Genomic DNA, 115,343 nt, shown 5'->3' on the forward strand with positions numbered 1-115,343 from the left:
TCAAAAAGCCGCCGGGTCGAGACTTAGAGCCGGAGCAAATGGAGTTCAATCAGCGGTTGGCCAAGGTTCGGGTCAAGGTGGAGCATCGGATTCGCTCACTGAAAATTTTTCGGATTCTGAAGGGGGTTTACCGAGGACGGCGACGACGGTTTGAGCTACGCTTACGGTTGATCGCCGCTCTTGTTAATCGGATGATTGGGGGATAATTATTTTCGCAAGAGGTCTATTAAATAGCTTGCATGGTCGCAGAGCGTGTCAGAATGGCATCAAAAAACATAGTGCAATAAAGCCTTAAGATCTATATGGATTAAATTTAATGGTTTATAGCATAAATCAGCTTAGTCTGGAATTAGTTGAAGCAAGTCTGAAACTGGCACACTATGCTGAGATTTACCCGTAAATTCACGAGCATCCATGAATAATCAATAAGCTATGCGAGGAGCTTACTATGTTAAAACGCCAATTAATGACCGTAGTTTTATTCAGCTTAGCCACTGTATTTACTCCGTTGCACGCCGATGATGTCACTGATTCCATTCAAGAAGCCTCAGAGGCTTATGCCAAAGGTGATAATGCAAAAGCGATTGAAAGTTTGAATTACGCGGTGCAATTGATTCAACAAGCTAAGGCCAAAAATTTAGAACAGCTGCTACCCCAGCCGCTCTCAGGTTGGACAGCTAACGCGGCTGAATCGACTGCGGTCGGGGCGGCGATGTTTGGAGGTGGGATCACGGTTGAAAAGCGCTACACGAAAGGGGATAGCTCGATCAGTATTCAAATTGTGACCGATTCGCCCATGCTGCAAGGGATGATGGCCTTGTTTGCTAACCCGATGTTTGCGACTTCTTCGGGGGGGAAGCTGGAAAAAGTGGCGGGGCAAAAAGCGATTTCTACTTATGATGCAGCTAATCAAGGTGGTGACTATCAATTTGCGGTTGCCAATCAATATATGGTTACCGTGAAAGGTGAAAAAGTCAGTGCCGATGAGATGGCAGCTTATGCTGAGGGTATTGATTTCAAAAAAATGGAATAAATTCAAAAAACGCGCTGATTTAGCAAGTTTCTAGCAAAACCAAGCAAAATCAAGGTAAAAAGCTTGCAAATAAAGCAAGAGATTTCGTCTGCTAAGCTTGCAGCTTGTCTAGAACTTGCTAGTCTGCAGTTGAGTTTTAATAAGGTTTAGCTAAGCTTTAACTATTGATTGACTAGTCAATCAAGATTAATGAAACTGATGGCAATCACAGCAGACAGCAGAGTCACTAGATCATGAGTATTGATAAATATAAGCAAGAAGCTGCAGCGGCTTCCTTTATTCTACGCGCTAGCTGCGAGGCCGCTCGCGGTATCGTGGCAGCGGTTACTTCCGTTTTATTTGAGCAAGGTTGCTATCTGAATGAGATGGCACAGTTTGATGATCGTGAAAGTGGGCGCTTTTTTATGCGCGCTCATGCGCAAGTTCAGATCGGTACGAGTACATTAGTAGATATACGCGAAGCCTTAAGGCCAGTGTCTGAGCGTTTTGGGATTGACTGGTCGATCCATAGTACTGCACAACCTGTCAAAGTCTTGATTATGGTGAGTAAATTCGACCATTGCTTTGATGATCTTTTATATCGGCATCATAAAGGTGAATTACCTATGCAGATTACTGCGGTGGTATCGAATCATCTGGATTTAAGGCCGATGGCTGAGCGTGAGGGCTTACGCTTTATTTATCTGCCGGTCACCAAAGAAAATAAGTTAGAGCAAGAAGTGCGCTTAATGGAAATTATTGAGCAAACTGGTACCGAGTTAGTCGTGTTAGCGCGTTATATGCAAATCCTCTCTGATAGTTTGTGTCGTGAGCTGCGCGGGCGCGCCATTAATATTCATCACTCTTTTTTACCCGGCTTTAAGGGGGCGAAACCTTATCATCAGGCCTATGAGCGTGGTGTGAAATTGATTGGGGCAACGGCACACTATGTGACCGCTGATTTAGATGAAGGCCCTATTATTGAACAGGCTGTGCAAGTGGTGGATCACTCGTATTCACCCGAGGCTTTAGTCGCAGTTGGGCGGGATACAGAAACGATTGCACTGTCAAGAGCCGTGAAACTGCATGTTGAGCATCGCGTGTTTTTAGATGGGAATAAAACCGTCATCTTTAAATAAACTCAGGCGAGTCTCGGTTTGCCAGTACAGTTTGAGGCTGGCAAAGTCGCTTTTAATATGATTGAATGCTGGCCTGATTAATGCAGATCGTGAGCATCATGCCAGCAACAATTAATTATCAAAGCCTTGCCTTAGCAGGTGTGCAGGCTTTATCGCCTTATCAACCCGGTAAACCGATTGAAGAATTAGAGCGTGAATTGGGTATTAGCCATATTCTCAAACTGGCCTCTAATGAAAATCCGCTGGGAACTAGCCCTAAAGCCTTGGCTGCTTTGGCTCAACCCTTAAAGGCTTTAGAGCTTTATCCTGATGGGAGCGGTTATCGCTTAAAAGCCGCTTTGGCAAGCAAGTTTGGCTTAGACAGTCAGCAAATTACCTTAGGCAATGGCTCTAATGATGTCTTAGAGTTAATTGCACGGGCTTTTCTGACCCAAGGGCGTTCAGCAGTTTGCTCTGAGTTTGCTTTCGCAGTTTATCCCATCGTGATTCAGGCGACAGGGGCTGAGTTGCTCATGGCTAAAGCCCATCCACCCGAGCATGCCAGCATGCCTTATGGGCATGATCTGACTAAGGTATTAGCGAAGATTCAGGATAATACGCAATTAATTTTTATCGCCAATCCGAATAATCCCACGGGTACTTGGTTAGCCAAAGCAGATTTATTGAATTTCCTTGAGCAAGTCCCTCAGCGGGTGATCGTTGTCATTGATGAGGCTTATACGGAATATGTTCAAGATGCTGAGTTTCCAAATGCTTTAGCTTGGCTAGCGCAATTCCCGAACTTGATTGTGACCCGCACCTTTTCAAAGATTTATGGTTTGGCGGGGTTAAGAGTCGGCTATGCAGCCTCGAGTGCAGAAATCGCGGATATTTTAAATCGAGTCCGCCAACCCTTTAATGTGAATGCTTTAGCGCTAGCAGCAGCCACCGCAGCTTTGGATGATGATGAGTTTTTGCAAAGTAGTGTGGCTACCAATCAAGCAGGTTTAAAGCAATGGTTGGCGGCTTGTGAGGCGCATCATTGGGAATATATGCCTACTGTTGGGAATTTCATTACCCTGAATATGCAGCGTCCAGCTGCACCGATCTATGCCGCTTTGCTGCGTGAAGGGGTGATTGTCCGCCCGATTGCTGCTTATGGTTTGCCACAGCATTTACGGATTACGATCGGTACTGAACCACAAAATCAGCGTTGTATTGACGCCTTGAAGAGGGTGCTGGCGGCGTGATTAATAAACTAGTGATTTTTGGGGTCGGCTTAATTGGTGGCTCATTAGCCTTGGCCTTGCGGGAAGCCAATTACTGTAAGCAGATTGTCGGTTGTGGTCGCAATACCGAAAATCTGCAAAAAGCCATGAAATTAGGCGTGATTGACAGTTATACCTTAGATGCCCAAGCTGCTGTGCGCGATGCAGATATGGTGTTGCTCGCAGTACCGATGGGGGCGATGCAAGCAGTCTTAGAACAGATTAAAGAGGCCTTGCCCGCCAACTGTATTCTAACCGATGCAGGTAGCACTAAAGGCTCGATTGTTGGACAAGTCCGTGAGGTGATGGGGGCGGACTATACTCAATTTGTGCCCGGCCATCCGGTTGCAGGCCGTGAGAAAAGTGGTGTAGACGCGGCAGTCGCTGATTTGTATCAAGGGCGACGAGTGATCTTAACTCCCACTCAAAACACTGACCCCAAGGCTTTAGCAGCCGTTGCAGCCATGTGGGAAGTGACGGGGGCGATGGTTGAGCAAATGCCCGTTGATTTGCATGATCAAGTCTTAGCAGCGACCAGCCATTTACCGCATGTCTTGGCTTTTTCTTTAGTGGATACTTTGCTGAATATGCCTCAGCAGGAAGATATTTTGCGTTATGCAGCAGGTGGCTTTCGTGATTTCACCCGTATAGCTTCCAGTGATCCGGTCATGTGGCGCGATATTTGTCTTTATAATGACGAAGCCATTCTCAGTATGATTCAAGCTTTGCAAACCAATCTGAGTGAGTTTGCCAAGCTCATCCGTGAACAGCATGGCGACGCCTTGTATCAGCGGATGACCAAGGCTAAACAAGCCCGCGATAACTATATTGCTCGTTTTGAACCCCTTCAATCAGCAGGACAACCTTAACGTGAGTCATCAAAATCTTCGTTTTCTAGTGCAACCCGGTGGCAAGTTAACAGGGCGGATTCGTGTGCCCGGCGATAAATCTATTTCCCATCGCTCAATTATGCTCGGTTCTTTAGCGGAAGGGATTACTCAAGTCAGTGGTTTCTTACAAGGTGAAGACTGCCTGTGTACCCTGCAGGCTTTTCGGACGATGGGGGTGCAAATTGAAGGTCCGAGTGAGGATGGCAATCTCACGATTCATGGTGTCGGCTTGCGGGGTTTAACCGCGCCCGATACAGATTTAGAGATGGGTAATTCGGGGACTTCGATGCGCTTAATGTCCGGTCTGATGAGTGGGCAGACCTTTGATGTACGCATGACGGGCGATAGCTCGCTGTCTAAGCGCCCGATGAAGCGCGTGACAGTGCCTTTAGCATTGATGGGTGCACGGATTGATGCTACCGAACAGGGGACTCCACCTTTAGAGGTGCACGGTGGCAGTACGCTTAAAGGTATTCACTATGCGATGCCGATGGCCAGTGCACAAGTAAAGTCTGCTTTATTATTAGCAGGTTTATATGCTGAAGGTGAAACCTCGGTCACTGAACCTGCTCCTACTCGTGATCATACTGAACGTATGCTGCGGGGGTTTGGCTATACGGTTCACACAGAGGGTAATCGGATTAGCCTAGAAGGGGGGGGCAAGCTGACAGCGACCGCGATTGATGTTCCCTCTGATATTTCCTCGGCCGCTTTTTTCATGGTCGGTGCGAGTATTGCCGAAGGCTCAGATTTAATGATTGAGCATGTGGGTATGAATCCAACCCGTACCGGGGTGATTGATATTTTACGCTTAATGGGCGCGAATTTAGAGCTATTGAATCTGCGGGAAGTGGGTGGTGAGCCAGTGGCAGATATTCGGGTGCGCTCAGCGAAACTACAAGGAATCCGTATTCCAGAAGAACTGGTGCCACTGGCGATTGATGAATTTCCTGTGTTATTTGTTGCAGCTTCGTGTGCGACAGGGGAAACGGTTTTGACGGGTGCTGAGGAGTTACGGGTCAAAGAAAGTGATCGAATTCAGGTGATGGCGGATGGTTTACAGGCTTGTGGGATACAGGCGCAACCGACACCTGATGGGATCATTATTCAAGGGGGGCAGCTCAGCGGTGGTCATGTGACCAGCCATAATGATCATCGGATTGCAATGTCGTTTGCGATTGCAGGTTTAGGTGCGACTAGCCCAATATTGATTCATGATTGTGCTACGGTGAATACCTCTTTTCCGGGTTTTGTTACGCTTGCCCAACAAGCAGGTTTAGGAATCACTACGGATGGAGAATAAGCAAGCTCCTGTGATCACGATTGATGGCCCAGCAGGTTCAGGTAAGGGGACGATAGCTGCTTTGCTGGCTAAGCAATTAGGCTGGTTTTTATTGGATAGTGGGGCGATTTATCGTGTCGCCGCTCACGCTGCTTTAGAGGCTAAGCTGGATTTAGAGGATGAGACGGCCTTAGTTAATTTGATTCAAAGCTTAGCGATGCGCTTTACCGACGGCAAAGTTTGGCGGAATCATCAAGAGGTCAGTCTGGCGATTCGTACTCCAGTGGTTGCGGATGCTACTTCACGGATTTCTACTTTACCGGCCGTGCGAGCCGCCTTAATAGATCAGCAGCGCGCTTTTCGCCAAGCCCCAGGATTAGTCGCGGATGGGCGTGATATGGGGACGGTTGTTTTCCCTGATGCTAAGCTTAAGGTATTTTTAACCGCTAGCCCCGAGATCCGGGCGCAAAGACGGCTTAAACAGTTGAGCGAGCAAGGAATTTATGCTAATATCGCCGCCCTTATTAGGGAGATTAAAGAGCGTGATGAACGCGATAGTAATCGCCCGATAGCCCCCTTGCGTCCAGCCGATGATGCCTTAATCATTGACAGTAGTCAGCTCAGTCCTGAAGAAGTGTTGAGTTTGATTTTGCAGTCTTATTAGACCTGCGCTGGAAAAACTATGCAGAGGCCCAGACAAGGATTGTCCGGGCTTTTTATTTTTGCCCATCATAACAGGATCGTTGTGGTGAACATTTTAAATTTACAGGTAAATGGATTCATGACTGAAAGTTTTGCAGAGCTGTTTGAAGAGAGCCTATCTTACACCCAGATGAAACCGGGTTCCTTGGTTAACGCGACGGTTATTGATGTACGCCCTGATTTCATTATTGTCAGCGCTGGCCTAAAGTCGGAAGGGGTCATTCCGGCTGAGCAGTTCAAAAACGAACGTGGTGAAGTCACTGTTCAAGTGGGCGACTTAGTTGAAGTTGCTTTAGATACAGTTGAAGATGGCTTTGGTGAGACACGCTTGTCGCGTGAAAAAGCTCGGCGGATGCGCGCTTGGGAAATTCTTGATGAAGCCTTTAAAAATGATGAGATTGTTACCGGTATTATTACTGGCAAAGTCAAAGGTGGCTTTACGGTTGAATTAAGTGATATTCGTGCTTTCTTACCGGGTTCTTTGGTCGATGTGCGTCCAGTGCGTGACACGGCTTATTTAGAAGGTAAAGAGCTCGAGTTCAAACTGATCAAATTGGATCAAAAGCGTAATAATGTTGTGGTTTCTCGCCGTGCGGTAGTTGAAGAAGAGTACAGCGCAGAACGCGAAGCTTTATTGGATAATCTCCAAGAAGGTCAAGCGGTTAAAGGTGTGGTTAAAAACCTCACTGATTATGGTGCTTTCCTTGACTTAGGTGGCATTGACGGTCTATTACACATTACAGATATGGCTTGGAAGCGTGTTAAGCATCCTTCTGAAGTGGTTAATATCGGTGATGAAATTGAAGTTAAGGTTCTTAAGTTCGATAAAGATAAAAACCGTGTATCTTTGGGCTTGAAGCAATTAGGCGAAGATCCATGGCAAGATTTAGTGCGTCGTTACCCACGCGAAACCCGTCTGTTCGGTAAAGTGAGCAACTTAACTGACTATGGTTGTTTCGTTGAGATTGAAGATGGCGTTGAAGGCTTAGTCCACGTCTCTGAAATGGATTGGACCAACAAAAACGTTAACCCAGCTAAAGTTGTGACTTTGGGTGATGAAGTTGAAGTCATGATCCTCGACATTGATGCGGATCGCCGTCGTATTTCTTTGGGTATGAAGCAATGTCAAGCGAATCCTTGGGATGAGTTTGCGACTTCGCATAACAAAGGTGATAAAGTTTCTGGCAAGATCAAGTCGATCACTGACTTCGGTATCTTCATCGGTTTAGATGGTGGTATTGATGGCTTAGTGCATTTGTCGGATATTTCTTGGAACGCACCGGGCGAAGAAGCTGTCCGTAGCTATAAGAAAGGTGATGAAGTCGAGGCGGTGGTCTTAGCCGTTGATCCAGAGCGTGAGCGTATTTCTCTGGGTATTAAGCAAATGGAGCAAGATCCGTTCTCCAATTTTGTAGCTGCACATGCCAAAGGTAGCTTTGTTAAAGGTAAAGTCGTTGAAGTGACTGCGAAATCAGCACGCATTGATTTAGGCGAAGGCATCGAAGGTATTTTACGAGCTTCTGAGTTATCACGTGATCGTGTAGAAGATGCGCGTACTTTATTAAATGAAGGCGATGAAATCGAAGCTAAATTTATGGGTGTAGATCGTAAAACTCGTGCGATTAACCTGTCTATTAAAGCTAAAGAAAATGAAGAAGAAGCCCGCACGATGAAAGAGTATACTAAGGGTTCTGCTTCAACTTCATTAGGTGATATTTTTAAAGAGCAAATGAGTGATTAATTATAATTAATCTTTCTGCTCCTTAGAATGGAATAAAATAACTTAGGTCAAGGAAGACCTTTATTCCAGATGCTAGGTAATTGCAAGTTTAGGTTTTAATTCCAGTGCAATTACCTGCATTCCCCGCTAGAATTATAAAATTTCAAATTCAGATAAATAAGCTTCAGGAGCGTAACGGATGACCAAATCTGAAATCATTGATATTCTCACCCGTAAACAAAGTCACCTCAGTAGTAAAGATGTCGAACTTGCAATTAAATTATTGTTAGAGTCGATGAGTGAAACTTTATCTTCAGGTGGGCGGATTGAAATTCGGGGCTTTGGTAGTTTTTCCTTGCACCACCGGACGGCGCGTAAAGGGCGCAATCCTAAAACGGGTGATCAAGTCAGCTTACCCCCTAAATTTGTACCTCATTTCAAGCCGGGTAAGGAATTACGCGAGCGTGTGAATACCTCACGTCAACATCATGTTATCCAAGACTAATTTTTTCTTGTTACCTAGCGCTGTATTTCTTTACTCCTTAGGAGGCTTTTTAGCCTCCTTAGTTATTTATATATGTTAGAGATATGTTAGAAATTCTCTTTCTTTTATTACCCTTGGCTTTCTATTCGGGTTGGCGCACCGCCTATAAAAAAAATCGTTCTAATCAAAACAATTCGAATGAAGTTTCTACCCGTTTTGTACAGGGGATTAATTTTCTATTGAATGAGGAGCCTGATAAGGCCTTAGATATTTTTTTAGAAGCACCAAGTCTGGATGCCCAAGCCGCAGAAACCTTTCTCGCTTTGGGGAAAATGTTTCGCAATCGTGGAGAAGTGAACCGCGCTTTGCGCTTGCATCAGCACTTAGTAGCGCGGCCTGATTTAACGAATACACAACGTCAAGCTGCTATGTTAGCCTTAGGCGAGGATTTTTTTGCGGCAGGTTTATTGGATCGAGCAGAAAGTGTATTTAATGAATTATTAAAAACCTATCCAAAAAACACCGCTGCCTGTATGCCATTACGGCGTATTTATGAGCAATTACATGAGTGGGAACAAGCCTTCGAATTAACAGAATGCTCAGTGGTCGATAAGGCCGAGCGTACTCAGTTAATGGCACATTACTTATGTGAACAAGTAGAAGAGTTATTAGTTAAAAAGCAATTATTTCAAGCCGATGAAAAGCTAAAAAAAGCTTTGAGTATTTATCCGCAATCTGCCCGTGTACAAACTTTGTTAGCTGAGCTGGCTTTAGCTCGAGGTGAGCGGCGAGCTGCTTTAAGCTATTTCCGCCAAGCTTTGATCTATGATCAACGCTTATTGACCTCATTGGTTAAACGCCTGCTCACAGTGTTCACCCAAACGCTTGAATTGCAGCAATTGTATGAAGTGGTGAGTACCGAGTATCGACGTGCACCGGATGCTAAAATGTTACCTTCCTTGGCGGCGATTGCACAAGAAATAGGGCAGGGCCGGAGTTTAATCCCTTTGATGCATCAACATTTGCAGCAGGATGTGGGCAATGTACAGACCATTGCTTGTGCCGCCCGTTATTTGACTCATGAGACTAGCTCTGAAACCCAACCGATTTTAGCTGAGGTAAGTTTAGCCTTAGGGCGGCTCGCAAGTACGTTGCCACGCTTTCAATGTGCAAATTGTGGGTATAAATTACATGAATATGTGTGGCGCTGTCCGGCCTGTCATCATTGGGACTCGGTGCAGAGCCAGTGAGTCGATTTACGAATTAGAAAGGAGTGATTGGTGAGCAGTCGATTAATTATTGCTTTAGATTTTGCTTCTGCAGAGTTAGCCCTGAATTTTACTCAGCAGCTTGCTCCACAGGATGCTAAGTTAAAGGTTGGTTTTGAATTATTTGTTGCCGCAGGCCCCGACTTCGTGCGTAAACTGGTGGATCAAGGTTTTGAAGTCTTTCTCGATTTAAAATTCCATGATATTCCCAATACCGTCGCGGCAGCCTGTCAATCCGCAGCTAAGCTCGGTGTGTGGATGCTTAATGTGCATGCCTTGGGTGGGGATAAGATGATGTTGGCGGCTCGGGAGTCTATCGCTGGTTTAGTAAAGCCACCGAAGCTGATTGCAGTCACCGTATTGACTTCGATGGATCAAGCGCAATTAGCGAAATTAAATATTAGTCAAGCGCCGTTTGAGCAAGTCAGTCACCTAGCAGCTCTGACACAAGCTTGTGGGTTAGATGGAGTGGTTTGTTCGGCTCAAGAGGCTCAGCAGCTTAAGCAGCAATGTGGCGGTGAGTTTTTATTAGTGACTCCGGGGATTCGTCCCTTAGGTAGTCAATCCGATGATCAAACTCGTATTCTTACGCCTTTGGCAGCGCGGCAGTTGGGGGTTGATTATGTGGTAGTGGGGCGGCCGATTACACAGTCTAAAACACCGCTTGCAGTAATTAAGGCAATTAACCAAGATTTAGCAGAGTGAAGACCAGAGTTGAAAATGAGTCATGACTAGTCATTGGCCTGATTGCACTGCTACTATGCAAGCATCAAGTTCTCTTGACCATACTCGGTAAAGAGCCTTAGCTAGCTGGTTTATTCTGGAGGAGGATATTTATGAACTTAGCTTTATCTATGCGTAAAACTTTATTAACTAGCGCAGTCGCTATGACTTTAAGTTTAAGCGCCTTACCTGCTCAGGCTGAGCAATTCATCAATGTATTGACGGGGGGAACTTCCGGGGTTTATTACCCATTAGGGGTGGCTCTAGCCAAAATTTATGGTGAAAAAATTCCTGAGGTGCGTACTCAAGTTCAAGCAACGAAAGCTTCCGTAGAAAACCTCAATTTATTGCAGCAAGGTAAAGGTGAAATTGCTCTAGCCTTGGGGGATTCTGTGAAACTTGCTTGGGAGGGTACACGGATGCAGGTTTTAAAGGCAAGCTGGATAAATTACGGGGTTTGGCGGCCGTCTATCCAAACTATATCCAAATTGTGGCGGCTAAAGAGGCGAAGATAAATTCCTTAGCTGACTTGAAAGGTAAAAGTTTGTCTGTGGGGGCGGCAAAATCCGGGACAGAGTTAAATGCTCGGGCTATTTTTGCAGCAGCAGGGATGGCTTATGGTGATTTAGCCAAAACAGAATATTTACCTTTTGCTGAGTCCGTCGAGCTGATTAAAAATCGTCAACTTGACTCGACTTTACAGTCGGCGGGTTTAGGTGTGGCTTCACTCAAAGATTTATCAACCTCATTTGAGGTCAATCTTGTGGCTGTGCCTGCTGATATAGCGGCTAAACTAGGTGCGCCTTATATTGCTAGTAGCATTCCTGCAGGTACTTATCAAGGCCAAGAGCAGGCGGTTGAGACGGTGGCGGTGATTAATTATTTAGTCACTCATGCTGAAGTTTCGGATGAAATGGCTTATCAAATGACCAAGCTTATGTTTGAAAATCTAGCTGAAATGGAAGCTGCTCACAAAGCGGCTAAAGACATTAAGTTGGAAAAAGCACTCGAAGGGATGCCAATTCCTTTGCATCCGGGTGCTGAAAAGTTCTATAAAGAAAAAGGCTTAATGTAAGACCTAAGACCTTAGGCTATTAAGGCCACGCTCTCAGAAGAGCTAGTTGATCCTAGCTCTTCTTTTGCTTGAAACGGAGAGGTCACCATGCAGCATACTGCTCCAGCACTTCCGGCTAATTCCCTGATTGATCATCCTTTAGAAACGACTTTTCCACCGAATCAGCAAGGTCGGCTGTTGTTTTGGTTTGCAGTTGCGTTTTCAGCGTTTCAAGTGCTAACCGCTGCGCATTTGATTGACCTACCGAGTCAAATTATCAGAGCTGTGCATGTTGGCTTTTTATTATTACTGATTTTCCCTTTAGTGGCGCATGCACGCAGAGTGTCTGGTACTTGGATAAGGGTGGCTTGGTTATTAGCGGCAGCTGGAGTTGCAGTAGCTTGCTATCAGACCCTTGAATACACTGCCTTGCTGACTCGTGCCGGTGATCCTTTGCCTAGAGATATTGGGATCGGTGTGATTTCATTAGCGTTGATCTTCCTAGCGACTTGGCTAAGTATGGGACCTGCACTTCCTTTGATTGCAGGGTTATTTTTGTCTTATTGCTTATTCGGTGAGTATTTGCCTGCACCACTGAATCATCGTGGTTATGATTTTGCCCAAGTCATTGATCACATGGCCTATGGTACTGAAGGCATTTATGGTATCCCGATTTTTGTTTCTTCCTCTTATATTTTTCTATTTATTCTATTCGGTGCCTTCTTAGAAAAAGCCGGCATGATTAAGTTGTTTACGGATGTTTCTTTAGGCTTAGTCGGGCATTTGCAAGGTGGCCCCGCTAAAGTTGCTGTGTTTTCATCGGCTTTAATGGGGACTATTTCAGGTTCAGGAGTCGCCAATGTAGTGACTACTGGGCAATTTACGATTCCGCTCATGAAAAAATTCGGTTATCGCTCCGCTTTTGCTGGGGGCGTGGAAGCAACGGCTTCGATGGGTGGGCAATTAATGCCACCTGTGATGGGAGCAGTGGCCTTTATCATGGCCGAAACCTTAGGGGTGGAGTATTACGAAATTGTCAAAGCGGCGATTATTCCAGCTATCCTTTATTATCTAGCGGCTTTTTGGATTGTACATTTAGAAGCAGGCCGACATGGTTTACAGGGCGTGGCTAAGAGTGAGTTACCTTCCGCTTGGCAAGCGATTCGCTCACAATGGTTTTTGACTTTGCCTCTGATCGGTTTAATTATTTTACTCTTTTCTGGTTATACCCCCTTATTTGCAGGCACTGTGGGTTTGGCTTTAACCGTGATGCTAATTTTAGGTGGTTCGATTGCTTTAAGTTTACCTGCAGGTGTGATTCGAATTATTTTTTGGATCGGCCTTGGACTAACCACAGCTGCTTTTTTTGAATGGGGTATCAAGGTAGTCGCAGTCACCATTTTGCTCTTAATTGCTTGGAATGCATGGACTAAAGGGGGGCGAAAAACCCTCGGTATCTGTCTTGATTCTTTAGCAGAAGGCGCTAAAACGGCACTACCTGTGGGAATTGCCTGTGCCATCGTTGGGATTGTGATTGGTACGATGACTTTGACAGGAGCAGCCAATACGTTTGGGCAGTTTATTGTTTCAGTCGGGGATCAGAGCCTATTTCTATCTTTATTGCTAACCATGCTAACTTGTTTGATCCTAGGGATGGGGATTCCGACGATTCCTAATTATATTATTACGGCTTCGATTGCAGGGCCTGCTTTATTAGAGCTGGGTGTTCCTTTAATCGTCAGCCACATGTTTGTATTTTATTTTGGTATTCTGGCCGATTTGACTCCACCAGTTGCCTTAGCCTGTTTTGCCGCCGCCCCGATCGCAAAAGCCAACGGTCTTAGTATTTCAATCGAAGCCATTAAAGTCGCTGCAGCGGGGTTTGTCGTACCGTTCATGGCGGTCTATTCGCCAGCCTTAATGTTGCAAGAAGGCCATGTAATCAGTGTCGCTTATATTGTTTTGAAGGCGGTATTGGCGATTGGATTGTGGGGATTTGCAGTCATTGGTTATTGGCGTACTCGGTTGAATTGGGCTGAGCGTTTGTGGGCATTGCTGGCTGCATTTTTCTTAGTGGCTGCTTTGCCGATTACTGATGAAATTGGCTTGGTATTGACGGCATTGTTCACGATTTGGCTTTGGTTCAAACAAGGCAAATCGACTGTCAAGATTTGATATGAGTTTATGTGTGGCGGCGGCGGGCAAAACAATACTATTGGTGGCTACTTCTTTCAATCTTAGTTGGACGCATTCAGTTGAAAAAGTGACTTGGCAAGAGGATTGGCAAGTCAATGCGGCCGGTTTGAGTTTATTAACTGCGCGAGTCAAAGGTTCTGGGGCAGGGATGGAACCTGGAGAAGGCGCGATCCTGCGGCAGGGTTGGTGGGAGTGGCAACCGAAGTTAGCACCTCAGCAGGAATTAGTATTAGCTGCTTCAGGCGCAACGAGTAGTGGCTGGCGCTTATGTATCGAGGATGGTTTTGCTTATTGCCTCGATTTAGCCCAAGAACCTACCGAAGCGATTAAGTTATGGAGTTGTAGCGCCTTGCCGAGTTGATGGTGTTGTTTTGTCCCTATAATTCTTATATTTTATGTTATGTAAAATTAAATAACTTTAAAAACCATCTTAACTAAAATTAAAAAACCTCTAAAAAACTACCAAGTCTTAGCTGATTTTAATAACTGATGAGCTTCTGCTTGCAGCTTGCCGCGTGAAAACAGTAATTTCCAGCGGTCACCGCCCGCTTGACGCCACAATAAAGCGGCACGGATACCAGCCAATAGCAAAACTCGAATTTTGGCCGCATTATCAGGATTGGCTAGATGCTGCTGCTCGCCTTTAATAATAATCCGTGGACCAATTTTACTAATGGTCTGGGTATAAAGTTCAGCTAGGCGTGCCACCATATTAGGGTGGGTCAGTGGGAAAAATTCGAGCTGTTGTTGTGCAGATTCAATCCCTTGCAAAACAGTACGAAAAGTTGTTTGGTCGTTCGTTAATTTCTTCTCAAGATAGAGCAAGTTGACCGCATAGCGGGTAGCTTCTAGATTTTTAGGTTTACCTTCTGGAGTAAGACGAGCTGCACCTAGTTGGTGCAATAAAACCTCTAAGCCCGTTTTTAAGCCAGTGATACCACCGTATAAATCCTCAAGCTCATTAGGACTTTCCATGAGTAAGCTATTAACACCTTGAGTCAGTAACTCGGTATTCACCTGACCTGTTGTGGCGATTTGGTTAACACCCTCCACACTTTGAAATAAAGCAGCGAGAGCGAGCGTTCGGTTTCTATTATTGGCTTGCACAGTTCTTATCTGGAGTTGGGTAGGGAAAAAGATAGATATAATTAAATCTTAAAAAGATCAAGTAGAGTGAGGTAGATTTAAGGACATTTAACCTGCATTGCATCAATAACCCCGCCCCCTAAACATATTTCATCTTGATAAAACACGATCGACTGCCCGGGAGTAATAGCGCGTTGTGCTTGTTCAAAGCAGACTTTGGTTAAATCACCGACTAACTCAACACAGCAATTTTGTAGAGCTTGACGGTGGCGAATACGCGCTTGACAGTGAAAACTTTTATCAGGAGCTTGCCCCGCTACCCAATGTAATTGGCTAGCCCACAATAAAGCGTTCAACAAAAAGTCATTCTGATTACCTTGGGCAACGACTAATTCATTGCTCTCTAAGTTTTTTTCAATCACAAACCAAGGAGCTTCAGAGGCATCCTTACGCCCACCAATGCCCAAGCCTTGACGTTGCCCTAGGGTATAATACATCAAGCCATGATGCTCACCTAAAGCCCTTCCATCATGGCTAACAATGACGCCGGGTTGTGCGGGTAAAAACCGTTGTAGAAAATCCCGAAATTTACGTTCCCCAATAAAACAAATACCCGTACTGTCTTTTTTTCGTGCAGTGCTCAAGCCTCGGCTTTCAGCGAGTTGACGTACTTGAGTTTTAGGTAAATGCCCAATCGGGAACAAGCTATGTTGCAATTGAGCTTGTTGTAAGGTGTAGAGAAAATAGGTTTGATCTTTATTCTCATCCACTCCCTTGAGCATTTGGATCGAACCATTCGCTAACCTCTGTGTGCGTGCATAATGCCCAGTGGCAATGAACTCAGCCCCCATGTCTAAAGCAAACTCTAAAAAAGCTTTAAACTTGATTTCTTTATTACACATAATATCAGGATTAGGGGTACGCCCGGCTTGGTATTCCTGCAGAAAATAAGTGAAAACCTGCTCCCAATATTCACTGGCAAAATTCACTGTATGCAAACGAATATCGAGTTGATCAGCCACTGATTGCGCATCAGCTAAATCAACGGCGGCTGAACAATACTCTGCGGTATCGTCCTCTTCCCAATTCTTCATGAACAAGCCTTCGACTTGATAGCCTTGTTCTAATAATAATAAAGCAGCCACAGAGGAATCCACGCCCCCTGATAAGCCCACTATGACACGCGGTTTCATCGAGTAAATACTAAACTGTCTAAGGGCAAACGTTGCCCTGATTGATAAAGATGGATGGCTTGAAAAACCAAATCACTACGCGGACTCAGCCGTGGATGCGCTAGAATTTCAGCAGGGGTCAGCCAGTGTGTAGCAATAATATCACTATCTGTCTGATAATTAGCGACCTTCTCCAACAGTTGGCCGGTAAAGGTGAAGCGTAGATAAACTCGCTCAGGGTCGTCAGAGTTCAGCATCAACACGCCTAATAGCGCCGTCGGCTCAAAACGATAACCGGTTTCTTCTAAGGTTTCACGCTTAACCGCTTCGATCAAACTTTCACCGTACTCAAGATGGCCTGCAGGTTGATTAATTACCTGCACCCCGTTGATGATTTCTTCGACCAACAAAAAACGGCCTGCTTGCTCGATAACACTGGCGACTACCACTCGGGGTTTCCAGACCATGACTTCAGTTTCCTAGTTACTTGGTTAATCAGGTAATCACTGTTCATCCCTCAATTCTAGCGTTTTTAGCCCCAACAGACACTGAGAAATGCTGCCCCTTCAGGCAGAGATTGTTTTATAATGCAGGCGCGCTTGGGAAATCAAATAATTCAGGAGAACTTTAAGTCAATGTATAAACACATTAAAGTGCCAACTAGCGGTCAGAAAATTACGACTAATCCCGATTTTTCACTCAGTGTTCCCGATCAACCGATTATTCCTTTCGTTGAAGGCGATGGCATCGGGGTGGACATTACCCCCGTGATGATCAAGGTCATCGACACTGCAGTGGAGCGTGCTTATGGCGGCAAGCGCCAGATCCAATGGATGGAAATCTATGCGGGCGAAAAGGCCAATACTATCTATGGCGAGGATATTTGGCTACCTGAAGAGACTATTAAAGCTGTTAAAGACTTTGTAGTCTCAATCAAAGGACCATTAACGACGCCCGTCGGTGGTGGGATCCGCTCTTTGAATGTGAAATTACGCCAAGATTTAGACTTATATGTCTGTTTACGCCCTGTGCGTTACTATCCGGGTACGCCAAGCCCAGTACGTGAACCTGAAAAGACCAATATGGTGATCTTCCGCGAAAACGCCGAAGATATTTATGCAGGGATTGAATGGAGCGCAGATTCGGCCGAAGCAAAGAAAGTGATTGATTTTTTAATCCATGAAATGGGTGTGACTAAAATCCGCTTTCCAGAAACTTCTGGTATTGGTGTCAAGCCTGTTTCTTCCGAGGGCACTAAGCGCTTAGTGCGTAAAGCGATTCAATATACGGTGGATAATGACTTACCTTCGATGACCTTAGTGCATAAAGGTAATATTATGAAATTTACCGAGGGTGGCTTCAAAACTTGGGGTTATGAGCTGGCCAAAGAAGAATTTGGTGCAGTTGAAATCAAGGGTGGACCGTGGTGTTCATTCAAAAACCCCAGAACGGGCAGCGAAATTATCATTAAAGATGTGATCGCTGATAATTTTCTCCAGCAAATCTTGTTGCGCCCTGAAGAATATTCGGTGGTAGCGACCTTGAATTTGAATGGTGATTATATTTCAGACGCACTCGCCGCACAGGTTGGCGGGATTGGTATCGCCCCCGGTGCGAATATGTCTGATACTGTTGCGATGTTTGAAGCCACTCATGGTACAGCCCCGACTTTCGCTGGCCAAGATAGAGTGAACCCAAGCTCGCTGATCTTGTCAGCAGAGATGATGCTACGTCATATGGGATGGGTAGAGGCTGCTGATTTAGTGATTAAAGGCGTGGAAGGTGCGATTGCCTCAGGGCGGGTGACCTTTGACTTTGCACGCTTGATTGATACGGCTGAAGAAGTCAGTTGCTCAGAATTTGGTGATAATATCATTGAGCATATGTGAAAATAGGCGTGAACGCCTGATGGATCATCATATTGATACGGCTATTGTAATGAGTACTTCAATACTTAAGGTATAAGGTACTTCTCTTCTCCTTGAGAATAGTGTGATTAACCGCACTATTCTCAAGGTTCAGCCACCTCTTTAGCGATTCAAGTGCTATTTATCTTTCCCCACTTTACTTTCTGACTTTCATCCCAATAATGAACAAATACCCAAGCCTAAGTCAGGAATAATGACAAGGGCTAATGAATTCAGTTAACTAGCTCATCACTCGCTAAGCTTAACTGTGAACTAGGTTAATTCGGAGTTGCATTTTTAATGGCAGGCAAAGACAAGCAAGGTTCAGGTGAGCATGATTCTGGTGTAGCGGTACAGGACAGCCGTCCGAAGGTGAAGGAACCCGCACGTTTTAAAGTTATACTTTTAAACGATGACTTCACACCCATGGACTTTGTGATTGACGTGTTGCAAATCTTTTTTAGGTTAGATCATGAAACCGCAACTCGCGTTATGTTACACGTCCACACCCGTGGCAAGGGAGTTTGTGGAGTTTATACACGTGACATCGCAGAGACCAAAGTCGCTCAAGTAAACCGCTATTCACGTGAGAATCAGCATCCGCTACTCTGTACGATGGAAGAGGCATAAGGGACGTAAAATTATGTTAAGCGCTGAAGTGGAAGAATCAATCAATACGCTGTTTCGCAATGCTCGGGAGCGCCACCACGAATTTGTTACAGTTGAGCATTTATTATTGGCCATGTTGGATAACCCAAGTGCCTCAATAGCCTTAAAAGCTTGTGGTGTCGATATGCCAAGCTTACGGCGCGAGCTGGAAACCTTTATTGATGAAAATACGCCAATATTACCTGCAAGTGATCAACGTGATGTACAACCGACCTTAGGTTTTCAGCGCGTGATTCATCGAGCTGTTTATAGTGCACAATCATCACGTAAAGGTGAGGTCACGGGTGATGCTATTTTAGTCGCCATTTTTGGTGAACCTGAGTCGCATGCCGTGTTTTTCTTATCGCAGCGTGATGTAGCACGACTCGATATAGTCAATTTTCTCTCTCACGGTATTCGTAAAGACGAACACATTGGCAGGCGTGATAACGATGAGGGCAATAATATGGATTCCTCTGGCAATAATGGCGAACAGCAAGATACTGAATTAAGCGAAGGCAAGCAGAAGCCGCTGGATCAGTTCGCTAGCAATCTCAATCAACTCGCGTTAGAAGGCCGCATCGACCCTTTGATTGGGCGGGATAATGAAATTGAGCGCACGGTGCAAGTCTTATGCCGGCGGCGTAAAAACAATCCTTTGCTGGTAGGTGAAGCTGGGGTTGGCAAGACAGCGATTGCTGAAGGTTTGGCTAAGCGGATTGTTGATGGTGAGGTACCTGAGATTTTAGCGAATGCAGTGATTTACTCGCTCGATATGGGTTCATTACTAGCAGGCACTAAATACCGGGGCGACTTTGAAAAGCGTTTAAAAGCCGTGATTCAGCAAATCAAAGAGGAACCGCATGCAGTGCTGTTCATTGATGAGATTCACACTATCATTGGTGCCGGTGCAACCTCTGGCGGCACAATGGATGCTTCCAATCTCATTAAACCCGTTCTATCTTCGGGGGAATTGAAATGTATCGGTTCGACGACCTTTCAAGAGTACAACAGTGTTTTTGAGAAAGATCGTGCCTTGGCTCGGCGTTTCCAGAAAATTGATGTGAATGAGCCGAGTGTCGAGGAAACCTATGAAATTTTAAAAGGTTTACGCTCCCGTTTTGAGGATCATCATCAGGTTAAATACACGATGCCAGCGCTGAAAGCGGCTGCTGAATTAGCTGCACGTTATATCAATGATCGGCATTTACCCGATAAAGCCATTGATGTCATTGATGAAGCGGGCGCGAATCGCCGCTTGAAACCGACTGCCAATCGGAAGAAAACGATTTCAGTTACTGATATTGAGGAAATTGTTGCAAAGATTGCGCGGATTCCACCCAAAACCGTTTCTAGCTCCGATATGGATATGTTGAAGAATTTGGAGCGGGATCTAAAAATGGTGATTTTTGGTCAAGAATCAGCGATTGAACAGCTGACTTCAGCGATTAAAATGGCACGTTCTGGCTTACGCGATGAAACTAAACCGATTGGCTCTTTCTTATTCGCAGGGCCGACTGGGGTTGGTAAAACCGAGGTGACTAAACAATTAGCCTTGCGGATGGGCGTAGAGATGCTGCGCTTTGATATGTCCGAGTACATGGAGCGTCATACAGTTTCACGTTTGATTGGCGCACCTCCGGGCTATGTTGGTTATGATGAAGGTGGTCTCTTGACGGATGCGGTCAATAAGCATCCACACTCAGTCTTGCTGTTAGACGAAATTGAGAAAGCCCACCCTGATGTTTTCAACTTGCTATTGCAAGTCATGGATCATGGCACTTTAACCGATACCAATGGCCGTAAAATTGATTTTCGGAATGTCATTCTCGTGATGACCAGTAATGCAGGGGCAGAAAATATTAGCCGTAAATCACTGGGCTTTACTAAGCAGGATCACATCAGTGATGCGATGGAGGCGGTCAAGCGCATTTTTACCCCTGAGTTCCGTAATCGCTTAGATGGAATTATTCAATTTAATGCCTTAACGGATACGGTGATTCGCTCGGTTGTCGATAAGTTCGTGATTAAGTTAGAAGTACAGTTACAGCAAAAAGGCGTCACTTTGTTGGTCGATGAAGCAGCGCGTGATTGGCTCGCTGAAAAAGGCTATGACCCACTCATGGGGGCGCGCCCAATGGAACGCGTCATCCAAGAGCATATTAAGCGCCCATTAGCGGATGCTTTATTGTTCGGAGAGTTAGCCAACGGTGGGCGGGTTGAGGTATCCGTGGAGAACGATACTTTAGCGCTAAACTATGAAGCGACTGAAGCGGCGGCTATCTAAGCCAGCTTGAAGGCTGGGAGTTGAGACTCCTAGCCTTATTTACTGCGATAGCTGATACGGCCTTTGGTTAAATCATAAGGCGTAAGTTGAACAGTTACACGATCACCTGTCAAAATACGAATATAGTTTTTCCGCATGCGACCCGAAATATGTGCCATCACAATATGGTCATTATCTAGCTTTACTCGAAACGTGGTATTCGGTAGGGTGTCAATGACAGTCCCTTCCATTTCAATATAATCTTCTCTCGCCATAATTCCTTTGCTACAGTGTTAAGCTGCAAAAATTTCAGTGAAGCGCGTATTATCCTGCCATTCTGGCAGATGACAAGTTCTTTTTGTCAAGCTGCGTGATTTGCTTGTCAAATTCTATTAGCATAGACGCCAATTTATCCATTGGGCAACCATTTCTCTTCTTTTATTCTGGAGTTAGTCATGGCAATAGCAGGGCTATTCCCTGGGCAAGGGTCTCAGTCATTGGGTATGCTTGCTGAATTAGCAACTTCTTTTCCCATCGTTAGGGAAACTTTTGAGCAAGCCTCTTCCATAATAGAGCGTGATCTTTGGCAATTAGCACAAGGTACGGATGAAAGTGCTTTAAATAGTACTGAAATTACCCAACCTTTAATGTTAGCGGCAGGTGTCGCAGTGTGGCGCGTATGGCAAGCCCAAGGTGGTTGCCTGCCTGTCGCAGTGGCAGGGCATAGCTTGGGTGAGTATTCGGCCTTGGTCGCTGCTGAGGTCTTAGAATTCCCTACCGCCGTGGCTTTGGTGGCTAAGCGCGCCCAATTGATGCAAGCCGCTGTTCCAGAAGGCCTCGGCTCAATGGCAGCTATCTTAGGCTTAACTGATGAGCAAGTGATCACTGCTTGTGAGCAAGCGGCTCAAGATGAAATCGTCGAGGCTGTCAATTTTAACGCCCCAGAGCAAGTGGTCATTGCCGGTAATACCGCTGCTGTTGAGCGTGCTCTTGAAGTGGCCACTCAGCTTGGGGCTAAAAAAATAGTAAAATTGGCTGTGAGTGTACCTTCACATTGTAGTTTAATGAAGTCAGCGGCTCGCCAATTAGAGACATCTTTAGCAGCGAGTCGGTTTCATACCGGAAAATTAGCGGTATTGCACAATGTAGACGGTTTAGCTAGAACGGATATTGAGTCAATGCAAACGGCCTTAGCTGAGCAACTGTATCGTCCTGTGCGTTGGGTCACGACGATTCGACAGCTACAAAGCCAGTATGCAGCGAAGGTGATGCTTGAGTTTGGACCAGGTAAAGTGTTAACCGGCTTAAATCGGCGGATTGAGCGGCGGATGGATGCGATCTGTATTAGTGATCATGCCAGCCTAGAGGCTGCTTTGAAATTGTGTCAGGGGAGTTAAGTCGTGTCAGGATTATTTAGTTTACACGGTGAGCTGGCTTTGGTGACAGGTGCAAGTCGCGGTATTGGCCGAGCGATTGCTGAAATGCTCGGCCAGCAAGGTGCAACCGTGATTGGCACTGCAACGAGTGAGCAAGGCGCTGCTGCAATTACCGAGTATTTAACAGCCGCAGGTATCCAAGGCCAAGGTAAGGTCTTGGATGTCGCTAGTCATGAGTCAATTGATGCTCTCTTGGCTGCTTTGACTAAGGAATACGGTGGGATTAGCATTTTAGTGAATAATGCAGGCATTACTCGTGATAATCTTTTAATGCGGATGAAAGATGAGGAATGGGAGTCTATCATTAATACTAATCTCACCTCGATTTTTCGCATGAGTAAGGCGTGTATTCGCTCAATGATGAAGGCGAAAAAAGGGCGCATTATCTCGATCTCCTCAGTAGTGGGAGCGAGTGGTAATCCGGGGCAAACGAACTATGCGGCGGCTAAAGCGGGTTTAGTGGGCTTTTCTAAGTCCTTAGCCCGTGAGGTAGGTTCGCGGAATATCACCGTGAATGTAGTGGCTCCCGGTTTTATTGATACCGATATGACCCGCGAATTATCAGAGGATCAACGGGCAGCTATTTTTCAGAATATCCCCTTGGCTCGTTTGGGCCAAGCTCAGGAAATAGCGGCAGCGGTGGTTTATTTGGCTTCGCCGTTGGGGGCGTATGTGACAGGTGAAACCATTCATGTGAATGGTGGAATGTATATGGCATAGGTGGTTTTCTACCTTTGCATAACTGGCAAGCATGGAAGGTTTTCAATACAATAAGCCTTCGATGCTAAGCATTTTAATTTAGAGGAACTAAAAACATGAGTATTGAAGCTCGCGTCAAAGCTATCGTGGTCGAGCAGTTGGGAGTGGACGAGTCTGAAGTAACAAACGCATCTTCTTTTATTGATGATTTGGGCGCTGATTCATTAGATACCGTTGAGCTGGTGATGGCACTGGAAGAAGAGTTCGGTACAGAAATCCCTGATGAAGAAGCTGAAAAAATCACTACGGTGCAAGCGGCGATTGATTATATCAATGCCCACCAAGCTTCAGCTTAATCTCTTAAAGATTAGCTAACCTCAAACTCGTAGCCCTGCCTTGTTAGGGTTACGGTTTTCGGTCAGAACAATCTCTTTTCATGAAGGTATCCGAGTTTGTCTAAAAGGCGTGTAGTAGTAACCGGTTTAGGTATTGTTTCTCCCGTAGGCTCTAGCTTAGCAACGGCATGGGACAATATTAAAGCGGGTCAAAGTGGTATTAATACCATCAGCCCTGAGCTATTTGATGCTAGTGAGTTCAGTGTCCGTATTGCTGGAAATGTAAAAGGTTTTAAGGTCGATGATTACATCAAACCTAAAGACCAGAAGAAAATGGATGCTTTTATCCATTACGGAATTGGTGCTGGCGTCGATGCAATTCGGGATTCAGGTTTAGAGGTCACTGAGGCCAATGCTGAACGTATTGGGGTTTTGATGGGTTCGGGCATCGGTGGATTACAAACTATTGAACGTAATTACACAGCTTTTTTGAATGGCGGCGCCCGCAAGATTTCTCCTTTCTTTGTACCCGCTAGCATTATTAATATGGTGGCAGGCAATCTTTCGATTATGTTTGGTTTAAAAGGTCCGAATATGTCGATTGTGTCTGCTTGTGCGACGGCAACTCACAGTATCGGCGATGCGGCACGGATGATCGTCTACGGCGATGCAGATGTAATGGTCGCTGGTGGTGCGGAAATGGGATCAACGCCCTTAGGTATTGGTGGCTTTGCAGCGGCACGCGCTTTATCGACACGCAATGATGACCCCACCGCCGCGAGTCGTCCTTGGGATGTTGGTCGTGATGGCTTCGTGCTCGGTGATGGTGCAGGGGTCTTAGTCTTAGAAGAGTATGAGCACGCTAAAGCCCGTGGTGCACGTATTTATTGTGAATTAGTCGGTTATGGAATGAGTAGTGATGCTTATCACATGACTTCACCTTCAGAAGGCGGGGAAGGTGCGGCGCGTTGCATGCGGAATGCTTTACGGGATGCAGGTTTAAACCCTGATCAAGTCGATTATATCAATGCTCATGGCACTTCGACACCTGCTGGTGATAAAGCAGAAACCTTTGCGGTTAAATTAGCCTTAGGTGATCATGCTTATAAAACAGCTGTTAGCTCTACCAAGTCAATGACTGGGCATTTATTAGGTGCTGCAGGCGGGATCGAAGCTGTATTTAGTGCGATGGCCATTTATGAGCAAGTGCTACCACCGACGATTAATCTCGATCAGCAAGATCCAGAATGTGATTTAGATTATGTTCCTAATGTCGCACGTGAGACATCAGTTAAGATTGCGATGAGCAATTCTTTTGGTTTTGGTGGCACCAACGGCACTTTGATCTTCAAGAAGATTTAAAGCGCTGCACACAAACACAATGCAGATAGAAGGCACATAGGAGAGGAAGTAAGTTGTTTTAGCTTACTTCTTGGCATTCTTATTGGCACTAAAAATAATAAAAATCTATAGGCTTAGCTTGGCAATTCATAAGCTTTGTTCTATGTTAGACTCAGCCCGATTTTTTGAGAGTCATTCATGCGGTTTGTTTTAAAGTTGGTTCTATTCTTAGCCCTGTTAATAGGAATAGTTGCTGGGGTCTTTTACCAACAATATCAATCATTTATTCAGCAAACTCTGAATATCGCTGCTGATCAATCCGTCCATTTTGAGGTTAAACCGGGTAGTCATATTCGCCAAGTGACTCAGCAGCTGGTTGAGGCTGATTTGCTGCCCAAAACCACTTTGCTACCTGCTGATTATCTTTTTTTAGCTCAAGCCCGTTTTAGCAAGCAAGCGAATAAGCTAAAAGCAGGTGAATATGTTTTAGAGGCTGGGATGACGCCCGCTGATCTGTTGACACGGTTAGCCTCGGGTAAAACCCTACAATATCAATTAGGGATTATCGAAGGCCATACCTTCAAAGAATTGGTCAAGGCGATTCAAGAACATCCCCATATTAAACAAACCTTGAGTGCAGAGGATTATAAAAATATCATGCCTAAACTCGGGGGCGCGCTGGGTGAGTCGGCAGAAGGCTGGTTTTATCCAGATACCTATAATTTTCCGCGTGGCACGACTGATCTTGAAGTACTTAAACGTAGTCATCAAGCCATGCGTACTTATTTAATGCAAGCATGGGAGCAGCGTGAACCCCATCCTTTGATTAAAACTCCTTATCAAGCTCTAGTGCTCGCCTCACTCGTTGAGAAGGAAACTGGTATGTCGGATGAGCGCCCATTGATTGCTCGTGTGTTTTTGACACGCCTTGAAAAGAACATGCTATTGCAAACCGACCCTGCCGTGATTTATGGTATGGGTGAGGCTTATGAAGGTAATATTCGGAAAAAAGATCTAACCACTGATACGCCTTGGAATACCTATACTCGTTCTGGATTACCACCTACACCGATTGCAACCCCAAGTAAAGCAGCGATTGATGCCGTTATGCATCCTGCTGAAACTAATTATCTTTACTTCGTGGCAACGGGGACTGGTGATGGTCGGCATTTCTTCTCAGAAAGCTACGAACAGCATCGTAAAGCCGTGGCTCAATATTTGGCGAATGATAAGAAACGTCAGCAAGGAACGAGTATCCAATGAGTGTTAGCTCTGTCCCATATCAAGGAAAATTTATCAGTTTAGAGGGTGGTGAGGGGGCTGGTAAAACCACGAGTCGTGCTTATATCAGTGCCTTTTTAAGGCAGTATGGGATTACTGTTTTAGAAACTCGTGAACCGGGTGGGACTGAGGTGAGCGAAGCTATTCGCCTGCTTTTATTGAATACTCATTTACCGCCTATGCAGGTGGATACCGAGTTATTATTAATGTTTGCAGCCCGTAATGAACATCTGCAGCGTAAGATTATTCCAGCTTTACAAGCAGGCGTTTGGGTCATTTGCGACCGCTTTACTGATGCTACTTATGCCTATCAAGGTGATGGGCGCGGTTTGAGCCAGCAACGTATCGCTGCTTTAGAAACTTGGGTACAAGGTAGTTTACGCCCGGATTATACTTTCTTGTTTGATCTTGAGGTTGCAGTCGGGATGCAGCGTGTTAAATCACGCTCTCAGCAACTGGGTGATCAGATGGATCGCTTTGAGCAAGAAAATTTAGCATTTTTTGAACGGATTCGGGCGGGTTATTTAAAACGTGCTCAGCAGTATCCTGATCAATACCGAGTGATTGATGCCGGACAAGATGTAGCCCAAGTCCAACAACAATTGGCGGAGATTCTGCAAACCATTATTCTAGATGGAAGCACGGAATGACTGATTTGCTAGCAGTCACCTATGCTTGGCATCAAACCATTTGGCAGCAACTCAAGGTTGCACGTCAACAGCAACATTTACCGCATGCTTTATTATTTAGTGGGCAACTAGGTTGTGGCCATGAGCATCTCGTGTATGCTTTAGCGCAAAGCCTTTTGTGTTTGCAGCCGGATGCAGCTGCTTATGCTTGTGGGCAGTGCCGTAGTTGTAAAGTATTTGCAGCACAAGCCCATCCAGATTTCATGCTGTTAGACCTAGCTGAAGATAAGCAAGTCATTACCGTGGAGCAGGTACGGAGTTTGCATCATTTTTTAGAGCTGAGTCGCAGTTATAGCCCTCATCGAGTCGTTATGATTATCCATGCTGATGCTATGAATACGAATGCAGCGAATAGTTTATTAAAGTCATTAGAAGAACCCGCTGATAACTCTTATATTTTATTATTTACCGCTCATCCTACACAGTTGATGCCAACGATTCGGAGTCGTTGCCAGCAACTCCGCTTAGCCAGCCCCAATCAAGCACAAGCTTTAACTTGGTTACAAGCTCAAGCTTTAGGGCAAACAACTGCGCATAAGTTATTAGCGATAACAGGGGGTAGACCCTTAGCTGCTTTAGTGGAAGAGTCTGGCGAGCGGTTACAGCAACAAACTTTATTTTTTAATCATTTAATAGCGGTTTTAGCCGGAAATTTAAGCTTAACTGAGGTTGCCACTCAATGGGAAAAGTATGACCGCCAAGAGCTGCTTAATTGGCAGTTAACTTGGGTACAACAGTGGATTCGCCAATCGCTAGCGGGGGTAGGGGATACCACAACCCTTGAGCTGACTGAGCTAACTCGCTACCTTAAGCCGGATACAGCATGGCAGCTTTATGAACGTTTATTAGAGTTAAAAGCCTTAGCCACTCATCCGCTGAATGGGCGCTTATTGGTTGAAAATATGTTAGCTTTATGGTTTTGATTCTGTATTTTGATTAGATATAACCAACGATAAGCATGGAACCGATAAAAATATCTTTTAGCTTAGCTGATCGAGCCGCTTTACATAATCATTATCTACCGATGGTGAAAGGGGGCGGGTTATTTGTACCAACTAAAGAAGCCCTCAATTTTGGTGATCGGGTACAAGTACAAGTGGAATTATTAAGTGAAAAGCAAAAAGCTGCTGTACCCGGTCGAGTCGTATGGATTACACCAGGTGGTGCTATTCGCAGCCTTGCTCAAGGTGTAGGGATTCAAATTATTGGTGAGCATCAACCGCGTATTCAACAGTATTTTGAGGGTTTGCTGGGAGATAATCTATTACAGGCACCGCCTCGTGCTTGTTACTAATAGATTTTAATAATTAATCATTAATAAATTTTTAAAACAATTAGTCACAATTTGCTTAAAAAAAAGGCTATTCCTAATAAAAAATTTTAGATTTACGCTAAAATGAATAGGAACTGAATGCTTACTTATCCATCTAACTACTGGGCATTCGTTTATATTCATATTGCAAGGAGGCCGTATGTACATTCGAGGCAAATTGATGCGCTACTTAGCGGTAGCATGGATTCCTGTAATAATGGTTATCAATACACCTGCGCAGGCACAAGAATTACGTTTAAATTTAGTTGCAACCTTTGAAGATCAACCCGCCATGAAAGACATATCATGGACTGTCTATCGTACTGATTCTGATAAGAAAGTAACCTCAGCTAAATATCATTCAACGCATGTAACTTTACCAGCTGGCGATTATCGTGTGGTTGCCACTTTGACAGAAAATGATAAAACGGTTACTCGTACACGTAGCTTTCAGCTACGTACCTCAGATAGTCGCATTATTGTGCCGATGGACTAAGGAAAAAGTTAAGAATGGAATAGGGACTCAATACCAGTTATTTTGCTGGGTATTGAGTTCTTATATTTATGCGCATAATGCATATTATGTTAAATAAATACATCTTTTATTTTTGTTGCAAAAGACTATTTTTTCACCCTTTTCAATCTTGCCTTGCTAGATTCTATTGCTAATAATTTAACATAACATAAAATGTATGAATATATATAAATTATCAGTTACTAATAACTAGAATTACCCTTAGTCTTCATACCTAGGTACAATCACTTTTAGACAATCATGAGAGGTTATAAAAATGGACGTCTTAGAACGTATTGATGACGCAGTAAAGAACAACCCGGTTATTATTTTTATGAAAGGCACACCACAGATGCCTCAGTGCGGTTTCTCAAGCCGTGCTTCACAGGCATTAATGCAATGTGGTGAAGAGTTCGCTTATGTCAATGTGCTAAGTGACCCGGAAATCTTCCAAAATCTACCACGCTATGCCGATTGGCCGACCTTTCCACAAATCTATATTGATGGAGAATTGATCGGTGGTTGCGATATTACCCTAGAAATGCTGGAGTCTGGCGAGCTGCAAGACGCTATAAAGAAGGCTGTCAAAGGTAAAACGTTAGCTTAAGTGGCTTAAACTCCACTAAGTTTGATCTCAAGGCAGGGTAACTTCTACTCTACCCTGCCCTAGTCCTATTACTTCAGATTACTAATAAACTTTGCCGTATTATCTAATTCTAGCTGCTTATAAAACAAGCGTTTAGCACCTTTTGGAATAAAGCCAATCAGTAATAAACCGGCTAATAACAAAGGCAAAACCATTAAACTTAGGCTCATGACGGCTTCCGACCCCGCTAAGGCAGTACCAAAACCAGCCAAATCAGCCACATAACGTGCCGCAAAGAACAACACGCAGGCTAACAATAAGACAGCCGCCGCATGTAATAACATAGCGCCTGTTTTATTAACCCATAACCAGCGTTTACGCTTTTTCTCGCTGGCTTTTTCATAGGATTTAGAGCGTGTATTCAACTCCTTTAATACACGGCGTTGTGAATCATCCACAATCAGAGCAGCAATTTGGTTTTCACGGGCTGTCAGCGTCATATAGGGTAAATGGGCCATCACCTTAATATGCTGTTTAAAGGTTTGGCGAAATAAAAACTCAGGATCAATCTGATCCGGTAAAGCCAAACGTGCTAATGGATGATTTTGCCACGAAGTATGCACATAATGAGTGATGCGATCGACGCGCTGCTGTCGAAGCTCAAATAACATATTCCGCACATCAGCATGCTGCCTAAAATCAGGTTCAGCTTGAGCTTGCACATAATAAACAGGCGAGGCCGAGACTAAAGCTGATAGCTTTTGCGTAGCTGTCTCTAACTCACCCGCAGCAGCTAAATAACGAATATGCTCATAGCGACTTTCTAAATCAGTTTCTACCGTGCTCAAAGCCGCCAAAGAATGCTCAACAGCTTCGCCGAACTTGTTTTGGCTATAACAAGCATCCGCTAAATGTCGCTTGGCAAAATGGGCAAATAACACATCCCCCTGCTCTAGCGCATAGCGACTAGCAATCTGAAAATGATGCTCAGCCTCAGCCAGAGATTCTAAAACCGTTAAATAAATCCACGCTAATTCAAAATGTGCCCGATAATTTTTTATATTAGTGGCTACAGCATCACGCAATAAATACTCGGCGGTGATAACTGTTTCATAACCTGTTTTCCGCTCTAAAGCTAAAGCTTCAGATAATTTCAAATTAGCTAAATCCGCTTCAACTTCAGCGCGATACACTTGAAAACCACGCTGCACTTGCTTAGCCAATTGCTCACGTAAAACCTCACGCTCACGAGCTAAACGTAAACCTTGAGCTAAAATACGTCCGGCCACTCCCTCTAATTGAGGGCGCAGGCTAAAAATAATTTCATCTTTCGCACCGATGCTACGCAAATTATTCCGTAAACCAGCATCCAATAAACTATACACACTCTCCCGCTGCAAGGATTTCAGGGGTATTAAATACTCCATATTGATACGATGAAAAGTAAATTGCTTACGTTTCGGAAAAAAGATAGCCCGAACTTGCTGAGCCTCTAGTCCTATAGGCATGGGGTTCATCCATAATTGTGACACACTCGTTAACAATTATAGCCTTAAACACAGTTTAAGTTGGACTATTTTTTAGAAAATAGCTAAGTGCTCCAATTACTTAGCTTAAGTTAGCTGATAATTTAGCTTGATTCTTGGGTACGCATCCGTGCTTTGAACTGGCTTGGCGGCTCGCCACAGCTCTTATTAAAGAAGCGTGAAAAATAGGCTGGATCTTTAAAACCGAGTTCATAAGCAACCTCATTCACTGATAAATTAGCATACATAAGCTTACGTTTTGCTTCAGTCACTAAACGACCGTGCATAATTTGCAAAGCATTTTGCCCCGTGTAACGCTGGCATAACCGATTTAAGCGGCTTTCCGTCATGCCTAGGCGTTCAGCATAGCGACTAATCGACCAGTGTTGCCTGTAATGTGCTTCGAGTAGCTTTAAAAACTGCTCATAAATCGTAATTTTGGCATCAAATTGTTGCTCGGGTGTTTGTACATGTCCCGCTGCACGCCCTAAAAGTACAAAAAGAATCTTCAGATAAGCCCCTAATAAACAAGCCTGCCCGGTTTGAGGATTTTCGTATTCAGCGACTAATTGCCGAACCAAGGAAAATAACATTTGATCCTCTTGACTGCCTTCACGTAAACGCATTAACAGCGGCTGTGTGAATAGAAATGGAAAAGCTTGTCGCTCAGTTTCAGCAAAAGCCCCCATTAAAAAGGGTTCAGAAATCGTAATAATATGACCACGCACGCCCGGATGATGGCGAAAACCATGAACCTCTCGAGCGGGTACTGAAAGAATACAAGCCCCCTGCTCTTCTGCACTCCAATCAGCGACCTGTAGAAAAACACTGCCCTCTTCTACTACCAATAATTGGTGCATCTGATCATGGCGATGCGGATGAATCTCCCAATTATGCTTGGGTAACGACTCCTCTAAATGGGCAATGTAAAGATAATGCGGAGCATCTGCCGCCGAGCTTTTGCCATACAGTGAGTAGTGAGGAACGTCTTTCATAAAGCTGCAGCGCCCCTCCTAATGCGAATGTAAAGGTTCAAAGGTAACAGGTTGATGCAAGCAACACTGATGTGCTGTCGTACCCTGTTCAATCTGTAAGGTACTATGTGCAATCGAAAATTGTGTTTTCAAGGCTTGAGCCAAGTCATCCATAAAAACATCTCCCGGATAACCTGTAGGCATGACTAAATGAACCGTCAGCGCCGTTTCAGTGGTACTCATCGCCCAGATGTGTAAATCATGAATAGCCGCTACCCCCGTTTGCTGCTGCAAAAACACTGCAACCTTGTTTAAATCAACCTGCTTAGGCACTGCAAATAGAACTAGTTGTATCGACTCACGGAATAAACTCCAAGTACCCAACACAATGACGACGACAATAATCAAACTCACGAGAGGATCTAACCAATACCAAGCGGTTAATCCAATCACCAGACCTGAAATCACGACCCCCAACGACACTGCCGTATCCGCTAACAGGTGCAAATAAGCCCCTCGAATATTTAAATCATGCTGGCTACCCCGCATAAATAACCAAGCGGAAAAACCATTAATCAGGATTCCCAGTGCAGCCACCCAAATCATGGTCGAACTCACAACAACTGGAGGCGCTGCAAACCGATGGATCGACTCCCAAGCAATCCCGCCACACACCAACAATAATAATACCGCATTGGCTAAGGCTGCCAAAATCGAACTACTGCGTAAACCATAAGTAAAGCGCTGATTCGGTGCTCGACCCGCTAATACACTCGCCCCCCAAGCAAGCAATAAACCTAATACATCTGACAGATTATGGCCAGCATCGGCCATCAAAGCGGTAGAGTTAGCGATTAAACCACAAATAAACTCAGTGATCACAAAACCGAGGTTTAAAATAATCGCAATTAAAAACCTAGATCCATAGTCAACATGATGCGCATGCTTATGAGGATGAGAGTGCTGATCATCCGGTTTATGAGAATGATCAGCGTGCTCAGGTATAGGCGGCATTTAGAGTGTCCAACTAGAGTTCGTTAAATGATGAACTCTATTTACTACAATCCTCGCTTAAGTGCTAGGCAGTACCTCACTAAGAGCAGTATCACTCTCCTCAAAAGCTACCCCCCCAGCAATAACAACACCACCGCCAAGCTTAAAAAGGATAATAAAGTGGTCACGAACAGCGTACTGGCACAAAAATCTCGGAATCCATAGCGTTCACCAATAATCGGATAAATACTCATCATCGGTGCAGCCGCCATCAGAATTGCCGTTTTTTGCAAGATAGGGTTAAAGGCTGGCAACAGCATAATAAAAAAAGCGACCATCAGCGGCTCTAATATCAGCTTCCCCATCACCACTAATGACAGATTACTGCCATCTAATTTCGTTTGCGGCTTAATATTGGCTAACGCTGCCCCAATAAACAGCAAAGCCAACCCTGCTGAAATTTTTGCAAGCAACTCCAAACTTTGGCTGATCGGTTTAGGCAAGGGAATATTGAACAAGGAAAGGATCACGCCGACAGCAATCGCAATAATCAGTGGGTTTTTAAGAATACGCCAACCGACTGAACGCCAAATCGCAAATTTAGAGGCCGCTTGCTGCCCTGCTCCATACTCTAATAAAATTAAGGCTAAGGGCAAAATCAAAAGATTTTCCACTAATACCGCCATCATTAAGCCTAATGAGGCACTATTTGCCTGCCCCAAACTCAGCAATACCACCGGAAAACCGACAAACATACTATTCGGGATAGTCGCCCCCATTGCTTGAATCGTACTCAGTGAAAGCCCATTGCCCTTAAGCTTGAGTGCAATCCATAAACTAATTAGTAAGCAAGTGATCAAACCTAAACCATAAGCCAACATAAAATAAGGCTCAATGATTTCGCTAATATGAATCTTGCTCAAACCACCGATCATGACAGCGGGAATCGCACAATAGAGAATAATATTCCCTAAACTAGGCATAGCCTCAGCCTTAATCAGCTGCACCTTAAAAGCAAAATAGCCTAAACCCATCAGAATGAAGACGGGTGCAATGGTGAGAAAAATATTAAGCATTTAAAGCCGCTAATTCCTTGGCTTGCATGGTCACACGCATTTGGGCATTCGGCGTACCAAAACCCTGATAGCCCTGACGCTGGACAATTTCAAAACAGAAGCGCCCCGCAAACAGTCGGGTATACAGTTGGAAAAACACGCCCTGTTCATCTTCATCGTACAACAGATGATACCGCTTTAATTGCGCGAGCAAGTCGGGGGACAAACTAAAACGAGCGGCTAAATCAGCATAATAATTATCAGTCACTTCCATCGTTGGCATCTTTAAGGTGCTTAAGCGTTCAGCGACTGCAAAAATATCTGTAGTGCGTAAAGCAATATGATTAACCCCGCCCCCTGCATAGCGACTGGCGATATAATTAGAGACCGTTTGTGCGGCCTGTGAACTATTTAAAGTGAAAGCGACCTGTTTATCCGGTGTTTGCATCACTTGACTTTTCACCAAGCCACCTGGGTCGGATACACTCACACTAGCGCTGGGTGACATCCCAAACAAAGAGCGATACAGCAAAATCGAATGCAGCATTTCCTCATAACTCATGCTTAAAGCCACATGATCAATCGCCTGCAAAAAAGCTTGTGGTTCATGGGCTTGCGGAAGAAATTCACGCTCCCAATGCGAAGGTTTGATACTGTCATCAACCAAATATAACAAACTGCTAATCGGCCCTTCCACCGCAGGAATACCATGTGTATCAGTCGAGGGATTACCGTAACTTAAGTTATAACCAATTTGCTGAGCACGCTGATCCAAGGCCGAAACCTGCGCACAACTCAAACCAAAAGCACACACCGACACCCCATGCTGCTCATGATAGCGCTGGGCAAAACTATCTGGCTCGAGGTTCATCACCATATTAATCGCCCCTTGCCGCCACAACTCTACCGCCTTTTTGCGATGCGTACCAACCAGACTAAATCCAAGCTTGCCAAGTAATTGGGTGAGCGCCTGTTTTTCAGCTTGATCAACCGCAAATTCAATAAATTGGATTTCAGTTGGTGATTTAATCGCAGGAAGCAACTCACCTTGTTGTGAGGTCACTGATTCAGACGAACGATTAGCATACACTAAGGAACGATAACCATCGCGGGCAGTATTTTCTGGCGACCCTGAACGGAATTGATCATTAAAAATCTCTAGCGAGAAAGCACCATTGTAACCCGTGGCATGTAAATGACTCACAAACTGATCCAACGGTAACTCGCCCTGTCCGGGGAAACAACGATAATGCCGACTCCACGACAAATGATCCATCGACAAACGCGGAGCATCCGCCACTTGTACCAGAAAAATCTTATCGCCCGGAATATTTAAAATCGTTTGGATTTCCACACCCCGCGAGAAAATATGGAAGGTATCGAGGCATAACCCGACTTGCTCATGATTCGCCCGCCGCACAATCTCCCACGAATCACGATAATCATTCACGAAACGCCCCCAAGCCAGCGCTTCAAAGGCTACCCGCATATTACGCGCTTTAGCACGTTCTCCTAACTCATAAAAATCATCGGCTGCACGCTGAATCCCGCCTAACGCATGCGGCGAGACACTACTACAAGCCATTAATAAATCCGTACCGAGCTGCTCCATCAGATCAAACTTACGCTCCGCTCGATCAAAAGCTTTGCGCCGATACGGCTCTGGCAAACCTTCAAAATCACGAAACGGCTGATAAGTCACGATTTCCAAACCGTGATCCTCAATCATGCGCCGAATTTCCGCCACCGAACCATCATGGGTAATCAAATCATTTTCAAAGATCTCAATCCCCTGAAAACCCGCCTTAGCAATTGCCTCAATTTTTTGACGCAAAGTACCTGACAAACACACTGTTGCAATGGAATAACGCATGATTTAGTTGAACCTAATAACTAGCAGCCGCAAGCACGAAAGCCTACCGCTATGACTTATGAAACTTCCGCACCAAGCCTTCAATAGCTAACACATACCCATCCACACCAAACCCGACCACAATCCCCGCCGCCGCTGGCGAAATATAAGAATGATGGCGAAATGCTTCCCGAGCATGCACATTAGAAATATGAATCTCAATCACTGGCACTTCCGCACCCTTAATCGCATCATGCAAGGCAATCGACGTATGCGTATATGCACCGGCATTCAACACCACACCCAGTACCGAACCGTCTTTTACCCCCCGCCCTGCCTGATGAATCGCATCAATCAAGACACCTTCATGATTGCTTTGCAGACAGGTCACCTCAAACCCCAAACGCTTCCCTGCGTCGGTGCAGAGCTGTTCGACATCGGCAAGAGTGGTAAAACCGTATTGAGCCGGTTCGCGCTGCCCTAGCAGATTAAGATTAGGGCCGTTTAATACCAGAATTGTTGCCATGCCTACCTTCCTTAATGAGTGAAAAAAAGACCCCAGCCTTAGAGAGCGGGGGTCGTGCAGCCTATTACTTCTTACGTAAGGCCTCTAGTTCACTGGTAAGTTTATCAACAGTTTCCTTGCCGACCAACTCAGCATGCTTAGCAATGACAGGTTTTAAAGTTTCACGCATTTTCGCCAACTCTTCAGCTGACAACTCAGTCACTTCCATCCCCGATTTTTTCAACTCTTCTAAAGCCGCTGTTGCTTTCTCACGGGCTATACCCCGTTGATATACTGCCGCTTCCGTGGCAGCTTCACGCACAATCGTTTGTTGCTCAGGCGTTAAGGTATCCCATACCTTTTTGCTGATAATGGCCGATTGTGGGTTATATTGATGATGGGTTAAAACTAAGTTTTTCTGCACTTCATAGAACTTATTGGAAGCAATGACTGTGACTGGGTTTTCTTGCCCATCAATCGCTTTTTGCTCTAAGGCTGCATACACTTCAGGAAAAGGCATCGGCGTTGGGTTTGCACCTAAAGCGGTTACCCAATCCACATTAATCGCATTAGGAATAACCCGCAGTTTCAAACCCTTAATATCATCGACCTTAGTGATCGGGCGTTGGCTATTGGTAATATCACGGAAACCTAACTCCCAATAGGCTAAACCAACAATACCCTTCTCTTCCAATTTAGCATGTAAGGCCTTACCAAACTCACCATCAACCACTTTGTCTGCCTCTTCAGGGGTTGCAAACATGAAGGGGAAGTCATAAACAGTGAAATCCTTTACCTGAGAAGCTAAAATACCCGAATTCAATACCACCATATCCAAGGTACCACCTTGTAAGGCCGATACGTTTTGTGCGTCACCACCTAAAGCACCACCGGGGAATACTTTAACCTTCAGCGCACCTTTACTTTTACTGTCGACTAGCTCAGCAAATTTATTAGCCCCCATTTCTAATGGATGACCCTTAGGATTTTGTAAAGCTAATTTAAACTCCTTGTCGGCTGCATAAGTCATACTCATACTCGCCACAGCAACCAACGCCACCAAACTTTTAAGCATTAAACGTCTCATCTCAATTCCTCCAACAATAAAATCAAACTAGAGCGCCTCAATGATTGGCTCACTAACGGCGCTCTGGTCGTCAGCAAGCACAAGCACTGCATCAATAGAACCAAGACAGTGGTACAAGCACTAAACTTGGAAAAAGCACTAACAAGAACAAGACGGCAAATTGTGCCAACATAAAGGGAAGCACACCTTTTGAAACCGCCCCCACACTCATCCCCCCAACGCCCGCCATGACATTCAGAACCGTACCAACCGGAGGCGTAATCAAACCAATCACTCCATTCATAACAAACAGCACACCGAAATAGACCGGATCAATACCTGCTTGTTTCACTACCGGCACTAACACAGGGGCGAGAATCAAAATAGTGGGGGTTAAATCCATCGCTGTACCCACCAAAATGCAGATGACCATAATTGCAAGCAATAATAAGGTCGGACTTTCCATCAAAGGCCCCAACAACTCCACTACTTGCCCAGGTACATCAGCAATCGTGATCAAATAGGCAGAAACCATCGCGGCTGCAACCAAGAACATCACCGTCGCGGTTGTTTTAGCCGCACTGACAAATACGTCATACAACTGCGCCCAAGTCATTTCACGGTAAATCACCATTGAAACAAATAAGGCATAGACTGCCGCCACCACCGCAGCCTCAGTCGGCGTAAAAATACCCATCTTTAATCCCACCAGAACAATGATGGGTAAGAACAAAGCCCAGGTGGATTCTTTTAACGCTTTCAAGCGTTCGGTACTTGAAGCCTTCTTCGGCAAAGGTCGTGCGGTTTGAGTGTTGGCTTCCCGCGCAACAATGAAATACCAAGTGATCGCAATGGCCGCCGCCATAAACAGGCCGGGGAAAATACCTGCCATGAATAATTTACCAATCGACACATCCGTTGCGACACCAAACACCACAAAGGCAATCGAGGGTGGAATAATCGGAGCAATGATCCCTGCTGAGGCAATCAAGCCACCTGAAGTTGCTCGCTTATGTCCAGCTGCCACCATCATCGGTAACAATAAAGCACCTAAAGCGGCCGTATCCGCGACTGCAGAACCTGACAGTGCCGCCATTAAACAGGCCGCTAAAATTGCAACATAGCCCAACCCCCCACGTACATGCCCTAATAAAGTCAAAGCTAGATTCACAATCCGCTTAGATAAGCCCCCCACATTCATAATCTCGCCTGCGAGCATAAAGAAAGGAACTGCCAATAAGGGGAAGCTATTAGCACCTTCAATCAGGTTTTGTGCCAAAATCTGCGCATCAAACAGGTCTAAATAGAACATTAAAGCCAGACCGGACAACAGCAAAGAATAGGCAATCGGAATGCCTAGCATCATCGCTGCAAGCAGTACGACAATAAACACTACAATAGTCATGACTTACTCCGCAGGTGATAGGGTTTTAGGTTGAATCGGTTGATTGAAATTACGCAATGAATCCCAAACATCCACTAACAAAATCAAACCGCTCGAAATCGCAAAAAACACCCCGACTCCATAAAACCAAGCTTGCGACCAACCGGTGACCGGTGCAGCATTGCTCACATTAATCAGCGTTTGCGCCCAACTGCCCGTAAGAATCAAATAAGTCACCCAAAGCATCAAAACCAGCGCTATCAAATGACTGATACGCTGTGCTTTTGGCGATAAAGCAGATACCACCTCACCTAAGCCCATATGTGCTTTTTCATGTAGCGCTACGACCGCCCCCATAAAGGTCAGCCATACGAACAACCAGCGTGATACCTCTTCAGAAAAGGCAAGGCCGGAGTTGAACCCATAACGCAACACGACATTACCAAATACGAGGATCACCATCAGAGCCAGTAGTAACACCATCAATCCAGATAGGACTCGGCAATACACATCTATAAATCGCTTCATGCACTCCTCCTCACATGAAAATCCATTAGGGTTATGAGTTCGCCAAACTATTAAAGGTAGCGCGCATCGCTTCACTATCAGGGCGCAAGCCAGTAATTAACTCAAAGGCTGCCACGGCTTGAAATACCGCCATCCCTGCACCAGAAGCCACACGGCAGCCTTTTAAACGCGCCGCTTTCAATAGCTCGGTTTCAATCGGGAAATAAATAATATCGACCACCCATAAGCGGGCTTCTAAAAACTCCAGAGGGAAAGGTGTACCCGGCAGTTTTGCCATCCCCACCGGAGTGGCATTGACCAAGCCATCAATCTGTGGAATCAATTCGGCGGTGATTGCAACCGCCTGTGCACGGTCGCTACCGTATTGCGCCATTAAACTTTGGGCTAACTCTTGAGCACGCTCGGCACTCACATCGGTGATCAACAGCGTCTGTACCCCTGAGGTGAGTAGTGCATGCGCTACTGCCAAACCCGCGCCACCTGCACCAATCAATAACACTCGCTCATGCTGGGTATCGCCCATTTGTGCTTGAAAGCTCAAAGCAAAGCCGGATAAATCCGTATTATGGCCAATGCGCTTACCATCTTTAAACACCACCGTATTCACCGCCCCCACTGCCTTAGCGGTATCGCCGAGTTCATCCAAATACTGCATGACTTGTTGCTTATACGGGAAGGTAATATTTAAACCGGAAAAACCACACCACTGCGCGGCTTGCAATAAATCAGCAAGCCTTGGGGTGGGCTGCATCGGATCGGTATCTAATAATTGATAAAGATAGTGCAAACCTAAGCGCTCACCTTCAGCTTGATGCATCGCGGGAGTCCGTGAACCTTGAATCCCCTGCCCGATCAAACCAGCCAGTATTTTGCGACGTTGCTGAATGGGTTGATTATTTAATCTATGTTCGAGCTCTGCCACAGCTCTTCTCCTCAAGTAGTGCGTGTTCTTATAATTTGTACCATTTGGTTCATTTGGTCAAGTAATTTTGTACCATATAGTTAATTTTATTTTGTAACAGGCTATACTGATAGGAGATAAACCGTTATACAGCTTGCGTTTCACACTTGAAGCAGTTAAAAAGTGCAACCGAAAGCGCACTTTATACCAAGGAATTCTTCATGCTCCACACCGACTCTGCCAAACTACTTGAGACCAAAACAGGCTGGAAACAAAACCCCGAAGCAGTGCGGATGGACATCATCAAAATTGCTACCGCAGAATTCGCCCAAAATGGTTTATCGGGTGCACGTGTGAATGAAATCGCCGCTAAAACCAAAACCTCGAAACGGATGATTTATTATTATTTCGGTGATAAAGATGGTTTGTATCAGCAAGTCTTAATAGAAGCCTATCGAGAAGTACGCGAAGGTGAACGTGAGCTAGATTTGGAGCATTTAGAGCCACTGCCTGCTTTAAAAAAACTCGTTGAATTTACTTTTGAGCATCATCGGCGCAACCCCGATTTCATTCGCTTAGTGATGATTGAGAATATTCACCACGGTGATTATTTAAAACATTCCCCCTTGATCCAGACGCTCAACCAACCGGTCATCGAGCGCCTTGAACGCATTTATGCGCGGGGCTTAGAGCAACAACTCTTTCGAGCAGGGATCACAGCGCTGGAATTACATTGGCAGATTAGTGCGCTTAGTTTTTTTAATGTCTCTAATGAAGCCACTTTCACCTTAAGTTTTGGCAAGCAACTCTTTACAAAAGCGGGCCAAGCTTCTTTAAAAAAGCAAGTCGTTGAAATGATTTTACGCTTTACGCTACGACCTGCCTTAATTGAACAGTATCTGTCTCATCCCCAAGCATAAGCCTTGCCTCAATTAGCGCTAGTCATTCACCAACTTGACCCAACCTGCATTTTGCTGCGATGAGCGCACGCAGGCATCAATAAAGCGCATTCCTGCCACACCGTCTTGCACGGTCGGAAACTGTACATCAGCAGGAATCGGCTGACCTGCTCGCAATGCCTTTATTGCGATAGCCGCTTCGGTATAAATATTTGCAAAACCTTCCAAATAACCTTCTGGATGCCCACCCGGAACGCGCGTTACACGCGCCGCAGCGGCATTTGCAGCATTTCCACCGCGCGTTATCAAACGGCGTGGCTCACCAAGCGGTGTAAACCAGAGGTAATTAGGGTCGGCCTGCACCCACTCAATACCCCCCTTAGTGCCATATACCCGCAACTTCAAGCCATTTTCATGCCCCGCAGCAACCTGACTGGCCCACAATAACCCCTTAGCAGGATGCTCACCCGCGACTGGCTTAAAGCGTAGCATGACATGCACATTATCATCCACGCGCCGCCCTGCTACGAAGGTATCCAAATCAGCCGCAAGGCTGGCAGTTTCTAGCCCGGTCACAAAGGTCGCTAAATGCCACGCATGTGTACCAATATCCCCCACACAGCCCCCCGCTCCGGTACGTGCCGGATCAGTCCGCCACTCCGCTTGCTTCTGGCCTGCTTGCTCAATCGGGTGCGCCAACCAATCTTGTGGGTATTCCACTTGCACCAGTTGAATAGCCCCTAACTCACCCGCCGCCACCATGCTTTGCGCTTGGCGAATCATGGGATAACCACTGTAGTTATGCGTGAGCACAAATAAGCGATCACGCTGCTCGACTAATTTAACCAAGGCTTCCGCATCAGCGAGGGTAGACGTTAGCGGTTTATCGCAAATCACATGGATTCCAGCCTCTAAAAACGCCTTGGCTACCGGGTAATGCAAATGATTGGGAGTCACAATCGCGACCGCCTCAATGCCATCCACCCGCGCTGCTTCTTGTTTAGCCATCTCCTGAAATGAAGCATAAGAACGTGTCGGGTCTAAGCCTAATTCATCGGCAGAGACCCGCCCACGCGCTGGGTCGGAGGATAAGGCCCCAGCAAGAAACTGATAATGCCCATCCATACGGGCTGCAATCCGGTGAACCGCACCAATAAATGCGCCTTGTCCACCACCGACCATACCCAGTCGAATAGGAGTATTGTCATAACTCATATACATTCCTTTCCTAATCTACAATTCCCATCATCTGGCGTAGAGCCGCACGATCCGTACTGCCACCCGCGAAATCATCAAAGGCTTTATCGGTCACCTGAATAATGTGTTTGGCAATAAAGGGCGCACCTTCTGCTGCACCTTGCTGTGGGCTTTTAATACAACATTCCCATTCCAGTACAGCCCAACTGTCATAGCCGTACTGCGCCATCTTGGAAAAAATGCCACCAAAGTCCACCTGCCCATCACCTAGACTACGGAAGCGCCCTGCCCGATTAATCCACGGCTGATAACCGGAATAAACCCCTTGCCGCCCCGTTGGATTAAATTCAGCATCTTTGATATGCAGGGCGGAAATACGCTCATGGTAAATATCAATGAAAGCCAAATAATCCAATTGCTGTAATACAAAATGGCTCGGGTCATAATTAATCGTGCAGCGCGGATGGTTATTGACCTTCTCTAAAAACATTTCAAAGGTAATACCATCAAAGACATCCTCACCGGGATGGATTTCAAACGCCATATCCACACCGCGCTCATCGTAATAATCCATCAATGGTTGCCAGCGCTTTGCCAATTCGGTAAAGGCTTCCTCTATCAAGCCTGCTGGACGCTGTGGCCATGGATACAAATACGGAAATGCCAAAGAGCCGGGAAAGGAGACCGTCACATTCAAGCCCAAACGCCGTGAGGCATCACCGGCGAGTTTGATTTGCTCCACCGCCCATGCCTGCCGTGCTTTAGGATGATTGCGCACCGCCTCTGGAGCGAAGGCATCAAATGGCACATCATAGGCCGGATTCACCGCCACTAATTGCCCCTGCAAATGGGTAGACAGTTCAGTAATCACCACCCCGGCTTCAGCACAAATGCCTTTCACCTCATCGCAATAGGCATCCGAAACTGCAGCAGTTTCCAAATCAAATAAACGATTATCCCAGCTTGGAACTTGAATGCCTTTATAACCTAAATCACCGGCCCATTGAGCAATGGCTGGCAGGGAGTTAAACGGGGCAGAATCCCCAGCAAACTGTGCCAGAAAAATAGCAGGGCCTTTAATCAATGCCGCCATCGTCGAACTCCCTTAGTCAGACTCAACCAATCTATGTGTCAGCTAATGATGTATTAGCGTAACAATCCCTGTGCTTCCGCCACATCCAACGCGGCTGGACGCTCACAATGCGTACTCAGCGTAATAAACTGCCCCTGCGCACCAGCCTCTAAAATCGAAGTCATCACATCAACAACATGCAAAGCAAACTCCAAAGAGCAACGATGCGGACGACCTTCTATAATCGCCAATGCCATATCAGCTAACCCGGCAGTACGATAATTTGCGACCTCACGATCATTGACTTGCGAAAATGGATGTTCCCACACGGGCGTACCATTGACGAATGCGCCTTTTTGCGTCATTCGCACTTCACCACCGAAGAAATTCGGATCAGGAATATATAAAGTACCCTCTGAACCATATAACTCCATATTCGGATGGCTCTGATGCCAAACATCCCAACTCGCCCCAAACATAATGCTAGCGCCTGAGTGGAACTCTAATAAGGCATGAATGGTAGTCGGCGTATTGACTGGAATTTTTTCACCGTGACGGGGTTGTGAAGTAATCGTGCGGAACTCGGTTGCCTTAGACGCAATCGAGCCGACCCGCTTAACCGGCCCCAATAATTGCACCAGATTGGAGATATAATAAGGCCCCATATCCAATACCGGCCCACCACCGGGCTGGAAAAAGAAATCTGGATTCGGATGCCACATCTCCATACCCGGTGACTGGACAAAACAAGTCCCCGAGGTCACTGTTCCAACCTTACCACTATCAATTAAATGCCGCGCCAATTGATGTGAGCCACCTAAAAACGTATCCGGTGCAGAACCCACCCTTACCCCCCGCGCTTTAGCCAGTGCGGCAAGCTCCTGACCTTCTGCCAAGCTCAGCACAAAGGGTTTTTCTGAATAAACATGCTTACCGGCTAATAAAGCCTGCTTGGATACTGCAAAATGCGTCGCAGGAATCGTCAGATTCACCACCATATCAATATCCGCACTCGCCAATAATCCCTCGACCGTTTCAGCCCGTAAGCCAAACTCCGCTGCTCGCGTGGCTGCTGCCTCAGCATTGATATCGGCACAAGCACGCACTTCAATCCCTTTAAACAATTTAGACAAGCGCATATAGGCAGCAGAGATATTCCCACAACCAATAATGCCCACCCCGAGCGTCAATAATTTCTCTAGGGTCTGTAAAGAGCGACTAGCAAAACGCTGTAAATCATTAGGATTATCATGCTCCATCACAAACAGTGTCGTTCCAGCGGCCTGCAAGGCTTTAGATATATTTACCCAATCCACAACACCATATCCGACATCCGCCCAACCATCCTCATCGGTATTTTCTCCGGCAGGCGCAATATCTTTGACATGCGCAATGCTAATACGCTGCCCATAACGTGTAATCCACTCTAATGGGTTTGCTCCCCCGCGCACAATCCACGCAATATCGGCTTCCCATTCGATATTCGGAGCGGTTTCCATAATAATGGTTTGTGGAATTTGTCCATCAGGGCAAGGGAAAAACTCAAAATCATGATTATGCCAGCTAAAACTGTATCCAGCCGCATTCACCCCCTCACCAATCGCGGCTAAGCGCTTTGCAAACGCTGTCCAGCCTGCACTATCGGTCGGGCGCTCATCAGGATGTAACCAAGGACAAATAATTTTCTTAATACCCAGCGTTTTAGCGGTCTGAATGACCCCCGCTAAATCACCTTCTAAGGCTTCTACACTAAAATGCCCAGATGGCATTGACATACCATATTGATCAAGTACCGCACGGAAAGCAGCTGCATCCTCATACACGGGGCCAAACCCTTCGATATTACGGTAGCCAATCGCTGCCAAACTCGAAACCACAGCGGCCCACGGTTGATAATTACGAGCGCTATAAAGCTGAAATGAAATACTCATTCTAAATATCCCTTATTAAACTAAAGCGGCGGACTAGAGCCGCAGTTCTGATTGCTGATTAAAAAGAGAGGCTCGCACGGGATCAAAACCAACACGAACACGATCACCACCTTTAATGTCGGCCAATCCGTCCATACGAAAACGCAATACCTGACCTTGAATATTCGCCCAGACTAAGGTGTCCGATCCCATCGGCTCAACCAAATCTACCACCACATCCAGTTGCACGGCACAAGCGTCCGCACAGGCATCAGCAGGGGTATTCACTTGAATATGTTCTGGGCGAATCCCAAACCAAACCTTTTGGTCTTGTAAGGCTTCAGTGGCTTGATAACCTTTGACCGAAAACTCCATGCTCGAATTGCTAAATTGTGGATCAGCGCCAACTTTTAATTGCCCTTCAAAAAAATTCATGGCAGGTGAACCAATAAACCCTGCCACGTATTTATTAGCCGGCTTATTGTAAATAACCGACGGGCTATCCAACTGCATAATCAAGCCACCTTTCATAATCGCAATTCGATCCGCCAAGGTCATGGCTTCAACCTGATCATGGGTGACATAAATCATGGTGTTTTTTAGGCGTTGATGCAGGCGCTTGATTTCTACCCGCAAATCGGCACGCAATTTAGCATCCAAATTGGAGAGTGGCTCATCGAACAGGAAGACATCCACATCACGTACCAAAGCCCGACCAATCGCAACTCGTTGGCGTTGCCCACCAGATAAAGCCGCCGGTTTGCGCTTTAAAAGAGGTTGGATTTGCAGAATTTCTGCGGTGCGAGCAATACGCTCGGCAATCTCTTTTTTCGGGACACCCGCATTTTTTAAGCCAAAGGATAAATTACCTTCTACGGTCATTTGCGGATAAAGCGCATAGGACTGGAACACCATGCCAATCCCACGCTGGCTGGGTTCTGCCCAAGTCACATTATTGCCATTAATAAAAATCTGCCCGTCGGTAATATCCAATAAGCCAGCAATGCAGTTCAACAAAGTGGATTTGCCACAACCTGACGAACCCAGCAAAACTAAAAACTCACCGACGCCAATATCTAAATTGAGCTGTTTTAAGACTTCAACACTGCCAAAATTCAGCTTGAGGTCACGGATAGAAATACTGATGTTATCTTGCATAATCAAACTCCCTTAACCTTTCACTGCACCTGCAGCAATGCCCCGCACAAACAATTTACCGGAGAAAAAATAAATCACCAGCGGTACTAAACCTGTCAGCAAGGTAGCGGCCATATTGACATTGTATTCTTTGACACCCTGCACCGAATTGACGATATTGTTTAATTGTACGGTCATTGGATATAGGTCAGGTTTGGTGTAAATCACCCCAAACAGGAAGTCATTCCAAATCCCCGTGACTTGTAAAATAATGGCGACCACAATGATTGGCAGTGCCATCGGCAGCATAATCTTAAAGAAAATACCCCAGAAACCAGCCCCATCCACCCGCGCTGCTTTGAATAATTCCTCTGGAATCGAGGCAAAATAATTGCGGAACAATAAAGTAAGAATCGGCATTCCAAAAATAGTGTGCACCATCACTAAACCCCATAAACCACCATATAAACCCAACTCACGCAAGATAATAACAATCGGATAAATCATGATTTGGTAGGGGATAAAAGCACCAATGATCAAGATGGTGAAGAAAACCTCTGCACCCTTAAAGCGCCAATTCGCCAAGGCATAACCATTCACTGCGGCTACCGCAATCGAAATAGTCACCGAGGGAATCAAGATTTGTACGGAGTTCCAAAACCCTCGACTTAAACCATCGCAGTTAATCCCAGTGCAGGCCTCCGACCAAGCCTTGACCCATGGTTGAAAGGTAATCTCCATCGGTGGGCCAAACACATTGCCCATACGGATTTCCGGCATGCCCTTGAGGGAAGTGACCACCATGACATACAGCGGCAACAGGTAATAAATTGCAGCTACTAATAAAGTGCCATAGATAAAGATATTGCGGCGTGACCAAGCTTTGCTAGGTTTCGTGCCACGCGCCCCCTCCCGCAAGCGGGTGTTAGTTTCGGATTTAGCCACGACGCTTCCCCCCAAATTGCAAATAAGCCCACGGAATCAAAATCACCACCACCGATAACAGCATCATGGTAGAGGCAGCAAAACCTTGCCCTAAATTTTGGGCTTGGAACATTTTGTCATACACGTATTTCGCCGGGACTTCCGAGGCAATGCCAGGACCACCTGAAGTTTGCGCGACCACCAAGTCATAAACCTTCACAATCCCGCTAGCAATCAAAACTAAAGCTGTGATAAACACGGGCTTCATCATCGGGATCACCACCCATAGATAGGTTTTCCAAGTAGGAATCCCGTCCACTCGTGCTGCTTTCCAGATCTCACTATCAATCCCCCGCAAACCTGCTAGCATAATGCACATAATCAGACCTGACCCTTGCCAAATACCCGCAATCAAAATGCCATAAATAACAATATCGGCATTGTATAAAGGGTCAAAGGTAAAACTCGTCCAACCTAATTGCCGCACAAGGTGCTGGACGCCGTATTCTGGATTGAGTATCCATTGCCATACCAAACCCGTGACAATAAAAGACAAGGCAAAAGGGTAAAGAAAAATACTACGGAAGGTATTTTCAAAACGAATTTTTTGGTCTAGTAAAGCCGCTAATAAAAAGCCAAGTACTAAACTCAAAATCAGACTACAAACCCCATAAATTACCAAATTTTCAACTGAAACTAGCCAGCGATTGGTTTCCCATAAACGGGTGTATTGGTCTAGGCCAACAAAATTGCTATTGGGCAACAATTTGGAGTTAGTGAAAGAATAATAAACAGTCCATAAAGTACAGCCGACAAAAATGACCAATGCGGTAAACACCATTGGAATGGATGCTAGTTTGGCACTCATGTTTTTCAGCCACGCCGGACGCGGTTGCTGTGTTGCAGCCATGCTGATCTCCTCGGTAAATCTGTTCCCTACCCCTTCCCCGCAAGCAGGAAAGGGCGTAAGAAAATAAGGGAGAGGCTAATTATTTCTCTGCCGAAATAATTTTTGCGAAGCGGGCTTGGGCATCGGCTGGGCTAATCTTCTGGTCGTTCCAGAATTCGACGATCAAGTCTTCGATTTGGGTCACCGTATCTGGAGTCAGCGTTTGATTGACGTCAGGTAGGATCTTGCCATCCGCTAGGATTTTTAAGCCTTTTTTCATGCAATCATTGGCTGTATTCAGGTCAATATCACTGCGAACGGGCAATGAACCTTTTTTTAGATTGAAAGCCACTTGGACTTGTTGGGAAACCATCAATGCAGCCAAGCGTTTTTGTGCTTCAGTTTTTTCTTTGTCCTTGACAACTGGGAAGTAGAACGCATCACCACCCGTGGAGATGACTTCATTGACACCCAAACCCGGTAAACAGGTGTAATCCTTGCCTGCGGTTTGGTTAGCCAGTTGAAACTCACCCTGCGCCCAGTCACCCATAATTTGACCGCCTGCACCACCAGTAATCACGAGGTTAGTAGCTTGATTCCAGTCTTGGACATTGGTTTTAGCTGACATTTTGCGAGCTTGATCAGCTGCCGCAAACACCTTGGCAAACTCCGCCCCCGTTGCCACCTCCGCTTTCTTATCCACGAAAACGGCTTTCCAAGAGTCCATGCCAGCAATAGCAATCGCCATTACATTAAATACCCCCGCTGACTGCCACGGCTGTTGACCGACGGCCAAAGGAACTTTGCCAGCCGCCTCAAGTTTAGGGGCAGCCGCGACCAACTCATCCCAATTTTTCGGTACTTCGACTTTGGCATCTGCAAAGGCTTTGTGGCTTAACCATAGCCATTGCCATGAGTGGATATTGAGTGGGGCGCAATACACTTTGCCATTGACCGTGCAGGAATCGAGCAAAGAGACTGGCTTGATAACCTCACGCCATTTTTCTTTTTCAGCCACTTCTGTCAGATCCAGCAATAGACCGGCAGCAATTAACTCCTCGGCTTGTTTACCATGATTAAGTTGGGTTGCACCCATCGGGTCACCGCCCATGATGCGGCTAATAATAATGGGGCGAGCAGTCCCTCCAGAACCGGCAATCGCACCGTCTTTCCACTTGTCACCGGAAGCATCAAACGCTTTGGCCAACTCGGTCACTGCGGCAGCTTCACCACCGGAGGTCCACCAGTGGGTTACCTCCAGCTCGGTAGCATAAACAGCTTGGCTTAAACCAAGGGCAACTGTGGCAGCGAGTACCGTTTTAATCATTTTCATGCACTTTCCTCCTAAAGTTCGGCTGAGTTTCGGGGGCAGATAGCTGAAGCTCAGACCATTGCATCATTGGCGTGTAATCGTTTACATTGCGATGCAAAAAAATAATTGCCTTATGTAAACGATTACATGGATAATGTAGCAAGCTCATAAGCCTTGTCAAGTGGCCTAATAGAGGAAACTTCGATAAGTCATTTTCCGGTTTCAACAGGTGAATAATGGCCTTACCTAGTATTCGTGATGTCGCTCAGGCAGCCGGGGTTTCTACTGCCACCGTGAGCCGTACCCTCAGTAGCCCCGAGCAAGTCTCCGAAGAAACTCGCCAAATCGTCATGACAGCCGTGCACTTAACAGGCTATCGCGTCAATCGGGCGGCCCGTAATTTGCGTAAACGCCAATCGGGTGAAGTCTTGGTGTTAGTACCGAATTTAAGCAATCCATTTTTCTCACAAATTTTGGGCGGCATTGAAGAGACCTTTAGCGGCACGGATTACAATGTGCTCATTGCAGACTCGCGGGGCAAAGATCAGAACGAGGATTTACTCGCTGAGCATTTAGCCAATACCCGAGCCGACGGTATTATTATTCTCGATGGTTGTGTCTCGACTCAGGTAAAAAAATGGCTCGATAAAAATGCCCAACGCCACCATACCGTATTCGCCTGTGAATGGCAGGACGGTACCACGCTGCCTGTGGTGCAAAGTAATAATCGAGCAGGTGCAGCAATGGCGATTCGTTATTTGCATCAACTCGGTCATCGCCAGATCGCTCATATCACCGGTCCGATTGATAATGTACTCACCCGTGTCCGCCGTGAAGGCGCTTTAGAGGAATATGAGCGCCTACAATTACCAATTAACCCCGCTTGGATTATTCGCGGTGATTTCTCTTTGGCGGCTGGACATCAGGCAGCCCAACAGATTATTGCCATGTCAGAACGTCCGAGTGCGGTTTTTTGTGCCTCTGACCAAATGGCATTTGGCTTGATTTCAGGTTTGTATGCTGCGGGGATTCGTGTACCGCAGGATATTTCCGTGATGGGGTTTGATGATATTGAACTGTCTGAATTTTATATCCCGCGTCTCACCACCATTCGTCAAAATCGTCCAATTTTAGGGGCAACTGCGGCGCAATTGGTGCTAGACCGCCTCAATGGTGACAGATCCGAAACCGCAGTCAACCGAATTATTGAAGTAGAACTGATGGTACGTGATAGCTGTGCCGTATTGCAGTCTACTTAAATTAGCAACGCCCCCACCCTCTGTTTGGAGCTTAATGGGGTCAACAGTTTATAACAATGATTTTGGAGTTAGCCATGAGTCCTACTGAACTTGAAGCCCGAATCACTGGGCTATTAGCACAACTCTCCCTTGAGCAAAAAGCGGCTCTCCTCGTCGGTATGGGTATTCATCTACCGGGGGCATTTAGTGTGCAACAAGCAGAGAAAGTACCGGGTGCGGCAGGGAGTACCTACCCTATTCCAGAGCTGGGTCTTCCCTCGATGATCTTATCCGATGGCCCTGCCGGAGTCAGGATTGAACCTAAGCGTGCAGACTCAGAACGCAGCTATTATTGCACTGCCTTCCCAATTGCAAGCTTATTAGCCTCTAGTTGGGATAGTGAATTAGTCACGAGTGTTGGGCAGGCGATAGGGGTAGAAGCCCGTGAATATGGGATTGATGTGATGCTCACCCCGGGGATGAATTTGCAACGGAATCCACGCGGGGGACGTAATTTTGAATATTACTCAGAAGACCCGTTGCTGAGTGGCAAAATGGCTGCCGCCCTCGTCCGAGGGATACAGACAGAAGGAGTGGGAGCATCCATTAAGCATTTTGCGGCCAATAATCAAGAAACGAATCGAATGGTGATTGATACCTTAGTCGATGAACGCAGCTTGCGTGAGTTGTATCTACGCGGCTTTGAAATTGCTGTCAAAGAGTCTCAACCGTGGACGGTGATGACGGCCTATAATCAAATTAATGGCATACCCGCTTCACAGCATCAGTGGCTGTTACAAACTATCTTACGTGATGAATGGGGCTTCGATGGTTTGGTGATGTCGGATTGGTTTGCAGGCGAGGATGTCGTCGCGCAAATGCAAGCCGGCAATGATTTACTCATGCCCGGCACACCCGAACAAAACGCTGAAATTATCCAAGCAGTAACCGACGGACGCTTAGCAGCAAGCGTACTTGATACCAACTTACGGCGCTTTTTTGCCTTATTATTTAAAACCCCAGTCGCTCATCACTATGCTTATTCTGATCAACCCGATCTAAACGCTCATGCTCAAATAGCAAGGCAAGCCGCTGCAGAAGGCATTGTCTTATTAAAAAATGCAGCGGCCTTACCGCTCAAAACACAGGCTAAAATTGCTGCTTTTGGCGTAGGTTCTTATGATTTTATTGCCGGAGGTACGGGCAGTGGGGATGTGAATAAGGCTTATACCGTCTCTTTAGTCGAAGGCTTGCAAGCGGCTGGCTTCGCGGTCAATACTCAATTACAACAGCGTTATCTACCCTATATTGCTGCCGAAAAAGCTAAGCAACCGCCCAAAAAATACTTCTTTGAATTGATTCCACCTGTACCAGAAATGCCTTTGGATACGAATATTGTTGAACAGTTTGCTGCCGAATCAGATCTAGGCTTAATCACTTTAGGGCGCAACTGTGGTGAATTCCAAGACCGTGAGTTAGAGGGCGATTACTATCTGACCGCCACCGAACAAGTCATGATTAAAACCGTGGCAGAGGCTTATCATGCCGTCGGCAAGCCAGTCGTGCTGGTCTTGAATATTGGCAATGTGATTGAAACGGCTAGCTGGCGTGATCAAGTGGATGCACTGGTGCTGGCATGGCAAGGTGGACAAGAAGCCGGGCATGCGGTGACTGCGGTATTAGCAGGCAGCGTCAATCCCTCTGGCAAACTCCCCACCTCGTTTAGTTTAAGTTATGCGGATGTTCCCTCTGCTTCTTATTTTCCGGGGGAACGCCTACCTGAGGCAACGGAACATTTTTTTGGCCCGATCTCTAAAGGTTGGGATTCGCAAGTGGACTATAAAGAAGGTATTTACGTCGGTTATCGGCATTACTGCACCCGCCAGCAAGCCGTCGCTTATCCCTTTGGTTTTGGCCTGTCTTATACCCAATTCGCTTATAGCTCGCTACAACTCAGTAGCCCAAGCTTCCAAGGTGAATTAATGCTGACGGTCGAGATTACTAATACGGGGTCTGTCGCAGGTAGAGAAGTCGTACAAGTTTATCTAGCGGCTCCAGCCGTTTCGATGGATAAACCCAGCCATGAATTGCGGGCCTTTGCTAAAACCAAGCTCTTGCAGCCTAACGAGACTCAGACCTTAGTTTTTACACTGAATGAACGTGATCTAGCATCTTGGTCAGTGGCAACTCAGGGTTGGTTAGTCGATCAAGGTGAGTATCAAGTCAAGATCGGCGCATCCTGCTTAGATTTACGCACCGAGGCGAGCTTTCAGGTTCTATAGTGAGACTTGACACCCGCTGACCTTGACTAGGCGACCAGTCAATGCCATTCAGCGGGTGTCGCTACCAGACGGTTAAATCGGGCAACCTTTACTTCTAAGCAAGGCATCAAAGCGAGCTTTGGGCAAACTACCGTCAGCAATTTGCGCCATAATCGTTCGTTCCCGATCCAGTAAATGCCTGCATTGTACTAATAAGCGGTCTAAGTTACTCGGGCAGACCGCGACCACCCCATCCGCATCACCGATGATTAAGTCACCGGGATTCACCACCAAGCCCGCGCAGGCCACTGGAACATTGATCTCTCCGGTGGCATCGGTACTAGGGCCTCGATGTACACAAGCCAGTGCATACACCGGTAAGCCCCCTTGCGCCCAATCTTCACGATCACGAATCGCGCCATTAATGACCATACCCGCAACCCCTGTTTTCATCGCCATTGCCCGCATAATGCCGCCGACAATCGCCCGACTGGTATCCCCGCCACCATCGACAACTAAGACATCATTCGGGCGGGCCATTTCTAAAGCTTTTAGCAGCATTAAATTATCACCCGGACGCACCCGCACGGTCACCGCCGTACCACACATGTGCTTGAAGCCGTGATAAGGCTTGACCCCTAAAGCGCCCACATTACGCCCTAAGCAATCGCTAACAATCGACGAAGGCACACCCTCGAAATCTTGTAGGTAACGATCAGCAATCGGCTCAGGCATAGGGTTGATTAAATAGCCAGTCGGCCAAATAGAATTAGAATCAATCTCGAACATTTTAATTTCTCTGATGGTAAAGCAACTGTGGTGGTAATCTAACGACCGTTTATAAATTTAACACCAAGACCTGTTTCACACTAGCAACAAGTCTTAGCCTGCCCTAATCTTAACAAGCAATGCGTAGCACTTTCTTTACATCTATCTGAACTATATTGATGAATTTCACTGGTTGGCTGATAAACTGATGCTTAAATTTTATATATAGGTATAAAGTACAAGTTATATATGCTCATCGACAATAAATCTTCCGGCAAAGTCGGCGAAAAGCTCAAAGCAAACCTGACTTCAGGTGACAGACTATCGTTTGTATGCGCCCTGTTTTCCCTGCACGCTTTTGATGCCCTCAAACAGGAATTGACCAAAAGTGACAGTTTGCGCTTATTACTTGCCCCTGCCGGAATCAGCAGTGATGTCGCCAACGTATTACCCATTCAGCTTACTGGCGATGTGTTTGAAACCCGCTTGCGTAACCGCCTAACCCAACACCACATCGCCCGTGAGTGCGCCAAATGGTTGGAACAGAAAGTCACTGTGCGGCAGGTCAAGCAAGCGGGGATGCTGGGTAACAACCTGTTTCATATCCAGCACTCCGACCAAACTGGGTTTGCGGTTAACGGGAGTTCACAGTTCACCACCTCCGGCTTGGGTTACAGTGAATCGCCCGGTTTCCACATGAACATGGGTGTTGCCGATAACGAAAATACCCGCGCCATGCTGGGCTGGTTTGACAGCTTGTGGAACAGCAACGCGGTTGACGATGCCAAACAAACCCTGCTGCACCAGCTTCAAACCTTGTACCGTGACTATTCCCCGCAGTTCATCTACTTCCTGACGCTCTACAATATCTTCAAGGATTACATTGAAGACATCGACGAAGAGAAGATCATCCGCAGCAAAACGGGGGTGAAAGATACTGCCGTGTGGAACAAGCTCTACCGTTTCCAGCGTGACGGGGTAATCGGGGCAATCGACAAACTGGAGCGTTATAACGGCTGCATCATTGCCGACAGTGTGGGCTTGGGGAAAACCTTTGAAGCACTGGCAATCATCAAATACTACGAGTTGCGCAATGACCGGGTGTTGGTGCTTTGCCCCAAAAAGCTGCGTGAGAACTGGACGCTCTACACCGTCAATGATAAGCGCAACCTGCTAGTGGCTGACCGTTTCAATTACGACGTGCTGAACCACACCGATTTGACCCGTGAAGGCGGCTTTTCCGGGGAAATCAATCTGGAAACCCTCAACTGGGGCAATTACGATCTGGTGGTAATCGACGAGTCGCACAACTTCCGCAACAACAACCCGCGCAAGGATGGCAAAACCCGCTATTCACAGATGATGCAGGCCATTATCCGTGCTGGGGTAAAAACCAAGGTGCTGATGCTATCCGCTACCCCCGTCAACAATCGTATGAACGACCTCAAGAATCAGGTCGCTTTCATTACCGAAGGGCGGGATGATACGTTGGCGGATCATGGGCTAACCAGCATCGAACAGACCTTACGCAAGGCACAAAGCCGCTTCAACGCATGGGTCAAGCAAAGCCCTGAACAACGTACTGCAAAATCACTGTTGGACAGTCTGAATTTCGACTACTTCAAGCTGCTGGACTTGCTGACCATTGCCCGTTCACGCAAGCACATCGAGAAATATTACGGCACGGCAGACATCGGCAAATTCCCGCAACGCCTCAAGCCGCATAACATCAAGGCGGACATTGACAGCAACAGCCAATTCCCGCCGCTCCATGCCATTAACCGCACCATCCGCCGTTTGCATTTGGGCGCGTATTCACCGCTGAAGTATGTGCGGGCAGACAAGCGTGATGAATACAGCCGCCAGTACGACCAAGCGGTAAAAGGCGGGCAAGGCGGCGTATTCCGGCAGGCTGACCGGGAAGAAAGCCTCATCCACCTGATGCGCGTCAACCTGCTCAAACGCATGGAAAGCTCGATCCACTCCTTTCATTTGACGGTCGATAGCTTGCTGGAACAGGTCGATACCCTGCTGGAGAAAGTGGAACAGCACCAAACCGCCGAAATTGAAGAGCTCAGCATCGAAAACCTTGACCTCGATAGCCCAGAATGGGATGCCTTACTGATTGGCAACAAGATCAAGGTGCTGATTCAGGACATGGATTTGGTCAGGTGGAGGCAGGACTTACAGGAAGACCGCTACCAACTGCAACACCTGTTGGAAGAATCACAAGCGATTAGTCCGGCACGGGATGCCAAGCTGCACGAGTTGCAGGCATTGATCCGTTCCAAGATCAACCAGCCCATCAATCCCGGCAACCGCAAGGTGATCATTTTCACCGCCTTTGCTGACACCGCCATCTACTTGTACCAACAGCTTGCACCGTGGGCATTGCAAGAACTGGGTGTACATGGCGCATTGGTGACAGGTTCGGGCAGCAACAAGACCACGCTGAAAGGGGTCAATACCGATTTGGGCAGTTTGCTGATGCACTTCTCGCCCATCTCCAAGGAACGTGAAAAGATCATTACTGGGGATGCACCGCAAATCGACCTGCTGATTGCTACCGATTGCATTTCCGAAGGGCAAAACCTGCAAGACTGCGACACGTTGATCAACTACGACATCCACTGGAATCCGGTACGCATTATCCAGCGATTTGGGCGGATTGACCGTTTAGGCTCAAAGAATACTCGCATCCAGCTTGTGAATTTCTGGCCTAACATGGCACTGGATGAATACATCAACCTCGAAGCACGGGTCAGCGGGCGCATGGTGCTGCTCGACATTTCCGCGACGGGTGAGGAAAACATCATTGTGCAGGATGAAGCCAGCCAGATGAATGACCTCGAATACCGCCGCAAGCAACTGGAACAGCTACAGGAAACCGTGCTTGATTTGGAAGACTTGGCAGGCGGGGTTTCTATCACCGACCTGACACTCAACGACTTCCGCATGGATTTGTCGGCTTACATGAAAACCTATCAAGGTGTGCTGGAGCAATCGCCAATGGGCTTGTTTGCGGTTGCCAGCCTTGACGATGCGTTGCGGAATGACGGCCTAGAACCAGGGGTGATTTTCTGCCTCAAGAACATCCGTAACCCGGTGCAGACTGATAGCAGCTACGCGCTTGCTCCGCATTTTCTGGTGTATGTCACCGCAGAGGGGGAGGTGAAACACCCATTCACCGCTACTCGGCAAGTGCTGGATAGCCTGAAAAAGCTGGCAGTACGCCATACTGTACCGGATGAAACCGCCATCAATGCCTTCAACCGCAGCACCCGCAAAGGGGCAGATATGCAGCCCTATCAGCAGTTACTGGCAAAGGCTATCGACAGCATTGCAGGCAAGAGTCAGGAAACCGGGGTGTTGAGCTTGTTTAGTCGGGGCGGGACGGTGCTTGCACCGGGTGAGTCGCAAGGTATCGAAGATTTTGAAGTAGTGAGCCATCTTATTTTGCTGTAAAAAACACAGCATCATTGTACAATATACCTGTACAATTTTGTGAATTTTACTAGGAGATACATAATGGAAGTCATGAGTTATTCCAACTTCCGCGAAAAACTCGCCTCGGTGCTGGATACCATTAGCAATAACAGTACTGTCGTGAAAGTCACACGCCAGAATGGCAAAGCCGCAATTGTGATGAGCCTTGAAGATTGGGAGCGTGATCAAGAAACACTGTATGTCTTACAGAATAAATCCCTTATGCGCCAAATTGCCGAATCATTACAGACGCATCAAGCAGGCAAAGGACATTTAGCCGACAAGGATACGTTGGATGAAATCTTTGGTGTTTGAAGGCAATACGTGGGAAGCCTACGAAGCTTTACGTTCCACCGATAAGGCATTACACAAGAAACTGTGTCAAATTCTCAAAGAAATGCTGTGTGGTGATCCTGCCGTAGGTATTGGAAAGCCGGAGCCATTGCGGCATGGTTTAGCGGGTTTATGGTCGCGGCGTTTATCACAGCGTGATCGGGTGATTTACCGTTTCGATGATAATGCCATTTACCTGCTTGCCCTTGGTGGGCATTACGACGACCATTGATGACAGCCGATTTATATCACTCATTGGGATTCCCACTTTCCACCCGGCAATCCATCCGCATCTACAAAAAGCAGTTGCTGGAAAACGCTGACCTGACCGCCACCGACCGCAAGCACATCCAGCAGGACATCGACACGTTGGAGTGGCGGCATGTGTTGAAAGCGGGTACGTGCGACATTCTGCCGTTTAAGGATGAGGAACGCGATTACAGCGAACTGCACCTGATCCACGCCGCGCTCAAGTCCCCCGCCCACGTCAAACGGTTGGGGGAAGTGTTGCAACGTGCGATCCAGTACCCGCTGATACTGGTGTTTGAACACGCGGGGCAGGTTTGCATCCAGATGGCGGACAAGCGCATCAACCGTGCCGACACTACCCGCCTGACGGTGGAAACCCTCCATGACAGCGGTTGGCTGAATGTCATGGAGCCGGATGCCGCTACCCTTGGTTTCCTGCAAGCCTTCCGCTTTGAGGTTTGTGACCAGCAACACCTGCACGCCTTCTGGCAATGCCTGACTGACAAACTCGCGGGGCTGGAAACCGCACGTTATACCGGGCATTATGTGGCAACACCCACGCTTGACCGGGAACAACGCCGCGCCGTGTTGCAGCAACTCCATGCGCTGGAGCAGCAATTGGCAACTATCCGCGCCACGCTCAAGCGGGAAACCCAGTTCAACCGCAAGCTGGAATTGAATATGCAGGCCAAGCAATGCCAGCAACAGCTACAGGCATTGACCGCCCAACTCGACTAAAGGAATACCATGCACAAGCTGACCGCCCATGACGCTGAAACCCAAAGCCTTGATCTGGTCGCCGACAATATCGCCAAACTGACCGCGCTGTTCCCGGAAATCCTCACCGAAGGGGCGGATGGCGGCAAGCGGGTGGATTTTGAAGCCTTGCGGGAGTTGTTGGGTACGGCGGTTGAGGACAAGGAAGAGCGTTATAACTTCACTTGGCATGGCAAGGCGCAAGCGCGGCGGCTGGCGCAAACGCCGTCCACGGGTACGTTGCGTCCGTATCCGGCTGAATCCAAGCATTGGGACAGCACCCAAAACCTGTTCATCGAAGGCGATAACCTCGAAGTGCTGAAGCTGCTGCAAAAGAGCTATCACCAGCGGGTGAAGATGATCTACATCGACCCGCCGTACAACACCGGCAAGGATTTCATCTACCCCGACAACTACCGCGACAATATCGCCAACTATCTGGAGCTGACCGGGCAGACCGGGGAAGACGGACGCAAGCTCGCCGCCAATCCCGAAACGTCTGGGCGTTACCACACCCACTGGCTGAACATGATGTATCCGCGCCTCAAACTGGCTCGCAACCTGCTGCGGGACGACGGCGTAATCTTCATCTCCATCGACGACACCGAAGTTGCCAACCTGCGCAAACTCTGCGACGAAATCTTCGGCGAAGAAAACTTTGTCGCTCAATTAATTTGGGAGAAGAGAACCAATAGGGAAAATAGGAAAATTGTATCAAATCGTCACGACTATATAGCTTGTTTTTGTAAAAATATAAATACTACTACGAGAGTTCTTAATCAGTTACCCATGACTGAAAAAGCATTGTCAAATTATAAGAACCCAGATAATGACGTTCGTGGATTATGGAAATCTGACCCAGCGACGGCACAGGCAGGTCATGGTACAAAGTCCCAATTTTATACCCTGTTGGCTCCAAATGGGAAAGAACATACTTTAGAAAGTGGTCGTTGTTGGTTATACACCAAAGATGTAATGCAGAAAGCCATTGATGAAGGAAGAATATGGTTTGGTAAAGATGGTAATGGAGTTCCAAGGATTAAAACCTATTTAAATGAGAAAGACAGAAAGCTAACCCCAGAAAGTATGTTATTTGCAGATGATGTGGGCACTAACGAAATCGCAAAAAACATGCTGAAAGATTTATTTTCAGGATTTGCTGTTTTTGAAACTCCAAAGCCTATAGATTTAGTTAGCATGTTAACTAACATGGGTTGTGGTGACGGAATAGTTCTTGATTTTTTTGCTGGTTCAGCAGTAACTGCACATGCTTCAATGATGTTAAATGCGGAGGATGGCGGCAACCGGAAGTTCATCATGGTGCAGTTGCCAGAACCGACCGATAAGCCCGATTACCCCACGATTGCGGACATCGGCAAAGAGCGGATTCGCCGCGCCGGAGAAAAAATTCGCGCCGATAAAGGCAGCATCATCAATCTGGACGTAGGTTTCAAGGTCTTCAAGCTGGATTCGACCAATATCAAGCCGTGGGACGTGGGTTTCGACGACCTCGAAACCAGCCTGCCACTGTTCGCCGACAGCCTCAAGGACGACCGCAGCAACGACGACGTACTGTATGAAATCCTGCTCAAATACGGGCTGGACTTGAGCCTGCCCATCACCACCCACACCCTCGCAGGCAAAACCGTCTATCAGTTAGGCATGGGCGCACTGGTCGTCTGCCTCGACAAAGCCATCACGCTCAACACCGTGGAAGGCATCGCCAAGTTGAAAGACGAACTCCAGCCCGAAGACAGCCTGATGCGCGTGGTATTCCGCGATTCCGGCTTTGCCGACGACGTGGTGAAGGTCAACGCCGTGCAAATCCTCAAGCAGGCGGGAATTGAAGACGTGCGGAGTGTATAATTAACCGGAGGTAACAACTATGAACTTAGCGATTGATTTACCTGATGATATTGCCGTATTGGTAAGAAATTTACCCGATCAGCGTAGTTTTCTGGTGGAAGCTATTCAGCGCGAATGGCAACGCCGTAAAGCCATCGCGCAACTGCTACAGCTCAGTGAGCGGGTCAGTGCCCGTCACCCGAACATGACCGACGAACAGCTAGAGGACTTGCTGCGTGACTGAACAGCCATTACGGGTAGTGGTGGACACCAATGTGTTGCTCAGTTTCCTCATGAAGCATACCTCCAAACCGGGGGTATTGGTCACGTACATTCTTCAGCAACACCAAGCATTACTCTCAACCAATACACTGCGAGAGTTGGTAGACAAATGCAGCCGGGCGAAATTTCGACCCTACTTTTCTGAAGCAGAAGCACAGAAACTGGTGCAACTGCTTTCACAGGTTGGCGAAACGGTGACAGTCAATATCACCATCACTGATTGTCGTGATGCTAAAGATAATCAATTTCTGGAATTGGCAATTGCAGGGAATGCCGACTTATTGGTGAGTGGTGATAAGGATTTACTGGATTTACACCCTTATCAGGGCATTCCTATCCTAACACCACATGACAGTTTGCTGTTTTTAGGGGTGGAATATGGGAAAGCGTAAATGAAAATCCAATTCGACAGCGGTCTTGCTTACCAAGCCCAAGCCGTGGAAGCTATCTTAGGCGTGTTTGAAGGGCAGGAAACCACCCAAACCACCTTCACCGTCACGTCAAAACCCGTCTTCAACGGGCGTGGGCAAGGCGACCTGCTGCAAACCGCCGCCACCAGCGAATACGGCATCGGCAACCGCCTGATGTTGCTGGAGGACGAATTGCTGGACAACGTGCGCCGCGTCCAACTCCAAAACGGCCTCAAGCAAACCAGCAAGCTGGACAAAAAAGCCCTGAACTTCACCGTTGAAATGGAAACTGGCACGGGCAAAACCTACGTCTACCTGCGTTCCATTTTCGAGTTGCACCTGCGTTACGGCTTCACCAAATTCATCATCGTCGTGCCGTCCATCGCCATCAAGGAAGGCGTGTACAAGTCGCTGCAAATCACCAACACGCATTTCAAAGACCTGTACCAGAACATCCGCTACGACTACTTCATCTACGACTCGCAAAAGCGCGAACAGGTGCGCAGCTTCGCCACCAGCGACTACGTGCAGATCATGGTGATCAACATTGATGCTTTCCGCAAAAGCTTCAGCGACCCGGAAAAAGAAACCAAAGCCAACCTGATCCACCGTGCCGATGACCGCCTGAATGGGCAACGCCCGATTGAATTCATCCGCGACACCTGCCCGATTGTGATTATCGACGAACCGCAAAGCGTGGACAGAACCGACAAAGCCAAGGAAGCGATTGCCAGCCTCAACCCGCTGTGTACCTTGCGTTATTCCGCCACCCACGCAGACAAACACCAGATGCTCTACAAGCTGGATGCGATTGATGCCTTCGAGCAAAAGTTGGTCAAGCAAATAGAAGTCAAATCCCTCAATGTGCAAGACGGGCATAACAAAGCCTACCTCAAGCTGCTCAGCGTCGATAACCGCAAGTCACCCATTACCGCCACCATCGAACTGGACACACTACAAAAAGGCGGCGGGGTGAAACGCATCAGCAAAAAGGTTAAAGCCGGGGCTGACCTGTTGGAAGTTTCCGGCGGGCGTGACCTGTACGATGGTTACATCATCAACGACATCGTTTGCACACCGGGCAGCGAATACATCGACTTTACCAGCAAGCCCGACATCCTTAAGCTAGGGCAAGCCATTGGCGATGTGGACGAAGATGAGCGTAAACGCCTGCAAATCCGCCAGACCATCGAAAAGCACCTGAACAAGGAATTGCTCCTGAACCCGATGGGCATCAAAGTCCTGAGCCTGTTCTTCATCGACCGGGTAGCTCATTACCGCAGCTACGACGCAGAGGGGCATGTCGTCCCCGGCAAATACGCACAATGGTTTGAGACCGAATACCGCGCAATGGTTGCCAAACCCAAGTACCGATCCCTGTTCGGCGAAATCGACCCAACGGCGGAAGTCAGCAAAGTGCATGACGGCTATTTCTCGGCCGACAAGCGCAAAAAAGGCGACCCGGATAGCTTGATACGTTTCAAGGACAGCAGCGGCACAACGGCTGAAGACGAAAGCACCTACAACCTGATCATGAAGGACAAGGAAAAGTTGCTTAGTTTCGATTCCAAACTGCGCTTCATTTTCTCGCATTCCGCCTTGCGTGAAGGCTGGGACAACCCCAATGTGTTCCAGATTTGCACCCTGAATGAAACCGCTTCCACCCTAAAAAAGCGTCAGGAAATCGGGCGCGGCTTGCGGTTGGCGGTCAACCAGCAGGGCGAACGCATCCAAGGTTTCACCGTCAACACCCTGACCGTGATGGCAAACGAGTCCTACGAGGCATTCGCCGCCAAACTCCAGCAAGAAATTGAGGATGATGAAGGCATCCGCTTCGGCTTTGTTGAAAAGCACCTGTTCGCCAATATCGTGATAGCGGAAGATGGCAAAGAACCCACCTATCTGGGTGCAGACAAGTCCGAAACCCTCTGGGAAAACTTGCTGGCAAGCGGCTACATCAATGACAAAGGCAAAGTGCAGGACAGCCTGAAAACCGCCCTGAAAGCAGGCAGTGTCAACCTGCCCGATACTTTCGCCACCCACGCTGACGCAATTACCGCCACTTTGCGCAAAGTCGCAGGCAACAACCTGAACATCAAAAATGCCGACACAGGACAAACCGTAGCACTCAACAAACAGGTTTACCTCAGCCCCGAATTCACCGCGCTGTGGGATCGCATCAAGCACCAGACCACCTACCGGGTAAACTTCACCCCTGAAAACTTGATTGATACTTGCGCCAGCAAGTTGGGTGAGATGATCGTGGGTAAAACCCGCTTTGAATCCATTGAAGCCAAGCTCCACATTGACCGTAGCGAAATCGCAGGCACAGACGTAAAGACCCAAACTTACGTCTACGACCTGCGTGATTACACCTTGCCGGACATCGTGACCTACTTGCAGGATGCCACTAACCTGACACGCCGCAGCGTGATTGACATCCTGCAACGCTCAGGCCGCCTCAAGGATTTCAAAAGCAACCCGCAAAAGTTTATCGAACAGGCCACTGCCATCATCCAGCAAGCCATGCGGCTGGCACTGGTGGACGGCATCAAATACCACAAAATCGGCGATGGGCATTTCTACGCCCAAGAATTGTTTGAATCGGCAGAATTGCGCGGCTACCTCAACGACAATATGCAGGCCGTCGCCAAGTGCGTGTATGAGCATGTGGTGTATGACTCCGACGTGGAAGCCAGCTTTGCTTTGGGTATGGAGCAGAGTGAGGACGTGAAGCTTTACGCCAAACTCCCCGGCTGGTTCAAGATCAACACCCCGCTTGGCACCTACAATCCCGACTGGGCCGTGCTGGTGGAACAAGACGGCAAAGAGCGGCTGTATTTTGTGGTGGAAACCAAAGGCATGTTGCTGCCCGATGCGCTACGCCCGGTGGAAGACGGCAAAATAAAATGTGGGCGGGCGCACTTTGCCGCGATGGAAAACGACGTGCAGTTTACCAAGGCGAATGGGTTTGGGGAGTTTGTGGGGCAGTGGTAAGGCCTAGCACCAATCTTCTTTAGTGCTGCCGAAAACAAAATCAATCAAGGCAAAACTCAAGTCTAGGAAATTGAGCAGCCTTTCAACTTTTAGGCTACATTGAAGCGTTCTATCCTCTTGAATGATGAGCTTGCTGATGACTCAAAATCACCTTCACCTACCCTTATGGACACTCATAGCACCGACTTTTACCTTATGTTTGCTCGGCTTACAATGGAGTGGTTTGGAACTGACAGGGTGGTATTATTGGCTGCTGGCTCTTGGTTTAGTTTTTAGTGTGATGGCTGCCGTCCATCATGCTGAGATCATTGCCTATGGCATCGGTGAACCCTTCGGAACTTTAGTCTTAGCCTTAGCCGTGACAGTGATTGAGGTATCCTTAATTGTCTCTATTATGTTGGCTGCTGAATCGGGGGCAACCGTCTTAGCTCGGGATACTGTTTTTGCGACGGTGATGATTATTTTGAATCTGATCATCGGCTTAAGTTTTTTACTCGGCGGTGCACGCTTTCGCGAGCAGAGTTTTATTCTCTCCGGCACCCGTACTGCACTCACTACTTTAGCCGCGATTATAGTGCTCACCTTAATCCTACCTAATTTCACGACGAGTGTATCCGGGCCACGTTATAGCGATAGTCAATTAAGTTTTGTGGCTATCGTCTCTCTCGTCCTGTATCTGCTTTTTGTCTTCATTCAAGCCGTGCGCCATCGTGATTATTTCCACAGTAGCCCCATTAGCCAAGAAACTGAACAACAACCTGTAGTACCGATTAAAACTTTGATCATCAGTGGTATCTTTTTGCTGTTAAGCTTAGTGGGTGTGGTTTTATCTGCCAAATTACTCTCGCCTGAAGTAAAAGATATGGTGAAAGCTATCGGTGCACCGGAAGCTTTGGTCGGAATTATCATCGCCGCTATTGTCTTAACGCCTGAAGGTTATGCCTCCTTACGTGCGGCGGCGAATAACCAACTACAAACCAGCCTCAACCTCGCTCTTGGCTCAGCCCTTGCAACGATTGGCTTGACGATTCCGGTGGTGGCTGTGGTAGCGATTGCGATGGACATGACCTTGGTCTTGGGGCTGGATAATAAATCTATTGTCTTACTGATTTTATCCCTATTTATCGCTTCACTGTCGATGAGTACGGGGCGAGTAACGGTCATGCAAGGTGCCGTTCATCTAGTCTTATTTTTGACTTATTTGTTTATGACAATCGTTCCCTAAACCGATAAACGGTTGGCTCAGATCTAGAGCCAACCTAGATAAGTGCGGTTTAGCCTTGGGAAATCCGCCGCCATTCACGCTGAAAAACCTCACTGAACCCGACCAACATCGCAAATAATACGACGAGGCTAGCCACCCACTCTGCATGAAAAACCGTGGCTGTCTGGGCAACTTCACTGATCAAGACCGATTGCGCTAAGAGGTTAGCGATTTGCTTTACCAATAAAAAAGTACCCAAGGTAACACAGACCATCACAAAAGCGACAGCCTGCGCTTTCCAAGAATGCATTAAAACGATTATTAGACGTTCATTTAAGCTATAACCCATGTCGCCCTCCCTAAGTGAGTCAATGGATCAATTCATATTAAGATTACAACTTAAGTCGGTTAGCTGAATAGAAAAGTTCAGGTGAATTTTCACCAAACTTTTTAGGAATAGTTGGTAAAATATTGGTTTACAAAGCAATCTGATCCATGCTTGGGATTTGTCAATAAATCTATTTTATTCATAACCAGATTGCAACTGATCGGCAAGGTCTTGTACTTGCTTTGCCAATCCTCTGAGACGTTCGCGCTGGATTTGAGCGACTAAGGCAGGTTCAGCTAACTCTAAAGCCACTGCTGACATGTGCTGGGCAGCTTGGGTTAATGGGGGATAGTTTAAGCGTACTAGAGCCAGCAAGACTTTTTGTAAGCGAATACCCACCTCAATAAAACCTGCTCCATCCCGCGCAATCGGACTAAAACTATCGGTAACTAGCTCTTCTGCGGTCATCGGCAAAACGCTTAACCGTTGATAGCTTAGCTCAGCTGCTTGGCTTTGCTGGCTGACCTCTGCCCAATGAGCCAATACTTTTAGCTGCAAATGTAAGACATTAATCGCGGTCCCAGGATCATTGACCGCACTGGATAAGGCACGATCTGCCGTTTCGGTAAGATTAATTAAATTAAACCGTAAATCATCAGTAGCCTCACGCCGCTGACCAATCGCCACTGCCGTGCATACTGTTGTGATAAACTCATCCGTTGCGGTGCTGGCGGGGCTAATATAGGCGATAGCGGCAGTCACCTCACTGACTTCTCCGGGGCGGGTGGCAAGGATAATAGTGGCCTGCATTTCCTCTGCCTTAGCTTGTAAACGGCTCATATCTAAACCGACCACATAGCCATAAGTTTGTGGATAAACAGCGCAACTATCTGGCGGTACACGACCATCCCAAGCGTGAGCACCCCAATGATGCACGGTCTCAGGGTTAATACTCGCCAAGGCAACCTCAGTTAACTTAGTTAAAATAGTTTCTTGTCGCCCTAATTGCATGGCATGATCGACCCAATTAATAAAGGCAATCAGTACAAAACCAACAATTAATAATAAACCCAGAAATAAAATAAACCGCCCTACCGCACCATATTCAAAGGCTTTGAGCGCTAAAATACTGAAGATTGAATAAATAAAAGCCGCAATAAAAGCTGATAAAACTAACTGTGCTTTCTTATCACTTAAGACATATTGGCTAGCGCGATAAGTGGTGGACGTCGAGACAGTCGAGGCCGCCGCTACAATCGCCGACACGGTAAAGGTAGCGACTGATAGCATGCTAGATGCAAAAATACTCAATAGAGCAACCAGTGACTCCTCATCAATTTTTAAGGCGATTTTTCCTTCATACCTGCCACCTAGCCAATACGCAAGTAGAGCCATAGCAATTGCAAACAAACTCGCCAACGCCGGGCGCAGCCATAACTCACGTTCTAATTGCGCTTGCAAACGTTTTAATCTAAACCCCATACCCCAGTCGATCCTTGTCTACTTTTTACCGTGAAAGCATACAATATTCCTAACGACCCGTAATCCCCGGAAATAAAATCAACATACCCATCATGCATGCCTTGCGCTTGATTGGTGTCGATCTGGGCTTTGAAGTCAAGCAACGAATGAGTACTTGCAAACAGCGGTTAGGCTAGCCTGCCTCAGCCACACCTGAAATCACCTAAAAATACCAGCACACACGTATTTTTTGCATGTTCAAGCTCATTCATTCCGCCTAAACTGCCTAGCTTGATTAAACGTGAGGAGAGCGAAGCAGCCGATCTTTAGGCTGGCTATTCCTTACTATTCGTTAACTCAGCTAGGCAGGATTGAATATGCAACACGCAATTCCTTATATGCAATTTCGTGGAGGCAGCTCGAAAGGCTTGTACTTTTTAGCAGAGGATTTACCGCTTGATCCTGCTGAGCGTGATCAAATCATTTTGTCTGCACTCGGGCGGGATACAAGGCAAATTGATGGCTTAGGCGGTGCACATCCTTTGACGAGTAAAGTCGCCGTGGTGAGTCGGTCAACCCGCCCCGATGCTGATGTCGATTTTCTATTTGTACAAGTCGTGGTCGGTGAAAACCGGGTGGATACCACCCCGAATTGCGGCAATATTTTAGCCGGAGTGGGGCCGTTTGCCATTGAAGCTGGCTTGATTCCAGTTCAAGGCGAGACCACTACCGTGCGCGTATATATGCTCAATAGTGAGAATCTGTGTGAACTCACCTTGCAAACGCCCAATGGCAAAATGACTTATGAAGGCACGGCCAAAATCGACGGTGCGCCCGGTACTTCGGCGGCGGTGATTTGTAATTATCTAGATATTGCTGGTTCTATTTGTGGCTCACTACTACCCACGGGTAACACCCAAGACCTGATTGAGGGTATCCCCGTCACTTGTATTGATAATGGCATGCCAGTCGTGGTGATTAAGGCTCAAGATCTTGGCAAAACGGGTTATGAAACTTGTGCCGAACTCAGCCATGATGCTGCCTTTCGCGCCAAACTCGAAGCCATTCGCCTTAAAGCCGGTCCTTTAATGAATTTAGGGGAGGTCACTAAAAAAGTCGTCCCTAAAATGACCTTGATTGCGCCCCCACAACAGGGTGGGCATATCAGCACCCGTACCTTTATTCCGCATACTTGCCATGATGCAATTGGTGTTTTAGGTGCGGTATCAGTTGCCACGGCCTGTATTTTGCCGAACTCCGTCGCGCAAGGAGTGGCCGTGATTCCTGAGGGCAACCCGAAAAATTTATCCGTTGAGCATCCTTCTGGCGAGTTTTCTGTTGAGTTATTACAGGATGCGAACGGCACTGTGATTAAAGCAGGTCTATTGCGTACTGCACGCCTATTGAGTCGTGGCGAAGTGTATGTGATTACCTAAAAGTTTATTTTTGGAGGAGATGAAATGAGCAAACCAAGCTGTATGCCACCGGATAATCATACCCGAACCCCTTTATATAAAGCGCCACCTCAATCCTGTGATGCCCATTGTCATGTATTTGGACCACATGCGATCTTCCCTTATTCCGACAAGGCCTCCTACTGGCCACCTGATGCGGATAAGCATGCACTCAAACGTCTGCATGATAAATTAGGTATCGAGCGAGCAGTATTGGTGCAAGCCAGCTGCCACGGCACAGATAACCGCGCCATGATTGATGCGATCAAATCCAGTAAGGGTGCTTATCGTGGTGTCTGTATCGCTAATGACAGTTTCAGTGAAAACGACTTTCAAGATCTACATGATGGCGGCGTGCGCGGCGTGCGCTTTAACTTCGTTAAGCATTTAGGGGGAGCACCTAATCTTGACAGCATGAAAACCGTACTCGAGCGCGTTAAGCCTTTGGGCTGGCATTTAGTCATTCATGTGAATGCAGAAGATGTGATTAGTTATGCCGAATTCTTTGATGCCCTTGATATGGATATTGTCGTTGATCACATGGGGCGAGTACCCACGACGGAAGGCGTTGGCCAACAAGCCTATAAAATCCTGTTAGAGCGGATGCAGCGGGATAATTGGTGGATGAAAGTTTGTGGCTCTGAGCGTATTTCGATGGGACCACCCTTTTATGATGCGGTTCCCTTCGCACAAGGCTTTATTGAACTTGCCCCCGAGCGGATTTTATGGGGTACCGATTACCCTCATCCGAATATTAAAAAGCACATGCCCAATGATGCTGATTTATTGGATTTAGTCCCCTTAATTGCACGCGATCCCGCCATTCAGAAGAAAATTCTAGTGGATAATCCAGCTCGCTTATATGGATTTCCCGATTAAAACTTAATCATCCCCCTCACCCCATTCTTCATAATAGAAGGGGTGAGTCTATCAGCCCCATTAAATCCAGCCTAATAGCTAGCATTGATTAAAAAATTATTATAAAAATATCACTAGCGAGTCTCTCCACTACTCTCACGGGCATTATTGGGTATTATTATGTTGGCAGAGCACACCCTTTCTAATTATAGCAACTCCCCAAACCTACTCACGCAATTACAAACGGAGTTAGTCCGCTTACAACAAGCCCATGATCTAGAAACGCATATTGATGAAAAAATTCGCCTTGAGGTTCTGATTGTCAATAAGCAACAAACCTTATGGCGGGCTTATCAGCAAGAAACGGCGCGCTTACGTTCTAAACGCTCGTTTAGTGCAGCGATTAATCTCTGGAAAGAGGCTTTATCCTTTCTCAGACAGGCAGACTTTACGCCTAGTATCCAAACCGAACTAGCCGAGTTAACACAGCTAGAGCAGCAAGCTTTGGTCATCGGTGAACTTAAACAATGCTTGTCTCGCGTTAAAGAATTAAGGCCGTTTTTCCCAGAACTCATCCAAGCTTTAGGACAGGCAGTAGGCACAGCAAACTTTAGTTTATTAAAAGAGCAAATTGAGTTTTTTCTGCAAAACGCCCCAGCCGATCACGAAGGTTTTTTACTATGGTGGCAGATGGAGCGTGAAACGACTTTTACACCTAGAAACAATCTGGACATGACTCGGTTAGCAGCTCGTATCCAACAAGGTGATATGGTGCTATTCATAGGTTCTGGCGTCATTGAAAACCAAAGCTCTAGCCAACAGATGGTTGCACAACTCGCCGAGTATATTGGCTATCAACATTTTAATGGCACACTCTCTTCGATTGCCGAATACTATCAACTACGCCCAGAATTTGGCACTTCTGCCCTATTAAACAGCCTACGTGCACAACTACCCAAGACCCCTATTAGTGTCCATTTATATCAAGCGCTCGCCAAAATTACTGCGCCTGTTGTATTGATTTCGGCGACTTATGACAATTTATTAGAAACTGCGTTGCGCCATAGTGGTAAACCTTTTGTGGAGTTAGCGTCTATTGTCAGGCGCAGTGAAGACTATGATATTGGGCATGTCTTCGTTAGCTTCTCTGATCAACGTCAAACCCCTCGGGTTTATCCAGAAGAAGAGTTATCCCGTTTACGTTTTATTGAGGATGGCTATTCCATTATTTACAAAATTCGTGGGACTTGTGCGATTGATCCATCCAGAGATGAGGCGATTTTACGGGATGCACTCACTTTAACCGAAAGCCATTATTTTAACTTTGCCCGTTATGCTGAGCGGATTATTCCTAGTTACGTCGCTCGCCAACTGCGTAACCGTGGCTTCTTATTCGTGGGCTATCAGCCGAGCCATTGGGAAGAGCGCTTACTTGCAGGGGCTTTATTAGAGCGCAGACAATCCCAAGAATCGTGTTATGTACTCGGTAATAGCCCCAACCCTTTAGAAGATGCCTATTGGGCTGCACGCAATGTTAAATCACACCCCATTTCCCTCAGCGAGTTTGATCGCTATTTAGCGGAAGGTTTAGTATGAACATAGAGGCAAGCCCTTATCCGGGTTTACGCCCTTATCGAGAAGATGAATATCATAAATTCTTTGGACGGCAAGCCGATGCAGAGATTTTAATTGATAAATTATTAACGAATCGCTTAACCTTGTTATTCGCAGCCAGTGGGGTGGGCAAAAGCTCTTTACTTCAAGCAGCGATTATCCCCAAACTCAAAGCAGCTGAGGGTGAAAATCTCTCCGTCGCCTATCACAATGATTGGATTAGCCCACCCACACAGAGCGTTAAACTAGCCGTCTTAAATGCACTGCAAGCCAGCAAAATCATTGCCGCTGATACTGATTTTTCGGACGATACTTTGCCAGAAATTTTAAGTTTTAGCTCTGCATTAGTACGCCCTCCTTTTGTCTTGATCTTGGATCAATTTGAAGAATTTTTCCGCTATCAACGGGCTGGTTCTGAATTTCAAATCTTTATTGATCAACTGATTACTCTGATTACTGCACCCCCATTAGCTTTGAGTTTAGTAATTTCGATGCGCGAAGATTTTGCGCTGGAATTAAATGCGTTTAAACCCAAACTCCCAACTATTTTATTTGAGAATTTTTATCGCCTAGAAAAGCTTGGACGTGATACCGCGCTAATGGCGATTGAAGCACCCGTTAAACAGCTTGGTTTTCGTTATGAGCCCGAACTACTTAAAGCCCTTACCCATGACCTACTCAGTCGTGAATTAGATCTTAACCCTAATTTGCCCGTGGCTGAGCTACGCATGACTGTCGAGCCACCCTATTTACAAATCGTCTGTGCCCATGTCTGGGAGTTAAATAAAAATAATCCTGATAAATCACTCCATTTAGCCAGCTATATAAAAGCTGGACGCGCTCAGGGTATTTTGAAAAGTTATATCGAGCATACCTTAGATAGCTTCAGCCATAAAGAAAAACGACTCGCTGCGCAAGCCTTTGATCTTTTAGTCAATCAGCGGGGCGTGAAAATGGCTTACACCGTGCCAGCGCTTGCTAAGACCTTAAAGGTTAAAAACTCTGAATTACAGGCTGTTCTGGAAAAGCTAGAAAAGGTGCGCGTTTTACGCAAACAGCAACGCGCAGAAGAAACTTGGTATGAACTCTATCATGATATGTTCTCAACCAGCCTTGAAACTTGGAATAGTGCTTGGAAAAATAAAATACGGTCGAGACGCGACCTCAAAATCTTATTGGGTAGTCTATTAGGTATCTGCTTGATTATTGCGGGTATTGATGTGTATGTAAACTCACAATTTTACCACTTACGCCTCAGTGCTAAACAATACTCTGATCGAATTGAATTATGGCAAGGCATGACCGATAATAGCCTTTGGCCTTTTGATCTTTTCCGTCAACGTCAATATCTTGCAGAAACTCATCTCACCCGTGATGATTTAGAGCCGGATAAACGCTTTTCGCAGAAAAATATTTATCGTGACCATGATTTACAAACACCATTAATTATTAATCGCCCGATTGAAGAACGCATAACAGGGCTAGCAGAAAATGGTGATTACCTTGCAGCAGTTCAATTAGCACAGGATACGATCACTCCGAATAATATTGAATTAGCTAAACGAGTCATTCCGCATTTAAACGCCATTAACACTGAAACTGCAGCACAAGCTGTTTATAGTTTGCTTAAAGAATCTTCAAGTAAAACTATCAAAAACACACTAGCTGATGAAGCAACACAAGGTAGAAATGGTATAATCTTACTAAGGCATGGACTGGACTCCTTACAACTGCCAGAGTCATCTACTAATCACTCATCCAAAGCCGAGTTTATTTTCTGGCAAAACCAATTAAGCTTTCAAGCTACTAGATTAGATGTTTTAGATAAATGGCTTAACTGGAAGGTTACTGATCTTGAAAAACTACTAAGTACACCTTATACAGAAAAAATAAGCATTTACTTAGACGATTTAATTAAAAACCATGATTCATTTAACGAAGCGGCAATAGAAATAGCAGTAAGTTTAAATACTCCAAATATAAAATCTTATTTATTAAATTCACTGGCAACAGAAAAAAATCCATCCACTAGAATTTCTATAATTAGCAACTTAGCGAAGCTAAAGGCAGAAGAAGCAAGCTCTGAATTAATAGATAGCATAATAGACGAGACAATCAACGAGATAATAAATGAATTAAATAATGGAAACTTAGAAACTATTACAACTGCTATTAAAGCAATAAAATCATTGCCCAATCAAAAAACAACCCCATTCTTGATCAAATTATTAAAAAACGAAGATAGTAAAACTCGCAATACAGCTGCTTATACGTTAAATTTATTAAAAAATCAAACCACTATTCCTGAATTTGTTAAATTATTAAACGACAAAAACCTTGAAATTCGCAGTATAGCCATGTATGCATTAGGATCATTAAAAGCTCAAACTGCCATACCTGATTTGATGCAGTTATTAAAAGATGAAAATCCCAGTATCCGTAGTGAGGCTATTCAAGCTCTAGGCTCACTCAAAGCTCAAGCTGCTATTTCTGAACTGATTAAACTGCTAAAAGATAAAGACGATGATGTACGTTATCTAGCTATTCGAACTCTAGGTTTATTGCAAGCTCAAGCCTCTAGCTCAGAACTCATTTTATTATTAAAAGATGAGAATAGTACAATTCGTAGTGCTGCTATTTATGCCTTAAGTCAATTAAAAAATAAAACGCCTCTATCAGAAACTATCAATCTATTGAAAGATGAAAGCGAACAGGTACGTAGCGCTGCTATTTATGCCTTAAGTCAATTAAAAAACCAAGCTGCCATCCCTGAACTCAGAAATCTATTAAAAGATGAAAATGAACAAGTACGTGGTACCGCTATTCAAGCTCTAAGCTTCTTAAAAGCTCAAGCTACAACTCCCGATTTTATTGTTTTATTAAAAGATGATGAAGCCAATATACGTAAACAAGCCACTCTAGCTTTAAGCTCATTACCCACCAAAACTGCTATTCCTGCATTAATTAAACTATTAAAAGATGAAGATGAAGAAGTACGTAATGCAGCTATTAAAACTTTAGATTCATTACAAGCTCAAATAACTATACCTGAACTCATTAAATTAAAAAAACACTCAAAGTATGTGCAAACAAATAACCTTTTATATAAAGAAAACCCTTCAATAACTTCAAATATTAATTATATTCTAAATCTATCAACTCTTGAGCAAATGGATAAAGAACATAAAAACCAATATCTAATTAACAAGTACATATCTCAAGAGCAATTATACTTTCTTTTACAAAAACTAAAGCAGAATAAAGTCTCACCCACCCTCATCGCCCTCAGCCTAGAAAAAAATACCAATAGCCTTAATCAAACACAAAAAAACTTAATATCCAAGGCTTTAAGCCTAGTAGACAGAACCGTACTTGCCGAAGCCAAAGCAGAATTAGCTCAGCTTGAGCAACTCGAAGCTCACACGCAAGCTAAGCAAAATACGCTTTGGCCACTTTTAAGTGCAGCTGAGCTAAAAACAAAAATTGCTGAAAATAAGACTAAAATAACTAACTGGCGTTATCAGCGTGACCTCCCTCCCCCTGATCCAAGCCATCAATTGACGACGGCTGAGCTTAAACAACAAGAGCAAGAACAGGATGACTATGAATATGCCCGTATCCTAGCCTATGAATACAGTTTTGATCTCGCCCTCTTAGATGAAGCAACAGCACTACAATTCCTGCACGATGATCTTTATGAAGTGCGTGAGGCAGTCGCTCGTGGTTTAGCGAATAGCCCGTTTCTAGGTGTAGGTTTATTGAAAAAATTAGAAAAAACTTGGCTGACCACTGATGATCCCATTGAGCGCCAAGCCGTGTTTCATGCGCTTGATCTGTGTTTATTAGCCCTCGAACACACTGGCACGGCCAAAGAACTAGCAGAATTGCAAGCCTATTTAGCCGCGTTAAAAGCCTATCCCACATCTGATGATAATAAGGATCATCCTGCTAAATTAGCCATTCTCCCACGGATGGATTGGACGGTGACTTTATTAAACTGGCGGATTGAAGCACAAAAAGAATTAAAAACCGCAACTGAAGAACGATTCCCTGCTTTATTACAAGCATACTGTTTAAATCCTGATGGTAGTGATCTGCCCAAGGAAGCCTGTAAAAACCCAAGCATCCTGAGTTTATATGAGCAGGAGTAATAGGGAGCTTAGCCATGTCAACTTTAATTTATGATTTTTTCATTTCCGCTGTCGAAGCCGATCAAGCCTGGGTACAGCAACATTTATTACCGATTTTAACCGCTGCAAACAAACGCTATCTGACTGAAGCAGAATTTCAGCCCGGTCAACCACGCCTGTTAGAACTTGAACGCGCTATCACGCACAGTGAAAAAACATTACTGATCCTATCTGCAGCTTATCTACAAACAGATAGCAACGTGATTATTGATTTATTTGCCATGCACTATGGTTTGGAGACGCGCACTTGGCCCGTGATTCCGCTATTACTGGCTAAACTTGAACTGCCGCCCCGCTTGCGCTTGGTGATTCCTTTAGACTTTAGTCAGGCTGCTGCTTATCCTGATAATTATCGGCGCTTGTTAAACAGCACTGAACTTCCGAGCTTGCCTAAACCTTTGCCTGCGCAAGGCTTAAACCCCGTACAAAAACTACAGCTCGAACGCCAACAACGCCTAACCCATAAACTGGCACGCCTGCAAAACCAATATGACCTCGAAACTCGTGAAGAAGAAAAAATGCGCTTGGAGTATTTGATTAAAGACACTCAAGCCAGTTTGGATGCACTGAGTTAGCTAATAGCATTAAACCGCCACCATCAGCAATACAAACAAAAAGTACAAAAACACTGCCAGTTTATCCATGTCGCTCTGTGAAAAAACTACCTACACTATTCGCAACACTCTAGCTCGCTGGGAAAGCGAGCATACTTCTCATCATCAGGAGGCGTTATGATCACTCACACCGTTCAAGGCGTTGCTGTCAAACAGATTAACCGCGCTGAGGCTGCGACTATTGATGGTCTTGCTCAACTAGGCGCGGCTACCGTTCACGAGGCACAAGGGCGTATTGGTAACTTAAACCCGAATATTCGCCCCATTTATTCCGGTGCACGCATTGCGGGCAGTGCAATTACGGTACTCGCGCAGCCCGGCGATAATTGGATGCTTCATGTTGCCATTGAGCTATGCCAACCCGGAGATATTTTAGTGGTCGGAACGACCACGCCTTGTACCGATGGCTATTTCGGTGATTTATTAGCAACCTCGGCACAAGCTCGCGGCGTCCGTGGTTTAATCATTGATGCGGGGGTGCGTGATGTGCGGGATCTGACTGAGATGAACTTCCCCGTTTGGTCGAAAGCGATTTCGATTAAAGGCACCGTGAAAAATACCTTAGGTTCGGTGAATGTACCGATTATCTGTGCAGGCCAGTCTATTATGCCCGGTGATGTGATCGTCGCAGACGATGATGGTGTCTGTGTCGTGCCACGCCTACAAGCCGCTAAGACTTTAGAGATCGCTCAAAAGCGTGAGGCCTTTGAAGGTGAAAAACGCGCCAAACTCGCCTCCGGTATTTTAGGTCTAGATATGTATAAGATGCGCCCCGGCTTGGAAGCCGCCGGTTTTAAGTATGTTGAGCGCTTGGAGGATTTAGCATGAGTAAGCCATTAATTATTGACTGCCACGGTCACTATACTACCGCCCCCGATGAGCTAGGCGAATACCGTGATCAGCAAAAACAAGAACTCAAAACTGATCCGCTCTTCGAGCATGTCAAAGGTATGATTAAGATTAGCGATGATCAGATTCGTGATAGCCTCGAAGGTGCACAACTCAAATTACAACGTGAACGGGGGACTGATCTTGCGGTCTTTTCACCCCGTGCGAGTTGGATGGGGCATCATATTGGCAATCAAACCACCAGCCAGTATTGGACTGAGCATTGCAATGATTTGATTTATCGTATTACCGACCTCTATCCGCAAAATTTTATTGGGGCCGCGCAATTACCCCAATCACCGAATGCCGATATGAAAGCCAGCGCTAAAGAGCTGGAGCGGTGTGTATTAGAGCTTGGCTTTGTAGGCTGTAATCTAAGCCCTGATCCATCCGGTGGACATTGGACAGCACCACGCATGGATGATCCTTATTGGTATCCCATCTATGAAAAGATGTGCGAACTCAATGTACCCGCCATGATTCATGTCAGTGCCTCTTGCCACCCATGCTTTGATACCACTGGCTCACATTATCTCAGTGCGGATACCGCAGCCTTCCAGCATTACATGATGGCAAAAACGCTATTTAAAGATTTCCCTGAGCTTAAATTGATTATTCCGCATGGTGGTGGAGCCGTTCCTTATCATTGGGGTCGGTTTCGTGGTTTAGCGGATATGATGAAGCTACCGCATTTGAACGAGATTATCCGTGAACATATCTATTTCGATACCTGTGTTTATCATCAAGAAGGCATAGATTTACTGTTAGAAGTAGTACCGATTGAGAATATTCTCTTTGCCTCAGAAATGATTGGTGCAGTACGCGGCATTGATCCGCAAACCGGTCATTATTTTGATGATACCAAGCGCTATATCGACGGTAGTGCCTTAAGTGCCGAAGATAAACGCAAAGTATTTGAATTGAATACTCGTCATGTCTTCCCACGTTTGGATGCACGCTTGCAAGAGGTCGGCTTATTATGAGTCATAAACCTTATGATGATATTCCCGGTACAACCATTTTTGACCCTGATATGGCCTTTAAAGGTTATCACCTGAATCAGTTTGCCTTGTCTTTGATGAAAGCAGAAAACCGTGAGCAGTTCAAAGTCAATGAGCGTGCCTATTTAGACACATGGGCGATGACCGAGGAACAAAAACAGGCCGTATTAGCACGGGATTATAATTGGATGATGCGTTTGGGCGGTAATGTCTATTTCCTTGCCAAAATTTTCTCCACCGATGGTTTAAGCTTCCAGGTAGCGGCTGCGAGTATGACGGGCATGACCCAAGAAGACTACGCACAAATGATGCTCGATGGTGGGCGCTCACCCGAAGGCAATCTGTATAAAAAGGAGCAAGCATAATGGCAAAAATTACCGCAGGCGTTGCGACCTCGCATGTTCCGGCAATTGGGGCGGCTATTGATCTTAGCAAAACCGAACAGCCCTATTGGCAACCGGTGTTTAAGGGCTATGAATATGTCAAAGCGTGGATTAAAGAGCAAAAGCCGGATGTAATTTTTCTGGTGTATAACGATCATGCCACTGCTTTTGATATGAATATGATTCCGACTTTTGCAATTGGCTGTGCGCCCGAATTTAAACCTGCTGATGAAGGTTGGGGGGCGCGCCCAGTACCGACCGTGAAAGGTCATCCGCAATTGGCGGCACATATTACCCAAAGCCTGATTCAGGATAATTTTGACCTCACCATCATTAATAAAATGGACGTGGATCATGGTTTGACTGTGCCACTGTCGTTGGTATTCGGGCAAGTTGAAGAATGGCCGTGCTTGATCATCCCGTTTGCAGTGAATGTGGTGCTTTATCCGCCGCCTTCAGGGCAGCGCTGCTATGACTTAGGCAAAGCCCTGCGCAAAGCCATCGAAAGCTTCCCCGAAGATCTGAAGGTACAAGTCTGGGGTACGGGCGGCATGAGTCATCAACTGCAAGGTGCACGGGCGGGCTTGATTAATAAAGCCTTTGATAACGATTTCTTAGATCGGATTATTGATAAGGCGGATGAATTAGCCCAAGTCCCGCACATTAACTATGTTCGTGAAGCAGGCTCAGAAGGCATTGAACTGGTGATGTGGCTGATTATGCGCGGTGCTTTAAATGATGAAGTGGAATTAAAACACCGTTTTTATCATGTACCTGCCTCAAATACGGCAGTGGGGCATTTGGTGTTGGAGAATAAACCCAGCTAGCACCTTGCTGCAATCATCAACAAAGATAAAGATAGAAGCTGCTTGGCTTCTATCTGAACTACTCATTTTAGCCCTACTTTGTGCAAATTCATGACTGCACACAATGGGTACTTTTCTAATAAAAACCTAGCTATTTCCTTTATTAAAACGGCTAACACTAGCTTCTCATTGACGACTTAGTACAATCTAAAACCTTCATGCAGAGGCTAGAGTTTAGGAGGAATGATGAAAATTTGTATGGTCGGCCAAGGTGCATTTGGCCAGAAGCATTTAGATGCTTTAAAAAATATTCCTGATGTTGAAGTCGTCAGTTTAGTCGGTGGCACCGAAGAGAGTACCCGGGAAGTTGCCGAGAAATACGGTATCCCCTTCTGGACTCTCGACCTAGCAGAGGGTTTAGCGCAACCCGGTGTAGACGCCGCGATTATTACCTCGCCCACTCCTATCCATGCAGCACAAGCCCTACAAGTGATGGATGCGGGCAAACATGTCATGATCGAAATCCCAATGACCGATAGCCTTGCCGATGCTGAGGCAGTCTGCGCTAAGCAACAGGAAACCGGCTTAGTCGCGATGGCTGGACACACCCGCCGTTTTAATCCTAGCCACCAATGGATACACAAGAAAATTGTGGCGGGCGAGCTGAAAATCCAACAAATGGATGTACAAACCTATTTCTTCCGCCGTCAGAATCTGAATGCTTTAGGTCAAGCGCGTTCATGGACTGACCATTTACTCTGGCATCATGCTTGTCATACCGTCGATTTATTTGCTTATCAAACGGGTGAAAAGATCGTACAAGTCCAAGCCTTACAAGGGCCTAAACACCCTGAGTTAGGGATTGCGATGGATATGAGCATTGGCCTGAAATCAGAATCTGGGGCAATTTGTACTTTATCGCTGTCCTTCAATAATAATGGCCCACTTGGTTCCTTCTTCCGTTATATCTGTGATAACGGTACTTATCTGGCGCGGTATGATGATCTCGTCGATGGCTACGAAAAGCCAATTGATGTCAGTCAAGTCGATGTATCCATGAATGGAATTGAACTGCAAGATCGGGAATTTATTGCTGCGATTAAAGAAAAGCGCGAACCCAATGCGAGTGTGCAACAAGCCTTGGCGGCCATGCGAGTCTTGGATTTATTAGAACAGCAGTTAGAAAACTAGGCCGCAAACTGCATCAAAAGCCGTGTTGATCAGAACACGGCTTGATCACTTAGCTAGTGCACAACGACTTATTTACCCGCCGGATAATCTGCAAATACCCCCACCGTTTCACCCTCCTTGTAGCTTAGGACTTGATAAGCATCCGCTGGCCGCCCTGCAACTTCCATCCCCGGCGAGCCAATCGGCATACGTGGCACGGTTAAACCAGAAATAGGCGGTTTTTCTAGCAATAAGCGTTTAATATCCCACGCAGGTACATGCCCTTCAATCGCATAGCCATCGACAAAAGCGGTATGGCAAGAACCCATACCTGCACCTAATTTTGCTTGCTCTTTATAGGGAAGCAGATTATCGACATCCTGTGCCTGCACTGAAAAACCATTTTCCTCCAAATGCTTGATCCATACTTTACAACAACCACAGCTGGCACTTTTATACACTTGCACCACAGGCAGAACCTGCGTAGCTTTAGCCGTGCTAAGTACTGGTTCTGACTGTGTTTCTGCCTTCAAGGAAATAGCGCTGAGGCTAACCCATCCACCGACCAAAGCTATCAGTGCTAACGTCCATTGCTTTTTCATCTTCAGTATCTCCGATTAATTCATTAAAGTGGCTGGCCCAACCATGCTCGACAGCACCGCCGTTAACAATAACACCGCTAAACCTAGCCCCAGTTCACGATAAATAGAGCGTTGTAAGGTTTGTGCTCTATATGGTTCAGTTAATTGCGGCACCAACTTCAATTTGTGATAAGCGGCCGATCCGAGCAAGCCCGCAACTAAAGCAATTTTTGCTAGTAATAATTGACCGTGGGCACTTGTGAATAAATGCTGCCAACTCCCTGTTAAGGCATAAGCCAAACCCAAGCCAGCTATTAATAAAATGGGCACTAACCAGCCTGCTATGATTCCAAAGCTCTGCATGAGTTGCTGTAAACGCACAGGCTCTAAACCTTGACAGCTTAGTGCTAAGGGCCACAAGCAGCCCATCCACCATAGGCCAATGACAAAATGAAAACTTAAAGCCCAATGTACCCAAGTGGCGTGTTCCACTGTATGCCCCGCGTGCAAACCCGCAAAACATAACAAGGTTAAAGCTAAAATAGAGGCTAACAAACCCTGCCAGCGCAGCGCTTGCCCTTGCTTCCAACTCCATCCTATCACCAGCAGCATCAACAAAAATCCCAGCACGCGAAACACGAATTGCCAACCTAAAGGGGAATCCCAAATCATGGCGATATAGTTACTATCGGCCAAGCCTACTAAACCTGCATCCGCAAATAAGCCCACCTGTAAGAAAAAATCCACAATGGCTAATACCAAACCAAGCACACTACTGTATACACCATAACGCCAACTAAACGGATTGAGTAGGCTAGCTTGGGCTTGTGTCAACATAAACACGCTGCCTGCCCCTGCTGCAATCGCCAAATACAACAGGTATTTATTTAAAACAATAGCGACCATCCAAGGAGACCCTTCGGCCATAGTCTGTTTGCTCCCTAAGAAATGTGCTGCCTGTTCTAGACAGCACAAAAGCTAATTAAAAACTAGGTGGTTTTAGTGTGGATGAGGCATTGCATCATGCGACTGCGGCATTGCCCCATTTGGGCCATGCACCATAAAGCCAAATTTTCCGCTCATTTTGTGCATGTCTGCTCCCATCATCACCCAAGCCACGGTATACATTTCTGGTTTGAGCATCGGCAATTTTTGAGTAAACGAGGTTTGCATATCCTTGGGTGCTTTGAAATCTAAAGCCACTTTAGCGCCTTTAGAATCGACCACGGTTAGCCCGACTAATTTAACTTTTGCTCCAAAGGTTAAGCTTAGCTCAGTTGGCGCTTTATCCAGCATCGCGTTATTTGCGGGAACAGATGATTTCAAGCTGGTATGTGCAAAAACGGAGCTGCTCACTAGTAAAAGTGTTGCTGCTAAGATTTTCATTAGTTTCATAATTATTCCTTACTATTAATTAAGAAGATTGATGTTAGAACCAAGCTTGAATGCCCAGTAAAAACTCGGTGTTTTGCGTTTTGTCGCCATGCTCCTTAGCCAAATCAGCGGTTTTACCCAGCTTTTTTGACCAATTCACTCCAATATACGGCGCAAATTCGCGTCTAAACTCATGACTCAGGCGCAGCCCCAGATTTAGATCAGAAACGCCTGATCCCACGCCTAACTCATGATCATCTTTGCCATAAAGAGTCATGGCGACTTCGGGGATCAATACTGTTTTCTGGGTCAGCATGACTTCTTTTTCTGCGGATAAATTTAAAGCTATTTGCCCAGATTTGCCCAAAAACAGAGTGGCATCCGTTTCAATAAAATAAGGAGCTGTGCCCTGTACCCCTAAGGCTGCCCACGTGCGTTTGGCAGGCTTAAAGTCATGACGTATACCTGCTTGGACATCCCAAAACGGGCTAATCGCACGGTTATACAAGACCTGTAATTGTGCTTCTTCCAATTCACCCTCGACCACTTCAATATCGGTTTTTAGCCATAGTTTGTCTATACTTTTGCCAAACCAAGCATCCGCTTCCAGTATCACTGGGTTACCATGATCCCCCTTACGGACTTCAAAGCGGTCAATCATGACTTTGCTTAACAAGGGATCATCGTTCATATCCATCGCTTGGTGATAAGGCATAGGGATATGGGTTTCGGCTGAGCCATCACTGACGGGAAGGCCAGAGTCCAGCGTACAGTGCCCCATTGCCGCGTGTTCGGGCAGACAGGTACTACTGCTTTTAGCAACCACAGGCACAGCCGTTTTTGGTGCATCCAGCGTGCAATGTCCCATCGCCGCATGTTCTGGCGTGCAAGTCGTGCTTACTTGAGCCATTGGTTTTGGCTCACTCACCGCTGATTTTTCCGCAGTAGCTGCTTTCTTTTTGGCTTTTTTAATCTTTTCTGGTTTGGAGTTTTCCTTAGGTGTATTGGCTTTCGGCTCATCCAATGTGCAATGTCCCATTGCCGCATGTTCTGCGGTACAAGCATTATTGGCTTTAGTCTCTGCCTCTGGTTTTGAATCGGGCTTGGATTCAGATTTAAGAGGTTTTGGAGTAACTTCAGGTTTAGCCGCTTCCATTTTCGGCGTAGCCATTGTGCAATGTCCCATCGCGGCATGCTCGGGCGTACAATTCGATTGCGCCTGTGCCAACGGTGCTAACAACACAGCGATTAAGCAGGTGGCTGAGAATAAATTGGGGTAAATTTTCATAATGATGCTCCTCAAGCTTAAGCCACAACCACGGTACGCATCATACCGTCCATGTGATACAACATATGGCAATGGAAAGCCCACTGCCCCATCGCATCGGCCGTGAGCAGATAGCTGATTTTCGCCCCCGGCTGCACCACCACCGTATGTTTACGCGGTAGATAATTTGGATCACCTGTTTCTAGTTCACTCCACATACCATGCATGTGCATCGGGTGATGCATCATGGTGTTATTGATAAAAGTAAAGCGCACCCGCTCACCAAATTTAAGCGCTATTGGTTTGGCTTCCATAAAGCTCACCCCATTAATCGACCACATATAACGACTCATATTGCCAGTTAAATGCAATTCAATTTCACGGCTCGGCGGACGTTTATCACGAGTAGGCGTGAGATTACGCAAATCAGCATAAGTTAAAACCCGCCGCCCATTATTGCGTAACCCTACTCCCGGATCATTCAGACGTACTTGCGGATTGGTGGCCATCATGTCGATATGTGGCCCCATTTTGACCTCAACACGCGGCTGGTAACTGCTGCCATGCCCCATCGCACGATGATCCATACCAGCCATATCCCCCATCTCTATCCCCCCCATGCCCATATCGGCATGACTCAACACGGGCATCGGATCAAGGGCTGGAATCGCGGCACGCTGCCCCGCTTGGCTAGTCAGAGTCGCACGTGCATAACCTGAGCGGTCAATCGCTTGGGCAAAAATGGTATAAGCCCCCGCTGGCGGTTGGACAATCACGTCATAGGTTTCCGCGACCCCAATCCGAAATTCATCAATCCCTGCCACCGGGCGGATATATTGCCCATCCGAACCAATGATCTGCATTTTCAAGCCCGGAATGCGTACATCGAAAAAGGTCATTGCCGAACCATTAATAAAGCGCAAACGTACCCGTTCACCGGGGCGGAATACCCCTTCCCAACCCTCTTTCGGGGTTTGCCCATTGGCTAAAAAGGTATACACCTTACCGGTGACATCGGAAATATCCCGGTCGCTCATGCGCATATCATTCCACATCTGGCGGTTTTTGAGGGTTTTGCCCAAGCCATCTTGCTGGGATTCACGGATAAAATCCCCCAAGGTACGCTCACGTGTATTGTAGTAATGACTGAGTTTTTTCAGTTTGGCGTAGATATGCTGGGGGCTAGCATCCGCCCAATCCGACAGCAAAATCACATAATCACGCTCAGCCTTCACCCTCTCGGCTTGGCGCGGTTCAATAATCAAAGCGCCATATAAACCAGATTGCTCTTGATGCCCCGAATGGCTGTGATACCAGTAAGTACCGTTTTGCTGAGCTTTAAATTTATAAACAAAGGTTTCACCGGGCTGAATCCCAGCAAAACTCAAACCGGGTACTCCATCCATATTTTCTGGCAAGATAATTCCATGCCAATGCAAAGATGAAGTGACTTTAAGCTGATTCGTGACGCGAATCGTGATCTCATCGCCTTCGCGCATGCGTAAGGTCGGCGCTGGTACTGAGCCATTAATGCCGATCCCCTGAAATGGTCGGCCCGTAAAATTAACCCGTACTTCCTCAATAGTGAGGTCAAAATTCGGCCCTTCTAATACCGGCAAATCGCTAGAAAGCGTATTGTTCAGCGCCGCTTGTAAAACACGCGGCGTCATTAAGCCTAAGCTGGCTAAAGCGCCATAAGTCGTTATACCTTGGACAAAACGGCGGCGTGCCAAATCGACAGGCTCACCCTGATTATCAATCAGTTTCATGATCAATCCTTTATTCATTTATTTTTGTAGATGCTGGATGACCCAAGGATAAGCTCAAGCCAAACCCGTTGGGTAGTCAGCAAACATCATCGGTTTATTAGATTTAGGCTGTGTAATTAGCCAAGGATTTAAGCAATTTGGGGAGGGCGGAAAAAGGCCGTGTTTAGCAGCGGGGTATAAAAATGAGCCTTATGCTCAACCAATAACGGAGGTGGCATAGTAAAATTAGGAAACTCAGCAGTGAGCAAAGCTCCCCCACAATGGGTAAAGCAATTGTCACAAGACCCACCCGACTGCATGCCGCAATCAGAATTCGTGGGCGCAGATACCGACTTAAGCGAATGGCAGTGCTCACCCATAGCCACTGGTTGAGAGACTGCTTTTACCTCTTCAATCTGCACTGGGTCTAGCCCCTTGCCTATTCCCGACCACATACCAGCCATCCCACTGCTATTCGCAAGGAAGCTGAAGATGAACAGAAAAATAACAAGGTAAGGTTTCATGCCCATTAGCATAGGCGCTTAAAGCAAGACTGTCAACGGGGAATTAAGAGGGTTTTGGCTACCAAAACGCAACGGCATGACTATACTTTAAGCTTGGGTTTCGCTATCTCTTGATCCAGAGTGGTCTCTCGTACCGCTAACTTTTAGAGGAAAGAATTATGTCTGATGTCACTCCTATCCGTGATCCCCTTACTGATACCTTGATTACCCCTGAAAATGCAGTAATCAGTTTTATTGACTACCAACCTGATCAATATGCAGGCGTCGGTTCGGTCAACCATGATGAACTATTAGCCCATGTGACCATTTTAGGGCAGGTCGCGACCAGTTTTCAGCTCCCCGTGGTACTGAGCACAGTCTTCGTGAAACATGGGATGGGTGGTACGAATACCGAATTACTTGCCGCCCTACCTGGCGTAGAAGAAATTGACCGCACCACCCTAAATTCGTGGGAAGATCCCGATTTTAAGCAAGCCGTGGAGCAAACCGGGCGCAAGAAACTGATCATTGCAGGCTTATGGACAGAAGTCTGTGTAGCCTTCCCGACCTTAGATGCTTTACGTGACGGTTATGAAGTGTATGTAGTGGTGGATGCGATTGGTGGAGTGAGCCAAGCCTCCCACGAAGCTGCTATCCAACGCATGATTCAAGCGGGAGCTAAGCCCATTTCAGTTTTATCCTTGGCTTGCGAACTACAACGCGACTGGGGACGTGCGGGTGCTGAGCGCTTACGGGCTATTTTGCGGGCTTATTTTGGGGCCATGCATGCCCTTAAATCGGCAAAGTGACGCGGATAAGTCACCTGCCTTAGTTAGGCTAATGGTTTAGGCAAGGCGACTTTAACCGCAACTTATCAAGCTTAGACTCAATCAGGACTAGCTGATTAGTATTTTCGCTTTTATACTCACGCTCAGTCTAATGACGCATTCGTCTAATAACGCATTTAATGACAGATTAAAGGTATTATTCTCCCCATGTTTAACTTCGCTGCTGGTCTAGTCAAGAAGTCTAAACGCCGCTCCCATAGCGGTTCGGGGTAGTTTGCGCTCTTAATTTTTAGACTCAATTACCAAACCTAGCCGCACTTATCTGCGGCTAGGTTTTTTTTTGCCTAGTGAAAAAGGAAACTAAAATGTTTAGTGGATCATACGTGGCGTTAATCACGCCGTTTCGAGCCGGTAGAGTGGATGAATCAGCGTTGCGAAATATGGTGAATTGGCAGATTGAGCAAGGCAGTCATGGCCTAGTCCCTATGGGTACAACCGGTGAATCCCCCACGGTTACCCGCGCTGAGCACGAACAAGTCATTCGTATTGTGCTTGAAGAAACCGCAGGACGTGTTCCCGTCATTGCGGGGGCTGGCTCAAATAATCCACTTGAATCCGTGCATTATGCACAAGTAGCAGAGGATTTAGGGGCCGCTGCGATTTTGTGTGTCGCAGGTTATTACAATCGCCCCTCGCAGGAGGGCTTATACCAGCATTTTCATTATCTACACGAACACAGCCATCTTCCGATTATTATTTACAATATTCCGCCCCGGGCAGTGGTCGATATTAAAGCCGAGACGATGGCGCGCCTAGCCCAATTGCCGCGTGTGCTAGGGGTGAAAGATGCCACTGGTGATTTAACGCGGATTTGCCAAGAGCGACAATTAATCCAATCGCCGTTTAGCTATCTCTCTGGCGATGATATGACCGCTTTGGCCTATAATGCTTCAGGTGGTCATGGGTGTATTTCTGTCACGGCCAATATTGCGCCTAAGCTGTGCGCACAATTCCAAACCGCCTGTTTGACAGGCGCTTATCGTGAAGCACTCACGATTCATGAAAAACTAGTCCCCTTGCATCAAGCCTTATTCCGTGAACCCAATCCCTCTGGCCCTAAGTATGCAGCCTCGCTGCTAGGTCTTTGCAGTGACGAAGTGCGATTACCGCTGATACCTTTAAGCCCAGCGACTCAAGCTGAAATTCGCCAATGTTTAGAACACTTAGAGCTGATTTAAGCTAACACGACCACTTAACAACTTAGCCAGTATCTAAGCTTGGGTACTGGCTGAATCTTAGTTCGGAGCTATCAAATCAGCAGCAATTCCCGCATCCGCTGATACTCCCGGGCTTGCGCGGCTAACCGGGCGGCCGCATTTCTTTCCCCGAAACCTTGATAACCTTGGCGCTGCACAATTTCAAAAAATAAACCATTGATATGGCGGGTATAAATATGAAAAAACTCACCCTGCTCATTGGCATCATAGAGAATATTATGGGCGCGCATTGACTCGACTAAAGCAGCATCCAGCAGAAACTCGGCTTGGACTTCTTCATAATAATTCGGGGAAATGGGCAAAATATGATGAGGATTGAGTTGTTTGGCGACTGCAAAAATATCTTCACATTGCAAAGCAATATGCTGCACCCCCGAGCCTGAAAGCCCCACACGAAAGCGCTCAGTCGAGGATTCACGGGAAAGTGAAGTATTAATCGGGAACTGTACACTATGCTCGGCATTTACCAACGAACGACTATGCACAATGCCATTACGGTCAATCAGATCGTATTCTGCATTGGCGGTTAAACCAAACAAGATTTGATAAAACTGAATCACCGCTAAGAATTCAGTCGAAGACACGGCTTGCGTAATATGATCAATACGGGTTAAACCAAAACCCAGCGGATTGAGTGATTCAGGTGGCAGAGGCACAAAATCAACTTCAAAAAAGCGCTCAGCTTGCGCTGTATCCACTAAATACAGTAAACCATCACCAACATTCCGAATAGCAGGTAAGGCCATTTCATCCGGTAAATGCGGTGATTGCACAAAATCACAACGGTATTCACGGCAATTCGCCAGCACTTGCTCAAGCTGGTTTGAGCCTAAACCCAAAGCGCAAACCGAGCTGCCGTGTCGGTCATAATAAGCATTGGCAAAACTATCTGCCTCCCGATTAATCAATAAATTAATCTGCCCTTGCCGATAGAGTCCTACCTCTTTACTACGATGCTGATGCGTTTTGCGAAAACCTAAGGCGAGTAAAAGCTGCTCTAGCCAATTGGCTTCGCCGCCTTGGCTGGCTAATTCAACAAACTCAAGGCTTGATAATAAAGACGGTGCTGGATTAGGCTCAGCCGCAGTTTGCTTAATGAGCCATTGCAAAGAGCGATAACCATTACGCGCAATCTGATAGGGATTACTCGCTCGAAATTCTTCACACGGCACTTTTTGTGAAACTAGACCCGCAAAACCTAAAGCGCGTAACTGCTTAAATAAAGCAGGGAGCGGCAAGATCCCCTGCCCTGCATAGCAACGAAAATGTTTATCTAATTGCTGAATGTCCATCGTTAATTCTGGTGAATCCGCCAATTGCACGATGAATATACGCTCGACTAAAGCAGCGCTCAGACTAGTCAGCTCAGTTTTTAAGGCGAAAAAGCTAAAACTATCCAAAACCAAACCTAAGTTCGGACGCTGTGCTAACTGCACTAGCTCAAAAGCTTGCTGAAGGGTTTTAATCTGGGCAGCCCACGGCAAAGGCTCATAGGCAATGCGGAGTTGGAATTGAGCCGCCCCATCCGCAAGCTCCGCTAAATCCGCCGCTAAGACCTGCCAATCTGCAGCGGCTTGCGGTGAAGTTGAGCTAGTGACCACGAGCGTAGTAATCCCTAACTCTTGCATCAGTTGAAACTTGCGTTGTGCACGCTCGAAGGCTTTGCTGCGTAAGGCCGGAGGCAAGCCCTCAAAATCCGTAAAGGGTTGCAAGGTAAACAGCTGCAACCCTAGTTGTTGGGCTAAACTTTGTAGCTCACTTGCCGATTTATCCGAATACAATAAATCCTTTTCAAACAACTCTACCCCCGCAAAGCCAGCTTTGGCAGCGGCCTGTAATTTCTCTTGAAGATCACCGGCGAGCGTAGAAGTAGTCAGTGCAAGCTGCATCGTTTAAACCTGAGTGGGGTCAATAGTTACATCCTTAGCGGAACGACCCAAAACTCGTGTTTTCAGTTTCACCCATAATTTAGTTTGGCTAAACAATAAAAACACGATGGTTAAGAACAAGAATAGGGACAGTGGGCTCATGAAAATCCCAGTAAATAACCCCACTACACTTTCTTGCTCAGAAATAATCGCCCGCCGCCAATTATCATCAATCAAGCGCGATAAGATTAAGCCTAAAATCACCGGCCCTAACTGATAACCATACGTTTTCATAAAATAACCGATAATCCCAAACCCTAACATCCACCACACATCAGTGACGGAATTATTAATCGCATAGCAACCGACAATGCTCAGCAGCAAAATCACGGGTAATAAAACGGTTTTCGGCCATTCCACAATCTTAGTAAAAATCTTAATCCCCGTCATGCCAAAGATGAACATGAAAATTGTCGCTAAGGTCAAGGTACCGACCGTGAACCAAAAGATTTCAGGGCGTTCGATCATCAATAACGGGCCTGGATTCAAACCATGCACAAACATAGCCCCCACAATCACCGCCGTGACAGCATCCCCCGGAATCCCCAAGGTCAACATCGGGATATATGCGCCACCGACAGCTGCATTATTGGCTGCCTCAGGAGCGACGATCCCTTCTTTTGCCCCTTCGCCAAAAGGAACTTCAGGATTTTTCGTCGAGCGCTTAGCATGGTCATAAGCCATTAAAGCAGCAATATCGCCCCCTGTGCCGGGTAAAGCGCCAATGAAAGTGCCTAAAGCTGAGCAGCGTAAACCCAAAGGTAAATGTTTTTTCACGTCTTGCCACGAGGGAACAATGCGTGTTAAACGCTGCTTAATAGCTGGCATACTCAGATAATGCATTTGATCCAGCGCTTCCGATACCCCAAACATCCCAATCATAATCGCAATCGCAGAGATACCCGTCATCAGATCCGTGTAACCAAAGGTAAAGCGCTCTTCAGCCGTCAAAGGGTCTAAACCCACTGAACCGAGCAAAATACCAAGCGCCCCGGCAAACACTCCTTTCGCCATACTGCCACCGGATAAAGACCCGACCAATAGCAAACCCATGACTGCTAATAATAAGTAATCACGGGGCTGGAAGCGCAGGGCAAACTCACTCACAAACGGGGCCGCAATCGCTAAGATCAGAATCCCGAAAAAACCACCAAGAGTAGAAATGGTTGTGGATAAACCAATGGCCTCCCCGGCCAAGCCTTTTTTCGCTAAAGGGTAACCATCTAAAGCCGTAGCAATGGCCGAAGGCGCACCCGGAATATTCAGCAGAATCGCCGTGCGCGAACCACCATACACCCCACCCATATAAATACCTGCCATCAGGGCTAAGGCATTATTCACTTCCCAACTAAAGGTGAAGGAAATCAAAATCGACACGGCCATCGTCACTGATAGCCCCGGAATCGCACCGATATAAATACCTGCAAAAGTACCTATCGCTGTCAGAAACAACAGTTGCGGTTGCGTCCATGTCATCAAAAAATATTGTAAAGTTTCTGGCATGATTATTTCGCTCCTGCAAAGAAGTTCTTAACACTAGCGATAATATCGCGCTCAGGAATAATGCCTTCTGGCAAAATCACTTGGAAAATCAAGCGGAATAACACATAGATAACGAACACACATAATAAAGCAATCAAAGCAGCAGACAGTGGGCTTCGTTTTTGCAAAAACCAAATAGAGACCCACAAAAACGCCAGCCCCGTCAGCACGAAACCCAGTTGTTGCAAAACTACGGCGAACAGAATAATCAGCCCACACATGACCGCAATCGTAAACGGTAGGATTTGGGTGAAGAAGGCTTTCGCCCCACCTTCAGCCTTAGGACGTGCAAACTCTTTAACCACAATAATGCAAGTCGTAATCACCATAATCGCGCTGGCTGCCATCGGAATCGCCCCCGGCGAGCTTAAAGCAGAAAAACCGGCAATTTTGTAAGCTTGATAGAACAGAAAAATACTGCCAAGCAGTAAGAGAATATTGAAGCCCGTTTCACCGGGTTTTCTTGGGGTTGCATCCATATCTAAGCCTCCTCATAGCAGACTGGACAGAGTACTCGGCTCAAGGCGAGTGATCGGAACTAGCTTGCTCCCTTATCTAAAACAGACAAGGGAGCGCTAGGGAGGAGAATTAAGGTTTTGGGATACCGAACTCTTCTGGCGATTTTTTCGCAATGCCTGCATCAAAAACTAACCAAGACGTCACCGACTGCCAGCGCTTGAGAAAGTCATCGGCTTCTTTGCCGGCAATATTCAATTGGATAAAACCACGATCTGCCAATAGTTTCTTGAAGGCTTCATCTTGACTGCCTTGGTTATAGGCATCAACCAGCTTAGCAGTGACATCTTCTGGAGTATCTTTCTTCGCGAAGACACCAAAGAAAGGCCCCCAAGGCAAATATTTTTCATACACTGGATAATCAGCAGTAATCGGCTTAGCATCTGGGAGTAAGGCATGAGCTTCTTTATCTACCACGCCTAAGACCTTCATCCGCCCTGCTTTGACATGTTCTAAGGTTGCACCTAAGACTGCTGGCATCACATCAATCGCCCCACCTTGCAAGGCGGTTAAAGCCGGACCATCACCATCATAAGGAATGGCAGTCAGCTCCATTTTATTTTCAGTGTTGATCATCGCCAGCACCACTGAAGTTAAACCGCCAGGGCCTGTTGAGCCGGTTTTTACTTCTTTTGGATGCGCTTGAGCATAGTCAATGAATTCTTTAATCGTGTTATAAGGTGCATCTTTACGTGCCACAATCACTGGAACACCACGAGCTAAGACATTGATCGGTGTGAAATTGCTGTAGTCCATGTCTGCTAAGCCCATGACTTTATACAGTTGAGGGTTTTCAGCATTCATCAATAAGGTATAGCCATCCGCTGCTTGCGAATCCACAAACTTCGTGGCAATCACCCCAACTCCGCCTGTTTTATTGGAAAGGACGATAGTACCGCCTAAGATCTTTTCCACATGCGGCGCGACTGAACGTGCGACTGTATCAGTACTACCACCTGCGCCCCAAGCAATAATGCCATTAATATCTTTTTCAGGATAAGCTGCCACTGCGAATGTGCTGACACTAGTCAATGCCGCTAAACTTAAGGCTAATAAGGTTCTCTTCATGGTTTTAACTCCTCCAAAACCTAATGATCAAATGAAACAATCTATCAAGGGTTCAATCGTTTATTACGCTTTTATGCAATGCCCTACTAAAACTTGCTCTCTTTTAAGTCCCAGCAGGTCGTTGAATTATCGTCATTATCGTATGAACCGCTTGGTACAATTTGCACGTTTACTTGCAGAATTACAATACTTATTGCAGCTTTTCTATTCATTATCAGTGGCTGTCATACCTCTGCCAGCATAAAATCCACCAAAATCTCAGCTTCAGCATTAAACATATCCGCCCCGACCATCGTCTTACAGCCTAAGCGGCGAGCATAAGCCACCAGCGGTGACACCATCCCCCACCCACTGACCTGCAGCGGTCTTGCGGATAATATTCACTGAGCCGACAAAGGCCGCACGCTCGGAGACTTGATCACAATGCGTCAGACAACTGACCTTATGCGGAATCGTCACCACCATGCCACGAACATTTTGTATGCTGCGTAAGACCGCTACCGTAGCATCCAAATCGGCCGGTTTAACTTGCAGCGGCGGCACCAGCGCATTCACCCCCCGCCGTGCCAAAATTTCGCTTAAAAACTGTGGCGAGCGGACTTGAGCAATCGGGTCGCCAATGATAGGAAAGAGCTGAGTTTCGCCATTGAGTTGCATACCTTATTGATCCTTAGCTTGATCGAGATCTTGATCACGTCTCTGTTGTAACTGTGCCTTAGCACGGTGACTCGCCGCTTGCGCAGCGATATAGCCAAATACAATCGCAGGGCCGATAGTAATCCCAGGCCCCGGATAAGTACCACCCATGATTGAATTCAAATCATTGCCACAAGCGTATAACCCCTCAATCACACTGCCATCTTCACGAATTAAGCGTGCTGAGGTATCCGCCTGCAAACCTTTAGCCGTACCAATATCAGCAGGATAGAGCTTGAGCGCATAAAAAGGCGGGGTTTTAATCAAGCCTAAACTCGGATTCGGTTGATGGCTCGGATCACCATTAGCACGTTGATACACGGTCGAGCCGCGCTGAAATAAATGATCAACACCGCTTTCAGCGGCTTCATTCATTTGCGCAATAGCGGCCTTAAGATTTTCAGCCGAGACTAGTAATTTTTGTGCTAACTCATCGAGGCTGGCTGCCGTCAGTAAATAGCCATCCGCTAAATACGGACTGAGCTTATCGCCCCCTAAGCGCACCATACCCAAACCATATTTCTGAATCGCGGGGGCATCACAGATAATCCAAGCGGGATTAGTCCTTGCTCCCCCTGCCAGCATCTGCTTAGCAAACTCGTGATAAGAGCAGCTTTCATTCACAAAGCGCTGCCCCGTTTGATCAACACAGATCGTACCGGGTTTACTGCGGTCAAAAACAAAATGCGGGAAAACAGCCAAGCTAGTGTCTGCACGACGACGGATAGATACCGGTGCCCAAAAAGCGGGTTGATCTTCTGCTTGGCCATAACTAGCGCCTAAGCTCAGCACTTGTTTATGTAATTCACCGGTATGACCGGGAGCAGTCGGACTAAAATCGGGAACACCCGCTGGATAGTAAGCCTTGCGCTTGTCAGGATCACGCCCAAAGCCACCGGTAGCTAAAATCACCCCACCTTTAGCTTGGACTTGTTTGCTTATACCGGCTTGTTGCAAGCTTAATTGCACTGACCCCTCGGTATTAATTTTCAAATCAGTGACTTGCGTTGAAACGGTTAGCTCAATCTGCCGCTCCAACACTGAAGCCAACATCCGCGCAATCAAAGCATGCCCCATTACGCTTCTGGCGGTTTGCCCATAGAAGAGTTTATCCCGGTAATAACGCCCAACCAACTTGAGGGTATAGAGAAAAGATTTAGGCTTTTTAAAGCGCTGGAGCAGATGACTAATATCTTCGCGATTGACCATCATCCCGCCTAAGACGGTGAACTCTGGAATCGGTGGGCGTAATAATTGTAAATTGACACCTAAATGCCCTGCCTGATACGGCAATGGCTCTAAAGCCCGCCCATTCACAGTGGCACCGGGCAAATCCGCCAAATAATCAGGATGATAAGCACAAGCCCGGAAGGCTACTTGGGTATGATCCACTAAGTTGTGAATCGCATTCGCACCGTCTTTAAGAAAGGCTTCGCGCATGGCACGAGGAGCATGCTCACCCACAGCAGCATCTAAAAAAGACATCACCTGCTCAAAACTATCTTCAGTGGGGGTATCAGCTAGATAACGAGTTAAAGGCACCCAAGTCGTCCCACCGGACCAAGCGGTCGTGCCACCGACATATTCAGTCCGCTCCACTAACAGCACTTTACTGCCCGCGATGGATGCAAATAAAGCTGCTGCCATCCCTGCTGCACCGGTGCCTAAGACCACTACATCGTATTCTGCCTGCTCGGGAAGTGTTGCCAGCCACTGGCTCGCTTGTGTCTGTGCCATTCAAGCCTCCATGAGTGGGTGACTCAAGTCTCACCATTCGGCTTGAGTCCGGTCATTCAAGCTTAGATATTCACATAAATTTGAAATTGTTTCAATATTTGAAATTGTTTCAATATTTGTTTTTATTTGCTATCTTAGTAATGATTCCTGATTCAGTTGACTTGAAGAGGAAACAAAAATGAGTAGCGCCCTAGAAAAAGCCTTAGCTGTGTTAGAATTTATGGTTCGTCGCCCTTTGGGTTGCCCTGTTAGCGAAATCGCCTCTGCCCTAGATATGCCCGTGAGTGGTGTTCATCGGCTTTTGAAAGAATTAGAGCGCAGTGGTTATGTGCATCAAGCCCACAGCATGGGCGAGTATACCCTGACGATTAAATTAGCCTCTTTAGGCTTATCCTTTTTAGGTCAAACAGGTTTTTGCGATCTCAGCCAGCCGATCCTAGATGACTTAGCCCAGACCAGCCAAGAACTAGTACGCCTAGCCCTAGCGGATGGCGATCACTTGATTTGGGTAGGGGTAGCACAAGGTGCAACCTCAGGTCTACGCTATGACCCCGGTAGTGAGCAAGGCCAAATTGCCCATTTAGCCTCATCTGCGGGTGGGCAAGCATGGTTAGCGGCCATGAGTGACGAGGAGGCTATCGCCTTAGTCATGCAGCAAGGTCTACATAAAACCCAACCCGCTGGTGAGGCGGCGCCACAATCTATCGCTGAATTATTATCAATCCTAGCCACCATTCGTGAGCGCGGCTATAGCATGAATAGCAATAGTTTCCTCGCAGGGATGGCGGCGATGGCAACTGTGATTTATCAAGCCGATACTCAACAGGCGATTGGCACAGTCAGTATTGCCGGCCCCTCAGCACGCTTAACACCCACCGTCATGCAAGACATGGCTACTGCTTTAAAACAAGCGGCTTTAGCCTTAGGTGAAGCCAGCCGAGCCTCCTTGTATTTCAGTCAACACCGCCCCAAGCCAGCGCTTAGGAAACTTGCATGAGCATCATGACCACCCCTCCCCCTACCACTTGCTATGACCTGATTGTACTCGGTTCAGGTGCGGGGGGTTTAGCGACCGCTGTCACTGCTGCCTATTTTGGCTTAAAGGTCGTAGTCTTAGAAAAAGCTGAGGTCGTAGGGGGTACAAGTGCTTGGTCTGGAGGATGGCTATGGGTACCGGGTAATCCCCTTGCCCAACAAGCGGGGATTCAAGAAACCATCGCCGAGCCTTTAGCGTATTTAAGCAGCCAACTTGGCTTAGCAGCGGATAATCCGAAAATACGCCGTTTCTTAGAAGTCGCCCCAGCCATGGTCGAGTTTTTCCAGACGCATACTGCCGTGCGTTTTATAGATGGCAATCAGATCCCTGATTTTTATCCCGTAGCTGGCAGCGCTAGGGGCGGACGCTCAGTTTGTGCAGCGGCTTTTGATGGCCGCGAATTAGGGGCAGCCATTAAAGACTTACGCCCCCCCTTGAGTGTAATTTCGCTCGCTGGGATGGGGATAGCCTCAGGGCAAGATCTGCGGCATTTCTATCAAGCCAGCCGCTCCCTAGCATCGGCTTACTATGTATTGAAGCGCTTAGGCAAACATGCTTGGGATTTATTGCGCTATCAACGCAGCATGCAACTCGTGAATGGCAATGCTTTGGTCGCCCGCTTATTAAAATCCGCTCTCGATCAAGGAGTTGAATATCACACTCAGGTGCAAGTTCTGGAGCTGGTCAAACACGGTGAGCGGATCAGTGGAGTGAAAATCACGGCACAAGGTCAAACTCAAATCCTGTTCGCCAAGCAAGCGGTCGTCCTTGCTACCGGTGGTTTCCCCCATGATTTAGCACGACAAGCCCAATGGTTTAGACCCGAAAATGGTAGGCAGCATTATTCTGCTGCGCCGAACACCAATACCGGCGATGGTATTCAATTCGCTGAACAACTAGGTGCGCAGCTCAGCAATTTTGTGCAGGCAGGCGCTTGGTCACCGGTATCCTTAGTGCCAACTCGTCGAGGTGAGTTGCTGCATTTTCCGCATCTGATTGATCGCGCTAAACCCGGGATTATTGCGGTGTTACCCAATGGTCAGCGCTTTGTGAGTGAAGCAGATTCTTATCATGAATTTATGACCCAACTATTTAAAGCCACACCCGCCGCTCAAGAACCTTATTGCTGGTTAATCGCTGATCACCGTGCACAACGACGCTGGGGTTTGGGTTGGGCAAAACCTTTTCCATTTCCGCTGTATCCGTATTTAAAAAGTGGCTACTTAAAACGTGCTAATAGCCTTCAAGACTTGGCAGCACAATGCGGAATTGATGCCAACCAGCTAACGGCAACGCTCAAGACCTTCAATGCAGATGCCTTACAAGGCAGGGATAATCAATTTCAGCGCGGTGAATCCCCTTATAACCGCATCCAAGGTGATCCTGAACACACCCCCAACCCTTGCCTAGCTCCACTCACGCAAGCCCCTTTTTATGCAGTGAAATTAGTTGCAGGGAGTTTAGGCACGTTTGCTGGTATCACCACTAATGAAAATGCCCAAGTCCTAAACTCCAAGCAGCAAATTATCGAAGGCTTATTTGCAGTTGGCAATGATATGGCCAGTATCTTCCAAGGCCATTACCCTAGTGGCGGCATTACCCTAGGGCCTGCCATGACCTTTGGCTATGTGATTGGCTGCACCCTCGCAAACCAAGCACTTACCCCCTCTTCCTAGGAGATGATTGATGCAATATTACGAACTCACTACTTTAAAAACCATTTTATTTGGCGCAGCTAAAGCCGCACCAGGGATTCAAAGCTTTTTAGCAGCCGGGCAAGGACAGTTATTCGGTGCATGGGCCGCTGATATTGGCGCATTGAATGAAGTCTACTTATTACGTGGCTTCTCAGATTTAGCGGCCTTAGTCGGTGAACGCCAACGAGTACTAATGTCTGATAATCCTTATGGCTGTCTAGAGTATTTAGTGAATTATACAACGGATACTTATCTGCCCTTTGATTTTGTGCCGCCGATACAAACAGGAAACTATGGTGCAGTGTATGAGATCCGTACTTATCACACGAAACTCAATGGTTTAGCACCAACGCTTGAAAAATGGCGGGCAGCGATTCCTGCACGGATTGAGCACTCTGCGATGACCATCGCCATGTATGCCTTGGATGGAGCACCTCGATTCACACAAATTTGGCCGTATGCCTCTGCTAATCAACGCGCTGAGCTGCGAGCAAAAACCGTGGCAGATGGCATTTGGCCCCCCCAAGGCGGTCCTGATTGGTTAAGCCCAGCAATGACCTCGACTTTAGCCGTGCCACTGGCATTCTCACCCTTGAAATAAGAGCAAACTTAAGAGATCAACACTATGCGCTATCGTTTTTCGCTCGCTTATTTGACGGTGATGGAGGTCGAGCCGCCTGAGGCAGTGCAGATCGCTGCTGATACGGGCTATCAGCATGTCGGCTTACGTTTATGGCCAGCCGGAACTGAAGCCCCGTTTGCCATTTTCACTGACCAAACAGTCTATCAAGCTACTCAACAAGTCCTCGCAGAGACCGGTATCACGGTCGCTGATATTGAGATTATTCGCCTCAATGCTCAATTTCAGGCAAGCAACACTCAAGCTTTTTTAGAATGTGGTGCAGGTTTAGGTGCAAAACATATTCTAGTGGCAGGCGATGATCCTGATTTAACTCGTTGTACGGACAATTTTGCAGCCTTCTGCGAATTAGCCGCGCAATATCAGATGACAGCGGATCTAGAATTCATGCCGTGGACTCAAGTCCCCAACTTGAAGACCGCCTTGCAGGTGATTCATCAAGCTCAGCAAACCAATGCAGGGCTATTAATTGATGCTCTGCATTTTGCACGCTCTGCAAGCACCCTAGCAGAGTTAGCTACGGTTGACCCTGCACTGATTCACTATGTACAGTTTTGCGATGCCCCACTTCATTATGAACACAGCACCGAGGGTTTAATTCATACCGCCCGTGCCGAGCGTTTAATGCCGGGTGATGGCGAGCTTGATTTATTGAGCCTCTTCACTGCTGTGCCAAAAGGTGAGGATTTGGTAGTGAGCCTAGAAATCCCACAAAAGGAACGCGCAAGCACAGTACCCGCCCAGCAACGGGCAGCAGAGGCACTCCAAAAGATGCAAGCCTGCTTAAACAGCTTGAATAGGTTTATTTAAGCACGAGCTAACATCCCCTTGTGGACGATAAAATCAATAATCGTCTGCAAGCCCAATTTTTCTTTCAAGTTGGTAAACACAAACGGACGTTCGCCGCGCATCCGTTTACTGTCACTCTCCATCACTTCCAGCGAAGCGCCCACGTAAGGTGCTAGGTCGATTTTATTAATCACCAGCAAGTCAGAACGGGTAATGCCGGGGCCGCCTTTGCGCGGAATCTTTTCGCCTTCCGCCACGTCGATCACGTAAATGGTGAGGTCGGCGAGTTCAGGGCTAAAGGTTGCTGACAGATTATCCCCACCGCTTTCGATGAAAATCAGATCGAGGTCGGGGAAGCGGATTTGCAAATCTTCCACCGCTGCCAGATTCATGGAGGCATCTTCGCGGATCGCGGTATGCGGGCAGCCGCCGGTTTCCACGCCGACAATACGCTCCACGGGCAAGGCTTCACTACGCATCAGGAATTGCGCATCTTCCTGCGTGTAAATGTCGTTGGTGACAACGGCAATGTCGTAAGTGTCGCGCATGGCTTTGCACAGCGCATCCAGCAGCGCGGTTTTGCCAGAACCGACCGGGCCGCCGACACCGACTCTCAATGGATTGGACATGGTATTTCCTTTTTTCACGATCTAAATAAGCGGGTGTATTGGGTTTCGTGGCGGCTGCTAGCAATGGCTAACGCAGACGATGACGCGCCAATGTCGTCATCAGCTACTTGCAAACCTTGCGCCACCACTTTCGGCAGCAACGCCGTCATTTCATGCAGGATTTTCTGCCCTTGCGTTTGCCCCAACGGGATGATTTTCACGGCTGACAACACCAAGTTTTCCAGCCAGCTCCACACATAGCCGTAAGCGGCTTGTTGCAACGGGATTTGCCAATGCACGGCAGCAAGTGCGAAAGCAGCCGCTTGGCTTTGGGCGAGTAGCGGTTTCCAGCGGGCAGCATTGGGGATTTCCAGCGCAATCAGCAAATCGGTTAACGCCCGCCCGCGATTCTTTTCTTCCAGCAATAACTCGCTGGTTTCACGACTGGCGTTGAGGATGTGAATCCAGTATTCCAGCGTTTCCACATCAGCACGTTCCATCGCGTGATACAGGCGTTGCAATACCGGAATATCCAGATGCATCATGCCGCTGTGCAACTGACTTGCCAACCAGCCTTGTAAATCGGCGGGGGTAGCAATCCAACCCGCTTCCACCGCCCATTCGATCCCCTGCGAATAGGTGAATGAGCCAATCGGCAAGGTCGGGCTGACCAGATGCAGTAGGCGTAGTAGTGCCAGATCAGTGATCATGGGAATGCGCGTGAGCATGGTCATGATGATGTCCGTGCGAATGCCCGCCACCATACGCGCCTGCTTCCGGCTCGAACGGGGCTTGTTCCACCACCACATGCAAACCCAGACCGTGCAACATCTCGTCCAGCACATGATCGTGCTGGTAACGGATCATGCCTTGCATGATTTGCACCGGCACATGGCGGTTGCCGAGGTGGTAGCAGGCACGCGCCAACAGCCACGGATCATCGCAATACAGGGTGGAAACCGTTTCGGGGGCGGCTTGCACGCGGATCAGTTCGCCTTGATCGCCTTGCAGGACATCACCATGTTGTAGGCTGGAACCACGTGGCAGGAATAAGCCTGCATCACTGCCATCGTCCAAGGTGACGCGCTGGCGGCTGATAATGCGGCGTTCGTGTGGCAAAGTCAGCGACAGATGCGGCTGGCAGGGTGGTACGCTGCTTTTATCCAGAATACGTTCAATTTTGAGCATTACTTAACCTAGGTAGCGGAAATAACAATGGCACAATTACAAAGCAGTTTTCATGCCAAGACGGTAAAAACGCTCATACAAGCTTTCCAACCCCGCAATGTCTGAATCCTGCGATGCCAGTTCCAAATCATGGCACTTGGCACTGGCTAGGTGGAATACATCAAACTTGCGCTTTTCAATATTGCGTTGCTGGTCTGTGTGTGTCGCACGGTCAAAGCGGAATAAGTTGGCAGCCAGTTCGGAAACCTGGCGGTTGACATCCAGCTCGGTAAAACCATCCAGTGATTGTTTCACCTTGAAAAACCGCTCTTGATCTTGCCAGCCAATGCCGCGCAGCACTTCGTAGCGAATCAATGGGGTAATAATCAGTGCGACTTCTGCATTGCTCAATAAGGCTGCCAAAGTCTGCTTGGCTTTGGTACGTTCGGCTTCGGAAGTTGTGCTACCGTTATCCAATGCGGCGATCAATAAATTTGCGTCTAATAAAACCTTACGCATCGTCATTAAACCCCTTGCCCATTGATCAGGTTGAGTAACTGCTGTTTCGCTTGTTGTTGATCAGCGGGAATGAGGCTGTCGAGTTTCAGGCGATTCAGATCAATATCAAAGGCTTCTTGCAGCACATCAATCAACGAGGTGGTATTGGGTGAAGTAATCGCTTGGGTACGCACCACGCCATCGGTATCGCGTTGCAGGCGATAGGCTTCACCTGCTTTGAGTTGTGACAGCACGATGGAAGAATGGGTGGTGATATAAAACGTGGTATTCGGGAATAACTGTTTGAGCAAGGGGATGATTTTTGCTTGCCAAGACAGATGCAGGTGGCTTTCGATTTCGTCAATCAGCACGATGCCCTTCACTTGTTGCAAGCGGGTTTCGTTGGTGAAATAACCGTAACCGGACACAATCGCCTGTAGCATTTTCAGGATGGAAGCAAAGCCAGTACTCAGATGGGAAAGTTCACGCGGCTGACCATCAATTTTCAGATTAACCCGACCATCACCGCTGATTTGCATGTATTTGGGGTCGATACGGCTGTCGATTTTGTTTAGCAACTCCAATACCACCCGGATTTCGATGTCGCGGTTATCTTCCTGTTTTTGGTAAGGGTTAGCGGATTGGGCTAGGGTGACAAACCATTCTTCAATGCCTGTATCCATATTCAGGCTGGTGAAGTTCTTGTTCATACCTTGAACCAAACGACTGAAATAGGCATTGCGGCGTTGTTCCAATGTGCCAATGGCTTGGGCAGGTTTGTTGTCGTGTTGGATAAAGCCCCGGTTTTGCGAAGCGAGAAATACTATTGGTAGATGATGTGAGGGAAATTGTGCCTTTAGCTGATCACGTATTCTATTTGCCGTTAGTGATGCGGGTAAAGGCATGTGCTGAATTTCACGGAAACATAAAGCTATTCCCCAACTTGTTTGAGAGTTAGCGAACGCTTCATTGGTTGCTAACAAAACCTGAAACAACGCTTCGAGTGTTTTGGTTTTACCGACACCGTTCGCTCCTATCAGGGTATAAACTCGCTGGTTTTCCTGTAGGTTCAACTCGACGCTACCTACGCCTTTGAGTCCTTCGATTTTAATTGAGTATGTCAACATACGTTTTTCCTCGTTTAAGCCAGTACGCATGTAACTGAATCGCCGCCGCCAACACATCACTGGGTTGAAACCATTCTCGCGGATTTCGACTACACTGGCAAATTGATGGCCTAAGAAAAAATCAAAACAAAAAGTAACGTTGCGCCAACGGCAATTCACGCGCCGGTTCACAAATCAGCAATTCACCATCCGCCCGCACTTGATAGGTTTGCGAATCGACCTCAATCACCGGCTGGTAGTCGTTGTGGATCATGCTGGCTTTGCTGATGGTACGGCAGTTTTTCACCAGCCCAATCAGGCTTTGCAGCCCTAATTGCTGATGCACGCCCGCACTGTAGCCCGCTTGCGAGAGGAAGGTCATGGTGGTGGCGTGTTTGGCTTTGCCGAATGCGCCAAACATCGGACGGTAATGCACGGGTTGTGGGGTGGGAATTGACGCATTCGGGTCGCCCATTGGCGCGGCGATAATCATGCCGCCTTTGATGATCAGGCTCGGTTTTGCGCCGAAAAACGCCGGTTTCCACAACACCAAATCCGCGAGTTTACCGACTTCGATTGAGCCGACTTCGTGAGAAATGCCGTGGGTAATCGCGGGGTTGATGGTGTATTTGGCGATATAACGTTTGGCGCGGAAGTTGTCGTGTGTAGCGGGATCAGTGCCGAGGCTACCGCGTTGCACTTTCATTTTGTGCGCGGTTTGCCAAGTGCGGATGATGACTTCGCCCACGCGCCCCATCGCTTGTGAGTCCGACGAAATCATCGAGAATGCGCCCAAGTCGTGCAAAATATCTTCGGCAGCAATGGTTTCGCGGCGGATGCGGCTTTCGGCAAACGCTACGTCTTCGGCAATCGCGGGGGAAAGGTGGTGGCAGACCATCAGCATGTCGAGGTGTTCGTCGACCGTATTGATGGTGTAAGGGCGGGTTGGATTGGTGGACGATGGCAAGATATTCGCTTGCCCACAGGCTTTGATAATGTCGGGGGCATGTCCGCCGCCCGCGCCTTCGGTGTGGTAGGTGTGGATCACGCGGCCTTTCATGGCAGCAAGCGTGTCTTCGAGGAAGCCGGATTCGTTGAGCGTGTCGGTGTGGATGGCGACTTGCACATCCATTTCATCCGCCACCGTCAGGCAGTTGTCGATGGTGGCGGGAGTTGTGCCCCAGTCTTCATGCAGTTTCAGACCGATGGCTCCGGCAGCGACTTGTTCACGCAAGGGTTCAGGCAGGCTGACATTGCCTTTACCCAAGAAACCGAGGTTCATCGGCAAGCTATCGGCGGCTTCCAACATGCGGTGCAGATTCCAGATGCCGGGGGTGCAAGTGGTGGCATTCGTGCCGGTTGCAGGCCCCGTGCCACCACCGAGCATGGTAGTCACGCCGGATATTAAGGCTTCGTCGATTTGTTGCGGGCAAATGAAGTGGATGTGCGAATCAATCCCGCCAGCGGTGAGGATGTGGCCTTCGCCTGCAATTGCTTCCGTGCCTGCGCCGACCAGAATGTTCACGCCAGCTTGGGTGTCGGGGTTGCCTGCTTTGCCGATGCCGACAATGCGCCCGTGTTTGATACCGATGTCGGCTTTGACAATGCCCCAATGGTCGAGGATCAGTGCGTTGGTAATCACCACATCGACGACTTCGGCATCGTTGCGCTGGCATTGTCCCATGCCGTCGCGGATGACTTTACCACCACCGAATTTGACTTCATCGCCGTACACCGTGTGATCGTGTTCGACTTCGATAATGAGTGCGGTATCGCCCAAACGCACGCGGTCGCCGGTGGTCGGGCCGTACATTTCAGCGTAAGCCTGTCTGCTAATCCTTGCCATTACAATGCCCCCATGATTTTGCCTTGGAAACCGTAGACTTCGCGTGTGCCAGCAAAGGCTACCAGTTCGACTTCGCGGGTTTGCCCCGGCTCGAACCTTACGGCAGTTCCGGCGGGAATATTGAGGCGGAAACCGCGTGCCTGGTCGCGTTCAAACGCAAGGGCGTTATTGGTTTCAAAAAAATGGTAGTGCGAACCCACCTGAATCGGGCGGTCGCCAGTATTGGCAACGGCGAGGGTGACGGTTTCGCGCCCTGCGTTGAGTTCGATGTCGCCTTCAGCAGCGAAGAGTTGTCCGGGAATCATGGCTTACTCCTTACACAATCGGGTCATGCACAGTGACGAGTTTCGTGCCGTCAGGGAAAGTCGCTTCCACCTGCACATCGTGGATCATTTCGGCAATGCCATCCATCACGTCGTCACGGGTCAGCAACGTTCGCCCGTAATCCATCATTTCAGCGACTGAACGCCCATCGCGTGCGCCTTCCATAATTGCGCAACTGATGTAGGCAATCGCTTCAGGATAATTGAGTTTTAAGCCACGCGCCTTGCGGCGTTCAGCGAGTAATCCGGCGGTGAATAGCAGCAGCTTGTCTTTTTCGCGGGGGGTGAGTTCCATTGTATTGTTCCTCCTAAGTATTCCAGATGCGCGGCGGTGTGGCGGGGCGTCCCGTGACCAAGGGGCGGATAATCTGCCACAGATGCCGGAATAGGCGCTGCGCTTGCGCGGTGCTATTGCCGAGGTAACGCACCACCAGCACACCATTGAATAAGGTTACGCCAGCACTGCCGTTGGCAATGTCTTGGCAATGCGGGCGCACGGCTTCGAGTAGTGCAGGGGTAGCCGGAGTTGCATACAGCGTTGCCATGACAGGTTGTCCACGCAATCCGGCGGCGGTGTGCAAGTCGGCTTCACTGGCAATCAGCAAGCGATCCAGCAACAGCGGTTTGCCCGCACGGTAAACAGCCGTTTTGAACAGGGTCTTGCCGTGCGTAAATTGTTCGCCAATGCTTGGCAATCCTAGGCAGTGGATTTCCCAGCCGATGTATTGCGCCGCTGTATCCAGATGAATCGTGCTGTGCAAGGCGGTATTTGCACCGGGGAAAAAGATATTTTCCTGCGGCAACCACTCCAGACAACCGTCCGTAACGTGGAAATGTTGGTGTTGTTGCGCTTGTAATCCGGCAGAGCGGTAAAATTTGGTTGCGCCCGGCGTGGTCAGCAAGGCATGGGCATTGGATGCGACCTGAAAGTGCATCTGCAAACAATCACCACCCACCACGCCGCCGGGCGGGTGCAATACGTAAGCATGGCACACCTCTCCTTCGGGGTAGAAGGGGCGCTGCACTGCCAATGGCCCGCGCTGGGAACGGCTGGCAAGCACGGTTTTAGTGCTACGCTGCACGAAACAGAGGCGTAATTCGGCTTGCCAGCCTTGAGCCATAGCAGCTTCAGTCACAGTGCGAGATAGCAAGCTATGAGAAAACGGTAACATGACATAGGCACAAGTCCTTTTTGGCAAACAATGAAGAAACTGAAATGACAAGATGCAGATTTCGTACCAAAAGTTTATAGGGTCAGGAGAAAGTGGAAGAGATTCGGTGCTTAGGGTAATAACCAGTCTATAGGTGCTCTGCCATTGGCCTGCAAAAATGCATTGGCACGAGAAAAGGGGCGACTACCGAAAAAGCCACGATGTGCGGATAAGGGTGAGGGGTGCGCACTGGCAAGAATGCAATGGCGGGTAGTGTCAATCAGTACGGTTTTTTTCTGCGCGTGATTGCCCCACAGGACAAACACTACAGGTTGAGTTTGGGCGCTAACAGCTTGGATGATGGTATCGGTGAAAGTTTCCCAGCCGCGTTTTTGATGGCTGCCTGCCTTGCCTGCTTCTACCGTCAGTACGGTGTTGAGCAGCAACACGCCCTGCGCTGCCCACGCTTGCAGGCAGCCAGTGTGACTGTTGTTAATGCCGAGGTCATCTTGCAATTCGCGGTTAACATTGAGCAGTGAACGCGGCAATGGGGCAACATCGGGTTGCACGGAAAATGCCAGTCCGTGAGCGTGTCCGGGCGTGGGGTATGGGTCTTGACCGAGAATAACGACTTTGACCTGATCCAGTGGTGTGCTTTGCAAGGCGTTGAAGCGCTGTTCTGGCGGGGGCAGGAATTGTTTGCCTGCCGCAACTTCGGATTGCAGAAAATGGCTCAGGGCGAGCAGGTAAGGTTTGGTGAATTCTACACCGATGGCGGCTTGCCAGCTTGGGGGGAGAGTGGTGTTTTGCATGGGTATGGGTTTACCTTGTTCAGCAGACGCGGGGCATGTGTTATAGCATAGCGGTGACAGCGTTCACATTACGCTATACTGCCAACATTTAAGAAATAGCCTGTTTGGAGATGCCATGAACCCGATCCACCTCATGCAGCGCATTCGTTTAGGCGAAGATTCCACGCTGGAACTCAAACAGATCCACATTAAAGACGCTGGCAAAAATCTTGAGCCACATCCCGATGGTCTATCGGATGAATTGGCTGCAATGGGGAATGCCAATGGTGGCTTGATGGTGTTTGGGGTCGATGATAAAACCCGTGCTGTTACGGGGATTCCCGCCGAACATCTGGATCGAGTGGAAACATGGCTGACCGCTATTTGCACGGATCGTATCAAGCCCCCACTGGAAATCGCTACCCATCATCTCGAATTACCGGATGCAAGCGGACAATTACAAGCCGTGATCGTCGCGGAAGTGCCGCGCAGTTTGTGGGTACACCAAAGTGCGAATGGCTATTTCAAACGTATTGGTCACGCCAAACGCGAAATGCAACCGGATATGTTGGCGCGTTTATTTCAGCAACGTAGTCAGGCGCGAATCGTGCGTTTTGAGGAGCAAGTTGTTCCCAAAGCCCGTTTCGATGATCTTGACGCATTGTTATTACGCCGTTTTCTCAAGCCTGACCAAGGTGATGTGATTACCCAATTGGCACGGCTGCATTTGATTGACAATCGTGAGGGTGAAGCCCTGCCCACCATTGCGGGGGTCTTGCTCTGTACGTTAGACCCAACCAAGTGGTTACGTAATGCTGAAATTCTTGCTGTCGCCCATAGCGGCTTGCGCAATGATCCGAATGAGCAACTGGATGCGCAGGAAATCCGGGGACCATTGGATAGGCAAATCCTAGATGCTTTCCACTTTGTGCGCCGTAACATGACCACTGCGGCACGTAAACCTTTGGGGCGCGTGGATTACCCGCAATACCATTTGGGCGCAGTATTTGAGGCGATTGTGAATGCGGTGGCGCACCGGGATTATTCCCTACACGCGCAACGCATCCGTTTGTTTATGTTTGCCGATCGGCTGGAGATCCATTCACCGGGCGCATTGCCTAACACCTTATCGTTGGAGTCGATGAGCCGTTTGTCGGTACCGCGTAACGAAATCCTCGCCAGCCTGTTTTCGCGTTATTACCCGGTTGATGAAGTCGGCTTGGGCAAAAGCTACCTGATGGATAGGCGCGGTTTCGGCGTGGAAATGCTGCTGCGGGAAAGCGAAAAACTGTCTGGTAAATTGCCGAAATACGAGTCGATCAGTGATTTGGAGCTGTGTCTAACCATTTATGCGCAGTCATTGCCCGTTTTAGAGAATCCATGATGACCCAAAGTTTTCCAAACCTGTTGTTGACTCCTCACCAAGCCCAATACTACGCATGGCAGCTCACTCGTCATGCCGCAAGCAACTCCCTCGAATCGCTTGCCCCAACACTGGTAAACGCCCAAATCGACCTTAACCCACATCAGGTTGAAGCTGCCTTGTTTGCCTACGAAAATCCTTTATCCAAAGGTGTCATCCTCGCCGATGAAGTCGGTTTAGGTAAAACCATCGAAGCGGGGCTAGTCATTGCGCAACGTTGGGCAGAACGCAAACGCCGAATATTGATCATCGTTCCCGCCAATCTACGCAAACAATGGCATCAGGAGTTACAGGACAAATTTGGCTTGCCCTGTCTGCTGCTGGAAAGCAAAAACTATAACACCTTGCAAAAAGCGGGTACTCGGTATCCGTTTGATAATACCGATTACATCATTATTGGCTCTTACCAGTTTGCCAAAAGCAAGGCTAAAGACGTAAAAGCGGTGGATTGGGATTTGGTGGTGATGGATGAAGCTCACCGTCTGCGCAACGTTTACAAAACCGGGAATGTCATTGCCCGCACCCTCAAGGAAACACTGGCGCATGTCCATTCCAAAATCCTGCTGACTGCCACTCCGTTACAAAATTCCTTGCTGGAACTGTATGGATTGGTCAGCCTGATTGATGATCGGGTGTTTGGTGATTTGGAGAGTTTCCGTACTCAGTTTGGACAAGCCAACCGCGAAACGACGCTGCAAAACTTGCGTCACCGTATCAGCCCATTTTGCAAGCGAACCCTACGGCGGCAAGTCCAACAATACGTCCCTTACACCAAACGCATTCCGATTCTGGAAGAGTTCACGCCGACACAGGATGAGCGGGATTTTTCCAATTTGGTTGCCGAGTATTTGCGCCGCCCCAAGTTGCAAGCCTTGCCGGATGGTCAACGCCAGTTAATTTCACTGGTGTTGTGGAAACTGTTGGCATCGTCTACCCATGCGATTGCGGGGGCATTGGAAACAATGGCAAACCGTTTGCAAGCAACGCTGGATGACCCAGACAAGCTGGATTCAACGCTATTGGATGATGACTATGAGGCGATGGATGAAACTGCTGAGGAATGGGATGACGAAGACCAGATAAACGACAAGCCACTCAACGTCCGCGAAGCTATCCAACAAGAAATGGGAGAACTACGTCTGTTCAAGGAAAAAGCCGACCAGATTCGGGACAACAGCAAGGGGCAAGCCCTGTTGCTGGCGCTGGCTAAGGCATTCAAGGAACTGGAACGCTTGGGGGCGGCAAAAAAAGCCATCATTTTTACCGAATCCAAACGCACCCAAAGCTATCTGCAAAACCTGTTACGGGATACCTCTTACGGTGCAGGCTTGGTGCTATTCAATGGTACAAACAGCGACACCCAAGCCCAGCAAATCCATAAGGCATGGGCGCAACGTCATGCCGGTACGGATAAGGTTAGCGGCTCAAAAACGGCGGATACCCGTGCCGCGCTGGTTGATTTCTTCCGCGAACAAGGCAGTGTGATGATTGCCACCGAAGCGGGGGCGGAGGGTATCAACCTTCAGTTCTGTTCACTGGTGATCAATTATGATTTGCCGTGGAATCCGCAACGCATTGAGCAGCGCATTGGGCGTTGCCACCGTTATGGGCAAAAACACGATGTAGTGGTAGTCAACTTTGTCGATTTGAGCAATGAAGCTGACAAACGTGTGTATGAATTATTGGCGCAGAAATTCCAGCTTTTTGAAGGTGTATTCGGTGCAAGCGATGAAGTGTTGGGCGCAATTGGTTCGGGGATCGACTTTGAACGCCGCATTGCCCGTATCTACCAAACCTGCCGCAAACCGGAAGAAATTCGCAGCAGTTTTGCCGCACTCCAGCAAGAATTGGCAGGCGAAATCACGGAAGCGATGACACAAACCCGCCAGTTGTTGCTCGAAAACTTTGATGAAGAAGTCCACGCCAAACTGAAGAAACATGCCGCTGACAGCGAGACTATCCTCAGCCGCTACGAGCGGATGCTGATGGATTTGACCAGTACCGCACTCGCTACCCACGCTGAATTCAGTGGTGACAACGGCTTCAATCTGCAAAGCCTGCCTACCTCGACCTTACAAGGACAAGTGCCACTCGGACGTTATGAATTGCCGCGCCGTTCTGGGGAAGCGCACCTCTACCGCTTGGGGCATCCACTGGCAGAATGGTTGCTGGCTCAAGCCAAACAAATCCATTTGCCACCTGCCCGTTTGCGTTTTGATTACGCAGCGTATGGCACAAGGCTGGCAACACTGGAAAACGTGCGGGGGACGAGTGGCATTTTGCAAGCGCGGTTACTGAGCGTTTCTGCACTGGCACAGGAAGAACAACATTTGCTGGTGGCGGCAGTTGACCATAACGGCAATGTGTTGGCACTGGATGACCCCGACAAACTGTTACGCATCCCGGCAATGGTCACGGCGACACCGATAGATTTGCCTGACAGCCCATTGCTGCAACACGATCTTGCACAACGTAAAAATGCCTTGTTGCGTGAAATCAACGACCGCAACCTGAGCTATTTCGATCAGGAAGTGCAAAAGCTCGATGGCTGGGCGGATGACCTCAAGCTGGGGCTGGAACAGGAAATCAAGGACATTGACCGCGAAATCAAGGAAGTGCGCCGTACCGCTGCGATTGCGCCCACACTGGATGAAAAGCTGCATTGGCAGAAACGCCAGCGCGAACTCGAAACCAAACGCAGCAAGTCACGCCGCGAACTGTTCCGGCGGCAGGATGACATCGACGAGCAGCGCAATGAATTGATCACAGAACTAGAAGACCGCTTGCAGCAGCGGGTGGAAGAACAGATTCTGTTTACTATCGAATGGGAATTGGTGTAGCTGCCTGATATTTTGAGGTATCAGGTATCTACGCTACACTAACTCCAACACTCACGGGGAAAAATTACTATGCACAGCCTGTCAATACCCTATGCCGATGACCTGTTGGTCACATCCGGCAAAGCACCACGAGAACTGGAAGAGGAATTACGTTTCCTGCTGGCAGTTAAGCTGTTTGAAATGCACCGTTTGTCACTGGGCAAAGCTGCCGAATTCTGCGGCATGGTCAAACTGCGCTTCATGTTTGAGTTGGGGCGGCTGAAAGTGCCAGTTGTCCATCTGAGCGATGATCAGATCGCAGATGAGTTGCTGAATGATTAAGCCCGCCATTGTTGCCAAATCTTTTGAAGACATCAAATAAACCAGCGAACATGTTAAAAAATCAGGAGAACCCATCAGGGTATCACTTTGCCGACGCTGGCAAACCGATGATCAAGCAATCTACACCGAAAATGGAGCTTGACCAACGGGATGCAGGTGGTTTATTAGGTGGTGGCACAAATAGCGATCACGAATGATTCCAAACTTGAGACCCCCATGACCCAGCCCAAACTCGAACTCACCTGGATCGGCAAATCCCACCGCCCCAAACTCGAACCGCGCATCCTGCTGGAAGACCCCGCCAAGTCCCACCACGCCGCCACCCGCGTGACCGACCACGACCAGTTCGACAACCGCCTGATTTTCGGGGACAACCTGCTGGCCTTACGCGCTTTGGAAGCCGAGTTCACCGGCAAGATCAAATGTGTGTTTATCGACCCGCCGTACAACACGGGCAGCGCGTTTACGCATTACGATGACGGGCTGGAACATTCCATCTGGCTGGGGCTAATGCGTGACCGCCTCGAAATCATCCGCCGCCTGCTTTCCGACGATGGTTCGCTGTGGATTACCATCGACGACAACGAATGCCACTACCTCAAAGTCCTCTGCGACGAACTCTTCGGTCGCCAAAACTTCGTCGCCAATGCTGTTTGGCAAAAAAAATATACTATTGCCAATGATGCAAAATGGCTTTCTGATAATCATGACCATGTGTTGGTTTATGCAATAAATAAAGAGAACTGGCGACCATTTCGTTTAGCTAGAAGTGAGGACATGGATAAGCGTTATACGAACCCAGACAATCATCCTAAAGGGGCATGGAAAGCAACACCTTTATATGCGAAAAGAACAGGGTCAGAAAAAGAACAAGCATTTACATTTACGTTCAAAAATGGCTATACGTGGTCTCCTCCAAGAGGAAATTCACCACGGTTTCCTGCTGAGAAACTACGCCAAATGGATGAAAATAATGAAATCTGGTTTGGTGTAAATGGTGATACTGCACCATCTCGTAAGACATTTCTGAGTGAGTTAAAAATATCTGGCACACCATCACCAACCGTTTGGCTACATGGAGAAGTGGGAAATAACCATGAAGCTAGAGAAGAAGTAAAAGCAATTAATCTAGAAGATTCTTTTTCAACTCCAAAACCAGAAAAACTCATAAAACGAATTTTGGAATTGGCAACTCTACCGGGGGATTGGGTGCTGGATTCGTTTGGGGGGAGCGGCACGACCGGCGCGGTAGCGCACAAGATGGGGCGCAAGTGGATCATGGTGGAACTGGGCGACCACTGCCACACCCACATCATCCCGCGCCTGCAAAAAGTCATCGACGGCAGCGACCAAGGCGGCATCAGCAAAGCAATGAACTGGGCAGGCGGCGGCGGATTCCGCTATTACAAACTCGCGCCCTCCCTGCTGGAACGCGACCGCTGGGGTAATTTCACCATCAACCCCGATTACAACGCCGCCATGATGAGCGAAGCCCTGTGCAAACAGCACGGCTACACCTACGCCCCCTCCGAAACCGTGTTCTGGCAACAAGGCTACGCCACCGAACGCAGTTTCCTCTACGCCACCACCCAAAACCTGTCCTTCGAGCAACTGCAAGCACTCGCGGAAGAAGTCGGCGAACACAGTTCCCTGCTAATCATCGCCGCCGCATGGCGCGGCATCAGCGGCGAAGAAGCCAGCCGCCTTTGGCCTAACCTCACCCTGAAAAAAATCCCCAACAGCATTTTGCACCTGTGTGAATGGGGCAAGGACGACTACAGCCTCAACGTCGCCAACCTGCCAATGGCACAGCCCGTGGATGAACCCACGCCTGTAGGTCGGGCTTCAGCCCGACAAGTCGGATTAAAATCCGACCCACAACAAGATAACACCAGCGGCACACAAGCCAGCTTGTTTGGAGATGAATCATGAACGAACTGACCAACGCTGAATTGATCACCCGCATTCGTGACATCTGGGAAGCCTCTCGCCAGCAAGCGGTACGTTCCGTTAATTCTGCCCATGTGTGCGCTAACTGGCTCATCGGCAAGCAGATTGTGGAAGCCGAACAAGGCGGTGAGCAACGTGCAGAATACGGTAAAGCCCTGATAGTCTCACTCTCAAAAGAGCTAACGGACGAATACGGCAGCGGCTTTTCGGTATCGGCACTCAAATACATGCGTCTGTTTTTTCTAAGTTATCCGTTACTACTCACAAAAAGCCACGCACTGCGTGACCAATTGGATCAATCAAACGATAGTGAATGGAAAGCAGGCTTATTACACCCCAACTTATCGTGGACACACTACCGCACTTTGTTAAAAGTCGATCGGCAAGAAGCGCGTGATTTTTACGAAATCGAAACACTGCGCAACGGCTGGTCAGCCCGCCAACTGGAACGGCAGGTTGCCTCATTGCTATTTGACCGTCTGCTCAAAAGCCGCGATAAAGAAGGAATGTTGGCACTTGCCAACCAAGGTTTGCAGCCTGCTCGCCCACTGGATGTCATTAAAGACCCGTATGTGCTGGAATTTCTCAACTTGCCAGACGTACCTCAATGGCACGAAAGCCAACTGGAACAAGCGTTATTGGCGCAACTACAAGATTTCCTATTGGAATTGGGTAACGGCTTTGCCTTTGTCGGGCGGCAAATACGCTTAACCTTGGATGGCGACCATTTCTACCCTGACATGGTGTTTTACCACGTCAAACTCAAATGTTATGTAGTAATTGACCTCAAGCTGGGTAAGCTCAATCACGCTGATTTGGGGCAAATGCAGCTTTACGTCAATTACTATGAGCGTGAAATAGCCAGCAGCGACGACAACCCGACCATCGGTTTGATCCTGTGCAGTGAAAAAAATGATGCTGTCGTGCGTTACGTGTTGGGTGAACACAACCAACAAATTTTTGCTAGCCGTTACCAGCTCTACCTACCCACTGAAGCACAACTGCAAGCCGAATTGCAGCGTGAATTTAACCAACTAATGCTGCTGGGGGAAACACCATGACACGCCAACAAACCCTGCACGAGATCAATACCAGCCTGTCCTTGCGCCCACCGCAAGCCGAATCGCTGCAAAAGCTGGCAACCGCGCTGGAAACCGCCCCCGCCATGAACCAAACCGGCGAACGTGACCTCAGCGGCATTCTGGCAAGCCTGCAAGCGCAATTCCCCACGCTGGAAGATTTCGAGCGCGAATTCCCCTCGCTGTGTTTTGCACTGGCAACGGGTGTCGGCAAAACCCGCCTGATGGGCGCGTTCATCACCTATTTGCATCAGGCTTACGGCATCAACAACTTCTTTGTGCTTGCGCCGAACCTCACGATTTACAACAAGCTGATTGCCGATTTCACCCCGAATACGCCCAAATACGTGTTCAAGGGCATCCACCATTTCGTGTTCCAGCCACCGGAAATCATCACGGGCGAAAATTACGACTACCGCGCAGCGCAGGTGCAAGCCCAAGGCAAAGGGCAAGTCAGTTGGCTCTCGCCCGTCACCATCAATATTTTCAACATTGCCAAGATCAACTCGGAAGTGCGTGGCGGCAAAGAACCGCGCATCAAGCGCATGAAGGAAGTGCTGGGCGACAGCTATTTCAACTATCTGGCAACGCTGCCCGATCTCGTGCTGCTGATGGATGAATCACACCGCTATCGTGCCAGTGCCGGGGTGCGTTCCATCAACGAACTCAAACCGCTGTTTGGTCTGGAACTCACCGCCACCCCGTTTGTGGAAACCAGCCGTGGCTCCGTGCCATTCAAAAACGTGGTGATGGATTACCCCTTGGCACGGGCAATGGCAGACGGCTTTGTGAAAGAACCTGCCGTCGTCACCCAACGCGGGTTCAATGCCGCTGACCACAACCCCGAAGACATTGAGCGCATCAAGCTGGAAGACGGCATCCGCCTGCACGAAATCACCAAGGTGGAACTGATCACTTACGCCCGCGAGAATAGCGTTCCCATCATCAAACCCTTCATGCTAGTCATCGCCCGCGACACCACCCACGCCGCGCAATTGCTCACCACGGTACAAACCCTGTTCGAGGGGCGTTACCAAGGCAAAGCGATTCAGGTCGATAGCAGCAAATCCGGCGCGGAAGAAGAGGAAATGATCACCCGCCTGCTGGCAGTGGAAAACGTCAACGAACCTACCGAAATTGTTATCCACGTCAATATGCTCAAGGAAGGCTGGGACGTCACCAACCTCTACACCATCGTGCCGCTACGTGCTGCCAACGCCCGCACCCTGATCGAACAATCCATCGGGCGCGGCCTGCGCCTGCCGTATGGCAAACGCACCGGCAACCCCGCCGTCGACCGTCTCAATATCGTTGCCCACGACCGCTTTCAGGACATCATCGACG

Annotated in this window: 107 protein-coding genes and 1 pseudogene (1 of these 108 running past the window's edge); 62 read left to right on the plus strand and 46 right to left on the minus strand. The window is 47.4% G+C overall.

The window, feature by feature from the left end; all coding sequences use genetic code 11:
- From B5D50_RS03885 to B5D50_RS03950, 14 genes and pseudogenes are all read left to right on the plus strand, one after another.
- On the plus strand, positions 1-206 hold a 206-nt coding region (locus tag B5D50_RS03885; RefSeq protein WP_143594243.1), incomplete at its 5' end, for a transposase family protein.
- A gap of 242 nt (positions 207-448) precedes the next feature.
- A complete protein-coding gene (locus tag B5D50_RS03890) occupies positions 449-1,033 on the plus strand; it encodes a hypothetical protein (RefSeq protein WP_078921274.1) in 585 nt (194 codons plus the stop codon).
- A 233-nt stretch (positions 1,034-1,266) separates the two neighbouring features.
- Positions 1,267-2,151, plus strand: a complete 885-nt coding sequence (gene purU, locus B5D50_RS03895; protein WP_078921275.1) for a formyltetrahydrofolate deformylase — start codon at positions 1,267-1,269, stop codon at positions 2,149-2,151.
- A gap of 98 nt (positions 2,152-2,249) precedes the next feature.
- Entirely contained in the window at positions 2,250-3,380 is a 1,131-nt protein-coding gene (gene hisC / locus B5D50_RS03900) for a histidinol-phosphate transaminase (RefSeq protein ID WP_078921276.1), read from the plus strand.
- Entirely contained in the window at positions 3,377-4,267 is an 891-nt protein-coding gene (locus B5D50_RS03905) for a prephenate dehydrogenase (RefSeq protein WP_078921277.1), read from the plus strand. The genes hisC and B5D50_RS03905 overlap by 4 nt, the downstream gene beginning before the upstream one ends.
- A gap of 1 nt (position 4,268) precedes the next feature.
- Entirely contained in the window at positions 4,269-5,591 is a 1,323-nt protein-coding gene (aroA, locus tag B5D50_RS03910; RefSeq protein ID WP_078921278.1) for a 3-phosphoshikimate 1-carboxyvinyltransferase, read from the plus strand.
- Entirely contained in the window at positions 5,581-6,234 is a 654-nt protein-coding gene (gene cmk / locus B5D50_RS03915; RefSeq protein WP_078921279.1) for a (d)CMP kinase, read from the plus strand. Before aroA ends, cmk begins: the two co-directional genes overlap by 11 nt.
- Before the next feature lie 117 nt (positions 6,235-6,351).
- Positions 6,352-8,013 (plus strand): 30S ribosomal protein S1, encoded by a 1,662-nt coding sequence (gene rpsA / locus B5D50_RS03920; protein WP_078921280.1) that lies wholly within the window; start codon positions 6,352-6,354, stop codon positions 8,011-8,013.
- Between the two features lie 178 nt (positions 8,014-8,191).
- Positions 8,192-8,497, plus strand: coding sequence for an integration host factor subunit beta (locus tag B5D50_RS03925; RefSeq protein ID WP_078921281.1), 306 nt, complete (start codon positions 8,192-8,194; stop codon positions 8,495-8,497).
- Positions 8,498-8,580: 83 nt separating this feature from the next.
- Positions 8,581-9,726, plus strand: a complete 1,146-nt coding sequence (locus B5D50_RS03930) for a tetratricopeptide repeat protein (RefSeq protein ID WP_078921282.1) — start codon at positions 8,581-8,583, stop codon at positions 9,724-9,726.
- A 30-nt stretch (positions 9,727-9,756) separates the two neighbouring features.
- Positions 9,757-10,449 carry an orotidine-5'-phosphate decarboxylase gene (gene pyrF / locus B5D50_RS03935; protein WP_078921283.1) on the plus strand — a complete coding sequence of 231 codons (693 nt, stop codon included), beginning with the start codon at positions 9,757-9,759 and terminating at the stop codon, positions 10,447-10,449.
- A gap of 182 nt (positions 10,450-10,631) precedes the next feature.
- Positions 10,632-11,542, plus strand: a pseudogene (locus B5D50_RS03940) (TAXI family TRAP transporter solute-binding subunit).
- An 87-nt stretch (positions 11,543-11,629) separates the two neighbouring features.
- Entirely contained in the window at positions 11,630-13,696 is a 2,067-nt protein-coding gene (locus tag B5D50_RS03945) for a TRAP transporter permease (RefSeq protein WP_078921284.1), read from the plus strand.
- A 1-nt stretch (position 13,697) separates the two neighbouring features.
- Positions 13,698-14,078 carry a DUF1850 domain-containing protein gene (locus B5D50_RS03950; RefSeq protein ID WP_078921285.1) on the plus strand — a complete coding sequence of 127 codons (381 nt, stop codon included), beginning with the start codon at positions 13,698-13,700 and terminating at the stop codon, positions 14,076-14,078.
- Between the two features lie 98 nt (positions 14,079-14,176).
- On the opposite strand, the gene hflD is transcribed toward B5D50_RS03950, so the two are convergent.
- The 3 genes from hflD to B5D50_RS03965 all read right to left on the minus strand — a co-directional run bounded on the left by hflD (position 14,177) and on the right by B5D50_RS03965 (position 16,442).
- Positions 14,177-14,824, minus strand: a complete 648-nt coding sequence (gene hflD / locus B5D50_RS03955) for a high frequency lysogenization protein HflD (RefSeq protein WP_078921286.1) — start codon at positions 14,822-14,824, stop codon at positions 14,177-14,179.
- 77 nt (positions 14,825-14,901) lie between these two features.
- The gene (gene mnmA, locus B5D50_RS03960; RefSeq protein ID WP_078921287.1) at positions 14,902-15,996 is read right to left on the minus strand and encodes a tRNA 2-thiouridine(34) synthase MnmA; all 1,095 of its coding nucleotides are present in this window, start codon (positions 15,994-15,996) and stop codon (positions 14,902-14,904) included.
- Positions 15,993-16,442, minus strand: a complete 450-nt coding sequence (locus B5D50_RS03965) for an NUDIX hydrolase (RefSeq protein ID WP_078921288.1) — start codon at positions 16,440-16,442, stop codon at positions 15,993-15,995. Before B5D50_RS03965 ends, mnmA begins: the two co-directional genes overlap by 4 nt.
- 168 nt (positions 16,443-16,610) lie before the next feature.
- On the opposite strand from B5D50_RS03965, the gene icd reads away from it, so the two are divergent.
- The 3 genes from icd (at position 16,611) to clpA (ending at position 20,817) form a co-directional block, all read left to right on the plus strand.
- Positions 16,611-17,864: an NADP-dependent isocitrate dehydrogenase gene (icd, locus tag B5D50_RS03970; protein ID WP_078921289.1), complete on the plus strand. Its 1,254-nt coding sequence runs from the start codon at positions 16,611-16,613 to the stop codon at positions 17,862-17,864.
- 318 nt (positions 17,865-18,182) lie between these two features.
- Positions 18,183-18,512 (plus strand): ATP-dependent Clp protease adapter ClpS, encoded by a 330-nt coding sequence (gene clpS, locus B5D50_RS03975; RefSeq protein ID WP_078921290.1) that lies wholly within the window; start codon positions 18,183-18,185, stop codon positions 18,510-18,512.
- 13 nt (positions 18,513-18,525) lie between these two features.
- Positions 18,526-20,817 carry an ATP-dependent Clp protease ATP-binding subunit ClpA gene (gene clpA, locus B5D50_RS03980; RefSeq protein WP_078921291.1) on the plus strand — a complete coding sequence of 764 codons (2,292 nt, stop codon included), beginning with the start codon at positions 18,526-18,528 and terminating at the stop codon, positions 20,815-20,817.
- A gap of 35 nt (positions 20,818-20,852) precedes the next feature.
- On the opposite strand, the gene infA is transcribed toward clpA, so the two are convergent.
- Complete coding sequence (infA, locus tag B5D50_RS03985) at positions 20,853-21,071, minus strand: translation initiation factor IF-1 (RefSeq protein ID WP_078921292.1); 219 nt, start codon at positions 21,069-21,071, stop codon at positions 20,853-20,855.
- A 180-nt stretch (positions 21,072-21,251) separates the two neighbouring features.
- On the opposite strand from infA, the gene fabD reads away from it, so the two are divergent.
- The 10 genes from fabD to grxD all read left to right on the plus strand — a co-directional run bounded on the left by fabD (position 21,252) and on the right by grxD (position 29,010).
- Positions 21,252-22,193, plus strand: a complete 942-nt coding sequence (fabD, locus tag B5D50_RS03990) for an ACP S-malonyltransferase (RefSeq protein ID WP_078921293.1) — start codon at positions 21,252-21,254, stop codon at positions 22,191-22,193.
- Positions 22,194-22,196: 3 nt separating this feature from the next.
- The gene (gene fabG / locus B5D50_RS03995) at positions 22,197-22,952 is read left to right on the plus strand and encodes a 3-oxoacyl-ACP reductase FabG (RefSeq protein WP_078921294.1); all 756 of its coding nucleotides are present in this window, start codon (positions 22,197-22,199) and stop codon (positions 22,950-22,952) included.
- Positions 22,953-23,047: 95 nt separating this feature from the next.
- A complete protein-coding gene (gene acpP, locus B5D50_RS04000) occupies positions 23,048-23,287 on the plus strand; it encodes an acyl carrier protein (RefSeq protein ID WP_078921295.1) in 240 nt (79 codons plus the stop codon).
- 96 nt (positions 23,288-23,383) lie between these two features.
- Entirely contained in the window at positions 23,384-24,628 is a 1,245-nt protein-coding gene (gene fabF / locus B5D50_RS04005) for a beta-ketoacyl-ACP synthase II (protein WP_078921296.1), read from the plus strand.
- A gap of 177 nt (positions 24,629-24,805) precedes the next feature.
- On the plus strand, positions 24,806-25,870 hold the full coding sequence (gene mltG, locus B5D50_RS04010) for an endolytic transglycosylase MltG (protein WP_078921297.1): 1,065 nt from the start codon (positions 24,806-24,808) through the stop codon (positions 25,868-25,870).
- Positions 25,867-26,538 (plus strand): dTMP kinase, encoded by a 672-nt coding sequence (gene tmk, locus B5D50_RS04015; protein WP_078921298.1) that lies wholly within the window; start codon positions 25,867-25,869, stop codon positions 26,536-26,538. The genes mltG and tmk overlap by 4 nt, the downstream gene beginning before the upstream one ends.
- Entirely contained in the window at positions 26,535-27,500 is a 966-nt protein-coding gene (gene holB, locus B5D50_RS04020; RefSeq protein WP_078921299.1) for a DNA polymerase III subunit delta', read from the plus strand. The genes tmk and holB overlap by 4 nt, the downstream gene beginning before the upstream one ends.
- A 35-nt stretch (positions 27,501-27,535) precedes the next feature.
- Positions 27,536-27,871, plus strand: a complete 336-nt coding sequence (locus B5D50_RS04025; RefSeq protein WP_078921300.1) for a PilZ domain-containing protein — start codon at positions 27,536-27,538, stop codon at positions 27,869-27,871.
- 178 nt (positions 27,872-28,049) lie between these two features.
- Positions 28,050-28,385 carry a hypothetical protein gene (locus B5D50_RS04030; RefSeq protein WP_078921301.1) on the plus strand — a complete coding sequence of 112 codons (336 nt, stop codon included), beginning with the start codon at positions 28,050-28,052 and terminating at the stop codon, positions 28,383-28,385.
- Between the two features lie 295 nt (positions 28,386-28,680).
- Complete coding sequence (grxD, locus tag B5D50_RS04035; RefSeq protein ID WP_078921302.1) at positions 28,681-29,010, plus strand: Grx4 family monothiol glutaredoxin; 330 nt, start codon at positions 28,681-28,683, stop codon at positions 29,008-29,010.
- A 68-nt stretch (positions 29,011-29,078) separates the two neighbouring features.
- On the opposite strand, the gene B5D50_RS04040 is transcribed toward grxD, so the two are convergent.
- From B5D50_RS04040 to B5D50_RS04085, 10 genes are all read right to left on the minus strand, one after another.
- Positions 29,079-30,497 carry a tetratricopeptide repeat protein gene (locus B5D50_RS04040; RefSeq protein WP_078921303.1) on the minus strand — a complete coding sequence of 473 codons (1,419 nt, stop codon included), beginning with the start codon at positions 30,495-30,497 and terminating at the stop codon, positions 29,079-29,081.
- 122 nt (positions 30,498-30,619) lie between these two features.
- Positions 30,620-31,510, minus strand: coding sequence for a helix-turn-helix domain-containing protein (locus B5D50_RS04045; RefSeq protein ID WP_078921304.1), 891 nt, complete (start codon positions 31,508-31,510; stop codon positions 30,620-30,622).
- Between the two features lie 18 nt (positions 31,511-31,528).
- On the minus strand, positions 31,529-32,503 hold the full coding sequence (locus B5D50_RS04050) for a cation diffusion facilitator family transporter (RefSeq protein ID WP_078921305.1): 975 nt from the start codon (positions 32,501-32,503) through the stop codon (positions 31,529-31,531).
- Positions 32,504-32,610: 107 nt separating this feature from the next.
- Positions 32,611-33,558, minus strand: coding sequence for an AEC family transporter (locus tag B5D50_RS04055; protein WP_078921306.1), 948 nt, complete (start codon positions 33,556-33,558; stop codon positions 32,611-32,613).
- The gene (locus B5D50_RS04060; RefSeq protein ID WP_078921307.1) at positions 33,551-35,410 is read right to left on the minus strand and encodes a bifunctional sugar phosphate isomerase/epimerase/4-hydroxyphenylpyruvate dioxygenase family protein; all 1,860 of its coding nucleotides are present in this window, start codon (positions 35,408-35,410) and stop codon (positions 33,551-33,553) included. Before B5D50_RS04060 ends, B5D50_RS04055 begins: the two co-directional genes overlap by 8 nt.
- Positions 35,411-35,459: 49 nt before the next feature.
- The gene (aroQ, locus tag B5D50_RS04065; RefSeq protein ID WP_078921308.1) at positions 35,460-35,915 is read right to left on the minus strand and encodes a type II 3-dehydroquinate dehydratase; all 456 of its coding nucleotides are present in this window, start codon (positions 35,913-35,915) and stop codon (positions 35,460-35,462) included.
- Positions 35,916-35,979: 64 nt separating this feature from the next.
- Positions 35,980-36,981: a TRAP transporter substrate-binding protein gene (locus tag B5D50_RS04070; protein ID WP_078921309.1), complete on the minus strand. Its 1,002-nt coding sequence runs from the start codon at positions 36,979-36,981 to the stop codon at positions 35,980-35,982.
- Between the two features lie 91 nt (positions 36,982-37,072).
- Positions 37,073-38,365 carry a TRAP transporter large permease subunit gene (locus tag B5D50_RS04075; protein ID WP_078921310.1) on the minus strand — a complete coding sequence of 431 codons (1,293 nt, stop codon included), beginning with the start codon at positions 38,363-38,365 and terminating at the stop codon, positions 37,073-37,075.
- A gap of 3 nt (positions 38,366-38,368) precedes the next feature.
- Entirely contained in the window at positions 38,369-38,872 is a 504-nt protein-coding gene (locus B5D50_RS04080) for a TRAP transporter small permease (protein WP_234975793.1), read from the minus strand.
- Between the two features lie 31 nt (positions 38,873-38,903).
- Positions 38,904-39,794, minus strand: a complete 891-nt coding sequence (locus B5D50_RS04085; protein WP_078921312.1) for a shikimate dehydrogenase — start codon at positions 39,792-39,794, stop codon at positions 38,904-38,906.
- A 200-nt stretch (positions 39,795-39,994) separates the two neighbouring features.
- On the opposite strand from B5D50_RS04085, the gene B5D50_RS04090 reads away from it, so the two are divergent.
- Positions 39,995-40,693 (plus strand): TetR/AcrR family transcriptional regulator, encoded by a 699-nt coding sequence (locus B5D50_RS04090; RefSeq protein ID WP_078921313.1) that lies wholly within the window; start codon positions 39,995-39,997, stop codon positions 40,691-40,693.
- Positions 40,694-40,711: 18 nt separating this feature from the next.
- On the opposite strand, the gene B5D50_RS04095 is transcribed toward B5D50_RS04090, so the two are convergent.
- The 7 genes from B5D50_RS04095 to B5D50_RS04125 all read right to left on the minus strand — a co-directional run bounded on the left by B5D50_RS04095 (position 40,712) and on the right by B5D50_RS04125 (position 49,134).
- On the minus strand, positions 40,712-41,887 hold the full coding sequence (locus B5D50_RS04095) for a Gfo/Idh/MocA family protein (protein ID WP_200807025.1): 1,176 nt from the start codon (positions 41,885-41,887) through the stop codon (positions 40,712-40,714).
- 13 nt (positions 41,888-41,900) lie between these two features.
- Positions 41,901-42,962 carry a sugar phosphate isomerase/epimerase family protein gene (locus B5D50_RS04100; protein WP_078921315.1) on the minus strand — a complete coding sequence of 354 codons (1,062 nt, stop codon included), beginning with the start codon at positions 42,960-42,962 and terminating at the stop codon, positions 41,901-41,903.
- 53 nt (positions 42,963-43,015) lie between these two features.
- Positions 43,016-44,872 carry a Gfo/Idh/MocA family protein gene (locus tag B5D50_RS04105; RefSeq protein WP_078921316.1) on the minus strand — a complete coding sequence of 619 codons (1,857 nt, stop codon included), beginning with the start codon at positions 44,870-44,872 and terminating at the stop codon, positions 43,016-43,018.
- Between the two features lie 33 nt (positions 44,873-44,905).
- Positions 44,906-46,009 (minus strand): ABC transporter ATP-binding protein, encoded by a 1,104-nt coding sequence (locus B5D50_RS04110; RefSeq protein ID WP_078921317.1) that lies wholly within the window; start codon positions 46,007-46,009, stop codon positions 44,906-44,908.
- A gap of 12 nt (positions 46,010-46,021) precedes the next feature.
- Positions 46,022-46,933 (minus strand): carbohydrate ABC transporter permease, encoded by a 912-nt coding sequence (locus B5D50_RS04115; protein WP_234975794.1) that lies wholly within the window; start codon positions 46,931-46,933, stop codon positions 46,022-46,024.
- The gene (locus tag B5D50_RS04120) at positions 46,926-47,822 is read right to left on the minus strand and encodes a carbohydrate ABC transporter permease (protein ID WP_078921319.1); all 897 of its coding nucleotides are present in this window, start codon (positions 47,820-47,822) and stop codon (positions 46,926-46,928) included. The genes B5D50_RS04115 and B5D50_RS04120 overlap by 8 nt, the downstream gene beginning before the upstream one ends.
- Before the next feature lie 79 nt (positions 47,823-47,901).
- The gene (locus B5D50_RS04125) at positions 47,902-49,134 is read right to left on the minus strand and encodes an ABC transporter substrate-binding protein (protein WP_078921320.1); all 1,233 of its coding nucleotides are present in this window, start codon (positions 49,132-49,134) and stop codon (positions 47,902-47,904) included.
- 215 nt (positions 49,135-49,349) lie between these two features.
- Between B5D50_RS04125 and B5D50_RS04130 the strand changes: the two genes are divergently transcribed.
- Positions 49,350-50,372 carry a LacI family DNA-binding transcriptional regulator gene (locus tag B5D50_RS04130; protein ID WP_078921321.1) on the plus strand — a complete coding sequence of 341 codons (1,023 nt, stop codon included), beginning with the start codon at positions 49,350-49,352 and terminating at the stop codon, positions 50,370-50,372.
- A gap of 74 nt (positions 50,373-50,446) precedes the next feature.
- Entirely contained in the window at positions 50,447-52,633 is a 2,187-nt protein-coding gene (locus B5D50_RS04135) for a glycoside hydrolase family 3 N-terminal domain-containing protein (RefSeq protein WP_200807026.1), read from the plus strand.
- Positions 52,634-52,705: 72 nt separating this feature from the next.
- On the opposite strand, the gene B5D50_RS04140 is transcribed toward B5D50_RS04135, so the two are convergent.
- Positions 52,706-53,401, minus strand: a complete 696-nt coding sequence (locus B5D50_RS04140) for an RraA family protein (protein ID WP_078921323.1) — start codon at positions 53,399-53,401, stop codon at positions 52,706-52,708.
- A gap of 228 nt (positions 53,402-53,629) precedes the next feature.
- Here B5D50_RS04140 and B5D50_RS04145 point away from each other — a divergent pair, with 228 nt between their 5' ends.
- The 9 genes from B5D50_RS04145 (at position 53,630) to B5D50_RS04185 (ending at position 64,963) form a co-directional block, all read left to right on the plus strand.
- Positions 53,630-56,845 carry a helicase-related protein gene (locus tag B5D50_RS04145; protein WP_078921324.1) on the plus strand — a complete coding sequence of 1,072 codons (3,216 nt, stop codon included), beginning with the start codon at positions 53,630-53,632 and terminating at the stop codon, positions 56,843-56,845.
- Positions 56,846-56,908: 63 nt separating this feature from the next.
- Positions 56,909-57,181 carry a type II toxin-antitoxin system Phd/YefM family antitoxin gene (locus B5D50_RS04150; protein WP_078921325.1) on the plus strand — a complete coding sequence of 91 codons (273 nt, stop codon included), beginning with the start codon at positions 56,909-56,911 and terminating at the stop codon, positions 57,179-57,181.
- Positions 57,162-57,431, plus strand: a complete 270-nt coding sequence (locus tag B5D50_RS04155) for a Txe/YoeB family addiction module toxin (RefSeq protein WP_078921326.1) — start codon at positions 57,162-57,164, stop codon at positions 57,429-57,431. The genes B5D50_RS04150 and B5D50_RS04155 overlap by 20 nt, the downstream gene beginning before the upstream one ends.
- Positions 57,431-58,186, plus strand: coding sequence for a DUF4391 domain-containing protein (locus B5D50_RS04160; protein ID WP_078921327.1), 756 nt, complete (start codon positions 57,431-57,433; stop codon positions 58,184-58,186). Before B5D50_RS04155 ends, B5D50_RS04160 begins: the two co-directional genes overlap by 1 nt.
- A 9-nt stretch (positions 58,187-58,195) precedes the next feature.
- Positions 58,196-60,070, plus strand: coding sequence for a site-specific DNA-methyltransferase (locus tag B5D50_RS04165; protein ID WP_078921328.1), 1,875 nt, complete (start codon positions 58,196-58,198; stop codon positions 60,068-60,070).
- A gap of 19 nt (positions 60,071-60,089) precedes the next feature.
- Positions 60,090-60,293: a hypothetical protein gene (locus tag B5D50_RS04170; RefSeq protein WP_078921329.1), complete on the plus strand. Its 204-nt coding sequence runs from the start codon at positions 60,090-60,092 to the stop codon at positions 60,291-60,293.
- A complete protein-coding gene (locus tag B5D50_RS04175; protein ID WP_078921330.1) occupies positions 60,286-60,723 on the plus strand; it encodes a putative toxin-antitoxin system toxin component, PIN family in 438 nt (145 codons plus the stop codon). The genes B5D50_RS04170 and B5D50_RS04175 overlap by 8 nt, the downstream gene beginning before the upstream one ends.
- A complete protein-coding gene (locus tag B5D50_RS04180; RefSeq protein ID WP_078921331.1) occupies positions 60,724-63,738 on the plus strand; it encodes a type III restriction-modification system endonuclease in 3,015 nt (1,004 codons plus the stop codon).
- A 136-nt stretch (positions 63,739-63,874) separates the two neighbouring features.
- Positions 63,875-64,963 carry a calcium:cation antiporter gene (locus B5D50_RS04185; RefSeq protein WP_078921637.1) on the plus strand — a complete coding sequence of 363 codons (1,089 nt, stop codon included), beginning with the start codon at positions 63,875-63,877 and terminating at the stop codon, positions 64,961-64,963.
- 49 nt (positions 64,964-65,012) lie between these two features.
- Here the strand turns inward: B5D50_RS04185 and B5D50_RS04190 are convergent, their stop codons facing one another.
- Together B5D50_RS04190 and B5D50_RS04195 are read right to left on the minus strand one after the other, a co-directional pair.
- Positions 65,013-65,291, minus strand: coding sequence for a hypothetical protein (locus B5D50_RS04190; protein ID WP_078921332.1), 279 nt, complete (start codon positions 65,289-65,291; stop codon positions 65,013-65,015).
- A gap of 174 nt (positions 65,292-65,465) precedes the next feature.
- Positions 65,466-66,752: a DUF2254 domain-containing protein gene (locus B5D50_RS04195; protein WP_078921333.1), complete on the minus strand. Its 1,287-nt coding sequence runs from the start codon at positions 66,750-66,752 to the stop codon at positions 65,466-65,468.
- A 356-nt stretch (positions 66,753-67,108) separates the two neighbouring features.
- On the opposite strand from B5D50_RS04195, the gene B5D50_RS04200 reads away from it, so the two are divergent.
- From B5D50_RS04200 to B5D50_RS04245, 10 genes are all read left to right on the plus strand, one after another.
- On the plus strand, positions 67,109-68,167 hold the full coding sequence (locus B5D50_RS04200; protein ID WP_078921334.1) for a 4-oxalomesaconate tautomerase: 1,059 nt from the start codon (positions 67,109-67,111) through the stop codon (positions 68,165-68,167).
- 24 nt (positions 68,168-68,191) lie between these two features.
- Positions 68,192-69,064 carry an amidohydrolase family protein gene (locus tag B5D50_RS04205; RefSeq protein ID WP_078921335.1) on the plus strand — a complete coding sequence of 291 codons (873 nt, stop codon included), beginning with the start codon at positions 68,192-68,194 and terminating at the stop codon, positions 69,062-69,064.
- Between the two features lie 159 nt (positions 69,065-69,223).
- The gene (locus B5D50_RS04210) at positions 69,224-70,639 is read left to right on the plus strand and encodes an SIR2 family protein (RefSeq protein WP_078921336.1); all 1,416 of its coding nucleotides are present in this window, start codon (positions 69,224-69,226) and stop codon (positions 70,637-70,639) included.
- Positions 70,636-74,808, plus strand: coding sequence for a HEAT repeat domain-containing protein (locus tag B5D50_RS04215; protein ID WP_078921337.1), 4,173 nt, complete (start codon positions 70,636-70,638; stop codon positions 74,806-74,808). Before B5D50_RS04210 ends, B5D50_RS04215 begins: the two co-directional genes overlap by 4 nt.
- Before the next feature lie 14 nt (positions 74,809-74,822).
- Entirely contained in the window at positions 74,823-75,422 is a 600-nt protein-coding gene (locus tag B5D50_RS04220) for a toll/interleukin-1 receptor domain-containing protein (protein WP_078921338.1), read from the plus strand.
- Positions 75,423-75,578: 156 nt separating this feature from the next.
- Entirely contained in the window at positions 75,579-76,289 is a 711-nt protein-coding gene (gene ligK / locus B5D50_RS04225) for a 4-carboxy-4-hydroxy-2-oxoadipate aldolase/oxaloacetate decarboxylase (RefSeq protein WP_078921339.1), read from the plus strand.
- Positions 76,286-77,332 (plus strand): amidohydrolase family protein, encoded by a 1,047-nt coding sequence (locus B5D50_RS04230; RefSeq protein ID WP_078921340.1) that lies wholly within the window; start codon positions 76,286-76,288, stop codon positions 77,330-77,332. Before ligK ends, B5D50_RS04230 begins: the two co-directional genes overlap by 4 nt.
- Positions 77,329-77,715: a protocatechuate 4,5-dioxygenase subunit alpha gene (gene ligA, locus B5D50_RS04235; RefSeq protein WP_078921341.1), complete on the plus strand. Its 387-nt coding sequence runs from the start codon at positions 77,329-77,331 to the stop codon at positions 77,713-77,715. The genes B5D50_RS04230 and ligA overlap by 4 nt, the downstream gene beginning before the upstream one ends.
- A complete protein-coding gene (locus tag B5D50_RS04240) occupies positions 77,715-78,560 on the plus strand; it encodes a class III extradiol dioxygenase subunit beta (protein WP_078921342.1) in 846 nt (281 codons plus the stop codon). The genes ligA and B5D50_RS04240 overlap by 1 nt, the downstream gene beginning before the upstream one ends.
- A gap of 222 nt (positions 78,561-78,782) precedes the next feature.
- A complete protein-coding gene (locus tag B5D50_RS04245) occupies positions 78,783-79,730 on the plus strand; it encodes a Gfo/Idh/MocA family oxidoreductase (protein WP_234975795.1) in 948 nt (315 codons plus the stop codon).
- Between the two features lie 68 nt (positions 79,731-79,798).
- Here B5D50_RS04245 and B5D50_RS04250 read toward each other — a convergent pair whose 3' ends face one another.
- From B5D50_RS04250 to B5D50_RS04275, 6 genes are all read right to left on the minus strand, one after another.
- On the minus strand, positions 79,799-80,311 hold the full coding sequence (locus B5D50_RS04250) for a DUF411 domain-containing protein (protein WP_078921344.1): 513 nt from the start codon (positions 80,309-80,311) through the stop codon (positions 79,799-79,801).
- A 15-nt stretch (positions 80,312-80,326) separates the two neighbouring features.
- The gene (locus B5D50_RS04255) at positions 80,327-81,217 is read right to left on the minus strand and encodes a copper resistance D family protein (protein WP_078921345.1); all 891 of its coding nucleotides are present in this window, start codon (positions 81,215-81,217) and stop codon (positions 80,327-80,329) included.
- 72 nt (positions 81,218-81,289) lie between these two features.
- Positions 81,290-81,685, minus strand: coding sequence for a copper resistance CopC family protein (locus B5D50_RS04260; protein WP_078921346.1), 396 nt, complete (start codon positions 81,683-81,685; stop codon positions 81,290-81,292).
- Between the two features lie 34 nt (positions 81,686-81,719).
- A complete protein-coding gene (locus B5D50_RS20455; RefSeq protein ID WP_200807027.1) occupies positions 81,720-82,952 on the minus strand; it encodes a copper resistance protein B in 1,233 nt (410 codons plus the stop codon).
- 17 nt (positions 82,953-82,969) lie between these two features.
- Positions 82,970-84,700 carry a copper resistance system multicopper oxidase gene (locus B5D50_RS04270; RefSeq protein WP_078921347.1) on the minus strand — a complete coding sequence of 577 codons (1,731 nt, stop codon included), beginning with the start codon at positions 84,698-84,700 and terminating at the stop codon, positions 82,970-82,972.
- 128 nt (positions 84,701-84,828) lie between these two features.
- Positions 84,829-85,203, minus strand: coding sequence for a hypothetical protein (locus B5D50_RS04275; protein ID WP_143594246.1), 375 nt, complete (start codon positions 85,201-85,203; stop codon positions 84,829-84,831).
- Between the two features lie 158 nt (positions 85,204-85,361).
- Between B5D50_RS04275 and B5D50_RS04280 the strand changes: the two genes are divergently transcribed.
- Together B5D50_RS04280 and dapA are read left to right on the plus strand one after the other, a co-directional pair.
- Entirely contained in the window at positions 85,362-85,991 is a 630-nt protein-coding gene (locus B5D50_RS04280) for a hydrolase (RefSeq protein ID WP_078921349.1), read from the plus strand.
- 344 nt (positions 85,992-86,335) lie between these two features.
- Positions 86,336-87,208 (plus strand): 4-hydroxy-tetrahydrodipicolinate synthase, encoded by an 873-nt coding sequence (dapA, locus tag B5D50_RS04285; RefSeq protein WP_078921350.1) that lies wholly within the window; start codon positions 86,336-86,338, stop codon positions 87,206-87,208.
- A 71-nt stretch (positions 87,209-87,279) separates the two neighbouring features.
- Here dapA and B5D50_RS04290 read toward each other — a convergent pair whose 3' ends face one another.
- From B5D50_RS04290 to B5D50_RS04315, 6 genes are all read right to left on the minus strand, one after another.
- The gene (locus B5D50_RS04290) at positions 87,280-89,136 is read right to left on the minus strand and encodes a bifunctional sugar phosphate isomerase/epimerase/4-hydroxyphenylpyruvate dioxygenase family protein (RefSeq protein WP_078921351.1); all 1,857 of its coding nucleotides are present in this window, start codon (positions 89,134-89,136) and stop codon (positions 87,280-87,282) included.
- Between the two features lie 3 nt (positions 89,137-89,139).
- Positions 89,140-90,678, minus strand: coding sequence for a tripartite tricarboxylate transporter permease (locus B5D50_RS04295; protein WP_078921352.1), 1,539 nt, complete (start codon positions 90,676-90,678; stop codon positions 89,140-89,142).
- Between the two features lie 2 nt (positions 90,679-90,680).
- The gene (locus tag B5D50_RS04300; protein ID WP_078921353.1) at positions 90,681-91,196 is read right to left on the minus strand and encodes a tripartite tricarboxylate transporter TctB family protein; all 516 of its coding nucleotides are present in this window, start codon (positions 91,194-91,196) and stop codon (positions 90,681-90,683) included.
- Positions 91,197-91,305: 109 nt separating this feature from the next.
- Positions 91,306-92,301, minus strand: a complete 996-nt coding sequence (locus B5D50_RS04305; RefSeq protein ID WP_078921354.1) for a tripartite tricarboxylate transporter substrate binding protein — start codon at positions 92,299-92,301, stop codon at positions 91,306-91,308.
- Positions 92,302-92,598: 297 nt separating this feature from the next.
- Positions 92,599-92,958, minus strand: a complete 360-nt coding sequence (locus B5D50_RS04310; RefSeq protein ID WP_078921355.1) for a shikimate dehydrogenase family protein — start codon at positions 92,956-92,958, stop codon at positions 92,599-92,601.
- A gap of 3 nt (positions 92,959-92,961) precedes the next feature.
- Positions 92,962-94,734, minus strand: a complete 1,773-nt coding sequence (locus B5D50_RS04315) for an FAD-dependent oxidoreductase (RefSeq protein ID WP_078921356.1) — start codon at positions 94,732-94,734, stop codon at positions 92,962-92,964.
- Positions 94,735-94,912: 178 nt separating this feature from the next.
- Here B5D50_RS04315 and B5D50_RS04320 point away from each other — a divergent pair, with 178 nt between their 5' ends.
- From B5D50_RS04320 to B5D50_RS04335, 4 genes are read left to right on the plus strand one after another with little or no spacing between them, the layout of a single operon-like run.
- Complete coding sequence (locus tag B5D50_RS04320; protein WP_078921357.1) at positions 94,913-95,731, plus strand: IclR family transcriptional regulator; 819 nt, start codon at positions 94,913-94,915, stop codon at positions 95,729-95,731.
- Positions 95,728-97,446 carry an FAD-dependent oxidoreductase gene (locus B5D50_RS04325; RefSeq protein WP_200807028.1) on the plus strand — a complete coding sequence of 573 codons (1,719 nt, stop codon included), beginning with the start codon at positions 95,728-95,730 and terminating at the stop codon, positions 97,444-97,446. The genes B5D50_RS04320 and B5D50_RS04325 overlap by 4 nt, the downstream gene beginning before the upstream one ends.
- A 10-nt stretch (positions 97,447-97,456) precedes the next feature.
- Positions 97,457-98,068: an NIPSNAP family protein gene (locus tag B5D50_RS04330; protein WP_078921358.1), complete on the plus strand. Its 612-nt coding sequence runs from the start codon at positions 97,457-97,459 to the stop codon at positions 98,066-98,068.
- A gap of 24 nt (positions 98,069-98,092) precedes the next feature.
- Complete coding sequence (locus B5D50_RS04335) at positions 98,093-98,917, plus strand: sugar phosphate isomerase/epimerase family protein (protein ID WP_078921359.1); 825 nt, start codon at positions 98,093-98,095, stop codon at positions 98,915-98,917.
- Here the strand turns inward: B5D50_RS04335 and ureG are convergent.
- From ureG to ung, 10 genes are all read right to left on the minus strand, one after another.
- Positions 98,914-99,525, minus strand: a complete 612-nt coding sequence (ureG, locus tag B5D50_RS04340; protein WP_078921360.1) for an urease accessory protein UreG — start codon at positions 99,523-99,525, stop codon at positions 98,914-98,916. The genes B5D50_RS04335 and ureG overlap by 4 nt on opposite strands.
- A 14-nt stretch (positions 99,526-99,539) precedes the next feature.
- Positions 99,540-100,238: an urease accessory protein UreF gene (locus B5D50_RS04345; RefSeq protein ID WP_234975796.1), complete on the minus strand. Its 699-nt coding sequence runs from the start codon at positions 100,236-100,238 to the stop codon at positions 99,540-99,542.
- The gene (gene ureE, locus B5D50_RS04350; RefSeq protein ID WP_078921361.1) at positions 100,204-100,692 is read right to left on the minus strand and encodes an urease accessory protein UreE; all 489 of its coding nucleotides are present in this window, start codon (positions 100,690-100,692) and stop codon (positions 100,204-100,206) included. Before ureE ends, B5D50_RS04345 begins: the two co-directional genes overlap by 35 nt.
- Before the next feature lie 36 nt (positions 100,693-100,728).
- Entirely contained in the window at positions 100,729-101,190 is a 462-nt protein-coding gene (locus B5D50_RS04355) for a type II toxin-antitoxin system VapC family toxin (protein ID WP_159448567.1), read from the minus strand.
- Between the two features lie 5 nt (positions 101,191-101,195).
- Positions 101,196-102,455 (minus strand): AAA family ATPase, encoded by a 1,260-nt coding sequence (locus tag B5D50_RS04360; protein WP_234975797.1) that lies wholly within the window; start codon positions 102,453-102,455, stop codon positions 101,196-101,198.
- Positions 102,418-104,121: an urease subunit alpha gene (gene ureC / locus B5D50_RS04365; protein ID WP_078921364.1), complete on the minus strand. Its 1,704-nt coding sequence runs from the start codon at positions 104,119-104,121 to the stop codon at positions 102,418-102,420. Before ureC ends, B5D50_RS04360 begins: the two co-directional genes overlap by 38 nt.
- Positions 104,121-104,426, minus strand: a complete 306-nt coding sequence (locus B5D50_RS04370; RefSeq protein ID WP_078921365.1) for an urease subunit beta — start codon at positions 104,424-104,426, stop codon at positions 104,121-104,123. The genes ureC and B5D50_RS04370 overlap by 1 nt, the downstream gene beginning before the upstream one ends.
- A 10-nt stretch (positions 104,427-104,436) precedes the next feature.
- A complete protein-coding gene (gene ureA / locus B5D50_RS04375; protein ID WP_078921366.1) occupies positions 104,437-104,739 on the minus strand; it encodes an urease subunit gamma in 303 nt (100 codons plus the stop codon).
- A 13-nt stretch (positions 104,740-104,752) separates the two neighbouring features.
- The gene (locus tag B5D50_RS04380; RefSeq protein ID WP_234975798.1) at positions 104,753-105,616 is read right to left on the minus strand and encodes an urease accessory protein UreD; all 864 of its coding nucleotides are present in this window, start codon (positions 105,614-105,616) and stop codon (positions 104,753-104,755) included.
- A 110-nt stretch (positions 105,617-105,726) separates the two neighbouring features.
- Entirely contained in the window at positions 105,727-106,407 is a 681-nt protein-coding gene (ung, locus tag B5D50_RS04385) for a uracil-DNA glycosylase (protein WP_078921367.1), read from the minus strand.
- Between the two features lie 115 nt (positions 106,408-106,522).
- Between ung and B5D50_RS04390 the strand changes: the two genes are divergently transcribed.
- The 7 genes from B5D50_RS04390 to B5D50_RS04415 form a co-directional block, all read left to right on the plus strand.
- The gene (locus tag B5D50_RS04390; protein WP_078921368.1) at positions 106,523-107,770 is read left to right on the plus strand and encodes an ATP-binding protein; all 1,248 of its coding nucleotides are present in this window, start codon (positions 106,523-106,525) and stop codon (positions 107,768-107,770) included.
- Entirely contained in the window at positions 107,767-110,649 is a 2,883-nt protein-coding gene (locus tag B5D50_RS04395) for an SNF2-related protein (protein WP_078921369.1), read from the plus strand. Before B5D50_RS04390 ends, B5D50_RS04395 begins: the two co-directional genes overlap by 4 nt.
- Before the next feature lie 69 nt (positions 110,650-110,718).
- Positions 110,719-110,970, plus strand: a complete 252-nt coding sequence (locus B5D50_RS04400; RefSeq protein ID WP_078921370.1) for a UPF0175 family protein — start codon at positions 110,719-110,721, stop codon at positions 110,968-110,970.
- A 50-nt stretch (positions 110,971-111,020) separates the two neighbouring features.
- A complete protein-coding gene (locus B5D50_RS20300; RefSeq protein WP_159448568.1) occupies positions 111,021-111,167 on the plus strand; it encodes a hypothetical protein in 147 nt (48 codons plus the stop codon).
- Between the two features lie 19 nt (positions 111,168-111,186).
- Positions 111,187-112,902: a site-specific DNA-methyltransferase gene (locus B5D50_RS04405; protein WP_078921642.1), complete on the plus strand. Its 1,716-nt coding sequence runs from the start codon at positions 111,187-111,189 to the stop codon at positions 112,900-112,902.
- On the plus strand, positions 112,899-113,981 hold the full coding sequence (locus B5D50_RS04410; RefSeq protein ID WP_078921371.1) for a PDDEXK nuclease domain-containing protein: 1,083 nt from the start codon (positions 112,899-112,901) through the stop codon (positions 113,979-113,981). The genes B5D50_RS04405 and B5D50_RS04410 overlap by 4 nt, the downstream gene beginning before the upstream one ends.
- On the plus strand, positions 113,978-115,343 hold the 5' portion of the coding sequence (locus tag B5D50_RS04415) for a DEAD/DEAH box helicase family protein (RefSeq protein WP_078921372.1). The gene runs 1,367 nt beyond the window's last position; 1,366 of the gene's 2,733 nt are visible here — the first part of the coding sequence; its start codon is at positions 113,978-113,980; its stop codon lies off the right edge, out of view. The genes B5D50_RS04410 and B5D50_RS04415 overlap by 4 nt, the downstream gene beginning before the upstream one ends.

Source organism: Thiothrix eikelboomii, assembly GCF_900167255.1.
In the GTDB taxonomy this organism is placed as follows: Bacteria; Pseudomonadota; Gammaproteobacteria; order Thiotrichales; family Thiotrichaceae; genus Thiolinea; species Thiolinea eikelboomii.

Coding starts and splice junctions, on each gene's coding strand:
- ureE (WP_078921361.1), bottom strand. CDS start 100,692: ATGCTCAAAATTGAACGTATTCTGGATAAAAGCAGCGTACCACCCTGC.
- B5D50_RS04195 (WP_078921333.1), bottom strand. CDS start 66,752: ATGGGGTTTAGATTAAAACGTTTGCAAGCGCAATTAGAACGTGAGTTA.
- grxD (WP_078921302.1), top strand. CDS start 28,681: ATGGACGTCTTAGAACGTATTGATGACGCAGTAAAGAACAACCCGGTT.
- B5D50_RS04145 (WP_078921324.1), top strand. CDS start 53,630: ATGCTCATCGACAATAAATCTTCCGGCAAAGTCGGCGAAAAGCTCAAA.
- mnmA (WP_078921287.1), bottom strand. CDS start 15,996: ATGAAACCGCGTGTCATAGTGGGCTTATCAGGGGGCGTGGATTCCTCT.
- B5D50_RS04290 (WP_078921351.1), bottom strand. CDS start 89,136: ATGCAGCTTGCACTGACTACTTCTACGCTCGCCGGTGATCTTCAAGAG.
- ureC (WP_078921364.1), bottom strand. CDS start 104,121: ATGGCAAGGATTAGCAGACAGGCTTACGCTGAAATGTACGGCCCGACC.
- B5D50_RS04410 (WP_078921371.1), top strand. CDS start 112,899: ATGAACGAACTGACCAACGCTGAATTGATCACCCGCATTCGTGACATC.
- B5D50_RS03965 (WP_078921288.1), bottom strand. CDS start 16,442: ATGGTCTGGAAACCCCGAGTGGTAGTCGCCAGTGTTATCGAGCAAGCA.
- B5D50_RS04070 (WP_078921309.1), bottom strand. CDS start 36,981: ATGAGACGTTTAATGCTTAAAAGTTTGGTGGCGTTGGTTGCTGTGGCG.
- purU (WP_078921275.1), top strand. CDS start 1,267: ATGAGTATTGATAAATATAAGCAAGAAGCTGCAGCGGCTTCCTTTATT.
- infA (WP_078921292.1), bottom strand. CDS start 21,071: ATGGCGAGAGAAGATTATATTGAAATGGAAGGGACTGTCATTGACACC.
- B5D50_RS04305 (WP_078921354.1), bottom strand. CDS start 92,301: ATGAAGAGAACCTTATTAGCCTTAAGTTTAGCGGCATTGACTAGTGTC.
- B5D50_RS04100 (WP_078921315.1), bottom strand. CDS start 42,962: ATGGCGGCATTGATTAAAGGCCCTGCTATTTTTCTGGCACAGTTTGCT.
- B5D50_RS04185 (WP_078921637.1), top strand. CDS start 63,875: ATGACTCAAAATCACCTTCACCTACCCTTATGGACACTCATAGCACCG.
- B5D50_RS04355 (WP_159448567.1), bottom strand. CDS start 101,190: ATGCGTAAGGTTTTATTAGACGCAAATTTATTGATCGCCGCATTGGAT.
- B5D50_RS04230 (WP_078921340.1), top strand. CDS start 76,286: ATGAGTAAGCCATTAATTATTGACTGCCACGGTCACTATACTACCGCC.
- fabD (WP_078921293.1), top strand. CDS start 21,252: ATGGCAATAGCAGGGCTATTCCCTGGGCAAGGGTCTCAGTCATTGGGT.
- aroQ (WP_078921308.1), bottom strand. CDS start 35,915: ATGGCAACAATTCTGGTATTAAACGGCCCTAATCTTAATCTGCTAGGG.
- B5D50_RS04095 (WP_200807025.1), bottom strand. CDS start 41,887: ATGAGTTATGACAATACTCCTATTCGACTGGGTATGGTCGGTGGTGGA.
- B5D50_RS04140 (WP_078921323.1), bottom strand. CDS start 53,401: ATGTTCGAGATTGATTCTAATTCTATTTGGCCGACTGGCTATTTAATC.
- ung (WP_078921367.1), bottom strand. CDS start 106,407: ATGCAAAACACCACTCTCCCCCCAAGCTGGCAAGCCGCCATCGGTGTA.
- B5D50_RS03950 (WP_078921285.1), top strand. CDS start 13,698: ATGAGTTTATGTGTGGCGGCGGCGGGCAAAACAATACTATTGGTGGCT.
- B5D50_RS04275 (WP_143594246.1), bottom strand. CDS start 85,203: ATGAAACCTTACCTTGTTATTTTTCTGTTCATCTTCAGCTTCCTTGCG.
- B5D50_RS04390 (WP_078921368.1), top strand. CDS start 106,523: ATGAACCCGATCCACCTCATGCAGCGCATTCGTTTAGGCGAAGATTCC.
- B5D50_RS04045 (WP_078921304.1), bottom strand. CDS start 31,510: ATGAAAGACGTTCCTCACTACTCACTGTATGGCAAAAGCTCGGCGGCA.
- B5D50_RS03890 (WP_078921274.1), top strand. CDS start 449: ATGTTAAAACGCCAATTAATGACCGTAGTTTTATTCAGCTTAGCCACT.
- B5D50_RS04270 (WP_078921347.1), bottom strand. CDS start 84,700: ATGAAACTGATTGATAATCAGGGTGAGCCTGTCGATTTGGCACGCCGC.
- B5D50_RS04255 (WP_078921345.1), bottom strand. CDS start 81,217: ATGGCCGAAGGGTCTCCTTGGATGGTCGCTATTGTTTTAAATAAATAC.
- B5D50_RS04250 (WP_078921344.1), bottom strand. CDS start 80,311: ATGAAAAAGCAATGGACGTTAGCACTGATAGCTTTGGTCGGTGGATGG.
- B5D50_RS04320 (WP_078921357.1), top strand. CDS start 94,913: ATGAGTAGCGCCCTAGAAAAAGCCTTAGCTGTGTTAGAATTTATGGTT.
- B5D50_RS04240 (WP_078921342.1), top strand. CDS start 77,715: ATGGCAAAAATTACCGCAGGCGTTGCGACCTCGCATGTTCCGGCAATT.
- dapA (WP_078921350.1), top strand. CDS start 86,336: ATGTTTAGTGGATCATACGTGGCGTTAATCACGCCGTTTCGAGCCGGT.
- B5D50_RS04150 (WP_078921325.1), top strand. CDS start 56,909: ATGGAAGTCATGAGTTATTCCAACTTCCGCGAAAAACTCGCCTCGGTG.
- B5D50_RS04190 (WP_078921332.1), bottom strand. CDS start 65,291: ATGGGTTATAGCTTAAATGAACGTCTAATAATCGTTTTAATGCATTCT.
- B5D50_RS04125 (WP_078921320.1), bottom strand. CDS start 49,134: ATGAAAATGATTAAAACGGTACTCGCTGCCACAGTTGCCCTTGGTTTA.
- B5D50_RS04040 (WP_078921303.1), bottom strand. CDS start 30,497: ATGCCTATAGGACTAGAGGCTCAGCAAGTTCGGGCTATCTTTTTTCCG.
- B5D50_RS04205 (WP_078921335.1), top strand. CDS start 68,192: ATGAGCAAACCAAGCTGTATGCCACCGGATAATCATACCCGAACCCCT.
- B5D50_RS04030 (WP_078921301.1), top strand. CDS start 28,050: ATGTACATTCGAGGCAAATTGATGCGCTACTTAGCGGTAGCATGGATT.
- ureG (WP_078921360.1), bottom strand. CDS start 99,525: ATGTCCAATCCATTGAGAGTCGGTGTCGGCGGCCCGGTCGGTTCTGGC.
- B5D50_RS04105 (WP_078921316.1), bottom strand. CDS start 44,872: ATGAGTATTTCATTTCAGCTTTATAGCGCTCGTAATTATCAACCGTGG.
- B5D50_RS04300 (WP_078921353.1), bottom strand. CDS start 91,196: ATGGATGCAACCCCAAGAAAACCCGGTGAAACGGGCTTCAATATTCTC.
- clpS (WP_078921290.1), top strand. CDS start 18,183: ATGGCAGGCAAAGACAAGCAAGGTTCAGGTGAGCATGATTCTGGTGTA.
- tmk (WP_078921298.1), top strand. CDS start 25,867: ATGAGTGTTAGCTCTGTCCCATATCAAGGAAAATTTATCAGTTTAGAG.
- B5D50_RS04180 (WP_078921331.1), top strand. CDS start 60,724: ATGAAAATCCAATTCGACAGCGGTCTTGCTTACCAAGCCCAAGCCGTG.
- acpP (WP_078921295.1), top strand. CDS start 23,048: ATGAGTATTGAAGCTCGCGTCAAAGCTATCGTGGTCGAGCAGTTGGGA.
- B5D50_RS04210 (WP_078921336.1), top strand. CDS start 69,224: ATGTTGGCAGAGCACACCCTTTCTAATTATAGCAACTCCCCAAACCTA.
- B5D50_RS04260 (WP_078921346.1), bottom strand. CDS start 81,685: ATGAAACTAATGAAAATCTTAGCAGCAACACTTTTACTAGTGAGCAGC.
- rpsA (WP_078921280.1), top strand. CDS start 6,352: ATGACTGAAAGTTTTGCAGAGCTGTTTGAAGAGAGCCTATCTTACACC.
- B5D50_RS04310 (WP_078921355.1), bottom strand. CDS start 92,958: ATGCAACTCAATGGCGAAACTCAGCTCTTTCCTATCATTGGCGACCCG.
- B5D50_RS04400 (WP_078921370.1), top strand. CDS start 110,719: ATGCACAGCCTGTCAATACCCTATGCCGATGACCTGTTGGTCACATCC.
- holB (WP_078921299.1), top strand. CDS start 26,535: ATGACTGATTTGCTAGCAGTCACCTATGCTTGGCATCAAACCATTTGG.
- B5D50_RS04155 (WP_078921326.1), top strand. CDS start 57,162: ATGAAATCTTTGGTGTTTGAAGGCAATACGTGGGAAGCCTACGAAGCT.
- B5D50_RS04050 (WP_078921305.1), bottom strand. CDS start 32,503: ATGCCGCCTATACCTGAGCACGCTGATCATTCTCATAAACCGGATGAT.
- B5D50_RS04330 (WP_078921358.1), top strand. CDS start 97,457: ATGCAATATTACGAACTCACTACTTTAAAAACCATTTTATTTGGCGCA.
- B5D50_RS04315 (WP_078921356.1), bottom strand. CDS start 94,734: ATGGCACAGACACAAGCGAGCCAGTGGCTGGCAACACTTCCCGAGCAG.
- clpA (WP_078921291.1), top strand. CDS start 18,526: ATGTTAAGCGCTGAAGTGGAAGAATCAATCAATACGCTGTTTCGCAAT.
- B5D50_RS04405 (WP_078921642.1), top strand. CDS start 111,187: ATGACCCAGCCCAAACTCGAACTCACCTGGATCGGCAAATCCCACCGC.
- B5D50_RS20455 (WP_200807027.1), bottom strand. CDS start 82,952: ATGAAAATTTACCCCAATTTATTCTCAGCCACCTGCTTAATCGCTGTG.
- B5D50_RS04055 (WP_078921306.1), bottom strand. CDS start 33,558: ATGCTTAATATTTTTCTCACCATTGCACCCGTCTTCATTCTGATGGGT.
- B5D50_RS04130 (WP_078921321.1), top strand. CDS start 49,350: ATGGCCTTACCTAGTATTCGTGATGTCGCTCAGGCAGCCGGGGTTTCT.
- B5D50_RS20300 (WP_159448568.1), top strand. CDS start 111,021: ATGTTAAAAAATCAGGAGAACCCATCAGGGTATCACTTTGCCGACGCT.
- B5D50_RS04295 (WP_078921352.1), bottom strand. CDS start 90,678: ATGCCAGAAACTTTACAATATTTTTTGATGACATGGACGCAACCGCAA.
- B5D50_RS04135 (WP_200807026.1), top strand. CDS start 50,447: ATGAGTCCTACTGAACTTGAAGCCCGAATCACTGGGCTATTAGCACAA.
- cmk (WP_078921279.1), top strand. CDS start 5,581: ATGGAGAATAAGCAAGCTCCTGTGATCACGATTGATGGCCCAGCAGGT.
- B5D50_RS04165 (WP_078921328.1), top strand. CDS start 58,196: ATGCACAAGCTGACCGCCCATGACGCTGAAACCCAAAGCCTTGATCTG.
- B5D50_RS04215 (WP_078921337.1), top strand. CDS start 70,636: ATGAACATAGAGGCAAGCCCTTATCCGGGTTTACGCCCTTATCGAGAA.
- B5D50_RS04220 (WP_078921338.1), top strand. CDS start 74,823: ATGTCAACTTTAATTTATGATTTTTTCATTTCCGCTGTCGAAGCCGAT.
- B5D50_RS03925 (WP_078921281.1), top strand. CDS start 8,192: ATGACCAAATCTGAAATCATTGATATTCTCACCCGTAAACAAAGTCAC.
- B5D50_RS04160 (WP_078921327.1), top strand. CDS start 57,431: ATGACAGCCGATTTATATCACTCATTGGGATTCCCACTTTCCACCCGG.
- B5D50_RS04075 (WP_078921310.1), bottom strand. CDS start 38,365: ATGACTATTGTAGTGTTTATTGTCGTACTGCTTGCAGCGATGATGCTA.
- B5D50_RS04395 (WP_078921369.1), top strand. CDS start 107,767: ATGATGACCCAAAGTTTTCCAAACCTGTTGTTGACTCCTCACCAAGCC.
- B5D50_RS04025 (WP_078921300.1), top strand. CDS start 27,536: ATGGAACCGATAAAAATATCTTTTAGCTTAGCTGATCGAGCCGCTTTA.
- B5D50_RS04325 (WP_200807028.1), top strand. CDS start 95,728: ATGAGCATCATGACCACCCCTCCCCCTACCACTTGCTATGACCTGATT.
- B5D50_RS04080 (WP_234975793.1), bottom strand. CDS start 38,872: ATGAAGCGATTTATAGATGTGTATTGCCGAGTCCTATCTGGATTGATG.
- icd (WP_078921289.1), top strand. CDS start 16,611: ATGTATAAACACATTAAAGTGCCAACTAGCGGTCAGAAAATTACGACT.
- B5D50_RS04380 (WP_234975798.1), bottom strand. CDS start 105,616: ATGTTACCGTTTTCTCATAGCTTGCTATCTCGCACTGTGACTGAAGCT.
- B5D50_RS04110 (WP_078921317.1), bottom strand. CDS start 46,009: ATGCAAGATAACATCAGTATTTCTATCCGTGACCTCAAGCTGAATTTT.
- B5D50_RS03945 (WP_078921284.1), top strand. CDS start 11,630: ATGCAGCATACTGCTCCAGCACTTCCGGCTAATTCCCTGATTGATCAT.
- B5D50_RS04370 (WP_078921365.1), bottom strand. CDS start 104,426: ATGATTCCCGGACAACTCTTCGCTGCTGAAGGCGACATCGAACTCAAC.
- mltG (WP_078921297.1), top strand. CDS start 24,806: ATGCGGTTTGTTTTAAAGTTGGTTCTATTCTTAGCCCTGTTAATAGGA.
- B5D50_RS04245 (WP_234975795.1), top strand. CDS start 78,783: ATGATGAAAATTTGTATGGTCGGCCAAGGTGCATTTGGCCAGAAGCAT.
- B5D50_RS04090 (WP_078921313.1), top strand. CDS start 39,995: ATGCTCCACACCGACTCTGCCAAACTACTTGAGACCAAAACAGGCTGG.
- hisC (WP_078921276.1), top strand. CDS start 2,250: ATGCCAGCAACAATTAATTATCAAAGCCTTGCCTTAGCAGGTGTGCAG.
- B5D50_RS04170 (WP_078921329.1), top strand. CDS start 60,090: ATGAACTTAGCGATTGATTTACCTGATGATATTGCCGTATTGGTAAGA.
- B5D50_RS04345 (WP_234975796.1), bottom strand. CDS start 100,238: ATGACCATGCTCACGCGCATTCCCATGATCACTGATCTGGCACTACTA.
- B5D50_RS04335 (WP_078921359.1), top strand. CDS start 98,093: ATGCGCTATCGTTTTTCGCTCGCTTATTTGACGGTGATGGAGGTCGAG.
- ureA (WP_078921366.1), bottom strand. CDS start 104,739: ATGGAACTCACCCCCCGCGAAAAAGACAAGCTGCTGCTATTCACCGCC.
- ligA (WP_078921341.1), top strand. CDS start 77,329: ATGAGTCATAAACCTTATGATGATATTCCCGGTACAACCATTTTTGAC.
- ligK (WP_078921339.1), top strand. CDS start 75,579: ATGATCACTCACACCGTTCAAGGCGTTGCTGTCAAACAGATTAACCGC.
- B5D50_RS04280 (WP_078921349.1), top strand. CDS start 85,362: ATGTCTGATGTCACTCCTATCCGTGATCCCCTTACTGATACCTTGATT.
- B5D50_RS04060 (WP_078921307.1), bottom strand. CDS start 35,410: ATGCGTTATTCCATTGCAACAGTGTGTTTGTCAGGTACTTTGCGTCAA.
- B5D50_RS04120 (WP_078921319.1), bottom strand. CDS start 47,822: ATGGCTGCAACACAGCAACCGCGTCCGGCGTGGCTGAAAAACATGAGT.
- B5D50_RS03930 (WP_078921282.1), top strand. CDS start 8,581: ATGTTAGAAATTCTCTTTCTTTTATTACCCTTGGCTTTCTATTCGGGT.
- B5D50_RS04200 (WP_078921334.1), top strand. CDS start 67,109: ATGCAACACGCAATTCCTTATATGCAATTTCGTGGAGGCAGCTCGAAA.